Below are 105087 nucleotides of genomic sequence, written 5' to 3'. Positions count from 1 at the left end.
CAATCCGAGGCCGGATACATTGATGCAAGACCGCTCATCGCCAGCTCGACCAAATCTTCTTGCAACGCGCGGCCGGACCATACATTCGGGTCACAAGCGGTCCTGCACCGGCTGCGCGCGGCAGGTCCGCTAGGGCCAAGATGCGACGTCCCCGGTTGATGAGCTTCCAGTATGAACGGCACAAAAAGCCCGGATCGTGCCGGAGCTTTGGAATGCACAATGATCAGTACTTCGCGATGGCGGAACCGCGGAACTCGTAGCTCAGACGCCCGGTTGCGGGTCTACACGGTTCCCCCTTTAACAAATGACCAGAGCGATCCTCACGCAGATCGGACACGTGTGTCTGGCGCGCTACAGCAAATCCGGTGAGGTGGGGTAGCGTTTGGCACACGTTCTTAAACCTGAGAGACTCGAAATGAAAAAGTTCCTTCTCGCTACTGTCGCTTTTGCCGCCCTAGCGGGTACAGCATCGGCAGCTGATATGGCCGCGCGTCCTTACACCAAAGCCCCACCGATGGAGGCCTCGCCGATCTACAACTGGACCGGCTTTTACATCGGCGGTCACGTCGGCGGCGCATTCGGCGGCAGCAACAACATTCTGGCCCCCGGCTTCACCGGCACCAGCAGCAACGATGGTGTGTTCATGGGCGGCGTGCAGGTCGGTTACGACCATCAGTTCTCACCGAACTGGGTGCTGGGCATCGAGGCGAACTACAGCTTCCTCGACACCAATGACAATGCCTTCGTCAACCGTGGGCTCGGTTCGGTCACCGGTCGCCTCGGCTACACCTGGGGTCCGGCGCTGCTGTACGTCAAAGGCGGCTACGCCTGGGCCGACTCCCGCCTTACGAACGGCTTCGGCGGCGGCACATTCACCAACAGCGGCGGTGGTCGCGACGGCTACACCGTGGGCGGTGGTCTCGAATACATGTTCGCCCAGAACTGGTCAGGCAAGGTCGAATACCAGTACTACGACTTTGGCACGCGGAACGCTCTCTTCACCAGCGCCGGTGGTGTTGTTACCGCCGTCGGCTTCCGCAATGACGAGCACACCATCAAGGGCGGCCTGAACTACCGGTTCAATTGGGGTGCCGCCTCGGCTTCTCGTTACTGACGGCTTACGTAATATACTCAAAGGGCCAGCCATACGGGCTGGCCCTTTCTCCTAAGCCGGAATGGCTGGCGCGAGTTGGCGCCTTGCGGTTTTGCCAAGCTCTCCAGCAACTACTCGAGGTCAGCTACGGGCAACAGCGGTCCGCGGCGGGGTGCGCGCGGCAAGCTGTGGACCAGAAGCGGACATATGAATTGAAAGAGAAGCCGGGCCCCAACGGGTACGCGGATGCACTTGCTTGCCGCTGGCGGCGGCAGTCCTGGCATTCACTTGGCTGCGAGCCAACTCCGCAGCGGAGCAGTTCGTCCGCTCCTTTGCCGCCCGAGCCAGAGAGCAGATGGCATCGCTTGCCGTCCAATGCGCCTTCGAGCACATCGAACACACTTGCATGTCTGATGCATGGTGGAGCAACCTGAAGCGCCCGATGCGAGCCGCACTTCCCGAGCGGGTCAGGCGCGCAAATTCCCTGGCTTACCGCCGCTCGCCCCGTTGCTTATCCTATCGCATACACTATGCAGACTGGCGTGTTGCGGACATCCGTGGTCACAGCATTCCCTGAGAGCGACCAAGGCCGTCCCCCTCACCTCTCCACCGGCACCCCCGCCCCGCGATGATACCGGCTGGAAAAGAACACCAGCGGCGTGGTGTCGCGATGGTCGCAGGTCGAGACTTCGGCGATGATCAGCGTGTGGTCGCCGACGTCGACGTGCTGGGTCACCTCGCAGCCGAACCAGGCGATGCATCCCCGAAGGCGTGGCAGGCCGTCCACGATGTCGTAATCCGGACTGGCGCCGGTGTGCGGCTGGCTCGCGAAATGCCGCGACAGGTCGCGGCCATGGTCGGGCAGGACGTTGACGCAATAGCGTCCGGTCGCGGAGATCGCCCGGTGCATCCGGCCGAGCATGATGGAGACCAGCACGGTCGGCGGCGACAGGCTGACAGTGACAAAGCTGTTTGCAGTCATGCCGCAGACACGGCCGTGCTCGTCCAGCGCAGTCAGTACTGCGACGCCGGTCGCAAAGCGCGACGCGGCTTCGCGGAACGACGCCGGATTGGCGCGTTGCATCTCAGTCTCCGCTCGCGAGGTGGAGGAGCGTTGCACTATCGATCGTCACGCACTGGCTCTGACGGGCTCAGGCGGCGCCGACATGCGTTCGATCCAGGCCTGGAGGCGCTGCGGTGTCGAGATGCGGTCCCATTGACGGTCCGGGAAGTTGAAATTCTCGGTGAACTCGTTTGCCAGCGCGGGATTCTGGCTCATCGCGCCGATCAGCATACCGAGCGCGTCCGTCGGCGGCTGCAGCATCACGTTGGTCCAGCGCGACGCCGCCAGCACGCGGTCCTGCCGCTTCAGATCGATCTTCTCGCAAAGACGCGCGTCGAGCGCGTCGGAATGGACGATTTCTTCGCCGAGCACGAAGGCGGCATAGGAGGCGATATTGGCGCCCTGGCCCATCATGGGATCGACAATGGCATGGACGTCGCCGAGCGCGATCGCGCATTTGCCATCGTCGAACTCGACCACCGTGTTGCGCACCGTCGGGACCACACCGCCTTGCAGCAGATCCTGCGGCTGCGCCAGATCGAAGCGCGCCGTGTCGATCCGATCGTAGGTCGTCGGATGATGCTTCTCCAGCTTGCCCAGCAGCACCTTCAGGAAGTGCTTCGGGTTGTCGTCGTAGCTGAGCGTCGCCAGCTCTTCCATGTCGCCGCCCGGCACGTTTTCCATCAGCAGCGCGTTGGCAACACCGCCGAAGGTGACGGTCGGGATCACGATCATCTCGCCGTGCCCGGGTGACACCGAGAGCGTGACGTTCATGGGATCGGGCTGCCGCACGCCGGTGTAGAGCCCGACGCACAGTCGCCGTTGCGGCTGCGAATAGGGCGTGTGCTCCGGACGGTAGGTGAAGAGCTGGCCCAGCGGCCCCTTGCCGGTCGAGACGACCAGCAGGTCGAAGCGCGCGACCAGCGGACGGATGTCGCGCTCTTCGATGCGGCGGTATTCGATCCTGCCGCCGCGGCTGACGAAGTCCTTCATCAACGCCGGAAGATAGATCCGATAGTCGACGGCGCGGCTCGGCTTCGAGAAGTCACCGCGAAAGCTCAGCGGCTGCGGAAAATTGAAGACGTGATCGTGGTAGCAATAATGATCCTTCGGATCGGTCCAGTGATTGACGCCGAGATAGTCCTCGCGCGCGATCGTCACGTGGTGATGCGCGACGGTGTTGAGCAGCCGGATATTGCGGTAATCCTCGGGCGGCCGGTCGGTGATAACAGTGGCGTCCACGCCATGCTTCTGCAGGTGGAGCGCGAGATGCAGCCCGGCGATTCCGGCGCCGATGATGCCGATGTTGCGTGCCACCGTCGTGTCCTCCCTTGTGATTGTTCGTTTCGAGGAAGCCTAGCCGCCCGCTGTGTTGCACACTACGGAATAAATGGGATATAATTTATTCCGGATCGGAATGAATGATGGACCGGATCGATTGCCTGCGCGCGTTCGTTCGCACCCTCGAGGGCGGCAGCTTCTCGGCTGCGGCCAAGGAGCTCGGCATCGGTCAGCCCGCCATCAGCAAGCGCATCGCGATGCTGGAAGGCGAATTCGGCACGCAGCTGTTTTTGCGCACGACGCGCACGCTGAAACCGACGGCTGACGCGCACCGGATCTACGATCTCGCGCGGCAGATTCTCGACAGTTTCGACATGGCGCGATCGAGTGTCGAACAGGCAGCGCCCCGTCCCGCCGGCACGCTCCGGATTGGCGTGCCGTCTTCGTTCGGGCGACGCTACATGATGCCGGTCATCGCCGAGTTTGTCCGGAATTATCCGGAGGTTCGGGTCGACATCCGCTTCAGCGAGCGCTTCGTCAATCTGGTGGAAGAAGGCATTGAGCTCGCGTTGAGGATCGGAAATCTGGAGGCGAGCACGCTGGTGGCCCGCCGGCTCGGCACCGTGCAGCGCTATCTGGTCGCGACACCCACCTATCTGCATGGCCGTCCGATGCCGCGGACGCCGGATGATCTCGGCTCACACCAGTGCATCGTCTATTCGCGCATGACGCCGGCGCAGCAATGGGTCTTCGAATCCGAGCATGGCCGTCACGTCGCATCCATCAACGGCCCCATCCACGTCGACGATGCCGACGCGATGCAGGAGGCAACGATGCATCATCTCGGCATCGCCATCCTGCCCGAGTGGAACGCGGCGGACGGCCTCCGCAGCGGCGAGCTCGAGCATCTGCTTCCGGACTACGCCATCGCCGCACTGCCCCTGCATGCGGTCTATTCGGAGACGCAGTGGATGTCGCTGCGCGCGCGAAGCTTCCTGAACCTCCTGGTCGAACGCGCCGAGCACTTCGCGCCGGCCTCGTCGCATACCCGTACCGCCAGCGCCGGCGGTTGACGCCATCCCGGCCATCATTAAATGACGCCCATGAAAAAGATCGGATTCCTCTCCTTCGGGCACTGGACGCCCTCGCCGCGATCGCAGACCCGCTCGGCCGCGGACACGCTGCTGCAATCGATCGAGCTTGCGGTTGCGGCGGAAGAACTCGGCGCCGACGGCGCCTATTTCCGTGTGCACCATTTCGCGCGGCAGCTCGCCTCGCCCTTTCCGCTGCTTGCCGCCGTCGGCGCCAGGACCAGCAAGATCGAGATCGGCACGGCCGTGATCGACATGCGCTACGAGAATCCGCTCTACATGGCGGAGGATGCAGGCTCTGCCGATCTCATCGCCGGCGGGCGCCTCCAGCTCGGCATCAGCCGCGGCTCGCCCGAGCAGGTGATCGATGGCTGGCGCTATTTCGGCTACCAGCCTGCCGACGGCGAGAGCGACGCCGACATGGGCCGGCGTCATGCCGAGGTCTTTCTCGACATCTTGCGCGGCGAAGGTTTTGCAAAACCCAACCCGCAGCCGATGTTCCCAAATCCGCCGGGACTGTTGCGGCTCGAGCCCCATGCGGAAGGACTGCGCGAACGGATCTGGTGGGGTGCCGGCTCGAACGCGACGGCGGTCTGGGCCGCCAAGCACGGCATGAATTTGCAGAGCTCGACCCTGAAGAACGACGAGACCGGCGAGGCCTTCCATGTGCAGCAGGCCGCCCAGATCCGTACCTATCGCGCTGCCTGGAAAGAGGCCGGCCACCCCCGCGAGCCCCGCGTCTCCGTCAGCCGCAGCATCTTCGCGCTGATCGACGATCGCGACCGCGCCTATTTCGGCGGCGAGCGCGGGAGCGAGGACCAGGTCGGCTTCATCGACCCGCGGACGCGGGCGATCTTCGGCCGGAGCTACGCGGCTGAACCGGATGCGCTGATTGAGCAGCTCCGGCAGGACGAGGCGATCGCGGAGGCGGATACGTTGCTCCTCACGATCCCGAACCAGCTGGGCGTGGACTATTGCGCGCATGCGATCGAGGCGATCTTGACGCATGTGGCGCCGGCGCTCGGGTGGAGGTGACGGGAAGGGCAAAGCCAGGCCCGTGTGACCCCGACGGGAGCCTCAGTCGCACGACCTGAAGTCGCGGTTGACTTCAGTCACTACCCTGACAATGATGCCGCCGGGGATTTGGAATTCATCAGGGGCGAAAATGCGGGGTGGTTATCTGGGGGCTCTGGTCGTGGCCGCGTGTCTTGCGGGCTGCGCATCGGGGCCGATGGGCAGTGCGGCTCTCACTGACAACGTCAAGTCAAATACTGCACGGCTTGTGGTCTATCGGACGTCGGCGCTGGGATTTGCGGTTCAGCCCAACTATGTGGTCGACGGGCGCGTGATTGGCGGCAGCCAGGCCGCAGGATTCGTGGCGTGCGAGCTGCCTCCGGGCCGCCACGAGGTCGCCGTCAACAATCTGCCGCTGAGTACCAATCTGTTCGGACAGGGCAGCGAGAAGGTGAGCCTCGATCTGCGCGCCGGCAGCACGACCTATCTCTCCGCCCAGCCGCAGATGGGGATCGTGACACCAGGCGCGATCACGCTGATCCAGGTCACGGAGGACCAGGGTCGCGCGGACGTCGCCAGCCTGCATCAGAGCAACGGGTCGTGCGGCAAGGCGTGATTCGAATCGTTCCGCTCTCGAAGCGCTGATGAGACGCCTTGCCCTGACGATCATCCTGCGTCTTGGCCGCTACGCCGTTCTTCCGGTCGTGGCACTGGCCTGCGTGATGCTGGCTGTCTGGCTGATGGCAATGGATCGTTACACGGTCGCGACGCTGGCGACCGCACCAATCGTGTTCTCCATATTCACGGCCGCGGTGGCGGTCGCCATTGGCCTGCTGCTCCTGCCCACGCCAAAGCATCGGAGTTTCGAGGCGAGCGAGGAGACCGCCCCAGGCCTCTGGGCGGCGTGGAAGGAGCTCGACCATGGCTTCGTCCGATCCAACCGCAGCTTGCGGATCGACACCAATTTCAACGCATCGATCAGCGAGGTCAGCCGATACGCCGGGCTGTTCGGGCGGCAGATCACGATGATCGTCGGCCTGCCACTGCTGATCATCCTGGATGAGCGTGCAGTTCGCGCGGTCATCGCCCATGAAGTGGCCCATGCCCGGCTTCGCCATACCTCGGGAAGCATCAACCTTTCGGATTTCATCGCGGCCTCCGAGAACGTGCTGTTCTACGCCGATCCAGACCACACCATCACGGGACGCATTGCCCGAGCCCTGCTCCGCTCCGTGCTCGAATGGCTCGACAGGGAATATCGCACCCTGTCGCGAGAGAACGAGCTTTACGCCGATCTCGGGGCCGCCGAACAAGTTGGCCGCGCCGAGATGGCGCGGGCGCTGGTCCTGATGGAGGCGTGCGGAACGCGTCTCACCGATCTCATCTACGCCCCTTTGGAGAAAGAGGTGCTGGGCGCCATCCATGCACCCCGCCCGCCCTTCGAGCGGGTCTTGAACCAGCTCGGGGACATCAGGGCGCCTGAGCCGATGACCGCGGCTGCCGTCGCGGGCCTGACGCGCGAGCACGATCCGGACGCGACGCACCCGCCCTTTGCCAAGCGGCTTGTCAATCTCGGATACACCGGCGTTCCCGATATTGGCGACATCGAAACATCCGCTATCGAGCAGCTTCTCTCGCAGGACGCGGCAAAGGACATCGCGGCCCGCTTCGACGACGAATGGCGGAAAAAGGCGCAGGCTTGGGTGACCGTCGGCTGGTGAGCTACGGGCTACGTCGCGGGCTGGTAGTGTGCCAGCCGCTCCGGGTCGGCATCCGGAGCCGAGACCGTCTGCGCCCTGATGTGGCTGCCGATGACCAGCCCGGCGAGCGAGAGCATGAGCCCAAGCGCCAGCGGCGCGAACAAGGCCTCTTCCTGAAACAATCCATTCAGCAGCACGACCATGACGCCGAAGCCTGCGAGCCCCTGCGTCAAATATCCGGAGAACGCATAAAGACGCCAGGCCTTCAGCGCCACCGCGAAATGAAACGCCAGCGGAACGAGGGCCGCGATGCCCATCTGGTACAGCAGGACGCCGATCGCACTCTCGACGGCGCCGTTGGTCGTTCCGGCGGCCTGCGCGGCGCTCCAGTCGATCGAGAAATAGTCGTCCGAGAGATTTCCGCCAACTCCCAGGCCGCGGCCAAACGGCTTTTCGAGAAATCCGTTCAAGCCGCCCATGAGGCCAAGAACGTGATAGTCGCCGATCTGCAAGCCAACGCGGATCGCGGCAATTGCAAACACGATCAACGCCACGAAGCCGAGCCATAGCGTCACCACGGCGCCGAGCAGACGGGTCGATATCCAGGCCGCAGCCACGAAAACCACCACGATGAGCGCTCCCTTGACGCTGCAAACGATCAGCAGCGGCAACGCCACAAGGGCCAGAACCGGACGCCCTACCGAAAACAGGAAAAGCCCGAAAAAAGCGATCCCGTACGCGAAGCTGATCGGGTGCATATTCGGTCCGTGGATGCGGAGGATCTTCGACAGGCCGAACCCTTCGAGCAGGGGCGTATTGAGAAAGTCGAAGCTGAAGCGATCCTTCAGATCGACCGGTACGTTGCCGGTAGCGCGCATCTCGGCTTCCCAAACGCCGGAACGGGCCGCCTTGAGCTCGTCGAAACCCCAGAACGTGTAGCCGTTGGTTATGGCCAGCCAGAAATCCCGAAACGCAAACTCGACGTATCCGCACAGGATCAGAATGGCTCCAAGCGTCACCAGGAATGGCGTGGCGCGAACCTCATAGGTCGCGGCCGTCAGCAGCGAGAGCTGGAACAGGAACAGCGGCAGCACGATGTTGCGCAGATAGACCGTTGCCGCCTGGCCATCCTGCACGAAGCCGATCGCAAAATACAACGACACCACGGCGAGGGTCACGACACCCCAGCGCATGATTTGATTGACGTCCGTCGACCTGTTCCTTTGGCCGGCGACGTACAGCCCAAACGTCGTCAGCCACATCACGGAGCAGACGAGAAAATTGTAGCCTTTGATGAAGTCCAGGTCGGACGGCGCCGAAATCAGCGGCGACAGGATCGAGACGAAAAGGTTCTGGAAGAACAGGACGAAGATAGCGATGGCCGGCGCGTAGGTTGGAACCGCAACCACGATGGCGATGGCGACGAGAACTTCGACGGTCAGAGACAGGACCGGGCTCGCCACGTGCAGGACCGGCACAAAGCCGATGGTTGCGAGGGCGATGCAGAGCGTCGGGATCAGCTCGCGCCAAGGCGAACGTGAAGGCGAACGCGTTGGCTCGGGACAGCCCGCCTGCACGGCTTGAAGATGCGGTGAGGTCCCGCCACTCATGACTCGTCCTTTGGCGCAGCGCGGCGGCCACGATAGCGGCAGGAAGCGTAAGGATTCGTTAACGATGGCGGACCGGGTTCAGCGCCGGCCGGGCCTGGTCGCGCCGAGCAGCGCGCGCATGACGTCGGGATCGGGCTTGCCTGTGCCGTTTTCGAGCAGGCCGAATCCCTGCGCCAGCTCCCAATGCGTCCAGCCCCAGCAATGCGCCCGCGCATATGCGGTCACGGCCGCGAGCCAGCGCGCGCGGCTGTCCCGGGGTGCCGCGGCTTTCAACACGCCAAATTCGTTGATGATGATCGGGCGCGAAAATTGCTGCTGCCACGCGATCGCGGGCTTGAGCCAGCGGCTGACATCCGGCTTGTCCCTGGCGACGGCAATCGCCGTGTCGAGCATGCCGAGCGCCTTCGTCGCGCCTCTGTCCTGCAAGTCCCGGCGGAGCGCCCGAACCCCGGGATCGCCGGCGCTGATCGGATAAGGCAGATCCGTGATGTCGTGCAGCGGATCCTGCACGTCCCAATGGCCCTGGTGTGTGAACACCATGGGATCGTAGAAATGGATGGCGTAGACGACGTTTGGATCCGGCAACGGGCGAAACCGCGGCAGCGAGTCGGCGCGTTGCCAATCGACCGGGCCGACGATCAGCGTGGTCGCGGGAAGCAAGTGTCGAACGAAGGCAGCGAGCGTTTCGACCTGCTTTTGCCATCTATCTGCTTCGATGTCGGGCTCATTGAGCAGCTCGGCAAAGACGCGGTCGGCCGGAAACGATTGAATGACCCGCGCGAGCGTGCCCCATGCATCCTCCAGCTCGCGCAGCGACGCGTCGGCGTCGTCCTTGTGCAGGCGATTGAAACGATCGCCGGAATGAAGATCGACGGAGATTGAATAGCCGAGCGAGATGAGCTGCTTCAATGCCTTGTCGAGCGCCCGGAGCGTCTCATCGCGTTCCGCGTTCGAGGTGAAGCGCAGCATCACGCGCTCGGCCGGTACCGGCAAGCGGACATGACTCATCCCTGCCTTGCGAAGTTGCTGCAGCAACTCGCGAGTTGGAGGCGCGGATTTTTCGCCATTGATCCAGCCGTCGGCATTGAACCCGCGCGACAGCGCGGCGAGCCTGTCCGGCGCGACGGTCTGCGGGACAGGCACGCAAGTTTCGGCCGATGCCACTGATGCGAGCGACATTGGCATCAAGATCGTGGACAGCAAGATCGTGGAGAGGAGCAGACGACGGCACGTCGCCATCGTCAAATCGCCCTGCTAAGCGGGCCGCCGCCGGGGTGAGGCGCGGCAGAGCCCGCGGGCGCATGATTGACGACGAGGCCGGTCGGGATGGCGTCGTACTTCGATAGCGCGGCGGTCACCCGTCGCATCGCCGCCGAACCGAGCTCGCCGGCGCGCACCACCGGGATGATCAGGTCCGCGTGCGCGGCGAGCGCGATCGCATCTGGCTGCAAGGCAAGATTGTTCGCATGGACGATGATCAGGTCGAACTCCGAGCGAATGTCGTCCTCTGGCCGCGCATTGGCCTTCCTGCCGGCGCTCAGCAGCTCGTCGATCGACTGGAGCCCCGCAGTGGTGGAGCCGTCCTGCCATTCGGTCACCGGCGGCTGGGCGCCCGCGAATTCCGGCTGCAGTCTTATCAGCACGCTCATCATCCCGCGATCGACCGCCGCGCGGTTGAGGGAGCGCGCAACGGTGTTGCCGCCGGCGCTCTTGCCGACCGACAGCACGAGGGCGACCTTGCAGCCACGCGCCGGGGCACGATCGATACGCTCGAGCAGCGGACGCAAGTAAGTGCCGAGATCGAGTTCGGCTGTGGCGGCAATCGGTCGTTGCCAGACAGTGTTGGGCGCAGCTCCCGACATCAGTTCGGGAATGCGGGACCAGACCGGAAGGTTCGGCATCGCCTCGGGTTGCTGCACGGCCGGAGCCGGACGCTGGACTTGCCGCTTGAGCATCTCCCTCGCCTCCGCATGCGCCGGCGTTCGAGCCGGAGCCTCGGCAGGATCGGACTTGTCGGACATGCTCGTCATTGCCGCAACCGCAGCGGTTGACGTCAGCAGCGAGCCGATCGCGAGCGCGGCGAGCAGCAGCGCGAGCGGCGGACGCGTGGAGCGCAGCGGCGGGATCGCGGGCGAGGCGATCTTGGTCTGCGAGCTCTGAAGCTGACGCTGCTCGTTGGTCGTCTTGAACCGCGACAAGAACTGCTCGTAGATGTTCTTGTTGGCATCGGCATCGCGCTGCAGTTCCTGCAGCTTCACGAGCGCCTGACCGTCCACCAGCATCTGCGTCTCGACCGCCTTGAGCTGCTTCTCCAGCGCAGCCTGCTGCTCGAGCTGGGCCTCGTATTCGGATTTCGCGGTGTCGATGTTTTTCTTCCGCTCGACCTCGATCTGCCTGTTGATGTCAGCCAACTGGCTGTAGGAAATCGCAAGATCAGGATGGCGCTCGCCGTAGACCGCCTTCTTCTGTGCGATCTGGTCGTTCAGGGTCGAGCGCTGCGCGCGCAGCATGCTCAGGAGATCCTGCTTCACCGGACCTTCGACATTGGCCTTGAGATCGCGCTGCACCTGCTCGTAACGCGCCTTGGCTTCCTCGGTGCGCGCGCGAGCGGCGGAGACCTGCTGGTTCAGGTCAGTCACCCGCAATTGCTGGGTGGTGGAATCCTTGCCGGCATTGAGGATCTTGTGCTCGAGTCGGAAGGCTGCGACGGCGTCTTCCGAGACGCGCAGGCGCTCGTTCAGCGCCTTCAGCCGGTCCTTGAGCCAGTCGGCCGCCTCGTCCGTCGCATCGCTGCGGACGCGGCTCTGGGTCGCGACGAACGCCTCTGCGATGGCATTGGCATAATAAGCCGCCCGCTCCGCATTGTTCGAGGTGAACGAGATGGCGATGACGTAGGTCAGGCCACGACGCGAGATATCAAGACGGCTGCGGAGTTTTTCGAGCAGGCGCGTCATGTCGGTATGACCGCCTGCGATATCTTCGTCGTCGGCGATCTTGAGCTTCTCGATCAAGGGCCGGAGAAAGCCGTCCGACTTGGCGATCTCGATCTGGCTCTGAAGCGCAGCGGCGTCCTGGCCGATGCCAGGCAGCACGTCCTGATCCGTGGTGACGCGCAGCTCGCGGGGATCGACCACGACGAGCGCCGTCGCGGCATACCGGACCGGCAGCACCATCAGCACGACGAGGCCGAGCGCGAAAAGTGCCAGCGCCAGCATCAGGATGCGCCGGCCGTTCTCGCGCAGGAAAGAGAACGCACCGGTGAGGGTCAGCGATCCCTTGATCAGCGAGGGTGCTGTGTTGTCGGGCGTCGCCGCCGCAGCCCGCGGCGCTTCCCACGAAGCCGCGGGCTCCGTCGGGGCGATGCTTCGCGGAGATGCGCTTCTACCGAACGCCATGGAATTGGACTCGAAATCAACTGACAGGCACAGCCTAGAGACTTGCTACACCGTAAATATCCATGGTTAACCCGCGGTTACGGCGGCCGCGAAGCTCGGTAAACGGTTCGTTAAGAGACGACGCACGGCCCTGCGCGTAGAGCGGTCCCGCGCGTCCGGGCACCGGGCGACACCGAATGCACGCGCTTGCGAATGAGTTTTCTTGTGCGCTTCGACGACCTGGCGCCGGATTATGCCGCGCCGGATCTCAAAACAAAGCGGCGCTGGCAGCCTGTCCGTTGATCATTGCGGCAACCAGAGAGAGCAGCAAGCACGCGCCCGAGAAGGTCACGAGGACTTTCAGAGTTTCAACATCAACGTCGGTTCTCGTCGCCCGGGATATCGCCTTTGCCAATGCAGCCATCATTGCCAGCTCCGAACAGGCCGCGTGGAGGCGCGCCTGATTCCCATCGAGTGTCATTGGGCGCGTTTGCGTGTGAAGCAGATTACAGGTGATGTTGCGTGCCGAACCTCACAGGGCAGCGATGCGCGAAGCAGATCCGACCGGATTGTCTCGCCTTCGCGCCATGATGCCACGGGCAAACAAACGCTGGATCCGGCCGTCAAATCCCGCCGGGTAGCTCAACGCCCGCTTCCGTCAGGTCACGGAGGAATTTCCGCACCAGGAGCATGTTGGTTCTCTGCAGCTCGTGATTATTGCCGAACTTGAACTGGTTGGCTTCGGTGACGATCAGTCCCTGGTCGGTCTCGCGGAAAATGCCCTGCTTCTTCAACCGATCGGCGCGCCGCCGCACGGTTTCGATCGGCAGACCGAAAAAGCGGGACAGGGCGGCACGGGAAACGCCCTGCTTGATCTGATCCGGCTCAACCGCCTGGATGCTGCCAAATTGCCGGTCCAGTTCGGGGTTCTTCATGATCTTGAGAACGTTGGCGTTCAAGACCGCATGAATGATCATCAAGTCCAGCGGATCGAAATCGTAGTGGCGGAACATTTCGCTGGCTGCGCACAGCATGTAAGCCAACGAGTGGCGGGAGACGGTTCGGATCAAATCCGACGCGATTTCCTCGCCTTCAGTCGTACCAACCATGGCCAGTGCCCGTTTCTACGGATTTCCGGTTCGACGCCCACAAGCCGGTTCTATGTATCAGTGGCGCACCGCGCCTGAGGCAGGACCGGTCTGCTGTTTCCCCCAATATGGGTATGGTCGCTGTTCCATCGGGTCAATAGCTGGCTTGGCGGCAATATCATTTTCACCGATACGGGGTTGAATTGTCAGGCGCGCAATTGGCGCGTGCCAATTGTGGTCATGGGCCAAATGTCATTTATCATCGAAGCTATTAAAGACGACTGCCGCACCGTGGATTTCCGTGACAGCGCGATCGTTGCGGTGATCGTGGCCCGCAAGCACGCGGTGAATGGTTTTGTGGTTTCGATCACGGCTCCGGACGGGCAGCTTTTTTCCGCCGATCAGTTCAGCCGTTTGCTGACGAGCAAGGGGCTCGGTTCGGACCCGGCGGCGCAGGAAGTTGGGCGGCGCTAAAGCGGGCTTTGTTACGGCACGCGGAATCCTGGAAGCAGTGCAGCGAGTTGTAATCGCGAAATCGCATACGCCGCTGGGGATGAAACCGAACGGGTCGGGTGGGGAAATCGGCGCTGATCGCGTATTCCGAAATGGCGCGCCGCGCCCGATGAAGATGGGCACTATTGCTTCGCCGTGGCGCTATGATGCTGTATTCAAAATCACGTCAGAACCCGAAGACGTGTGATCGCCTGTGATTTAGCGCGCTCAAGCGATGGAATCATTAGACCAACAACTTCATGACGGCATCGCTGAGGTCGCCCCTCAGATCAGCCGGTTGTGCGATGAGGCCCGTGACGTATGCGCCGTTAATGATCAGCGCTATTTGTGACGCGGTGCGGTTGGGATCGCCGACGCCAAGTTTGCCAAGCACGGCCGCAAGCCTCGTCCGCATTTCCTCCTTGTTGCGCCGGGCGATGACCCGGCCCGGATGGTTGTCGTCAGGAAATTCCGTCGCTAGGTTGAGGAACGGACAACCGCGATAGGCGGGGTGCGTGATCCGCTTTGCGATACCGGATAGCAGCGCCTCGAGAATAGCGCGTGGATCACCCGCGTGCTGGTCTTCAATACGATCCCACCACGCCCAGAACAACCGATCCTGTTCGGCGGCGAAGGCAGCAATCAAAGCGTCCTTCGATTCAAAAAGGCGATAGAGACTCGTCTTCGAGACACCGGATCGCTCGACGACCGTGTCTACGCCGATGGCGCGGATGCCTTCGCGGTAAAACAGTTCGCTTGCCGTCGCAAGGATACGCTCGCGGGCGCTCACTTCGCCCTTTGGCGGGGCGCCCCGCCGGGGTCGGGTTACTGTCTCCATATCCGCTTGCTCTCGCCTTGACGACTTATCGTTTGACAATGTTACAGACCTGTCCGTAATACAAAAGTTACTAACAGGTCTGTAACTTTAATGGAGAGATATCCATGCGTGCGATGCAGGCGGAAACGTTCTCCGGCTATGGCGGGCTGCGGCAGATCGAATTGCTCAAACCGAAACCGGCAAAGGACAGGTTGCTGGTTCGCGTCACGGCCGCCGGCGTCACGCCGCTTGATCACACAATTCTGTCGGGTGGACTGCCCCGGGCGAAGGCGCCGTTGGTGCTCGGCAATGAAGGCGTCGGCGTGATCGAGGATGCCGGCGACTCCGGTTTGGCGGTGGGAAGTCGCGTGATGTTCGCCGGTCCCTATGGCGTTCGCGAAAACGGCGCATGGCAAGAATGGCTGCTGGTGAGCCCCAAAGATGCAGCGCTCGTGCCCGACGCGATCGACAATGTCGTCGCGGCCAGCCTCCCGGTGGCCTATCTGACGGCGCAGATCACGCTGACGCTCGCAGGGTTCAAACCGGGCAAATCGGTGCTGGCTCCGGCAATCGGTGGGTCGGTGGGCAACGCGACCTATCAGCTCGCGCGGGCACAGGGCGCCGGCAAGGTGATTTCAACGGCCGGCAGCGCTGCGAAAGCTGCCAGAGCACGCGAGCTTGGTTTCGAAGACGTGATTGACCTTTCCGCGGAAGATCTTGCCGACGGCGTGCGCCGGATAACGGACGGCAAGGGCGTCGACATCGTTATCGATGGCATCGGCGGCACCGTGACCAGTGAGGCGCTGAGCACCCTCACACTCGGCGGTGTGCTGATTACGCTGGGCTATTCCGCCGGACGCAAGACTACGATCGATGTGACAGACCTGATCTGGAAAGGCGCGCGTATGAGCGGGTTCTCTTTGTTCGCCCAGTCACCGCTCGACGTTGCCGCGGCATGGCGGGACATCATTCCGTTGATCGTGGGCGGATCAGTCAAACCTGTCGTCGAGCGGGTCTATCTCCTCGGTGAAGCGGGCGAAGCCCTGCGCCATCTGATCGAGGATCGACCGTTTGGCAAAGTCGTCCTGGCTGGATGATGGACATGCCAACGCTATCCGCACAGCTCCCGCGCGAGCGCACAATTCGCTGGGACGATCCGCAAGCCTTGGCCGCAGCAGGTCAGACGATGAGCGGGCGAGATTTCCTCGAAGCTATGCTTCGAGGCGACGTTCCGCTCCCGCCGATCTGCCGTCTGGTCGATTTCAGCATCGACCGAGTTGGGGATGGCAGCGTTGAAATGGTTCTGAAGCCGCAAGAGTCGCAATACAATCCGATCGGCTCAGTCCATGGCGGCATAATCGCCACGGTTCTCGACTCGGTAATGGGCTGCGCCGTCCACACCAAGCTTCCCTTCGGACGGGCGTACACGACGCTGGAGATCAAGGTGAATTACCTCCGGGGCGTCAATCGCGAGTCCGGACCAATGAAGGCGGTCGGGCGCGCCATCCATCTGGGCCGCCAGACAGCGATGGCGGAAGCGAGCTTGTCGGATGCGAGTGGCAGGCTTTTCGCCCAGGCGAGCACGACCTGCCTGATCTTCGAGGTGGTACCGCATAGAGAACCGTGACGTCGCATGATCGCTGCCGCCGTGAAAGGTCGGTTACTGCGAGCTAATGACTGCTACTTCATCACAGCGCCAACCAGACCAAATCAGACCTATATAGCTGGTCAAACAGCGCGCGAGCTGTGGGAAAAACGGCGGAGATCAAGATGCGCTTGCGTCGAACGGTAGCCGCAGGCTGTCCATATCGTGCTTTGGCGTAAATGGCGCGCCCGGAACGATTCGAACGTCCGACCCTCAGATTCGTAGTCTGATGCTCTATCCAGCTGAGCTACGGGCGCGTTTTTCGCTGACAGTGCGGGCGTGGCCCGCAGGCAGCCCCCGGGGACGCCGGAGGGGTGCGAAAGAGCGCTCTGACTAACCGCTCTTGCCCCGATTGGCAAGGTCCGGATTGGGGAGATTTTGCCGGGAAATGACGGTTTCCGCGCTCGGCCGCCGGCCGACCTACGCCCGCGCCCGCTCGTTGCGGACGGAGAGCAGTTCCACGGGACGGTCGGGAATGACGATCCGGAAGGTGGCGCCGATGGTGCCTTCGACCAGATGGATGTCGCCGCCATGGGCGCGGACCAGCTCGGCGGCAATGGCAAGGCCGAGGCCGCTGCCGCCGGGGCGGCCGGAGGTCTGGAACGCCTCGAACAGATGATCGCGGGTCCTCTGGGGCACGCCGGGGCCGGTATCGGAGACCTCGAGGATGGCGACCGCGCCCTCGCGTTTTCCCGTGATCCGGATCTGCTGCGCGCCGCCCTCGGCCGACGCATGGCTTTCCAGCGCCTGGGCGGCGTTGCGGACGAGGTTGAGCAGCACGCGAAACAGCTGGTCGGGATCGGCGTCGACCGCGAGCCCGCGCTCGATCGCAGCGACCCAGGAGATCGACGCGTCGGAGGCAAGGCCGGCGGTCTCGCGCACCTCCAGCACCACCGGCTCGATCATGATCATGCGCCGGTCGGGCGCGGCTTCCTGGGCGCGGCCGTAAGACAAGGTCGACTGGCAGAAGGCGATGGCGCGCTCGAGCGAGCGCACGAGTTTTGGCGCAAAGCGCTGCACCCGCGGATCCGGCACGCTGGCGAGCTGGTCCGACAGGAGTTGCGCCGAGGCCAGCAGATTGCGCAGATCGTGATTGATCTTGGAGACGGCGAGGCCGAGGGCGGCGAGCCGGCTCTTCTGATGCAGCATCGACATCAGGTCGCGCTGCATGTCCGACAATTCGCGCTCGGCGACGCCGATCTCGTCGCTGCGCTGGCTCGGCACGATGATCCCCGCCGAACTTTCGGGGTTTTCGTGGAAGCCGACCAGGCTCGCCGTCAGCCGGCGCATCGGGCGCACGAAGAGATAATGCATGGCGAGATAGACGAGGCCCGCGGTCAGCACCGCGATGATCAGAGCGACCACCACGACGTTGCGGGAGAACCGGTACATCGACTGCCGCAGCGGCAGCTCGTCGGTGACGATCTCCATAAACTGGGCATTGCCGACGCCCGGCCCGACGATCCGGATGGCCTGGTTGCCGGTCTCCAGCATCATCCGGAAGGAGCCGGTGATCGCCTCCCACGCCGTCATGTCGCGCAGGTCGATGTCGTGCTCGATGGCGGCGGGCAGATTGTCGCTGGCGAGCAGACGGCGCTGCTGGCCCATCTTGATGGCGACGGCGCGGGCATTGATGCTCTTCAGTATCTCGCGCGAGAGCGAATCGGGGACCATGCCGAGCGGCGCGGCATCGAGCACCAGCGCTGCCGTGTTCGCCGCGGCGACGCGGTCGTTGAGTCGGTTGACCCAGAAGTTGGCGATGGCCGGCACGTAGAGCAGGATGGCCGCGATCATCACCAGGGGAACGGTGAGCAGCAGCAGCTTGCCGGACAGCCCAAGCCCGCGCGTCCCACGCGGCACCGCCGCCGGCGGGTCCCGCTGATCCCCATCCTGGATCGGCTGGAGGTCTGTCGCTGCCACGAAATTCGCCCTCGCTGCCTTTGCCGGATTGAAGATGTCGCCGGGTGAAGGGATTTGGCGCGTATGAAGATGCGGCCCGCCCTCAGCGCGGTCAAATTACAGATCGTCAATCTGCCAAAGTCGGATGTAAGCGCAGATCTGGCGAGTCGCTACCTCAAGGGTTAAAAACCCCGCACAAACAGCGATATTCGCCGGAATTGAGCGCTTGTGCGGCGTTGACGAAAAGAAGGCGCTCGCTTATAAGCCGGCCAATTGTCCGCGATGACCCGGTGTGAGGCCGGGAGCGGCTCTCTTGGGGCCGAAAAAGGCCCGTTTTGGGCAGCATCTTCCGGACTTTACCATCAATTCTACAGGCAAATTGCCCGGTCAGCGGAGAAAAACCCGTGAAGCGGACTTATCAACCCAGCAAACTGGTGCGCAAGCGCCGTCACGGCTTCCGTGCCCGTCTCGCCACGGCCGGCGGCCGAAAGGTGCTCGCCGCCCGCCGCGCCCGCGGCCGCAAGCGTCTGAGCGCCTGAGCCGGACCCCCTTTTTGGGATTTCATCATGGATCGGCTGAGGCAGCGAGCGGATTTCCTCGCCGTTGCCAATGGCGCGCGGGTGAATAGTCCCGCGTTCGTCCTGCAAAGCCGTGACCGCCAAAGCCTTGACCGTGACGACAGCGGCCCGATCCGGATCGGCTTCACCGTCACCAAAAAGAACGGCAACGCCCCCGAGCGCAATCGCATCCGGCGCCGGCTTCGCGAACTGGTGAAGCGGCTCGATCCGGTGTCGATGCAGCCCCATCATGATTATGTGCTGGTCGGCCGAAGGGACGCGCTCTCGCGCGACTTCGCCACCATGCTCGACGATCTGCGCATGGCGTTCGCGAAGTCCGCGCGGCATACGCACAAGGGACGCGGCCCAAAACCTGGCCAAAAAACCGACGGCCCAAGAACCGACGGCTTAAAGCCCGGCCCCGCTCCTGCGACCAGCCGCAAACCGGATTGATGACGAGAGAATGATGACCGACAACCGCAATACCATCCTCGCCGTCATTCTGTCGGGCTTCGTGCTGATCGCCTGGCAATATTTCTACAACATGCCGGCGATGGAGAAGCAGCGCGCCCAGCAACAGGCGCAGGCCGAGTTGCAGAAGACCACGCCGCAGCCGACGGCTCCCGGGACGCCGAGCGCCACGCCGCAGCCCGGCACCGCAGGCACGCCCTCCGCTCCCCAGGCTGCCAATCAGCCGGGCCAGCCGACCGTCAGCCGCGAGGCGGCGATTGCGGCCTCTCCGCGCGTCAAGATCGATACGCCCCGCTTGACCGGCAGCATTGCCTTGAAGGGCGCGCGCATCGACGATCTTGCGCTGGTGCAGTATCGCGAAACGGTCGACCCGAAGTCGCCGCCGATCGTTCTCTATTCGCCGTCGGGCACCGCAGAACCCTATTATGCAGAATTTGGCTGGGTGGCCGGGACAGGTGGCACAAAGGTGCCAGACCGGACCACCGATTGGCAGCAGGAGGGCACCAACAGCCTGACGCCGTCCACGCCGGTCATGCTGAAATACGACAATGGCGAAGGCCTCACCTTCCGCCGCACCGTCACGATCGACGACCACTACCTCTTCAGCATCAAGGACGAGGTGACCAATGTCGGCAACGCGCCGGTCAAACTCTTTCCCTTCGCACTGATCTCGCGCCACGGCACGCCGCAGGTCTCGGGCTACTACATCCTGCATGAAGGCCTGATCGGTTACCTGGGCGAGCAGGGCTTGCAGGAGAAGGCCTATAAGGCTGTCGGCGAAGCACCCGCGATCGGCAATGGCGGACACGGGTTCGAATTCAACAACGTCACCAATGCCTGGCTCGGTATTACCGACAAATATTGGGCGTCTGCGCTGCTTCCCGACACGTCGGCAACGCTCAAGGCCCGTTTCGTCGCCGAACCGGGCACCCAGATCCGATACCAGACCGACTATCTGCAGAGCGAGCAGACGGTCCCGATCGGCGGCACGACGACGACGAACACGCGGCTGTTCGCGGGCGCCAAGGAAGCCGGCGTTGTCGGCATCAACTTCCCGCTCGCCGGCCATGGCGGCTACAACAAGGAGCTCGGCCTCAACCATTTCGACCTTTTGATCGACTGGGGCTGGTTCTACTTCATCACCAAGCCGATGTTCCTCGGCCTCGACTTCTTCTACCGCTTCTTCGGCAATTTCGGCATCTCGATCCTGCTCGTGACCGTGATCGTGAAGCTGTTGTTCTTCCCCTTGGCGAACAAGTCCTACGCCTCGATGGCGAAGATGAAGTCGGTCCAGCCGCAGCTTCAGGCGCTGAAGGAGCGCTACCCCGACGACAAGGTGAAGCAGCAGCAGGAGATGATGGAGATCTACCGCAAGGAGAAGATCAACCCGGTCGCCGGTTGTCTCCCCGTGGTGATCCAGATCCCGGTGTTCTTCTCGCTCTACAAGGTACTGTTCGTCACCATCGAGATGCGGCACGCGCCGTTCTTCGGCTGGATCAAGGACCTCTCGGCGCCGGACCCGACCAATCTGTTCAACCTGTTCGGGCTGATCCCGTTCGATCCGACCACCATTCCTGTGTTCGGCCACTACCTCGCGCTCGGCATCTGGCCGATCATCATGGGCATCACGATGTGGTTCCAGATGAAGCTGAATCCGACGCCGCCGGATCCGACGCAGCAGATGATCTTCAACTGGATGCCGCTGATCTTCACCTTCATGCTGGCGGGCTTCCCGGCGGGCCTCGTGATCTACTGGGCCTGGAACAACACGCTCTCGGTGCTCCAGCAGAGCTACATCATGCGCCGTAACGGGGTGAAGGTGGAGTTGTTCGACAACATTCGAAACTCCTTCAAAAAAAAACTGACGACTGAGGCGACGTAGCCGTCATTGCGACGAAGCAATCCAGAGTCCCTCCGCGGATGCATTTCTGGATTGCTTCGCTTCGCTCGCAATGACGCGGACAGACAGAAAGCTTTCGCATGAATGACGACAAGGATGCGAAGCTGATCGAGGTCGGGCGAAAGCTGTTCACGCGCGACTGGCAGTTCATCTGGGCCTCGCCCTCGACTGAAACGCTGCCGCCGATGGCGGGGCTGGAGATCGCCTTTGCCGGCCGCTCCAATGTCGGCAAGTCCAGCCTGATCAACGCGCTGACCGGCCGCAACGCGCTCGCGCGCACCTCGCACACGCCGGGCCGCACCCAGGAGCTGATCTTCTTCGAGGTCCCCGGCAAAACCGAGCTGCGCCTCGTCGACATGCCCGGCTATGGCTATGCCAAGGCGCCGAAGAGCCAAGTCGCGTCCTGGACCGAGCTGATCCACAAATTCCTGCTCGGACGCGCCAGCCTCGCGCGTGTCTACGTGCTGGTCGACGCGCGGCACGGCCTCAAGGACGTCGATCTCGAAGTCCTGAAGACTCTCGATCGCTCCGCGGTCAGCTACCAGCTCGTGCTGACCAAGGCCGACCAGATCAAGGCCACCGAGCTTCAATCGCGCATCGTCGAGACCGAGGCCGCGCTCGCCAAACGTCCGGCCGCGTTCCCCAACGTGCTCGCGACCTCGTCGCGGAGCGCGACCGGCATGGCCGAGCTGCGCGCCGCGATCGCAAAGCTGCTGGAAGAGCGGACCTCGTGATGGCGGCATTCCGCCTGCTGATCGCGCTTGCCGGTCTGATGGGCGCCGCCGGCGTCGCGCTGGCCGCCGCCTCCGCGCATGGCGACGATGCGAGCCGGCTCGCTGCCGCAAGCGCCATGCTGCTGTTTCATGCAACCGCCATACTCGCGGCCGTCGCCCTGCTCGGCCACGGCCTTCTGCACGGCGGAATTGGCATCATCGCCGCGTCCGGCTTCGCAGCCGGCGCCGCGCTGTTCGCGGGCGACCTGACCTTGCGGCAATATGCCGGCCATTCGCTGTTTCCATATGCGGCGCCGACCGGTGGATCGGTGATGATCTTGAGCTGGCTGGCGGTGACGCTCGCGGCGGCGGTAGTGAAGAAATAAGTCTCGTGCCCCGGACGCAGCGCAGCGCTTCAGCGGTGCGCTGCTGAGCCGGGGCCCATGCCGCTTCTGAATCCCGGCTCAGCAGCGCGGCACTGCGCGCGCACCGCGTCCGGGACACGAGAGCGGCATGCCAGCCACACTTTGCGCCCCGCCCGCCAATCGGATAGAACGCGGCCCGAGTATCCCGCCAGCGAGATCCGCCTCATGACCGAAATCTCTCCGCTCGACCAGGCCCGCATCCTGTCCGAAGCGCTGCCGCATATGCAGCAGTATGACGAGGAAACCATCGTCATCAAATATGGCGGCCATGCCATGGGCGACGAGGAGACCGCGAAGAATTTTGCCCGCGACATCGTGCTGCTCGAGCAGACCGCGATCAATCCGGTGGTGGTGCATGGCGGCGGGCCGCAGATCGCGACCATGCTCAAGCGCCTCGGCATCGTCTCGGAATTCGCCGCCGGCCTGCGCATCACCGACGCCGCCACCATCGAGATCGTCGAGATGGTGCTTGCGGGCTCCGTCAACAAGCAGATCGTCGGCTACATCAACGAGGCCGGCGGCAAGGCGGTGGGCCTGTCGGGCAAGGACGCCAACATGGTGAAGGCGTCCAAGACGACGCGCACCATCATGGATCCGGATTCGCACATCGAGAAGGCGGTCGATCTCGGCTTCGTCGGCGATCCCGAGAAGGTCGATCTCACGCTGCTCAACCAGCTGATCGGCTATGAGCTGATTCCGGTGCTCGCACCGCTCGCGACCTCGAAAGAGGGCCAGACGCTGAACGTCAACGCCGACACTTTCGCGGGCGCCGTGGCCGGCGCGCTGAAGGCAAAGCGGCTGCTGCTGCTCACCGACGTGCCGGGCGTGCTCGACAAGTCCAAGAAACTGATCCCGCAGCTCTCGGTCAAGGACGCGCGGAAGCTGATCGCCGACGGCACCATTTCCGGCGGCATGATCCCGAAGGTCGAGACCTGCATCTACGCGCTCGAGCAGGGCGTGGAGGGTGTCGTCATCATCGACGGCAAGATGCAGCATGCGGTGCTGCTCGAGCTCTTCACCAACACGGGCACGGGAACGCTGATCCACAAGTGAGAGATGAGGCGCCACGCATGAAAGCCGTCATGGCCGGGCAACAGCGCGAAGCGCGTCTTCGCGAAGATGTCCCGGCCATCCACGACCTTTCGTCCCGCGCCAAGAACGTGGATGCCCGGGACAAGCCCGGGCATGACGAGCGGAGAGCTCGGCGGCACGGTCGTTCCGCCTTCACACGCTTCCTGATGACGCTCCCCGCCGCGGCCGTCTCGTTTGTGTTCTCCTCCGCGCCGGCTGTCGCCGACCTCAAGATCTGCAATCGCATGTCCTATGTCGTCGAGGCCGCGATCGGCATCGATGACAAGGCGGCGACCGCGACCCGCGGCTGGTTCAGGATCGATCCCGCCACCTGCCGCGTGGTGGTGCAGGGCACGCTCTCCGCCGACCGCATCCTGCTCAACGCCCGCGCGCTCGGCGTCTACGGCGCATCCCCGATCCCGCAGAACGGCAGCGACACGCTGTGCGTCGCGCAGGACAATTTCGTCATCGCGGCCGCGCGGCAGTGCCGCAGCGGCCAGACCCAGGCCGCCTTCACCCAGATTACCCCGACGCAAGGCGCGGACGGCAATTTCGTCGCCTATCTCGCGGAGGATTCCGAATATGACGACGAGCAGGCCCGCCTCGCCGGCATCCAACGGCTTTTGGTGATCGCAGGCTACGACGCCGCGCCGATCGACGGCGTCGACGGGCCGAAGACGCAAGGCGCGCTGGCCGCTTTCCTGAAGAGCCGCGGATTGTCGTCCGACATCCTGTCGTCGCCGAACTTCTTCAAGACCATGGTCGATGCCGTGCAGACGCCGTCTGCGACCGGCCTCACCTGGTGCAACGACACCACGCACAAGGTGATGGCGGCGGTCGCCACCGACGACGGCAAGTCGGTGACGAGCCGCGGCTGGTATCGCATCGACCCCAAGACCTGCCTGCACCCTGACGTGAGCGGCCAGCCGAAGCAGATCTTCAGCTTCGCGGAAGCCATCGACGCCGACAATCGAATCGTCAAGCTGAAGGACAAGCCACTGAACTGGGGCGGCGACAGGCAGCTTTGCACGCGCGAGACCAAGTTCGAGACCAACGAGCAGACCGACTGCGGCGCGCGCGGTTTCGCGGCGACGGGCTTCGGCGCGGTGGACATGTCGAGCGGCGGCAAGACGCTGCGGTTTGCGATGCCGTGATGGTGGAGCTGTGATCGTTCCGGTGCCACGCACTCCGCTGTCGTCCTGGCGAAAGCCAGGACCCATTACCCCAGGATTGGGTTTGGCGAAGAACGACGACCAGAGTGCCCCAATGATCGGTCACGGAGTATGGGTCCTGGCCTTCGCCAGGACGACGATTGAGGGTGGGGCGCCGCCGCTGCGGTCAACGGATAGAGAGTGAAAATGAAATCACCCCGCGCCTTTGCTCATGTCGACACCTGGGTGTTCGACCTCGACAACACGCTCTATCCGCACCACGTCAATCTGTGGCAGCAGGTCGATGCGCGGATCACCGAGTTCGTTTGCAACTGGCTGAATCTGACGCCGGCGGAGGCGCGCAAGATCCAGAAGGATTATTACCAGCGCTTCGGCACCACCATGCGCGGCATGATGACCCTGCATAACGTACGCGCCGACGACTATCTCGCCTACGTCCACAAGATCGACCACTCCCCGCTGGAGCCGAACCCGGCACTGGGCGAGGCCATCGCAAAACTGCCGGGACGAAAGCTGATCCTGACCAACGGCTCGGTCGATCATGTCGATGCGGTGCTGGCGCGGCTCGGCTTTGCTGGGCATTTCGACGGCGTGTTCGACATCCTCGCCGCCGACTTCGAGCCGAAGCCGGCGCCGCAGACCTACCGCAAGTTTCTCGCCGACCACGCGGTCGACCCGACCCGCGCCGCGATGTTCGAAGACCTCGCCCGCAACCTCACCGTCCCGCACGAGCTCGGCATGACCACCGTGCTGGTGATACCGGATGGGACGAAAGAGGTCGTGCGTGAGGACTGGGAGCTGGCGGGCCGTGATGCGGCTCATGTCGACCACGTCACGGATGATCTGTCGGGGTTTTTGGAGAGGCTGTCCCATTGAATCGTAGCCCGGATGGAGCGCGAGCGAAATCCGGGGGTTTGTTGCGGTGAGACCGCCCCGGAATGCGCTTCGCTCCTTCCGGGCTACGGTCTTCGCGGGTGATGACCCCGAACCAAGCTTGACTCCGTCCCCCCAAATCCCGAAAAAGCGCTCCAATCCGTCAAAATTCCCGCCTGTCTCTGAGGAAATCCCGATGTCCCTGTCCGCCCTCGAATCCACCATCAACGGCGCCTTCGAGGCGCGCGACGGCGTCTCGACCTCGACCAGGGGCGAGGTCCGCGAGGCCGTGGATCATGCGCTGGAGATCCTGGACAAGGGTGAGGCCCGCGTTGCCGAGCGCGGCGCCGACGGCAAGTGGAAGGTCAATCAATGGCTGAAGAAGGCGGTGCTGCTCTCGTTCCGCCTCAACGACATGGGCGCCATTCCCGGCGGCCCCGGCAAGGCGACCTGGTGGGACAAGGTGCCCTCGAAGTTCGACGGCTGGGGCGAGAACCGCTTTCGCGACGCCGGTTTCCGCGCTGTCCCCGGCTCCATCGTGCGCCGCTCGGCCTTCATTGCCCGCAACGTCGTGCTGATGCCGTCCTTCGTCAATCTCGGCGCCTATGTCGATGAATCCACCATGATCGACACCTGGTCGACCGTCGGCTCCTGCGCGCAGATCGGCAAGCGCGTGCACATCTCCGGCGGCGTCGGCATCGGCGGCGTACTCGAGCCGCTGCAGGCCGAGCCCGTGATCATCGAGGACGATTGCTTCATCGGCGCCCGCTCCGAGGTCGCCGAGGGCGTGATCGTGCGCAAGGGCGCGGTGCTGTCGATGGGCGTGTTCCTGGGTGCGTCGACCAAGATCGTCGACCGCGAGACCGGCGAGATTTTCATCGGCGAGGTGCCGGAATATTCCGTCGTCGTTCCCGGCGCGCTGCCCGGCAAGCCCATGAAGAACGGCCAGATCGGCCCGAGCACCGCCTGCGCCGTCATCGTCAAGCGCGTCGACGAGCGCACGCGCTCCAAGACGAGCATCAACGAGCTGCTGCGGGACTGATCCGTCGGTGTCGTCCCGGCGAAGGCCGGGACCCATAACCACAGGCAGTGGTTTGGCGAAGATTTGCAGTTGGGTACGCCGACCGTCCACGACCGATAGATTCCGCGGTATGGGTCCCGGCCTTCGCCGGGACGACGCCGAGGGTCCATCGAACCCACCCTCCCCCAATCTCGACTAACATCCGCGCGACCTCTCCCGCCCGGAGCCTTTGGCATGGACTGGACCTGGTATCTGTTCCGCTTCGACGGCCGCATCAACCGCGCGCTGCTGTGGCAGGCTCTGCTCATCGTCATGTTGCTGGCCTGCATGCTCGGGATGATCGACCAGGCCATCAAGGTGCTGAACGGGGCCGCAACCTTCGCCTTCAACTTCAAGGTCGACTTCGATTTCGGTGTCGACGACATCTTCAACGTGGTCGATCCCAGGGCCTACCGTCTGCTGGCAACCACTGATCGTCCGACCCTTATCCTCAAGGTGCTCGGCAGCCCGCTATTCCTGTGGATCTACCTCGCGACCGCGACCAAGCGGCTGCACGATCGCGACCGGAGCGGCTGGTGGCTGGTTCCGTTCTTCGTCGTGCCCGCGTTGTTCGACCAGTTCTCGGACCTGCTGCCCACCGCATCAAACTGGGTTGTTGCCCTCGCCTGGGCCGTGCACATTCCGTGGTTTTGGGGCCTCGTGGAAATGTTCATTGTGCCCGGCACCTCCGGCGACAACCGGTTCGGCCCCGATCCACTGGCCGACGTTGAGGATGGCTCCGCGCCCGCCTCCCCTGCGGCAAAAAGCTGGGACCAGCAGAGCGAGATCGAATTTGTCCCGCCCAGTGCTAGCCCACCCGGCGGCATGCATGTTAAGCGGGGCGCATGACCGATGCTCTCTCGATTGCCCGCGATCTCATCCGCTGCCCCTCGGTAACCCCGGCCGATGCCGGTGCGCTGGGCGTGCTCGAACAAGCCCTCAACGCGGCAGGCTTCACATGCCACCGCGTGACCTTTAGCGAGTCCGGCACGGCCGACGTCGACAATCTCTATGCGCGGATCGGCACTGACGGGCCGCACATCACCTTTGCCGGCCACACCGACGTGGTGCCGCCGGGCGACGAAAGCGCCTGGAGCGTCGGCGCGTTCTCCGGCGAGGTGAAGGACGGCTTTCTGCACGGCCGCGGCGCGGTCGACATGAAAGGCGGCATCGCCTGCTCGGTTGCCGCGGTGCTGGAGCATCTCGCCGCGAACGACGGCAAGCCGCGCAGCGACGGCAAAGGTTCGATTTCCTTTCTGATCACCGGCGACGAGGAAGACGTTTCCATCAACGGCACCATCAAGCTGCTGCAATGGGCGGCGGACCGCGGCGAGAAGTTCGATCATTGCGTGCTCGGCGAGCCCTCCAATGTCGAGGCGCTCGGCGACACCATCAAGGTCGGCCGCCGCGGCTCGCAATCCGGCACGCTGTACGTCGACGGCGTGCAGGGCCACGTCGCCTATCCGCACCGCGCCGCCAATCCGGTGCCTGATATCTCGCGGCTGATCGTGGCCATCTCGGACGAGCCGCTCGACCGTGGCAGCGCGCAATTCCAGGCTTCCAATCTCGAATTCACCTCGGTCGACGTCGGCAACACCGCCAACAACGTCATCCCAGGACAGGCCCGCGCAAAGTTCAACATCCGCTACAACGACAACCACACCCAGGCGAGCCTGCGCGAGCTGGTCGAGACGCGGCTGACAAAAGCCTGCGGCAACCGCATCCGCGCCCGCATCGTCTGGGAGCCCTCGAACTCGAACGTGTTCGTGACCAAGCCCGGCCCGTTCACCGAACTCGCGGTGTCCGCGATCGAGGAGGCGACGGGCCGCAAGCCGGAGCTGTCGACCTCAGGCGGCACCTCGGATGCGCGCTTCATCTCGAGCTATTGCCCGGTGATCGAGTTCGGCCTGGTCGGCCAGACCATGCACCAGGTCGACGAACGCGTACCGGTGGGGGATCTGGAGCAGCTGACGAAGGTGTATCGCGGGATCTTGGCGAGGTATTTTGGGTAGGCTCTTCTGCCCGCCCAAACTCCGCTGTCATCGCCCGACTTGATCGGGCGATCCAGTATTCCAGAGACGGCAGCGACTGAGCCGAGAGGCCGCGGCGTACTGGATGCCCCGGTCAAGCCGGGGCATGACAGTGGTGGATGGAGCGAGAGCGCGCGCCCTCACCCCAATCAATAATCCACCTGCATCAGGTACAGCCCGTCCGGCGGGGCGACGATGCCGCAGGCGGCGCGGTTGCGTGCGGCGAGCGCTGCGGAGAGATCGTCGGCGGTCCAGCGTCCTTCACCGACCCACATCAGCGACCCCACCATCGAGCGCACCTGGCTGTGCAGGAACGAGCGCGCCGAGGTGAGAATCGTGATCTCGCGTCCCTCGCGCAGCACGTCGAGTTGATCGAGCGTCTTCTCCGGCGACTTGGCCTGGCACTCGGTGTCGCGGAAGGTGGTGAAATCGTGCTTGCCGAGCAGGCGCTGTGCCGCCGCATGCATCGCATCGGCGTCGAGCCGGCGCGGCACGCGCCAGGCGTGGCCGGCATCGAGCGCGAGATTGGCGCGGGTGTTGACGATGCGATAGCGATAGTGGCGTTTCACGGCCGAGAAGCGCGCCTCGAAAGTATCCGGCACGATATCAGCTTCGAGCACGGCGATGGGATGCGGGCGCAGATGCGCGTTCAAGCCGTCGCGAAAACGGCCCGGCGGAAACTGCTTGTCGACATCGACATGCGCGACCTGGCCGCGCGCATGCACGCCGGCATCGGTGCGGCCCGCACCGTGCACGCGCGCATCCGCGCCGGTCATCGCCTTCACCGCGGCCTCCAACGCGCCTTGCACCGAGGGCAGCCTCTCCTGCACCTGCCAGCCGAAGAACGGCGCGCCGTCATATTCGATGATGAGCTTGTAGCGGGGCATCAGGCCAGCCGCATCGGCGGCTTGAGCGGCACGCCGCGCAGGAAGTCCGCGGCCTGCATGCGTGCCTTGCCTTCGCGCTGAAGCTCGATAAGGCGGATTGCGCCCTCGCCGCAGGCGATGGTGAGATGGTCGTCGAGCACCTCGCCGGGTGCGCCCGCACCTTTCGCCAGCTCGCAGCGCAGGATTTTTACCCGTGCATTCTCAAGCTCGGCCCAGGCGCCGGGAAACGGCGACAGGCCGTGGATATGGCGCAGCACCTTGCGCGCGGGCCTGGTCCAGTCGATCCGCGCTTCAGCCTTGTCGATCTTGGCGGCATAGGTGACGCCGTCCTCGCTCTGCTTTTTGAGCTGGAGCCCGCCGCGGTCGAGCGCGGCCATGGCGCGCACCATCAGATCGGCACCGAGCCGGGACAGACGATCGTGCAGATCCGCCGCGGTCATGTTGTCCGTGATCGCGAGCCGTTCCGCCATGGCGACGTCGCCGGTGTCGAGGCCAACATCCATCTTCATCACCATCACGCCGCTCTCGGCATCGCCGGCCATGATCGCGCGGTTGATGGGAGCCGCACCGCGCCAGCGTGGCAGCAGCGAAGCGTGCAGATTGTAGCAGCCGAGCTTTGGCGCATCGAGGATCGCCTGCGGCAGGATCATGCCATAGGCGACGACGACGGCCGCATCGGCGTCGAAGGCGCGAAATTCTTCCAGCGCCTCCGGCGTTTTCAGCGTCTTCGGCGTCAGCACGGGCACGCCGAGCTTTCGCGCGGCCTCTTCCACTGGGGTCGGCTGCAATTGCAGGCCGCGCCGGCCGCCGGGCTTCGGCGCGCGCGTGTATACGGCCGCGATCTCGTGGCCGTGCGCGACGAGCTCGAGCAGCGTCGGCACGGAGAAATCGGGCGTGCCCATGAAGATCAGGCGGAGGGGCATGACAAGGACTCGGTACGTTCCCTCCCCCCTTGTGGGGGAGGGTTAGGGAGAGGGGTGCCACACGACGCGCTCTCGGCTTGAGCGTTCGCGGTGCGCACCCGATTCTGATGACGGAGAGACTTCCGCCTGGGCTACCCCTCTCCCCCGCCCTCCCCCACAAGGGGGGAGGGAGCGCAGGCGAGTGCGAGGCAGCACTAAACCTTACTCACTCCGCGCGCTTGGCGGCTTTCTCGAACTTCTTCAGCACGCGGTCGCGCTTGAGCTTTGACAGATAGTCGACGAACAGCACGCCGTTGAGATGGTCGATCTCGTGCTGGATGCAGGTGGCGTAGAGGCCTTCAGCATCCTCCTCGTGCACCTTGCCGTCCAGATCCATGTAGCGCACCCGCACCTTCGCGGGCCGCTCGACCTCCTCGTAATATTCGGGGATCGACAGGCAGCCTTCCTCGTAGACCGACAGGTCCTCCGAGGAGGCGATGATTTCCGGATTGATGAAGACGCGCGGCTCGGGCTTGGTCTCGCCGTCCTGATCGGGCTTGGCGAGGTCCATGGTGATCAGCCGTAACGGCTGCGCGATCTGGATCGCCGCGAGCCCGATGCCGGGCGCGTCGTACATGGTCTCGAACATGTCGTCGGCAAGCTTGCGGATCTCCGGCGTGACCTTCTCGATCGGCTTGGAGACCAGACGCAGCTGCTTGTCGGGCAGGATGATGATTTCTCTGAGGGCCATGGCCGCGATTTAAGCCGCGCGTTCGATGTGGTCAATCCGGCCGGGAACCCCGTTAACCCCTTCGCTAACTATAAAACTTCGGATTTCGTTAACCATAAAAATTAACAGGGCGTTTACCATAAATGTTCGCTATTCGTTCGAGTCCCCAAGCGAATCGGCTAGAAGCAGGGGCATGAACGAGATCATTTTCATGCTCGGCGACTGGCCGGTGCGCACCGTGGACGCGCTGATCGGCTTCGGCGCCCTGGTCCTCATCCTGATGGTGGTGATCGCCGTCGTGATCGCGCGCTCCGGGCGGCGCGGCGCGGAACTCGCGATGGCCAACGCGATCCGCGCCGACGAGCTCGAGGAGCGCATCAGCCAGATGCTGCATGCCCAGAGCGAGGCTTCGGGGCGGGTCGACGCCATGACCCAGACGCTGGCCGGCCGCCAGGCCGACATGGCACGCGCGGTCAACGAGCGGCTGGATTCGGTGACCCACCGGGTCGGCCAATCCATGGAGCACACCACCCGCAACACCATGGAGAGCCTGCGCGCGCTGCACGAGCGGCTCGGCATCATCGACAGCGCGCACAAGAACCTCACCGACCTCACCACGCAGGTGACGACCCTGCGCGACGTGCTCGCCAACAAGCAGTCGCGCGGCGCCTTCGGTCAGGCGCGGATGGAAGCGATCGTCCAGGACGGTCTGCCAAAGGGCGCCTACGAGTTCCAGTTCACCCTCTCGACCGGCAAGCGTCCGGACTGCGTCGTGTTCCTGCCCGACCAGCGCCCGCTCTGCATCGACGCGAAGTTTCCGCTGGAAGCGATGACCGCGCTGCATGACGCGCGCACCGACGAGGAGAAGCGCATCGCCACGCAGCGGCTGCGCGGCGACGTGATGAAGCATGTCAGCGACATCGCGGAAAAATATCTCGTCGCCGGCGAGACCCAGGACATGGCGCTGATGTTCGTGCCGTCGGAATCGGTCTACGCTGAGATCCATGACGGTTTCGACGACGTGATCCAGAAGGCGTATCGCGCCCGCGTCGTGCTGGTGTCGCCGTCGCTACTGATGCTGGCAATCCAGGTGATGCAGCAGATCATGAAGGACGCGCGCATGCGCGATGCCGCCGACCAGATCCGCACCGAGGTGATCAAGCTCGGCGACGACCTCGGCCGCCTGCGCGACCGCGTGCTGAAGCTGCAGAAGCATTTTGCCGACGCCAACGAGGACGTGCGGCAGGTGCTGATCTCCGCCGACAAGATCGAGAAGCGCGCGGGGCGGATCGAAGAGCTCGATTTCAGCAAGAGCGATGCACCCGAAGCCCCGCATCTCGTGGCGACCGGCGCTGCCGAACTGTTCCCGAGGAAGCTCCAGGCGGGGGAGTGAGGCCTGTGTCGTCATGGCCGGGCTTGTCCCGGCCATCCACGACCTTTTCAGCGACAGCAAGAATGTGGATGCCCGGGACAAGCCCGGGCATGACGAGTTTTGAGGCCGAGGCAGCGCCGCCAGAATCTGCTAACACCCTGGCATGACCGCACCCGACGCGACCTCCCCTGCCGGCCCCGGCACGGCCCCCACCTCCTGGCGTGACAGCCTTTCCGTTTACCTGCAACCGCGGGTGCTGATCGTGCTGTTCCTCGGCTTCTCGTCCGGGCTGCCGCTGGCACTGTCGGGCTCTACACTGCTGGTGTGGATGCGGGAATCCGGCGTCGATCTCAAGACCATCGGGCTGTTTGCGCTGGTCGGCACGCCCTACACGCTGAAATTCCTGTGGGCGCCGCTGGTGGATGCGATGCATGTGCCGCTGTTCACGCGCGTGTTCGGACGGCGCCGCGGCTGGCTGCTGTTCTCGCAATTGCTGCTGATCGTCGCCATCCTGCTGCTGGCGCTGACCGATCCCGCGCGCTCGCCGTTCTATGTCGCGCTCGGCGCCTTGCTGGTGGCGACGGCCTCGTCGACGCAGGACATCGTGGTCGACGCCTTCCGGGTCGAGAGCCTGCCGGAGAGCGAGCAGGCCGCCGGCATGGCGTCGTATGTCGCGGCCTATCGCATCGGCATGCTGGTCTCGACCGCAGGCGCGCTGTTCATCGTCTCGGGCTTCGAGAGCACCGGCATCACCCGCACGTCCGCCTGGATGTGGGGCTATGTGGTGATGGCGGCGATGGTGCTGATCGGGACGGTCACGGCGCTGGTCGCGACCGAGCCCGAGCAGTCGGTGCGGGCGGAAGCCGCGACGCAAACGCAGACCGCGTTCGCGCGCGTGCTGCACGCGGCGATCGGCGCCTTCTCGGAATTCCTGTCGCGCAAGGACGCGCTCGCCGCGCTCGCCTTCGTCGTGCTGTTCAAGTTCACCGACGCCTTCTCCGGCACGATGACCGCGCCGTTCGTGATCGACCTCGGCTTCTCCCGCAACGACTATGCGGCGATCGTGAAGGGCGTGGGCCTTGCTGCGACGCTGATCGGCGGCTTTGCCGGCGGCTTCGTCGCGCGGCGCTATTCACTTGCGACCAGCCTCTGGATCGGCGGCGTGGTGCAGGCGCTCGCGAATCTCTCCTTCTCCTGGCTGGCCTTCGTCGGCACCAGCCAATGGGCGCTCGCCTTCGCCATCACCGCTGAGAATTTCACCAGCGCCATCGGCACGGTGATCTTCGTCGCCTATCTCTCGGCGCTCTGCCAGAACCCGCTGCACACGGCGACGCAATATGCGCTGCTGACCGCGCTTGCAGCGGTGGGGCGGACCTATCTCTCGTCAGGCGCCGGCTTCGTGGCGGATACCACCGGCTGGCCGCTGTTCTTCGTGATCTGCATGCTGGTGGCGATTCCGAGCCTGGTGCTGCTGGCCTGGCTGCAGAAGCGCGGGCACTTTGAGCAGTTGGGGCCGGTGAGGGTTTAACGCAAAGCCGTCATGGCCGGGCTTGACGAAAAACAGATGCGCTTATCTGTGTAGCGAGCAAACGGGGCACCCCCCTACTGCTTCTTGATCAGGCTCCACTTCGTGATCACGGCCTCGCTCATCTGGCCGGGATCGCTGGCGCAGGCGATCTCGTCGACCTTGACCGAGATCTCCTTGCCGGCGAACGTCTTCAGCTGTGCGGCCTGCGCGTCGCCGCTGGGAACGAGCTGGAAGGTTTCGGGCCCGGTCTCGAGATTGCACAGCCCACTCGGCGGTGGTAGCCGGCGCGGCTCGGAGGTGATCTGGTAGGTCGCAACCCGCTTGCCGACGTTCTTGACGTCGCGCACCTTCATCGTGTTCAGCTCGCCCGAGAGCACCTCGCCGGCATTGATCGGCTTGCCGGGCTTCGACGGCGGCGGAGCCCCGTCGTCCTGCTGCGCGGAGATGGCCGGCGTGGCCAGCATCGTCAGCGTCGCGACCAAAGCCCATCGTGTGGCGAAAAGTTTCGTCATGTCGTCCGTTCCGTAAGTCTGGATGGCTAGAACAGGGTGCGCTGCCGCATCGCGGCCGATAGCGTACCTTCATCGAGATAATCAAGCTCGCCGCCGACCGGCACACCATGGGCGAGCCGGGTTACTTTTACGTTGGCGTCCTGAAGCAGGTCGGTGATGTAATGTGCGGTGGTCTGGCCGTCGACGGTGGCATTCAGCGCCAGAATGACCTCATGCACCTGTGCCTCATGCGCGCGCGCGACCAGCGCCTCGATGGTGAGGTCCTGCGGGCCGACGCCGTCGAGCGGCGACAATGTCGCGCCAAGCACGTGATAGCGCCCTTGAGTGGCATTGGCCCGCTCCAGCGCCCAGAGATCGGCGACGTCGGCGACGACGACGATGATCGAGGGATCGCGCCTCGGATCGGTGCAGACCGTGCAGGGACTTTGCGTGTCGATATTGCCGCACGTCTTGCAGACCTGGACCTTGTCGAGCGCGACCTGCATGGCCGAGGACAGCGGCATCATCAGCGCTTCGCGCTTCTTGATCAGATGCAGCGCGGCGCGCCGCGCCGAGCGCGGGCCGAGGCCCGGCAGCCGCGCGAGAAGCTGGACCAGCCGCTCGATTTCAGGACCCGCAACAGCGCCCATCCTACTGGCCGAACAGCCCCGACAGCCCCGGCGGCAGGCCGAGCCCGCCGGTGAGCGACTGCATCTTCTCCTGCATGGCGGCTTCCGCCTTGCGGCGGGCCTCGCCAAACGCGGTGACGAGCAGATCCTCGAGCACCTCGCGCTCTTCGGCCTTCATCAGCGAAGGATCGATCCTGACGCCCTTGACGTCCATCTTCGCGGTCATGCGCACGGCGACGAGACCGCCGCCAGAGATGCCCTCGACCTCGACGTTGGCGAGCTGATCCTGCATCTCCTGCATCTTGGATTGCAGCTGCTGCGCCTGCTTCATCATGCCGAAAATATCGACCATTGGTGCTGTCCTTGGAAAATTTGGCTCTAGAGATCGTCGCCGTCGGAACCGTCGGGCGGATCGTCGCTGCCATAGTCGGCATTAATATCGGATTCCGGCGCCTCGGGGGCAAGCCTGCGGACCTCGACGACCTTCGCACCCGGAAAACGCGACAGAACCTCCCGCACGCGCGGATCGGCCTCGGCGGTGCGCGCATGTTCCTGCTTGGCCGCCTGGCTCACCGAGCGCAGCGTCGGCTGGCCCGGCTCGTTGGAGACGATCACGGTCCAGCGGCGCCCGGTCCAAAGCTCGAATTTGCGCGCGAGATCGGAAATCATGGTCTTGGAGGCGTTGGGCTCGAGCGCGACTTCGAGCCGGCCCTCCTCGAAACGAACGAGGCGCATGTCGCCTTCGAGCGCGCCCTTGGTGAGGAGGTCGCGCTTCTGCCCGGCCAGCGCAACGAGCTGGGTGAAGCTCGTGACGCGCAACACGGGCGCGGCAGCTTGCGGATCCGGCGCGGGGGTTGCCATCTGCGGACGGGCACCACCGCCGCCGCCGAACGAGGACGGAGATGAGGTCGGCATGCGAACTGGAGCTGCTGACGCCGCCGGCCCGGCCGGCGCGTTGCGCGCGGCGCTGCCGCCGCTCACGATCGGCGAACCGCCGCCGTTCTGCTCCAGCATCTTGATCGCTTCGTCTGGCGTCGGCAGATCGGCGACATAGGCGATGCGCACCAGCACCATCTCGGCGGCCGCGGCGGGCCGCGTCGCGGCCTGCACCTCGGTGATGCCCTTGAGCAGCATCTGCCACATCCGGGACAGCACGCGCATCGAGATCTTCGAGGCGAAATCCCGCGCGCGCACGCGCTCAGTCTCGCCATAGGCGACGTTGTCGGCGGTCGCCGGCACGATCTTCACACGTGTGACGAAATTGACGAATTCGGCGAGATCCGAGAGCACGACGATCGGATCGGCGCCGACGTCGTACTGGTCGCGGAACTCCCTAAACGCGGACGCGATGTCGCCACGCGCCAGAGAATCGAAAAGATCGATGACACGGGTGCGATCGGCAAGCCCCAGCATCTGCCTGACGGCATCGGCCTTCACGGTGCCTGCCGCATGCGCGATCGCCTGATCGAGCAGCGAGAGCGAATCGCGCACCGAGCCTTCCGCGGCGCGCGCGATGATGCCGAGCGCTTCCGGCTCGATCTCGACGTTTTCCTTGGCCGCGATGTTGGCCAGATGCTTCATCAGCACGTCGGCCTCGACGCGGCGCAGGTCAAAACGCTGGCAGCGCGACAGCACCGTGACCGGAACCTTGCGGATCTCGGTGGTCGCGAACACGAATTTGGCGTGCTCCGGCGGTTCCTCCAGCGTCTTCAGGAAGGCGTTGAACGCCGCCGTCGACAGCATGTGGACTTCGTCGATGATGTAGACCTTGTAGCGGGCGCTGGCCGGCGCGTAGCGGACGCTGTCATTGATCTGACGAACGTCGTCGACGCCGGTATGCGAGGCCGCGTCCATCTCCAGCACGTCCATGTGCCGGCTTTCCATGATCGCCTGGCAATGCACGCCGAGCGTCGGCATCTGGACCGTCGGGCCCTTCACCGAGCCATCCGGCATCTCGTAGTTGAGCGCACGGGCAAGGATGCGCGCGGTGGTGGTCTTGCCGACCCCGCGGACGCCGGTGAGGATCCAGGCCTGCGGAATGCGGCCGGTCTCGAACGCATTGGAGACGGTGCGGACCACGGCCTCCTGGCCGATCAGATCGTCGAATGAGGAAGGACGGTATTTCCGCGCCAGCACCCGGTAGGGCGTGCTGGCCTGGCCGGCGCTGTCAGGGTTGGGAGGGGCGCCAGCGTCGGTCATCGGTCGATCCGCAATGAAGTGTCTTTCGGCCGGCTTTGCGGAAAGGAGCGCGCTGGCGGCCCGAGCCGCCGGCGCAATTCGCTCGGAAAAACAGGTAGGAGACTGACGAGCGACCCGATCCGGACCTCGTTAGGGCTGCTTCCTTCCGGACCTGACCCGGTTGGCGAGTGGCTCGTCCACCGCCAATCTCCCGGTCCCTATTTGGGGCCAAAAGGACCGGAAAGCAAGCGGGCATCGGCTTGAACGGCTGGGCTTCATCGTGACTTGCCCAGCATCCGGGCAATTCCCGGCCTGCCCAGCCGATAGGCTGTGCTTTCACTGCCGGAGGCACCTTGGTAAGAACGCTGCCGGAACCCCTTCCAACAGAAAAGCGATTGATCCCAATGGTTACACGTCGTGATGTTGCATCGATTGTCGGACTTGGCGCGATTGGCGCGGCGACGCTGGCGTCCCCGGCCGTGGCGCAGACCGCCGATACCAACGAATCGACCTTCGCCCGCATTCGCCGCACCAAGAAGATGCGGATCGGCGCGGTCGGCGGCGGCGCGCCCTATTACATGAAGGATCTTTCGACCGGCCAGTGGAAGGGATTCTACGTCGACATCGCCAAGGCGCTTGCCGAGGACATGGAGGCCGAGCTCGAGATCACCGAGACCACTTGGGGCAATTCGGTGCTCGACCTGCAGTCCAACAAGATCGACATCTTCTTCGGCCTCAACCCGACCCCGAAGCGCGCACTGGTGATCGACTTCTCAGTGCCGGTCTTCAACAACGCCTTCGGCATTCTCTGCAAGAAGGATTTCAAGCCGAAGAGCTGGGCCGAGCTGAACTCGCCCGACGTCAAGATCGCGGTCGACCAGGGCTCCTCGCACGACCAGGTCGTGAGCCGCCTGACGCCGAAGGCTCAGATCTCGCGGCTGAAGACCGCCGACGACGCCACCGCCGCGCTGCAGACCGGCCGCGTCGATGCGCAGTGCCTGATCACCATGCTGTCGCTGACGGTACTGAAGAAGAATCCCTCGCTCGGCCAGTTCGTGCTGCCGACGCCGATCTTCGCCACCACGTCGAACGCCGGCTTCCGTCGCGAGAGCGACAAGACCTGGCGCGACTACGTCAACACCTGGATCGACTTCAACAAGGGCCTCGGCTTCATCCGCAACGCGATCATCACCAACATGGAGCTGGTGGGCGTGACCGAGGCGGACATTCCGCCGGGCGTTTCGCTGTAGTCTTCCACTGTCATTCCGGGGCGCCCGAAGGGCGAACCCGGAATCTCGAGGTTCCGGGTTCGATGCTTCGCATCGCCCCGGAACGACAATGCCGGCGTCAAGGCGTACGACGAGTAACACACGCATGTATCAGTGGGACTTCGGCATCCTCTGGAGCTATCGCTGGCTCTTTCTCAACGGGCTCGGCGTCACCGTCGGCTTCACTGTGGTCATCGTGGTGCTCGGCCTCGTCTTCGGCCTGTTCGGCGCCTTCGGCACCCTGTCGCGCTTTCGCGCGGTGCGCCTTCTCGCGCTCACCTTCATCGAGGCGTTCCGCTGCACGCCGATCCTGGTGCAGCTGATCTAGTTCTATTACGCGCTGCCGATCCTGGCCGGTGTCGAGATGACGCCGATCACGGCCTCGGCGCTGGCGCTGTCGCTCTATGGCGGCTCGTTCTATTCGGAGATCATCCGCGGCGGCATCATCTCGATCGACCGCGGCCAGTCTGAAGCCGGCGCCGCGCTCGGCATGACGCCGGGACAGAGCATGCGCCGCATCGTGCTGCCGCAGGCGATCAAGCGGATGATCCCGGCGCTGATGAACCAGTCGATCATCCAGTTCAAGAACACCTCGCTGGTCTCGGTGCTGGCGGTGCCCGATCTGGTCTATCAGAGCCAGGTCGCCGCTCATGACAGCTACCGTCCGCTGGAAACCTACACCGCCGTCGCGGTCGCCTATGCGGCGATCCTGATTCCCCTGACCATCATGGTCCGACGCGGCGAGAAGCGACTGGCGGTCGGCGAATGAGCGAGACCTCAAAGGACGTTTCCAAGAACACCTCGAAAATCGAGATCCGGGCGCTGCGCAAAAGCTTTGGCAGCAACGAGGTCTTGAAGAGCATCAGCCTCGACGTCGCCAAAGGCGGCGTCGTCGCGCTGATCGGCCCGTCCGGCTCCGGCAAGTCGACGCTGCTCCGCTGCATCAACCTCCTGGTGACGCCCGACGGCGGCAGCGTTCGCGTCGGCGACACCCGCTTTTCGTTCGGAGAAGGCACGAAGCTGCCTGACGTAAAGACGCTGGCCAAATTCCGCACCACCACCGGCATGGTGTTCCAGCATTTCAATCTGTTTCCGCACATGACGACGCTCCAGAACGTGATGGAGGGACCGGTCACGGTGCGGCGCATGGCCAGGGCTGACGCCGAGAAGCTGGCGCGGGCCCAACTCGCGAAGGTGGGCCTTGCAGAGAAGGCCGACCAATATCCGGCAACGCTCTCCGGCGGACAGAAGCAGCGCGTCGCGATTGCGCGGGCGCTCGCCATGGAGCCTGATGTGATGCTGTTCGACGAGGCCACCTCCGCGCTCGATCCCGAGCTTGTCGGCGAGGTGCTCGCCGTGATCCAGCAGCTGGCGTCCGAGGGCATGACCATGGTGATCGTGACCCACGAGATCGCCTTTGCCCGCGAAGTCGCCGACCGTCTGATCTTCATGCGCGACGGCGTCGTGGTCGAGGAAGGCCCGGCGCGGCAGGTGATCGACAATCCGCAAGCAGCGGCGACGCGCGCCTTCCTCAGCCATTTTCACCGCACCGGCGCATTGCCGCCGGCCAACGCAGAATCCTGATGCCTGATATCGACCGTGTCTATCTCGTCACCGGTGCCGCCAGCGGCATCGGCCGTGCCATTGCAAAACTGCTCGCGGCCCCCGGCACTGCGCTGCTGGTGCACACGCGCTCCAACGCAGCCGGCCTCGACGCCACGGCGGCGGAAGCCGAAGCGCAAGGCGCGATCGTCGCAAAATGCCTCGGCGATCTCGCCGAGGAGGTCGCGGTCACCGACGCCATCGCCGCTACACAACGTGCCTTCGGCCGGCTCGATGGATTGATCCTCGTCGGCGGCCACGCCCGCCGCGGCAGCGCGATCGGCACGCCGGCGGATGAGTTCCGCAAGGCGATGGACGAATCGGCGCTGGCGTTCACGCGGTTGGTGGAGGCCGCGCTGCCGGTGCTACGCGCAGGGCGAGATTCGCGGATCGTGGCGGTGTCGTCATTCGTCGCGCACGCGATCCGCCCCGAATTCGCGCCCTTCGCAGCGACGGCCGCGAGCCGCTCCGCGCTCGAAGCGCTGGTGCGCCTCACCGCAGTCGAGCTCGCCAGGGAGGGCATCACCGTCAACGCTGTCGCGCCGGGCCTCATCGTCAAGGACAAGCCCAGCGGAAGCCGGCTTTCACCCGAACAGATCGCAGCGACCGAGGCGCTGATCCCCATGGGCCGCCGCGGACGGCCGGAGGAAGTGGCCGAGATCATCGCCTTCCTGGCGTCCCCGAAAGCATCCTACGTCACCGGCCAGGTCTGGCACGTCAATGGAGGCCTGACATGACCGAAGCAACCGTCGAACGGATCAGGCTGTTCCTGATCGAGAGCCCGATCAAAATGGCGCGCCTCCAGGGCGTCGGCAACGTCAAGGGCATGGTGAAGCGCGTGCTGATCGAGCTCACCGCGAGCGACGGCGTGATCGGCTGGGGCGAGGCCGCACCGTGGGAAGTGTTCACGGGAACGCCGGAAGCCGCGTTCGCCGCGCTCGACATCTATTTACGGCCGATCGTGCTCGGCAAGTCGGTGCGCCGCATCCGCGCGCTGATGACCGAGCTTGATCGCGCGCTGGTCGGACATGCCGAAGCCAAGGTCGCGATCGAAATGGCGCTGCTCGATATCGTCGGCAAGTCGTCGGGACTTTCGGTCGCCGACCTGCTCGGCGGCCGCGTGCGCGACACGATCCCGCTGTCGTTCTCGATCGCCGATCCGGATTTCGCCGCCGATCTCGAACGCATGCGGAAAATGGTTCCGGACGGTAATGTCATCTACAAGGTCAAGACCGGCGTGAAGCCGCATCGCGAGGATCTCGATCATCTCGCGGCGATCCGCAACGAGTTCGGCGACAAGGTCGACCTTCGCGTCGACTACAACCAGGCGCTGGCGCCGTTCGGCGCCATCAAGATCCTGCGCGACGTCGAGCAGTTTGCACCGACCTTCATCGAGCAGCCGGTACCGCGCAAATTTCTCGACGTGATGGCGCAGCTCACCGCGGCGCTTGAGACACCCGTGCTCGCGGACGAAAGCTGCTTCGACCGCCGCGACATGATGGAGGTGGTGCGCCGCGAGGCGGCAGATGCCGTCTCGATCAAGCTGATGAAGGCCGGCGGCCTGTTCGAGGCGCAGGCGATCATGGCGATCGCCGACATCGCCGGGCTGCCCGGCTATGGCGGGACGCTGTGGGAGGGCGGCATCGGGCTCGCCGCCGGCACACAGCTGATCGCGGCGACGCCGGGGATCTCGCTCGGCTGCGAATTCTACATGCCGCATCATGTGCTGACCGAGGACGTGCTGGAAGAGCGCGTCGCCAATCGCGGCGGCCACGTCGTGGTGCCCGACGGCCCCGGCCTCGGCATCCGCGTCAGCGAAGCCTCGGTCCGCGCCAATGCGCGGGTGCTTGCGGAGGCGTAAGACGTCGCCACACATTCGCTGTCGTCCCGGCGAAGGCCGGGACCCATAACCACAGGGGGATGTTTTGCGAAGATTGGTCGTTCGGGATTAGCACCAACCGCAAACGATAGACCTCGCGGTATGGGTCCCGGCCTTTGCCGGGACGACAACGGTGCATGCTGCCCCTGCGGGCCCCTATCCTTCCCCTCGCCAACTCCGTATCGTATGGTCCGGCCAAACGCGCCCGACCCCATCGGGCAATCTGGAAACACATATGTCCGAACCCGCCTGGTCGCTGCACTCCCGCCTGAAAGAGGACACCATCGACATCGGCGATTTGCCGCTGTCCAAGGTATTGGTCATCAAGGACGCGCATTATCCCTGGCTGCTGCTGGTGCCGCGGCGCGCGGATGCGGTCGAGATCATCGATCTCGACGAGGTGCAGCAGGCGCAGCTGATGACCGAGATCTCCCGCGTCTCGCGTGCGCTGAAGGAGATCACCAGATGCGACAAGCTCAACATCGCGGCACTCGGCAACCTCGTGCCGCAGCTTCACGTCCACGTCATCGCGCGCCGCACCAGTGACGCCGCCTGGCCGCGGCCGGTATGGGGCGTGATGCAGCCCTTGGCGCACGACGCCACGGAGGTGCAGACTTTCATCAGCGCGCTTCGCCGCAAGATCTGGTTGGGTTGAAAGAACAAGAAATGTCAGCATTCGACTCGTTTCCGCTGGGGCAGCCGGCCTTCGTCACCAACATTCTCGACCGCGCGGCGCATCTGCGGCGCGACGACGAAAAGCTGTTCGCGATGGAGCAGAAGCCGTCGTCGCGCGCCTATGTCGTCTACCGCGACTCGCTGCTGGTGAAGCGCGAGGGCGAAAAAGTGCGCGCGCTGCTCGGAATCGACGAGGCGCTGAAATGCGGCGCCAATCCCGGCACGATTTTTCTCGGCCTGCGCGACGGCGCCGCGATGTTCGGGATGGGCCTGTCGCAGGCCGCGTCCGAGAAGCTGATCGGGCGCGAAGACTACGCGCTGAGCGAGCTGCGCGGCATGGCGATGCAGGGCGCGGTGCCGCCGAAGGAGCTGTCGGCGATCGCGATGGCGAAGTCGATGGTGAGCTGGCACCAGCGCCACGGCTATTGCGCCAATTGCGGCACGCGTACCGGGATGAAGGAAGGCGGCTGGAAGCGGGAGTGCCCGAGTTGCAAGGCCGAGCATTTCCCCCGCACTGACCCGGTCGTGATCATGCACGTCGCCGCCGGCGACAAATGCCTGCTCGGCCGCCAGAAGCAGTTTCCGCCGGGCATGTATTCCTGCCTCGCCGGTTTCGTCGAGGCCGCCGAAACCATCGAGGACGCGGTGCGCCGCGAGATCCTCGAAGAGTCCGGGATCCGCTGCACCGACGTGCAATATTACATGACCCAGCCTTGGCCCTATCCGTCGTCGCTGATGATCGGCTGCAGCGCGCGGGCCGTGAGTGAGGACATCGTCGTCGATCATTCGGAGCTGGAGGATGCGCGCTGGTTCACGCGCGAGGAGGCCGCCTTGATGCTGACGCGGACCCATCCCGACGGGCTCGCCGGTCCGCACCCGTTCGCCATCGCCCATCATTTGCTCGGCCGCTGGGTGCACGACAAGAGCTGAGACCGGAGATGGCGCCCTCTGTGATCGCGCCGCGCGTCCTCTGCATCGGCATTCCCGTGCGCGACCTGACCTTTCGGGTCGAGGCTGTGCCCGCGCGCGGCAGCAAGGCCAATGCCACGCACCTCGCGGAGATCTGCGGCGGCAACGCGCTCAATGCCGCGATCGCCATCGCGCGGCTTGGCGGCCGCGTCTCCTTCGCGGGCCCCATGGGCGATGCCCGGGAGACGTCGAGCCGCTTCATCCTCGAACGGATGGAAGTTGAAGCGATCGAGACCACGCACATCGTCCGCATGCCGGGGCTCACGACGCCGGTGTCGGCGATCATGATCGAGCCCTCGGGCGAACGAACCCTCACCATCTATCGCGATCCCATGTTGTCGACCGTGCAGCTGCCGGACGCCGACAAGCTGCTCGCCGATTGTCAGGCGGTCCTCGTCGAGAGCCGCTGCGCATCGTTCTGCACGGACCTCTGCACTGAGGCACGCCGGCGCGGTATTGCCGTCGTCGTCGGCGTCGATCGCGCGATGTCGCTGCAGGACAGCCTGCTCACGGCCGCCTCGCATTTGCTGTTCGCCAGTGAACAGGTGCAGGAGACCGCCGGCATCACCGATGATGGCGAGGCGTTGCAGCGCCTGGCCGCGCTCACGCCCGCCTTCCTCGCCGCCACCCGCGGCCCGCGCGGCACGATCTGGCTGAACGAGAGCGGCGAATTGGAGCAGACGCCGGCGGTCTCGGTTCAGGCGGTCGATACGCTCGGCGCGGGCGACGTCTTCCAGGGCGCCTTCACGCTTCGCCTTGCTGAAGGCAGCGGCGCGCGGCAGGCGCTGCAATTCGCCGCGGGCGCCGCGGCGCTGAAATGCACCCGCCACGGCGGCGGCCTGGCCGCCCCGCAACGTCTTGAAGTCGAAGAGCTTTTGAACACGCCGCGCGCGACGACGCTCGGACGGACGCCGAGATTATAGACTTGCTATAGAAAGATTTTCTCTATATCAGGGAAATCAACCCTTGATATGGAACAAAGTTCTTCAAATGACCGATCTCGCCGTCCCGCTCCCCGAGACCAGCCGCCGCCTCGACGCCATCGACCGCAAGATTCTGATGGTGCTCCAGGACGATGCCTCCCTCTCCGTCGCCGAGATCGGCGACCGCGTCGGCCTGTCCTCGACCCCCTGCTGGAAGCGTATCCAGCGCCTGGAGGCAGACGGCGTGATCACCAAGCGGGTGGCGCTGGTCGACCAGAACAAGATCGGCCTCGGCATCTCCGTGTTCGTGTCGGTCGAGAGCTCCGACCATTCCGACGCCTGGCTGAAGAAATTCGCCGAAGCCGTCAGCGCCATGCCCGAGGTGATGGAGTTCTATCGTATGGCCGGCGACGTCGACTACATGCTGCGCGTCGTCGTCGCGGACATGCAGGCCTATGACGTGTTCTACAAGAAACTGATCAGCGCCGTGCCGCTGAAGAACGTCACCTCGCGCTTCGCGATGGAGAAGATCAAGTCGGTCACCGCGCTGCCGATCCCGGCGGTGGTGGCGGCTTAGACGTCACCACAGAGAAGCTGTCATCGCCCGGCTTGACCGGGCGATCCAGTACTCCGTGACGCCTGAAATCGATCGAGAAGCCCCGGCGTACTGGATGCCCGCCTGCGCGGGGCACGACAGCAAGTGAGGCTAGCCTCGCGCCTCAGATCTTCTGATTGTACTCGCCGACTTCGGGATGGGTGCGCAGCACGCTGTTCACCATCTCGAACATGTCGTGCATGCGCTGCTCGGAGACCGGGCTCTCGACCACGACGACGAGCTCGGGCTTGTTGGAGGAGGCACGCACCAGGCCCCAGCTGCCGTCCTCGACCGTGACGCGGACGCCGTTGACGGTGACGAGATCGCGGATCGACTGGCCGCCGATCTTGGCGCCCTTGGTCTGCAAGCCCTCGAAGTGCTTCACCACCTTGTCGATGACGCCGTACTTCACCTCGTCGGCGCAATGCGGCGACATGGTCGGCGACGACCAGGTTTTTGGCAGCGCGTTCTTCAGATCGGCCATCGACTTGCCGGGGGCGCGGTCGAGCATGTCGCAGATCGCGAGCGCCGAGACGAGACCGTCGTCATAGCCGCGTCCATACGGCTTGTTGAAGAAGAAATGGCCGGACTTCTCGAAGCCGGCGAGCGCACCCGTCTCATGGGTGCGGCGCTTCATGTAGGAATGGCCGGTCTTCCAGTAGGTGGTTTTTGCACCCTGCTTCTGCAGCACCGGATCGGTGATGAAGAGGCCGGTCGACTTCACGTCGACGATGAACTGCGCGTCCTTGTGGATTGCCGACATGTCGCGCGCCAGCATCACGCCGACCTTGTCGGCAAAGATCTCCTCTCCGGTGTTGTCGACGACGCCGCAGCGATCGCCGTCACCGTCGAAGCCGAGGCCCACATCGGCCTTGTGCTGCAGCACCGCGTCGCGGATCGCGTGCAGCATCTCCATGTCTTCGGGGTTCGGATTGTATTTCGGGAAGGTGTGGTCGAGTTCGGTGTCGAGCGGGATCACCTCGCAGCCGATCGCCTCCAGCACCTGCGGCGCGAACGCGCCGGCGGTGCCGTTGCCGCAGGCCGCGACGACCTTGAGCTTGCGCTTGAGCTTCGGGCGGCTGGTGAGATCGGCGATGTAGCGCGCCGGATAATTCTCGTGGAATTGATAGGAGCCGCCGGCCTTGTTTTTGAACTCGGCGCCCAGCACGATCTCCTTCAGCCGCGTCATCTCGTCGGGACCGAAGGTCAGCGGGCGGTTGGCGCCCATCTTCACGCCGGTCCAGCCATTGTCGTTGTGAGAGGCCGTGACCATGGCGCAGCAGGGCACGTCGAGGTCGAACTGCGCGAAATAGGCCATCGGCGTCACCGCGAGCCCGATGTCGTGCACCTTGCAGCCTGCTGCCATCAAGCCGGAGATCAGCGCATATTTGATCGAGGCCGAATAGCCGCGGAAATCATGACCGGTGACGATCTCCTGGCTGACGCCGAGCTCCGCGATCAGCGCGCCCAGCCCCATGCCGAGCGCCTGGATTCCCATCAGGTTGATTTCCTTCTGGAACAGCCAGCGCGCGTCGTATTCGCGAAAGCCCGTGGCCTTCACCATCGGCTCGGATTCGAAGGCATAGGTGTTGGGCAGCAACACGGATTTCGGCTTGGGGAACATTGAGACAGTCTCGTGAAAAAGAGCCAGGATTTGATGCAGCCTTAGCGAATGCCGGGCTGCAGCGGAAGGCGGGAATGGCAGCTTATGGATGATAATTGCGGCAGTTTGGTAACGGGGAAATCTGGCCGCGAGAGCGGTCGGAATAGAGATTTTCCTGAAATATGCGGTCGCCGGAGCCTTTGAGAGACCCTTACTGCTCCAGCACCATCTGACCGTTGGCGTATTCGAAGCGCTTGAGGCGGGAGAGGAAGGAGAGGCCGAGCAGGTTCTCGGACAGCGCCTCGTCCGGCAGCACCATGGCATCGACATCGCGTACCACGAGGCCGCCGACATCGAGCATGGCGATGCGGGTGCGCGCGGCCTTGATGGTGCCGTTGGCGGTGGAGACGGTGGCATTGTAATCGCTGCGCGAGGGACGCAGGCCGAAACGGGCAGCCGAGGTCTCGTTCAGCGCAACCACGGAGGCGCCGGTGTCTACCATGAAGCCAATGCGCTGGCCTTCCATCCGGCCATCGGTTTGGAAGTGGCCGCGGCCGTCGCGGGGGATGTTGAGGCTGCGGCCGCCGGCCGGCGCCATGGACGCGACTGCTACCGTGCGCGGCACCGACGTCGCCGAGGCGGAGCTCATCCTGTCCGCCATCTGGGCCATGAAGGTGCCAAGGCCGATCATGATCGCCGCGAAGATCATTATGTTACGCATCACACCACTTCCGAGCCGGAAGCTCGATTTCACCACGCGGCAGGCCGCTCCGCGAGCGACGCTGCGGCCAGAGCTGTGCTATTTTGACGAAAAGGATGAGCGGACGGTTAATGGGTCTTCGTAACGCTCACGTCCCGCGCGGCTTGACCCGCCGGGTCGGCAGCGCATTCGCCGGATCTTCCGGCCAGGGATGGCGCGGGTAGCGGCCGCGCAAATCGGAGCGCACGGCATTGTAGCTGCCGCGCCAGAAACCGGGGAGATCTCGGGTCACCTGCACCGGGCGTTGCGCCGGCGACAGCAGCTCGAGCACCAACGGCACCTTGCCGGCGGCGATCGACGGATGGGTGTTGAGGCCGAACAATTCCTGGAGCCGCACCGCGATGGTCGGCCCCTGCTCGGCTTCATAGTCGATCGCGAGCACGCTGCCGGTCGGCGCCTCGAAATGCGTCGGCGCCTCGCGGTCGAGCCGCGCGCGCATCTCCCACGGCAGCAACGTCATCAGTGCGTCGGAGAGATCGCCGGCGGAGATATCCTTCAGCGCGATCTTGTCGTAGAGCGCCGGCACCAGCCAATCGTCGCGCCGCGCGATCAGCCCGTCGTCCGAAAGATCCGGCCAGCTGTCGCCTTCGGCCTTGCGCAAAAACATCACGCGATCGCGCCATTGTTTGGCGGCCTTCGACCAGGGCAGCCGGTCGAGGCCGGCGGCGATCAGCCCGTCCGCCAAGATGCGCGCGGTGTCCTCCGAAGGCGATACGGCAAGTGTCGCCTCGGAGAGAGTGATCGCGTGCAGCGCGCGCTTGCGCCGCGCCCGCAACGCCATCGCGCCGCGATCGAACGATATCTCCTCGACGGATTCGATATGCTCGGCGAAATGCTGCTCGATCTCGTCCTGCGAGATTTGCGCTGCGAGCAGAATGCGTCCGCTCGCCGCCGTGCCTGTCATCTCGCCGATCGCGATATAGGGCGCGCGGGCGAGTGACGAGGTCTGATCGACGGCGGCACCACGGCCGTTGGCGAGCACGAAGCTGCCATTGCCGCGGTTGCGCGCGACGCGATCCGGGAAGGCGTAGGCGAGCATCAGGCCGGCCGAGAGGTCACCTTCTCCGGTCGCCGCCTTCTCTGACGCCGCCACCTGCGAGGCCCAGCGCCGCGCGAGGTCGCGCGCGCTTGCTGCACGCGGGGAATGGTCGCGGCGGAACTGATCGCGCCGGTGCTCGAGATCGACGCTGTCGCCGCCGAGCCCGCGCTCGGTGATGATGGCGGCGATCTCGGCGGCGGCGTCGCCCTCGCCGGCACGATGCGAATCCACGATCATGCGCGCGAGCCGCGGCGGCAGCGCCAGCGCGCGCAGGCTCTTGCCTTCCGCGGTAATGCGGCCGTCGCCATCGAGCGCATTGAGCTCGGAGAGCAGGCTTTTTGCTTCTTTCCAGGCCGGCTGCGGCGGCGGGTCGAGAAACGACAGCGCGGCAGGACCGGCGACGCCCCATTGCGCGAGATCGAGCACCAGCGAGGACAGATCGGCGCTGAGGATCTCGGGCTGGGTGTAGGGCGCGAGCGAGGCCGTCTGAGGTTCGTCCCAGAGCCGGTAGCAGACACCGGGCTCGGTGCGGCCGGCGCGGCCGCGGCGCTGGTCCGCCGCCGCGCGCGAGACGCGCACGGTCTCGAGCCGGGTCAGGCCGATGTCGGGCTCGTAGCGCGGCACGCGGGCAAGACCGGAATCGACCACGATGCGCACGCCCTCGATGGTCAACGAGGTCTCCGCGATCGAGGTCGCCAGCACCACCTTGCGCGTGCCCTTGGGCGCCGGCGAGATGGCACGGTCCTGCACGGCGGCGTCGAGCGCGCCGAACAGCGGCACGATTTCGATGCTGGAATCCTGCACGCGTTCGCCGAGGAAATTCTGGGTGCGGCGGATTTCAGCGGCGCCCGGCAGGAACGCCAGCACCGAGCCGGCATCGGCGCGCAGTGCCGAGGCGATCGCATCCGCCATCTGCCGTTCCACCGGCACGTCCGCCTTGCGGCCGAGATAGCGCGTCTCGACCGGAAAGGCGCGCCCCTCGCTTTCGACGACGGGCGCTTCGCCGAGCAATCTTGCCACGCGGGCGCCATCGAGCGTTGCCGACATCACGAGGATGCGCAAATCCTCACGCAGGCCGGTTTGCGCATCGCGCGCCAGCGCGAGGCCCATGTCGGCATCGAGCGAGCGCTCGTGGAATTCGTCGAACAGGACGGCGGCGATGCCCGACAGCTCGGGATCGTCGAGGATCTGGCGGGTGAAGATACCCTCCGTCACCACCTCGATGCGGGTCGCGCGCGAGATCTTCGAGCCGAAGCGGACGCGATAGCCGACGGTCTCGCCGGCGCGTTCGCCCAGTGATTTGGCCATGCGGTCGGCGCTGGCGCGCGCCGCGATGCGCCGCGGCTCCAGCACGATGATCTTCTTGCCCTTCGCCCATGGGGCATCGAGCAGCGCCAGTGGCACGCGCGTGGTCTTGCCGGCGCCCGGCGGCGCCACCAGCACGGCGGCGTTATGCGCCTCCAGCGTGCGCGAGAGGTCGTCGAGCACGGCATCGATCGGGAGGGGCGTGTCGAAACTGCGGGGCAAAGAACTATCCGATCGTCATGCCCGGGCAATAGCGCGAAGCGCGTCCTCGCGCAGAAGTCCAGGGCATCCACGTTCTTTCAGCCGAGAGTGAACAAGACGTGGATGGCCGGGACAAGCCCGGCCATGACGGTTTTAGCCCGACAACGACATGTAACTTTCAGCCCTGCACCGGCGGCCGTCCGACACTCTCATAAACGAAGCCGGCCGCAGCCATCTCCTCGGGGCGGTAGATGTTACGCAAGTCGACGATGACGGGCTGCGCCATGGTCGCCTTCAGCCGGTCGAGATCGAGCGCACGGAACTGCACCCATTCGGTGACGATGACGATCGCATCGGCGCCTTCCGCGCAGGAATAGGCGTCCTCGCAATAAGTGATGCTGGGCAGCTCGCTCTTCGCCTGCTCCATGCCGACGGGATCGAAGGCCTTCACCTTCGCGCCCATGTCGATCAGGCCCGTGACCAACGGGATCGACGGCGCATCGCGCATGTCGTCGGTGTCGGGCTTGAAGGTGAGGCCGAGCACGGCGATGGTCTTGCCGCGCAGCGAGCCGCCGAGCGCCTGGCTCACTTTTCGCGCCATCGCCCGCTTGCGGTTCTCGTTGACCGCCAGCACGGATTCGACGATGCGCAAGGACACGTCGTAGTCCTGCGCGATCTTGATCAGCGCCTTGGTGTCCTTTGGGAAGCACGAGCCGCCGAAGCCGGGACCGGCATGCAGGAATTTGGTGCCGATGCGGTTGTCCAGGCCAATGCCGCGCGCGACTTCCTGCACGTTGGCGCCGACCTTCTCGGAGAGGTCCGCGATCTCGTTGATGAAGGTGATCTTGGTCGCGAGGAACGCATTGGCGGCGTATTTGATCATCTCGGCGGTGCGGCGTTCCGTGAACATCAGCGGCGCCTGGTTCAGTGACAGCGGCCGATAGATGTCGCTCATCACCTTGCGGCCGCGTTCGTCGGCGGTGCCGACGACGATGCGGTCGGGGAATTTGAAGTCGCGGATCGCCGCGCCCTCGCGCAGAAACTCAGGGTTCGAGGCGACGACGACGTCGGCCTTGGGGCTGGTTTCGCGGATGATGCGCTCGACCTCGTCGCCGGTGCCGACCGGTACGGTCGACTTGGTCACGACGACGGTGAAGCCGGACAGCGACTGCGCGATCTCTTTCGCGGCCGCATAGACGTAGGACAGATCGGCGTGACCGTCGCCGCGGCGCGAGGGCGTGCCGACCGCGATGAAGACAGCATCGGCATCCGCGACCGGCTTGGACAAATCGGTGGTGAACTCCAGCCGCTTGGCCTTGACGTTGGTCGCGACCAGTTCGTCGAGCCCGGGCTCGTAGATCGGTATCTCGCCGCGATGAAGCGCCGCGATCTTCTTCTCGTCCTTGTCGACGCAGATGACGTCGTGACCGAAATCCGCAAAGCAGGCCCCGGACACCAGTCCCACATAGCCCGTGCCGATCATAGCAATGCGCATGAAAAACCCTGTTTGGCTTGGTTAACGAAACCGCAATTCTAGGGCGGTTTAGCATTTTCCCGGGGGGAGGGAACAGCCCGCGTGCAAAAAACGGCACGGCAATTGTACCGGTTAAGAAATCGTAAGTCGCAAGGCGCCAAACTGCTCCGCGTTTACACAGATCCCGTCGGAACACGCCTCGAAAAGAGACATCATGGCACTATCAGGCACAATCGCCGCGAGCGGGGGACTCAAGGCCCCTTCCGCTACGCGTGTCGATTGGGTCGACTACGCCAAGGGCATCTGCATCGTCATGGTCGTGATGATGCATTCGGTGCTGGGGGTCGAGCTTGCCGCCGGCGAGACCGGTTTCATGCATGTCTTGGTGGCCTTCGCAAAGCCGTTCCGGATGCCGGATTTCTTCCTGATTTCGGGTCTGTTCCTGCCACTGGTGATCGACCGGGACTGGCGAACCTATCTCGACCGCAAGGTGGTGCATTTCGCCTATTTCTATGTCGTCTGGGTGACAATCCAGTTCGGCTTCAAGGCCCCCGCATTTGCAGCGGAAACGAGCTGGCGCGACGCCGGCTTGCTCTATCTGGAATCCTTCGTCGAGCCGTTCGGCACGCTGTGGTTCATCTACCTCCTGCCGATCTTCTTCGTCGTCACAAAACTGACACGGCGAATCCCGCCGCCCGCGATCTGGCTCATCGCGGCCGCACTGGAGACGGCGCGTGTCGCAACCGGCTGGACCGCGATTGACGAGTTCTGCTCGCGCTTCGTCTATTTCTATTCGGGCTATCTGTTCGCGCCCTACGTGTTCGCGCTGTCGGACCGCGCGCGCAATCATCCCGCATGGGCGCTGACAGCGCTCGCGACATGGACGTTGGTCAATGCCGGCCTCGTTGCGCTCGGGGCCGGCGAATGGAAAATCGTATCGCTCGTGCTCGGCTTCGCCGGCGCCTGCGCCATCATCACGATGGGCACGCTGCTCGCGCGCGCGCAATGGCTGAACGTCTTCCGTTTCTGCGGCGAGCATTCGATCGTGATCTATCTCGCCTTCTTCCTGCCGATGGCGGCGACACGGACGCTGCTATTGCGCACGGGCATCATTCCCGACATCGGTGCGGTGTCGCTGATCGTGACCATCGCCGGCGTGATCGGAGCGCTCGCAATCTGGCAGATCGCTCTGCGCCTTGGCGGCAGTTTTCTGTTCGATCGGCCCGATGCGTTCTGGATCGCGCCGAAGAAGACAAGCGCGGTGCTGCAGGCGGCGGAATAGCACGCTGTCGTTCGCCTGGCTTGACCGGGCGACCCAGTACGCCGAGAGTCTGTGGTTCAGCCGATAAGCCGCAGTGTACTGGATTCCCCGCCTTCGCGGGGAATGACAGTGGGATGCGGGGAATGACAGTGGGGATAGCGGCATCCGCAAGCCAAAAATCCCCCTCCCAAGGCTGTCAAAGCCCGCAAAAATTCATACATTGCGGCCATGCCCAAGAGCTCCCCAAAGACCGCCGCCAAAGCTGAAACCAAACCCGCTGCAGCGACAGCTGCTGCCAAGCCCGTCGCTGCGAAGGCGGCCGGCAAGGGCGACCATGTCTTCCTGGTCGACGGTTCCGGCTACATCTTCCGCGCCTATCACGCGCTGCCGCCGATGAACCGCAAGTCCGACGGCTTGCAGGTGAATGCCGTGCTCGGCTTCTGCAACATGCTGTGGAAGCTGTTGCGCGAGATGCCCGAGGACAACCGGCCGACGCATCTGGCGATCATCTTCGACAAGTCGGAAATCACCTTCCGCAACAAGATCTATCCTGAGTACAAGGCGCACCGGGCGCCAGCCCCGGACGATCTGATCCCGCAATTTTCACTGATCCGCGAAGCGGTACGCGCCTTCGACCTGCCTTGCCTGGAGCAGGTCGGCTTCGAGGCCGACGATCTGATTGCGACCTATGTGCGGCAAGCCTGCGAGCGCGGCGCGAGCGCGACGATCGTGTCCTCCGACAAGGACCTGATGCAGCTCGTCACCGATTGCGTCACCATGTACGACACCATGAAGGACCGCCGCATCGGCATCCCCGAGGTGATCGAGAAGTTTGGCGTGCCGCCGGAGAAGGTGGTGGAAGTGCAGGCCCTGGCCGGCGATTCCACTGACAACGTGCCTGGCGTGCCCGGCATCGGCATCAAGACCGCGGCGCAGCTGATCGTCGAATATGGCGATCTCGAGCAACTGCTGTTCCGCGCCACCGAAATCAAACAGCCGAAGCGGCGCGAGGCGCTGATCGAGAACGCCGAGAAGGCGCGCATCTCGCGACAGCTCGTATTGCTCGACGACAAGGTCGACCTCGAAGTCCCGCTGGACGATCTCGCCGTCCACGAGCCCGATGCACGCAAGCTGATCGCGTTCCTGAAGGCGATGGAATTTTCCACGCTGACGCGCCGCGTCGCCGAGTTCTCGCAGATCGATCCGGCCAACGTCGATGCCGATCCGGGCTATTCCAGCGGCGCCAGCGTCTTCTCGCCGCTGCCGCCTTCGGACGTCGTGCCCGCCCCGGGAACCGGCGCGCCGGCGCAAGTTTCGGCGGGCCAGCGCAACGCATCGGCGAGCAAGGAGGACAAGGCCGCGAGTCCGAAGGGCGCGCCGATCTCTCTCGCCGCCGCGCGCGAAGAGGCTTTGCGCAAGCTTCCGGTCGACCGCAGCAAGTACCAGGCCGTCAAGACGCTCGCGGAATTGAACGCCTTCATCGCGCGCATCCATGATGCCGGCCATGTCGCGGTCGAGATCCGGGCAAACTCGATCGATCCGATGCAGGCCGATCTCTGCGGCATCGCGCTGGCGCTGGCGCCGAACGAGGCCTGTTACGTGCCGCTGGCGCACAAGCAGTCCGGCGGCGGCGCCGGCCTGTTCGACGCCGGCCTCGCGCCCGATCAGGTCAGGCATGCCGAGGCGATCGAGGCGCTGCGACCGGTGCTGGAATCACCGGGCATTCTCAAGATCGGCTTCGACGTCAAATTCACCGCGGTGATGCTGGCGCAGCACGGCATCACATTGCGCAACACCGATGATGCACAGCTGATCTCCTACGTGCTCGACGCCGGCCGCGGCTCGCATGCGTTGGAGCAGCTATCCGAGCGCTGGTTCGGCCACGCCATGCTCAAAGAGAACGAGCTGCTCGGCAGCGGCAAGGGCAAGATCACGTTCGACCAGGTGCCGATCGACAAGGCCGCGCCGCTGTCGGGGGAAGGCGCCGACATGACCTTGCGCGTCTGGCGCGTGCTGAAACCGCGCCTTGTCGCCGAGCACATGACCACAGTCTACGAGACGCTGGAACGACCCCTGGTATCGGTGCTCGCACGCATGGAGCGGCGCGGCATCTCGATCGACCGCCAGGTGTTGTCGCGTCTCTCCGGCGACTTCGCCCAGACCGCGGCGCGCGTCGAAGCCGAAATCCAGCAGATCGCGGGCGAGCCCGTCAATGTCGGCAGCCCGAAGCAGATCGGCGACATCCTGTTCGGCAAGATGGGGCTGTCCGGCGGCACCAAGACCAAGACCGGCGCGTGGTCCACCACCGCTCAGGTGCTCGACGAACTTGCCGAGCAGGGCCACGACCTCCCGAAGAAGATTCTGGAGTGGCGCCAGGTCTCGAAGCTGAAATCGACCTACACCGACGCGCTGCCGACCTACGTCAATCCGCAGACCCACCGCGTCCACACGACCTACGCGCTGGCCGCGACCACGACGGGCCGGCTGTCGTCGAACGAGCCGAATCTGCAGAACATTCCGGTGCGCACCGAGGACGGCAGAAAAATCCGCCGTGCCTTCATCGCAACGCCGGGGCACAAGCTCGTCTCCGCCGACTATTCGCAGATCGAGCTGCGGCTGCTCGCCGAGATCGCGGACATTCCCGTGCTGCAGCAGGCGTTCCGCGACGGTCTCGACATTCACGCCATGACGGCATCGGAAATGTTCGGCGTGCCTATCAAGGGCATGCCGAGCGAAATCCGGCGCCGCGCCAAGGCGATCAATTTCGGCATCATCTACGGCATTTCGGCGTTCGGTCTCGCCAACCAGCTCGGCATCGCGCGCGAAGAAGCCTCCGCCTACATCAAGAAGTACTTCGAGCGCTTCCCCGGCATCCGTGCCTACATGGACGAGACGCGCGATTTCTGCCGGAGCCACGGCTACGTCACGACGCTGTTCGGACGGAAGATGTACTATCCCGACATCAAGGCTTCGAACGCCTCGGTGCGCGCCTTCAACGAGCGCGCCGCGATCAACGCCCGGCTCCAGGGCACCGCCGCCGACATCATCCGCCGCGCCATGACGCGGATGGAGGATGCCCTGGTCCAGAAGAAGCTGTCTGCGCAGATGCTGCTGCAGGTGCATGACGAACTGATCTTCGAGGTGCCGGACGCGGAGGTCGAGGCCACGCTCCCTGTCGTGCAGCACGTGATGCAGGACGCACCGTTCCCGGCCGTGCTGCTCTCGGTGCCGCTGCATGTCGATGCACGCGCGGCGAACAATTGGGACGAGGCGCATTGAAGCTAGGTCTTCACTACGCTCCTTCCAAACTTACAGTGTCGTCCCGGCGAAGGCCGGGACCCATACGCCGAGGATCGAGTTGGGCGAAGATTGCCAACTACAATCTCGCGTCAAACTTCTTCTTGGGGGGTATGGGTCCCGGCCTTCGCCGGGACGACCTATAGAGAGAGACACGGATCGAATTGTCCTCAGTGCAATTGCGCGATGGCCCCACTGGGCCACGCATATTAGAACCATGCTGTCTCGCGCACCGGTTCAGCCATGCCCCACACGTCCGCCCTGCTCGGCTTCGCCCTCGTCTGCCTCGGCCTTGTGCTCACGCCCGGGCCGAACATGATCTACCTGATCTCGCGTTCGACCACGCAAGGGCCGGCCGCGGGCATCGTCTCGCTCGGCGGCGTGGCGCTCGGCTTCGTGTTCTACATGCTGTGCGCGGCGTTCGGCATCACGGCGCTGCTGCTCGCCGTTCCCTTCGCCTATGACGCGCTGCGCTTTGCCGGCGCGGGGTATCTGCTGTGGCTGGCTTGGCAGGCGGTGAAGCCGGGCGGGCGCTCGCCGTTCCAGGTGAAGCAGCTTGCGATCGATAGCCCCCGCAAATTGTTTGCGATGGGCTTCGTCACCAACCTGCTCAACCCGAAGATCGCGATGCTTTATCTCGCGCTGCTGCCGCAGTTCATCGATCCCACCGCCGGCAGCGTGCTAACTCAGTCAGTCGTGCTCGGCGCGATCCAGATCGCGATCAGTGTCAGCGTGAATGCCATGATCGCGCTCGCGGCAGGATCGACCGCGCTGTTTCTCGCAAGCCGGCCAAGCTGGATGTTGGTCCAGCGCTGGCTGATGGGCACGGTGCTGGCCGGGCTTGCAGTGCGAATGGCGGTCGAGGCGCGGAAGGTGTGATTTTCACCTCTCCCCGTAAGAACGGGGAGAGGGAGAAGAAAGATCAATCCAGCTTCGCCTCCATGCCCCGCTTGACCGCCGGGCGGGCCATCAGGGCCTCGTACCAGCGCTTGACGTGGGGGAAGTCGGCCAGGTCAACCTTGTGGCGAGGGTGACGCCAGGCCCAGCCCAGGATGGCAAAATCGGCAACCGAGAGCTCGCCGGCGACGAAGTCGCGCGCCTCTAGCCGGCGGTCGAGGACGCCGTAGAGCCGTCGCGTCTCCGCCATGTAGCGCTTGAGGCCATAGGCGCGGTCCTGCTCGTTCTCGAGCGCGATGAAATGGTGCACCTGGCCCGGCATCGGCCCGAAACCGCCCATCTGCCACATCAGCCATTCATAGACGGGGATGCGGCCCGAAAGCGATTTCGGCAGGAATTTGCCGGTTTTTTCGCCGAGATAAAGCAGGATCGCACCCGACTCGAAGATGCTGACGGGCTTGCCGTCCGGGCCATCGGGATCGAGGATCGCGGGAATCTTGTTGTTGGGTGAGAGCTTCAGGAACTCCGGCGCCATCTGTTCGCCCTTGCTGATATTCACCGGGATCACCTTGTAGGGCAGCCCCATTTCCTCCAGCGCGACCGAGATCTTGCGGCCGTTCGGCGTGTTCCAGGTGTGCAGCTCAATGGTCATTTGTCGCGTTTCCTTGCCCAGTCTTCTTGCCCCAGATATCCGGCATCCACCTACTCCAGAACGTTGCACCCCCACAACCGGCGGGCCGGGATGGCCGATCCCTGTTGACGGGGGAAGCCCCCTCTGGAATGTCGGGGCTGTCGCGGATAAATTCCGCCACTTCCAAAAACGCTCCCGAGGGCCCGCCGTGTCTAAATCAGCCTCCCGCGCCCGCCTGTTCGAGATCATCCGCCGGCGCTCCTTCGGCCGCGGCGAGGTGACGCTCGCGTCGGGCCGCAAGAGCGACTTCTACTTCAACCTCAAGCCGACCATGCTCGACCCGGAGGGCGCGACCCTGCTCGCCGAGCTGACCTATGAAGCGCTGAAGGACGACCAGCTCGATTTCATCGGCGGGCTCGAGATGGGCGCGGTGCCGCTGGCCGGGGCGTTGGCGCAGATCTCCTGGATCAAGGGCCATCCCATCGCGGCCTTCTTCGTGCGCAAGAAGCCGAAGGAGCATGGCGCCAAGCTCGCGATCGAGGGGCTGCCCAGGGGCGAGACGCTGGAGGGCAAGCGCGTCGTGATCGTCGAGGATGTCACCACCACCGGCGGCTCGGCGATGAAGGCGGTGGAAGCTGTGCGCGAGACCGGCGCGGAAGTGGTGCTGGTGCTGACCATGGTCGACCGCGAGGAAGGCGCCGACGACACCTTTGGCGCGGCCGGGCTGCCATTCCGCTCGCTGTACAAGGCGTCGGAGTTCTTGAAGGCTTGAGCGGCTAGACTTTCTCTGCCGTCGTGCCCGGGCTTGACCCGGGCATCCACGTCTTTGCCGCACCAGAGATCGTGGATGGCCGGGACAAACCCGGCCATGACGAGGTCTACCCGTCCGGCGACACCGCTTTCCCCTCAACCGCTCATTTACCATCCCGCCTTATGGTGAATCATGTGCTGAGACCTGATGGTCCCGGCCGGTTAGGTAGCGTCGGTGGAGTAAGCGTTTGCGTACAGTCATGTCCCATGCGCGCCGGCGGCGTCGCGCGATGCTCGTAGCCGCCACATTGGCAACGCCGCTGCTTGCAGCTCCGGCCCCGGTTTCGGCCGAAGGCCTGTTCGACTTCTTCTTCGGCGGAATGCAGCAGCAGCGGCCCCAGCGTGAGGTGCCGCAGCAGGCGAGCTCCTACGCCGACCCCTTCACCGGCCAGCAGAATGCCGCAAGCCCGCAATACGTGCCGCCGACACGTTCGGCCGCGGCCGGCGGCTCGGGACCGGCGTTCTGCGTGCGCAGCTGCGACGGCAAATATTTTCCGCTGATGCGCGGCCTCACCTCGCCCGCGCAGATGTGTCAGGCCTTCTGTCCTGCGAGCGCGACAAAAATCTATTTCGGCTCCTCGATCGACGGCGCGGCGTCGCAGAGCGGCGAGCGCTATGCCGATAGCGAGAATGCGTTCGCCTATCGCAAGGCGCTACGCGCCGACTGCACCTGCAACGGCCGCGAGCCGGTCGGCCTCGCGCCGGTCGATCTGGCGCTGGACTCCTCGCTAAAGTCCGGCGACGTGATCGCCACCAGCGATGGCCTCGTCGCCTATACCGGCATCCGCGTCGGCAACGACCAGGCCGCGGACTTCACCCCGGTCGCCTCCTATCCTGGTCTCACCGCGCAGGTCCGCGCGCGGCTCGGCGAGATGAAGGTGGCGCCGGTGCGCGCCGAGACGGTGGCGGCGGATGGCCCCGCCGCGGAGATCGTGCGCGAGACGCTGCCCGACGTGACGGTGCCGAAAACGCAGAAGCCGGCGAAGCGGGCGGGGCTGGATTAGCTCGGGCTCGTCTGTAGCCAAGCATTGCGAGCGACTTGTCCGCCGAAGCTCGAAGAGCGAAGGCGGAAGCGAAGCAATCCAGTCTGCCTCCGTGGAGGCACTCTGGATTGCTTCGTCGCAAGAGCTCCTCGCAATGACGGAGGATGGTGGATTACCTCCCGATGATCACGCCGATCACGTTCGGCGCCGCCAGATATTTCTCCTCGATCGCCGCGCGCGCGGCGGCGCGGTTGTCTGCCGTGAGTAGGCCGCGCTTCTCGGCCAGGATCATCCAGCAAAAACCCCACCAGTCGGTGAGCATGCCTTGATCGTCGACGAGGTCATAACCCTGCTCGGCTGCGAAGATGCGCGCATGCGCTTCGTCCAGCGTGTCGAGAAACAAATGGTCCTCGGCCGAAAACAGGTCGTCGCTGACGTCGTCGATGGTGTAGCCCCAGATCGACTGGCACACCGCGTTGAACTCGCGGTCGAACTGGTCGTCGTCGACCGCGTAGCGCCGCGCCGCCTGATGCAGCCGCGACAGCGAGCGCGCGAAATCGGCGATCCTAGTGAGGGCAAATTGATCGAAGGCAATGGTGGACATGTAGTCCTCGCGAAGTCTGGCGGACGCTAGATATTGTGTCGGCAACGCGCCGAATCACAATGATATATCAAAGACTTGCTAAAGTGTTCTTAATTTGTTCTGAGGCTTGTCGTCCCGGCGAAGGCCGGGACCCATAACCACCGTTGCCAGACGTTTTCAGAATCGGTGCCCAGCGATGAATGCACCAGCCGCGTACTACGTCTACATTCTCGCGAGCCGACGGTACGGCACGCTATATATCGGCATCTGCAACGGCTTGGGCATTCGATTGTCACTACATCGTTCGGGACGCGGTTCGAAGTTCGTCAGCAAGTACGGCGTGACGCGGCTCGTCTATGTCGAGACATACGCAACTCCATCCGAAGCAATCGCACGTGAGAAAGCGCTGAAGGAATGGCACCGCGACTGGAAGATTCGCCTGATTGAGCAGGAAAATCCGGATTGGCGCGACCTGTCTCATCTTCTCTGACAACGGTGGTTATGGGTCCCGGCCTTCGCCGGGACGACACCGTTTTTGTAGCGCGCGATCGTCCTCACATCGCCGACATCAACTTATCCCCACACGCGCTCGCATAAAACTTGCCGCCGCATTGGCGCTTGATGGCGGCGCAGCGGGCGGCGGGGGATGCGTTTTGCGGAAGCGTGACGGCGCAGCTCAGGCCATCGGCGCTGCGGCCCATCTTGCCGGCGGCGAAGGCGGCGCTGGACGCGGTGATGCAGACGACGAGGAAGGTGGCGGCGGCGATTTCGATCAGCCTTCTCATCACGGGTCTCATTAGAGAGTTCATGGGGCGCCTCCTCCACACTGATGGCTGAATTGGCCGCCATTCTACCACCAAATCCACGTTTCCCCGTATGCGTCCGGGTTCCCAAATCGGCCCGTTCCTTGCATAATTTTACGCCAGCGCAGTGCACGGTCGCACAGCGACGGTTCCGGTGCACAGGCAAGATGCGTAGGGTCAGTAGTGTTCTCGCGACCAGGAAGTGACGACTTTGCAAGATTCATCGTTCCAGCCCAATTTTCCCGCTCCCAACCAGCCCATCGACGAACTCGCGCTGGCTGAGATCAAGGGTGCGATCCTGGCGAAGCTGCGCCTTGCCATCGGCAAGGATGCGGGCATGGCCACCAAGCACGACTGGTACCAGGCCGCGGCGCTGGCGCTGCGCGACCGCATCGTGCATCGCTGGCTCACGGCCGAGAAGCACAGCTACGATGCGGGGCGCAAGCGCGTCTATTATCTCTCGCTCGAATTCCTGATCGGTCGCCTCTTCAGCGACGCGCTGAACAACATGGGGCTGCTGAAGATCTTCGAGGTCGCGCTCGGCGATCTCGGCGTCTCCTTGCCTGAGCTGCGCAAATGCGAGCCGGACGCGGCGCTCGGCAATGGCGGGCTCGGACGGCTTGCCGCCTGCTTCATGGAGAGCATGGCGACGCTGTCGATCCCCGCGATCGGCTACGGCATCCGTTATGATTACGGCCTGTTCCGCCAGATCATCAATCAGGGCTGGCAGCAGGAATATCCGGACGAATGGCTCGGCTTCGGCAACCCCTGGGAATTGCAGCGGCCTGAGGTGATCTATGACATTCGCTTCGGCGGAGGTGTCGAGCATGTCGACGACAAGGGCCGCGATCGCGCGATCTGGCATCCGTCCGAGACCGTGCAGGCGATGGCCTATGACACGCCGATCGTCGGCTGGCGCGGCCAGCACGTCAACGCGCTGCGGCTGTGGTCGGCGCGCTCGCCTGATCCGCTGAAGCTCGACGCCTTCAACACCGGCGACTATGTCAGCGCCAGCGCCGAGCAGTCGCGCGCGGAAGCGATCTGTAAATTTCTCTATCCGAACGACGAGAGCCCGGCGGGTCGCGAGCTGCGCCTGCGCCAGGAATATTTCTTCGTCTCGGCTTCGCTGCAGGACCTGATTAAGCGGCATCTTGCGTCCGACGGCCAGCTCCGCAGCCTGTCGAGCAAGGTCGCAGTGCAGCTCAACGACACCCATCCGAGCTTGGCCGTCACCGAGCTGATGCGGATCCTGATCGACGATCACAATTTCCGCTGGGACGAGGCCTGGAAGATCACGGTCGCCACGCTGTCCTACACCAACCACACGCTGCTGCCCGAGGCGCTGGAGACCTGGCCGGTCGAGCTGTTCGAACGGCTGTTGCCGCGGCATCTCGAGATCATCTACCGCATCAACGTGCAGCATCTCGCGCTCGCGGAAGCGCGCGCCCCCGGTGACATCGACTTCCGCGCCTCGGTCTCGCTGATCGACGAGAGGAGCGGGCGGCGCGTGCGCATGGGCCAACTCGCCTTCGTCGGCTCGCACCGCATCAACGGCGTCTCGGCGATGCATTCGGACCTGATGCGAGAGACCGTATTCCACGATCTCAACCATCTCTACCCCGGCCGCATCACCAACAAGACCAACGGCATCACCTTCCGCCGCTGGCTGATGCTGGCGAACCCGAAGCTGACCGATCTGTTGCGTGAGGCCTGCGGCGATGCCGTGCTCGACGACCCGACGCAGCTCAGCCTGATCGAAGCCCGCGCCAGCGACGTCGAATTCCAGAAGAAGTTCCGCGCAGTCAAGCTTCACAACAAGACCGCGCTGGCGCGCCTGATCGGCGAGCGGCTCGGAATCAAGGTCGATCCGAGCGCGCTGTTCGACGTGCAGATCAAGCGCATCCACGAATACAAGCGCCAGCTTCTCAACGTCATCGAGACGGTCGCGCTGTACCAGGCGATCAAGGACGATCCCAACGGCAATTGGGTGCCACGGGTGAAGATCTTTGCGGGTAAGGCTGCGGCGAGCTACCGCTACGCCAAGCTGATCATCAAGCTGATCAACGACGTTGCGGAAGTCGTCAACAACGATCCCGCGATCGGTGGCAAGCTCAAGGTCATCTTCCTGCCCGACTACAATGTCAGCCTTGCCGAAGTCATCATTCCTGCGGCCGACCTCTCCGAGCAGATCTCGACGGCCGGCATGGAAGCCTCCGGCACCGGCAACATGAAGCTGTCGCTGAACGGCGCCCTCACCATCGGCACGCTCGACGGCGCCAACATCGAGATCCGCGACCACGTCGGCGCGGAGAACATCGCGATCTTCGGCATGGAAGCCGGCGACGTGATGATCCGGCGCAAGCAGGGGCTGGACGCCTCTGACGTGATCCGCAATTCGCCGAAGCTCCAGCGCGCCATCAATGCCATCGGCGTCGGCGAGTTTTCGCCCGGCGATCCCGGCCGCTTCGAATCCATCGCGCACGCGCTGCGTTATCTCGACCATTACATGGTCAGCGCCGATTTCGATTCCTATTACGAGGCGCAGCGCAGCGTCGATGCGCGCTGGCAGGTGGCGCCGGCCTGGACGCGCGCCTCGATCCTCAACGTGGCGCGCATGGCGTGGTTCTCCTCCGACCGCACCATCCGCGAATACGCCGAGGAGATCTGGAACGTGCCGGTCAACCCGACCACGCCGTTGCTGCCGACCTTGCGCGACGTCGCGGGCTGAATTTCCGCGGCGTGAAATCGGTTACCCACGAGGTAATTGCACAAGCCGGCGGCGGACGTGATATGACGTCCGTCATTGAACGCCGGATCAAACAATGCACGCCAAGCTCCCGCACCCCTTCGACGATGCCACTCGCGTCACCGCCGGTGACTCCAGCTGGCAGGGACACACCAGCGACGACTATTGGGCCTTTGTCGGCCCGTTCGGCGGCGTCACGGCTGCGACTGTCCTGCGTGCGCTGATCGAGCATCCGCAACGCGCCGGCGATCCGCTGGCGCTCACCGTCAATTACTGCGCACCGATCGCGAAGGGGCCGTTCGATCTGGACGTGCGGCTGGTGAAGGCCAACCGCTCCAGCCAGCACTGGAGCGTCGAACTGTCGCAAGGCGGCGGCGAGGTCGCAACGCTCGCCACCGCCGTTTTTGCTGAACGCCGGCCGTCCTGGGAGCACAGGGTGGCGCAATATCCTGATGCAAGGCCGTTCGAACAGACGATGCCGTTCCCGAAGATCGCGGCGTCCTGGGCCAACCAATATGAATTCCGCTTCGTCGAGGGCGAGATGCGGATCGGCCCGCCCAAGTCCGAGCTCGCCAGCACTTACTCAAAGCTTTGGATCAGTGATCGCGAGCCGCGCAAGCTCGACATGCCGGCGCTGATATCGATGTCGGACGCCTTCTTCGGCCGCATCTTCCACGCGCGGCGCGAGCTCGTGCCGTTCGGCACGGTGTCGCTGACGACGTATTTCCACACGGACAGCGAAGAGCTCGCCGCCGAGGACATCACCCGCGTGCTGGCGACGGCCGATTCGAAGATCATGCACAAGAGCTACGCCGACCAGAACGCCGAGCTGTGGTCGCCGAACGGAAGATTGCTCGCGACCACGACGCAGATCGCCTATTTCAAGGCGTAGCTGCTTCCGCAAGTTCGTCATGGCGAGCGCAGCGAAGCAATCCAGACTGTTTCCGCGGAGGGATTCTGGATTGCTTCGCTACGCTCGCAATGACGAGTGGAGAGATATCCCACAAGCAAAAAGGGCGGCCTCACGGCCGCCCTTTGCGATAAAGACAGAACAAACTTACTCCGCCGCGAGCTTCACGTCCGGCGCGGCGGCGCGGACTTCGGCGTCGACCTGGGCTTCGAACTTGGCAAAGTTCTTCTGGAACATGCCGACCAGCGCGCGGGCGGTCTTGTCGAACTCGTCCTTGTCCTTCCAGGTGTTGACCGGATTGAGGATCTCGCTCGGCACGCCCGGCAGCGCGGTCGGGACCGCGAAGCCGAAATATTTGTCGGTGCGGAATTCGACGTTGCGCAAACTACCGTCAAGCGCGGCGGTGAGCAGCGCGCGCGTCACCTTGATCGGCATGCGCGATCCGGTGCCGTACTTGCCGCCGGTCCACCCCGTGTTGACCAGCCAGCAGTCGACATTGTGCTGGGCGATCAGGTCGCGCAGCATGTTGCCGTAAACGCTGGGGTCGAGCGGCAGGAAGGGCGAACCGAAGCAGGTCGAGAATTCCGGCTGCGGCTCGTTGCCAAGTCCGCGCTCGGTGCCCGCGACCTTCGCGGTGTAGCCCGAGAGGAAGTGATACATCGCCTGCGCCGGCGAGAGCTTGGCGATCGGCGGCAGCACGCCGAAGGCGTCGGCGGCGAGCATCACCACGTTCTTGGGCTGCGGTGCGCGGCCGGTGCGCGAGGCGTTCGGGATGAATTCGAGCGGATAGGCCGAGCGCGTGTTCTCGGTCTTGGAGTCGTCGTCGAAGTCGACCACGCGGGTGTCTTCGTCGAGCACGCAATTCTCGAGCACCGCGCCGAAGCGCGTCGAGGCTGCGTAGATCTCGGGCTCGGCTTCCTGCGACAGCTTGATGCACTTGGCATAGCAGCCGCCTTCGAAGTTGAAGACGCCGTTCGGGCCCCAGCCGTGCTCGTCATCGCCGATCAGCGTGCGGTTCGGATCGGCTGACAGCGTGGTCTTGCCGGTGCCGGACAGGCCGAAGAAGATCGCGGCATCGCCCTTGGCGCCGACATTGGCCGAGCAATGCATCGGCATCACGCCGCGCTCGGGGAGATAGTAGTTCAGTGTGGTGAAGACCGACTTCTTCATCTCGCCGGCATAATAAGACCCGCCGATCAGCACGATCTTGCGGGCGAAATCGATCGCGACGACGTTCTCCGACTTGCAGCCATGGCGCTTCGGATCGGCGCGGAAGCTCGGCATGTCGATGATGGTGAGCTCCGGCGTGAAGCTCGACAACTCGACGGCCTCGGGACGGATCAGCAGCGTGCGAATGAACAGCGAGTGCCAGGCGAGCTCGGTGAAGACGCGGGTCTTGATGCGATAAGCCGGATCGGCGCCGCCATAGAGGTCCTGTGCGAACAGCGACTTGCCTTCGGCATGCTTGAGGAAGTCCTGGTAGAGCGTCTCGAACTGCTCTGCGGTGATCGACTGGTTGCCGGCCCACCACATCTTCTTGTCGGTGGTGGCGTCACGCACCGTGAATTTGTCCTTGGGGCTGCGGCCGGTGAACTCGCCGGTGTCGGCGCAGAGCGCGCCATCGGCCGACAGCACCGCCTCGCCCGCGGAGAGCGAGTATTGATAGAGTTGCGGCGCACCGAGGTTCCAGTGAACCTGCTTGAGATTCTTTAAGCCGAATTTGTCGGCGCCGAAGGCACCGTTGCGCACGCCCGTCTCTTGCACGAAAAATCCTCCTAGAACCCACTCAGCGCGATCATGCTTGGCGCCGCCGCGGTCACCGTGATTACAGGCCGTCCGGCCTCGGTTGGAACGACCTAATACTGATGAACGCTGGCGTTGCCAAGCTGATCCCTTAGGATTTGGTTTATTCAAGGACCGCGCCAAACGTCGCGCATGTCAGCTCTGAGCAGGCGCATCAAAAAATCAACAATGATCGCGCAACCAAATGCGCGTTTCGGCGTTTCCCAAGGTTATTGCGACGCACAATGCTAAAGACAGTCTCAGTGGAAATTCCAAGCCCACCCTATCGTACCGCGCCTTCGCCGATCAGCGCGAAGGGCCCCCACATCGCAGGATAGGCGTTGCGCGGTGACGAGGTGTCGTCAACATAGGTTAACATCGCGCGGCGCAAGGCTTCGGCACGCCCGATTTTTGGTTCGTTTTTGAGCAGCTCGAAAGTCGATGTGGTCAAGCGGGTGGCAGCTTCCGAATCCACGGCCCAATGCGAGACCAGCAGCGCGCGCGCACCGGCGTAGAAGAACGAGCGCGCCAGTCCCGACAGGGCCTCGGCGCCGGGCTTGTCGCCTGCGATGGTGTTGCAGGCCGACAGCACAACCCAATCCGCATTGAGCTTGAGCTGGGCGACTTCACTCGCAGTGAGCAGACCGTCGTCGAGCTCCGTCGGCTGATCAGGAATCGAGAGCGCGAGCGAGGGCTCGCCCAGTCCCTTGATGTCGCCGGCAACGAGACCGTGGGTGGCAAAGTAGATGATGCCGTATTGAGCAAGCGCTGCACGCTTCAGCGTCGTCTCGCTGGCGTCGCGGCCGAGATGGATATCGGCTTCGGCAGCCCCGACATCCCTGGCAACCGCGTTCAACTCATCGGCGGTGTCGGGCAGCTGCGGCAGCGCCTGCGCAAGTCGCGCGCGATCGACGCCGGCACCACGCCAGAAGTCGCTATAGGCAATGGTCGCGATGCTGCGCGCGACGACCTTGCCGCTCGCGGTGCGCCGCTCGGCGGGCGCTTCCAGCGCGGGATTGAACACGGGATCGCCAAAGCCGGTCATCGGCTTCACGCTTTGGTCCCGACGGGCGAAGGCCCGCAGCGATTTCAGGCTGACCACCGACGGCAGCACCGAGACGGCCTGGCGCCGCAGCAGCCAGGCGGCGCCGCGATAGCCTTCGAGCGTGTCGGGGATCGCAGCCTGCGGCTTCTCGGTGACGAGCAGATGAAACGGCAAGGCGGTCAGCGCAGCCGACGGCACCACCAGCAGGCTGCGCTTGTCGTTTGTCAACGCCTCGACCGGACCGAGCAGCGCGACATGGAGCTCGTTGGCGAGTGCGAGATCGAACAATCCGGATTTGCCGGAGGCATCGCGCGCTTTGCCGACGTCGAGTCCCTTGCGGAATGCCGTCACCTTCTGCGTCAGCGCATCCGCGCCGAGTGGAATCGCCCTCCAGCCGACGCCCTCGCGCGTGATCGCGATGACATAGCTTTGCTTGTCGACGACGGAGTAGAGCACCATCGCCTCGTCCGCCGACAGCAGCAGCTGAATGTCCTTTGCCGTCAACGGCAGGGGATTGGAGAGCGACGCATAGTCGGGAAACTCGACCGCGAGAGTCTTCTGCAAGCCCACACGCTCGTTGGCAATCGTTGCAATCCGCACGCGGCTGCGCTGCTCGGCTGCGAGATCGCGCTGCGCAGATGGCTTCGACACCGCGGTGACGATCGCCTTGTCGAGTGCCTCGGACTCAGCCGCGAGATCCTGGTCCCGACGCACCAGCTCGGCGAGCCGGTCGCTGCCGGCGGCAAGCCGGACCGCGAGCTTGTTCACGGCGGATGCGGCGGAGGATTGCGTGCCGCGCTGGATCGCGGCGAGGGCCTGGTCCAGCGCCTTGTCGCCGGGCAGCAGATCTTGCTGGCGTGCGGCGAACAGGACCGGCAACACGACGCGCAACTGCGCGCGCTCGCCCCGAAGCGTCCTTTCCGCGAACGGCAATGCGTCCGCGGTGCGCCCGGCCACGTAGAGGAAATAAGCGAGATTGCTGGTCGAGGTCATGACCTCGGGATGATCGAACCCGAGCGCGCGTTCGCGGATGACCAGCGCGCGGCGATAGAGCGGCTCGGCGTCGCCGTAGCGCTGCTGGTGCTCATAGAGGCCGGCGAGGTTGTTGAGGGAGCGGGCAACGTCGGGATGATCCGGTCCCAGCACTTTCTCCCGGATCGCGAGCGAGCGCTTGATCGGCGCTTCCGCGTCCGCATCGCGGTCGAGATCGCGATAGACCTGGCCGAGATTGTTCAGGACCGTGGCCACCGCCGGATGCTCGGGGCCGCCGGCCTTCTGGTAGATCGCGAGCGCCCGCTGAAACAGCGGCTCGGCATTCGCATAGTGCTGCTGCTTCACATGGAGCGTGGCGAGATTGTTGAGGGACTGGCCGACATCGGGATGCTCGCGCGACAGCCCCTTCTCGCGAACGGCGAGCGCGCGCCTGAACAGAGGTTCGGCCTCGGCATAGCGGCTCTGCCGCTGGTAGAGCGCGGCGAGATTGCTCAGTTCGGCTCCAAGCAGCGGGGTTTCGAGACCGAGCGACTTTTCCATCAGCATGATGGCGCGCTTGTAGAGCGGCTCGGCCAGATCGTCGTGGCCCTGACCGGCATGAACCTGGCCGAGGTTGTTCAGCGCGGCGGAGAGTTCGCGACCGGTGTCGCTCTTCTCCAGGCTCGCGACCATGCCTTGCGCCAGAGGCAGTGCTTCCGAATATCTGCCGGCGCTCATGAGGGAGTTGATCCGCGCGCTCTCCACGGCGAGACCTTTCGGAGCAGAGCTTGTCTGGGCAACGCTAGGCGTGACAAGCGATGCGGTGATCGCGAGCGTCAAACCCGCGACCAGCGTCAGCCTCTTCCATTCTGCCATGACGCTCTCGCCGCCGCCTTCCGACCGGTTACGGTACCGATTACGGAGTTGGGTCGCGGCGATGGGCAACAGCGTTCAATGTGTTGCGCTTTGGTCCATCCTGGTGCGCGCTTCGCCGGCGAGGCGAACCAGCATCTTGCGCAGCGCCGTGCCATCAGCCACGCGTTCCGGGAAGTCCAGCCTCAAGGCGGTCTGGCGGTCCTGCATGTCGAGGCCCTCCGGATCGCAACCGGTGCAGCGCCAGTTGCCCGCGGCCGCGCCCAGCAGCTTTGTTGCATAGAGGCCCATGGCCTCGCGGTGGTCGGCATTCATGTGCTCGACTGCTCCCTGCTCCGCCGCCAGCAATTCCTCGGCCCCCGTGAGGTCCGTCAGGAATTGGTCCGGCTTGAGATCGACGATCCGCCCGAAGCCGGCGACCAGATGGGTTCCTGTAGGCCGGACTCGAAAGAAAGAGAAATCCTTAAAAGAAACAAGGGCTTCCGCTGAGGGATGGGCATTGAGATACCGTCGCTGGAGCAGATCCTTGTCCGCATCAGCCGGCTCGGCATGACCGGACAGCATGATCCGGGCGCCTTCCAGCGGATCGCCCGCCGCCCGCTCGTCCAGCATCAGGGACACCCGGCTGTCGGCCAGGATGTTCCTGGTGTGCACCGCCAATCCCGAGATCAGCAGGATCGGAGAGCCATCCGGATGGCTGGCCAGATTGACCAGGGAGCAATAGGGATCGCCGCTGCCGGCCATCAACGTCGCCAGGGCACCCTGCCGTGACCGCCGCAGCAGCGATTTGGCGAGCCTTCCGGGATCGAAATCGGGGGTCGGTTGCATCGGCTTTCTCGGGTCAGGTGGTTGCATGGAGGGCCTTTTTTCGGGTAAACCGGGGCCCGGTTATGGGTCGAGATGCGGCGAATCTGCCGTGTTTCGTGGAACTTGGTCACACTTCAGCCTAGCTTGCATTGCTCGGTGACAAGGTTCGACTGCCAACATCGGCACCCATGTATGCGGCGCATCAGTGGATTGCTCGCCGTTTCAAGCCACGACCCAAACGGAAAGCAGAAAGCAGAGGCTCATGCCCACAATCGCTTTGGTCGACGACGACCGCAACATTCTCACATCCGTCTCGATCGCGCTGGAGGCCGAAGGCTATCGCATCATGACCTATACTGACGGCGCCTCCGCGCTCGACGGTTTCCGTACCACCCAGCCCGATCTTGCCATCCTCGACATCAAGATGCCGCGCATGGACGGCATGGAGACGTTGCGCCGGCTGCGGCAGAAATCCGACCTGCCCGTGATCTTCCTGACCTCCAAGGACGAAGAGATCGACGAGCTGTTCGGCCTCAAGATGGGCGCCGACGACTTCATCCGCAAACCATTCTCGCAGCGCCTGCTGGTCGAGCGCGTCAAGGCGGTGCTGCGCCGTTCGGCGCCGAAGGACCCGACCGTCACGCCGAAGGAGAACGACGCCAAGGCGCTCGACCGCGGCCTGCTGCGCATGGATCCTGAACGGCACACCTGCACCTGGAAGAACGAGCCGGTGACGCTGACCGTCACCGAATTCCTGATCCTGCAGGCGCTCGCGACCCGGCCCGGCGTGGTGAAGAGCCGCAACGCGCTGATGGACGCCGCCTATGACGACCAGGTCTATGTCGACGACCGCACCATCGACAGTCACATCAAGCGGCTGCGCAAGAAGTTCAAGGTGGTCGACAACGAGTTCGAGATGATCGAGACGCTCTACGGCGTCGGCTACCGCTTCAAGGAAGCCTGAGGCGCACGCGCCTCCACGAAAGACTGAGAGCATCGCCGGTTCTGATTCCATCGGGACCGGGATGGCTCTAGGATGCGGGGACCTTCGCACGAGCTGTCCTAACGCGGGCGTGAGCATTGCTTGACCGAACGCAGCCTGACGAGAACCAGAACGCCGAGGACGTCACCGCCCACGGCGCTCCGGATCAATTGGCCGAGGACAAGCCGGCCGTGCGGGGCTGGCGTCCGCTGAACTGGCTGAAGCGCGCCGGGCAGTTCTTCTTCGCGCTGTCCTTTTCGAGCCTGACCCGCCGCATCGTCTCGCTCAACCTCGCCGGCCTCGTCGCGCTGGTGGCGAGTATCCTCTATCTGTCGCAATTCCGCGCCGGCCTGATCGACGCCCGCGCGCAGAGCCTGCTGGTACAGGCGGAGATCATCGCCGGCGCCATCGCGGCCTCCGCGACGGTGCAGACCAACGCCATCACCATCGATCCCGACCGGTTGCTCGACCTCAAGCCGGGCGAGACCTATGGCGGCTCGGACGAGTATTCCCCGCTGGATTTTCCGATCAATCCGGAGCGCGTGGCGCCGGTGCTGCGCACGCTGATCTCGCCGACCAAGACACGCGCCCGCATCTACGACCCGAACGGCAGCCTGCTGGTGGACAGCCGCAGCCTCGAGACCGTAGTGCGCTTCCCCCTGCCGTCAGTCTCCGCCGAGAAGCCGGGCATCGTCGAACGCGGCATGGTCGCGGTCCGCACTTGGCTCAATCGCGGCGACCTGCCGCTCTATCGCGAGCTCGGGCCCGAGAACGGCAATGGCTATGCGGAGGTCGGCGACGCGCTCCAGGGCCAGAAGCGCTCGATGGTGCGGGTCAATGCGCGCGGCGAGGTGATCGTCTCGGTCGCGGTCCCCGTGCTGCGCTCGCGCGCCATCCACGGCGCGCTGATGCTGTCGACGCAGGGCGACGACATCGACCAGATGGTCACCGCCGAGCGCCTCGCCATCCTCAAGGTGGGCGGCGTCGCCGCCGCGGTCATGATCATGCTGTCGCTGCTGCTGGCCAGCACGATCGCAGGTCCGGTCCGCCGGCTCGCCGACAGCGCCGAGCTGATCCGCCGCCGGATCAGGACCCGGGTCGAGATTCCCGACTTCACCCGCCGTCGCGACGAGATCGGCCATCTCTCCGGTGCGCTGCGCGACATGACCAGTGCACTCTACAGCCGCATCGAAGCGATCGAGATGTTCGCCGCGGACGTCGCGCACGAATTGAAGAACCCGCTGACCTCTTTGCGCTCCGCAGTCGAGACGTTGCCGCTAGCGCGCAACGAGAACAGCCGCGCGCGCCTGCTCGAGGTAATCGAGCATGACGTCAAGCGGCTCGACCGGCTGATCTCGGACATCTCCGATGCCAGCCGTCTCGATGCCGAACTGCAGCGCCAGGATGCGATCCCGGTCGACCTGCGCCGCCTGCTGACGACGCTCGTCTCCGTCGCCAATGAAACCAAGCTCGGCCATGACGTCGCGGTCGAAATGCGTTTCGAGGGCCGCGGCCCGACTGATAATTTCGCCGTGACGGGCCACGATTCTCGGCTCGGACAGATAGTCTCCAACCTGCTCTCGAATGCACAGTCCTTCTCCGAGCCCGGCAACAAGGTGCGCCTCACCTGCCGCCGCGTGCGCGGAGAGATCGAGATCGTGGTCGACGACGACGGCCCCGGAATCCGCGATGACGCGCTGGAGCGCATCTTCGAGCGCTTCTACACCGACCGCCCTCATCAGGGCTTTGGCCAGAACTCCGGCCTCGGCCTGTCGATCTCCAAGCAGATCGTCGACGCGCATGGCGGACGCATCTGGGCGGAGAACCGTCCCGGCCCGGCGGACGAGGACGGAGCGCCGAGTGTCGTCGGCGCGCGCTTCGTGGTGAGGCTGCCGGCGCTATGAGCGACGGCGGCCCCAGCATTCACGCCTCGGCGGTCAAGGTTGGAGATCTGGCGGTGCTGATCCGCGGGCCCTCGGGCTCCGGCAAGTCGCGCCTTGCCTTCGATTTGATCATGGCGGGACGCAGCGGCGTGCTCGAAAGGGCCGTTCTGGTCGGTGATGACCGTGTCCATCTGGCGACAGTCGGCCGGGAAATTGAGGTCCGCCCCGCTCCGGTCCTGGCCGGGCTGATCGAGATTCGGGGGCTGGGAATCCGCCGCTGCGACTTCGTGGAGCATGCGACCGTCGGTCTCGTGGTCGATCTGGATGCTGCGGATGCGGAGCGGCTGCCGCCGGCGGAATCCCTGAAAACAGCCATTTTAGGTGTCGAAATACCGCGAATCCCGATCGGCCGCGACTATTCGCCCCTCCCACTGGTTGTCGCGGCCTTGACCACTACCAAGAGTTCATCTTCCGTTAACCCTTCAGGCGATTGTTTGAAGGGAAATGGTAACCATATGAACCCCACACTCGCGACCGAATAGACCGGCGCAGCTCCCCTTATCCATCCGTCTAGATTCAGGGAGATACGCAACATCCCCTCTTGCGCGGGGGCTCTGGATGGTCAAAGTGGCGCGTTCGTGCGGTGCACCAAAAGCGCCCGCGAGGAGTTTTCCGATGATTGGTCTAGTACTTGTGACCCACGGGCGCCTTGCCGACGAATTCAAGGCAGCGCTTGAACATGTCATGGGCCCACAAAAGCAAATCGAAGCGATCACGATCGGCGCCGAAGATGATTCCGATCTCTGTCGAAGCGACATCATCGAGGCGGTTAACCGCGTCGATTCCGGCGACGGCGTCGCGATCCTCACCGACATGTTCGGTGGCACGCCGTCGAACCTGGCAATATCCTGCATGAGCCGGCCGAAGGTCGAAGTGCTCGCGGGCATCAACCTTCCCATGCTGGTGAAGCTCGCCAAGGTGCGCGAGGAGCGTCCGCTTCCCGACGCGATCGCGATGGCCCAGGAAGCCGGCCGCAAATACGTCACCATCGCCAGCCGCGTCCTCGCCGGCAAATGAGCGACGAGGCGCCGCAAGCCGGGACGGGCGTGCCCGCGGGCGCGATCTCCAAGGACCTTCTGATCATCAACAAGCGCGGCCTGCATGCGCGGGCCTCCGCAAAGTTCGTCCAGGCCGTCGAGCGCTTCAGCGCGCAGGTCTGGGTCACGCGCGGCGGCGAAACCGTCGGCGGCACCTCGATCATGGGCCTGATGATGCTCGCCGCCGGTCCCGGCACCACCATCACGGTCGCCGCTGTCGGCGATGATGCCGAAGCCGCGCTCGCGGCGATCACCGAACTCGTTGAAAGCAAATTCAACGAGGAAGGAATTTAGGCGGCTTCGCCTCGATCACTTCGGCGGCGCGATGTAGATGTTCCAGCTCATCGACGGACCGGCCTTGCCGTGGGTGAAACGGCGCGTCGTCATCACGATGCGCTCGGCGTTCGGCGCAACCTCGGACACCCATTTCTCGAACGCTGGCAGGCGGCCGTCGGCCGGATCGAACACGCCGATGAAGCCGTATCGCTTAACGTCATCGGGCGAAATCAACCCGGACCCCCAGGCTTCGAGCGGCGTGAACGCGGCCGGATGATCCGCGCTGTAGAACACCATCGGCTGGATCGATTCCATGGTGCCGGCGACGACCGCCCAGCGTGAGGCGAAGCGCGCGTGCCAGGCCTGCGTCAGTTCGCGCGCGAGATCCGAGCGCGCGCCATAGGTCGCCGTGTTGCCGGCATTGGCCGCCATCTCGCGCGCGGCGATCCAGGGCGAGGCAATGAGCGTGGCGACGCTGAGCACGAGCCAGATCGCGACAATGTTGAACAGCGCAGCACTCTGCACCCGCAAGGCCGGGATCGCGACCAGCGCGAGCGGCACCAGGAAGAACAGCGAGATGCCCCAATCGGTCTTCATGTAGATACTGAAAGCCAGCGCGCCGAGCGCGGGGCCGACCGCGACGATGATCTGGATAATCCAGACGTTGCGCGCCTGCGAAAGGTTCACGCTCGCATTCGCGCCGCGCGCCCAGGCCCGCGTGACGATGCGCAAGGGCGCATGCAGAAGCAGCCTGAACCAAGGCGGCACCAGCGCCATCGCCAGAGCGGCCAGCGCTACCGGCAGTGCCAGCAGCGCGATATTATGCAGGGCATAGCCGGCCACCAGCTGATGCACCTGGCCGCTGTCCTCGAGGCTGTAGGTGTCGCCCGCATAGGTCAGCGGCACGAAATGCGCGTCCGCCAGCCAGACGATGTGCGGGATCATCGCCACGACCATCGTCGCAATCGCAACCCACGGTGCCGGCGACGACAGGAACCTCATCCTCTCTGGATGGATCAGCGCGGCAAGCCCGATGGCGCCGATCATGGTCAGCACCCAGTATTTGGTCATTAGCGCCAGCGCGCCGGCAAGCCCGAGCAAGACTCCGGATTGCCAGCTCCGCTTCTCGAACGCATTGAGATAAGCGAGCACGAGGAGCGGCAAGGTGACGAGCTGGAGCAGGTCGGGATTGTACTTGAAGCCCTTGAAATTGAAGATCGGGTAGAGCGCGACCATCACCACGACCAGGAAGGCGCGCCGCGCATCCACGACGCGCAGCGCGATCAGCCAGCAGATCACCATACCGATGCCGACAGTCGCCATCGCCAGCGCATAGGTCGCCCAGTCCGTCGGCGGGAACATCGTGAACCAGAGGCCGGCGACCCAGCCCGACAACGGCGGGTGCTTGCCATAGCCCCAGAGGAATTTCTGGCCCCAGCCCCAGGCTTCCGCAACGTCCATGTGAACGTCTTGCGCTGCCTTGAGATTGATCAGGATGAAGGTCCAGAGCACCGCATGCAGGATGGCGAGCTGGATCACCAGCCAGAGGCGCGCCTCGGGGCGGGTCGCGCTGGCAACCAGCCAGGCCCGAAAGCGGGCATAGCTCACCCGGGTCTTCGCGCGCGCTCGGGCAGACGAGATCGAGGTCGTCGACATGGGCCTGGACATCAGGCGTTGCGTAGCGCGTTTCGGGGCTTCGTGGAATCAGCTTGGCGTGAACAAAGGCCCTGAAAATACAGCAATATGGTTGCCGCACGGGGATGTGAGTGGTATCCCGCGCCCATGACGACCGTCCCCATTTCCAACATCCGCAATTTCTCCATCGTCGCCCATATCGACCATGGCAAATCGACGCTGGCCGATCGCCTGATCCAAATGACCGGCGGTCTCACCGACCGGGAAATGGCGGGGAAGGAGCAAGTGCTCGATTCCATGGACATCGAGCGCGAGCGCGGCATCACCATCAAGGCGCAGACGGTGCGGCTTGCGTACAAAGCCAAGGACGGCAAGGATTACATCTTCAACCTGATGGACACGCCCGGCCATGTCGACTTCGCCTACGAAGTCTCGCGGTCGCTGGCGGCCTGCGAGGGTTCCCTGCTCGTGGTCGACGCCAGCCAGGGCGTCGAAGCGCAGACGCTCGCCAACGTCTACCAGGCACTCGACAACAACCACGAGATCGTCCCGGTCCTGAACAAGGTCGACCTTCCCGCCGCAGAGCCCGAGAAGGTCAAGCAGCAGATCGAGGACGTCATCGGCATCGATGCCTCCGACGCGGTGATGATCTCGGCCAAGACCGGCCTCGGCGTGGCCGATGTGCTGGAGGCCATCGTGACGCGCCTGCCGCCGCCGAAGGGCGATCGCGATGCGACGCTGAAAGCGCTGCTGGTCGACAGCTGGTACGACGTCTATCTCGGCGTGGTCGTGCTGATCCGCGTCGTCGACGGCGTCATGAAGAAGGGCAGCCGGGTCCGCATGATGGGCACGGGCGCTGCCTACGACATCGAGCGCGTCGGCTTCTTCACGCCGAAGATGACGCAGGTCGACGAGCTCGGCCCCGGCGAGATCGGCTTCATCACCGCCGCGATCAAGGAAGTCGCCGACACCCGCGTCGGCGACACCATCACCGACGACAGGAAGCCTGTCACCGAAATGCTGCCGGGCTTCAAGCCGGCGATCCCGGTGGTGTTCTGCGGCCTATTCCCGGTCGATGCCGACGACTTCGAAACACTGCGGGCCGCGATGGGCAAGCTGCGGCTCAACGACGCCAGCTTCTCATTCGAAATGGAAACCTCGGCCGCACTCGGCTTCGGCTTCCGCTGCGGCTTCCTCGGCCTGTTGCATCTGGAGATCATCCAGGAGCGGCTGTCGCGCGAGTTCGATCTCAATCTGATCGCGACCGCGCCGAGCGTCATCTACAAGATGAAGCTCAACGACGGCACCGAGATCGAGATCCACAATCCCATCGACATGCCTGACGTGGTCAAGATCGCGGAGATCCAGGAGCCCTGGATCGAGGCCACGATCCTCACCCCCGACGAATATCTCGGCAGCGTGCTGAAGCTGTGCCAGGACCGCCGCGGCGCGCAGAAGGAGCTGACCTACGTCGGCTCCCGCGCGATGGTGAAATACGATCTGCCGCTCAACGAGGTCGTGTTCGACTTCTACGACCGCCTGAAGTCGGTCTCCAAGGGCTACGCCTCGTTCGACTATCATCTCACCGACTACAAGCCGGCCGATCTGGTCAAGATGCAGATACTGGTCAACAACGAGCCGGTCGACGCACTCTCGATGCTGGTCCACCGCACCCGCGCCGAAGGCCGCGGCCGCGCCATGGTCGAGAAGATGAAGGATTTGATCCCGCCGCACATGTTCCAGATCCCGATCCAGGCGGCGATCGGCGGCAAGGTGATCGCGCGCGAAACGGTCCGCGCGCTGCGCAAGGACGTCACCGCAAAGTGCTACGGCGGCGACATCACGCGCAAACGGAAACTTCTGGAGAAGCAGAAGGAAGGCAAGAAGAAGATGCGGCAGTTCGGCAAGGTCGACATCCCGCAGGAAGCCTTCATCGCCGCGCTGAAGGTGGACAGCTGAGGCGAGCGCCTCGCCCGGCTCTAGCGAGATGAGACAGGGCCGGTTCGGGACCTTTAGGCGGACAATAGAAAACGCGAAAACAACCCCATGCACAGTAGCCGGCACGTTGTTGGCATTGGGTTTTTCGAGCTTCCGATTTTACGAAATCTATTTGACTCGTCGGGCAAAACAGGAGCATGATGCCATCATCGCAAGCCGTGGGATTGGCAAGCTGTTGTGTGCAGGCCTGCGATGTCGAGCTTTCAACTCTGAGGCGTGTGCACTTGATCGTTCCAGCTTCTTGAAGCGTGCGCAAAGCTCGTCACGCTGGCCGCGACGACGTAGGATCTGAACGAACATGACGACCTCGCTCGTTCACGCCTGCGACGTCTATTTTGTCCCTCCGGACGCGCTGCAGCGTGCAACGCTGCTGCGCAAAGCCGGGATCCAGCAAGCATGTCGCAAGCCATAATCAAATAATCAGACGAGACGGGCACCGCCATCGATGTGAAGCGTCTCGCCATTCATGAAGCGGTTGCTCATCAGGAAGACCACAGCGTTTCCGGCTTCCTGCGCCGTGCCAAGGCGGTGCAGCGGCAGCTTGTCGTTGAGAGCTGCCACGTAATCATCGCGGCCGTCGCCAAGTGTGCGCGCGAGCAGAGGCGTATCGATCGTACCAGGCGACAACGTGTTCACGCGGAGCGGGGCCAATTCCAGGGCGAGGCCCCGGGCGAAGGCTTCCATAGCAGCCGAGGCGGCGGCAAGCACGGCGGTGCCGTATGCGTTTGGTCGGTCGGCCAAGGCTCCGGAAATGAAAGTGACTGATCCGTCGGCGGCAATTCGGCTTCCGAGGCTGCGCAGGACATGAACAGCCGCCCAGATGCGCTCATCGAAAGCGCGGCGCAAATGATTGACGTCCGCCGCAAATATCTTGCCCGCGACGAAACTGCCGGCAAGCAGAACGAGATGATCGACGTGGGGGATATCGGCTAGTGCGGCGGCGATCGTTTCAGGTTTGGTCACATCGGCGGAGCGCCAACCGGCGAACCCATTCTCGGTGGCAACCCGCTCAGCTCCCGCGGCACCGAGCCCGATAACGATGACTTTGCCACCGGCTGCGTGGGCCTGTTGGGCCGCGGCAAGGCCAATTCCCGACGTACCACCGAAAATGACGACGGTTTGGTCCTTGAGAGAGCTGGAGGGCAAATCGGTCATGAAGGCGGTCCTTTCGAAGGGCAGCGCCCAACGCGCGGCCGATGGACTCAATCTAGACGCCTCGGTTTTGCTTGATAATCCCGCACATTGTCCGCTCTATTATGCCGCCATGGAACAAATCAGCCTCGACCGACTGACCGGACTTATCGCCTTCGCCCGCTCCGGATCGCTTGGCAGCTATACCGCCGCCGCTCGCGCTCTCGGCGTCTCGCCTTCGGCCGTCAGCAAAAGCGTTCAAAGGCTGGAGCAGCGTCTTGGCCTCCGCCTGTTCAGCCGAACCACCCGCTCGCTGACCTTGACCTCGGAAGGCCGAGATCTGCACGAGCGGACACTGCGCCTTTTGCGGGAAGCGGATGCGATCGAACAGGCGGCATCTGCCGCGCGGTCCGAGCCCGCTGGCGTTTTGAGGATTGCAGCGCCTCTGCCGATCGGCACCCATATTCTCGCCGCGGCGTTGCCGCGCTTTCGCAGTCGCTATCCAAAACTTGCGATAGACCTGCGGCTCGGCGATCAGTTCGTCGATCTTATTGAAGAGGGCATCGATGTGGCGATCCGCGTCGGCGAGCTTGCCGATTCTCGGCTGATCTCACGGCAACTCGCGCCTCACCGCATCTGCGCATTCGCGTCACCGGAATATCTGGCTCGGCGCGGAACGCCGAAGAGCCCGCACGAGCTGGTCAATCATGACTGCGTAAACTTTCGCTTCCAGAGTTCGGGGCAGATTTTTCGGTGGCCTTTGATCGTCGGGGACCGCTCGATCGAGCTCGTTCCCGATGCCGGGATCATCACCGACGTCAGCGATGCCGTCGCCGTGGCCATTGCGTCGGGTGGCGGTATCGGCATTACGCCCACCTACGTCGCAGCACCCTACGTGCGGCGAAAGGAGCTCTTGCCGGTGTTGCAGAATTTCGCCGTTCCGAGGACCAACATCACCGCACTTTGGCCGGAAAGTCGACGCGGCAATCCCAATGTGACGAGCTTCATCGCGTTCTTGTCCGAAGTCTTCACGTCGCGACCTTCATGGGACGACGTGGTCGCCAAAGCCGGTCAGGATGTCGAGAGATGAAGCTTGCAGTCTCGCCAACGCCCGCCGGGGACCGTTAACAGAGGCGACGGCTGCCTTCTAACGTCGCCTTCTGCCCGATCGCGTTGAAAACGCCAGGGGCGGCGCTTCATGGCCTCGTTGAACTCGAACGTTCAGGCCTCATCAGACCTGCCGCGCGCGACAAACGCATCGCCCTTGTCGTTCGGACAATTACAGTTTCCGGGCGCAGTTCGCCTGCTCGCGGCTGATACCGCTCAGTTGTCGGCCACCTCACACCCGTGCCTGTCTCCATATCCGATCATGTTGCGCCGAAGCGTCGCCAATCGGCAGAGACTTTGCTAGACCTGTGACGCAAGGCTAAATGCCTTTACGCCGGAGGCAACGCCACCCCCGTCAACTCGCCCAGTCTGTCGAGAAGTCTCTCCTGAAAATCGCGGTCCGTCGCTTCGTGCGCCGGCTCTTGGCGCCGGAGGTCATGCCAGTAATGACCGCTGACCAGGGCGGCGGGATCGTCGTTCACCGCCAGCCAGGTCTGCGTCCGTTGTCCGGTGGCCACGCCGACCGGCGCTCCGGCACCGCCCATTTTGGTGCGCGCCCAGCCGGGATCGACCGCGTTGCTCAGCACCTGCGGCCAACGCCGCGCCAAGGCAAAGGCCAGCGCGACCATGTGCAGCTTGCTCTCCGCGTACGCCTTGGCCGGATCCCAGGTTCGCCTTGTCCAGTCGAGATCGCTCAACGATCCCTCTCCGCCGCGATGTAGTCCGCTGCTGAGATAGACCAGGCGATCGGGGCGTTTCATCAGGGCGGTGAGCAAATAGGGCGCGAGCGTGTTGACCGCCAGGGTGGTGGCGTGGCCTTCGGGCGTCGGGCCGCGGCTGCGCTCGGTATAGACCCCGGCGTTGTGGATGACCGCGTCCATTCGCCCGATTGCGTTGACCTGATCTGCCACGTGCCTGGTCTGGGCGGCGCTCTTGAGGTCGCCGATCACGACCCGCGCGGAATGCGATTCAAGCCCGGCGATTGCCGCCGCACGTTCCGCTGATCGCGCGTGCAGGACCACCTGGTGGCCCTGTTCGAGGAGAGACTGGGCAGCTGCCCGGCCCAAACCGTCCGTACTGCCCGTGATGAAGACGATTGCCATTGCCGCTCCAGTTCGATTCCCCGCTTCGGTGCCTCCGTCGAAAGCTCAAGGAGAATGCAACATGTTCGACTGATCATGCCGTGGCGCAAAGAGCGCCGAACGAAGACATCAGAACCGAACAATCTTCCAGGACGCGCATTAACATTCGATAAGTTAGGAATGACCGCATGTCGAATTTCGTCATGCTGCTGGTCGAGGACGACTCGCTCCAGCGCGAAGTTCTATCCGACCTTCTCAAGGACGAAGGGTTCGAAGTCGTCGAATGTGCCACCGCAGAAGCGGCGGAGCTTATCGTGGCATCGACGGGCACGGAGCTACGGGCGCTCATCACCGATCACAACCTCGCGGGGAGAATGACCGGGCTCGAGCTCGCAGAGTACGCTCGCAGTGCCCATCCCGGACTCAACATCGTGCTGATGTCCGGGACGGTGATGGCGCCGCTGCCGCCCAACACGACCTTCTTGCACAAGCCGTTTGCGCCCGCCCATTTGCTGGCGGCCGTTTAGAATCAGAATATCCTCGGAGGTCATCCGCCCGAATTTTCTGCGCCGACGGCGTTCTCGCTCTCCGGCACCGTCAGCCGGACAGAGTGACCCTGCCGCATGGCGAGCGATGCCGCCGCAACAGCCGCCTCGAAAGCGGCTTCCTTGGTCTGGTAAGTATTCCGGATTTCGCCATCGTGGTCGACGTGCCAGGCGCCGTCCCTGCCAACAATATCATAGGCTGCGAGGCCCATAATCTATCCCTCCTTCATGCGTCCGGTGTTGCCTCGGACGCCTGGGTGCTGCTCACCGGGTCCGACGCCGGGAAACTGTCCTTCAAGCCCTTTTCCAACTCGTCGTCCTTGGCCTTGTCGCGTCGGATGCCACGCTTGAGATCTTCCGCGTTCTTGTCCGGCGGTGCCGGATCGAATTTCTCGGTCATGCAAGTGTCCTTTCGCTACCTCAAACGTCTGGAGCTGATGACCGTTCCTCCGAAGGAACCGACGCAGTCGCGGTTTGCTGTCGAATGGAGAAACCAGAAAGCGCGTGCAGCGCAGTGCTCTTTCATTCAGGTTGCGTCTCGCGCCATAACACATCTTGTGATAGTATCGCGCATCCCTCGGATCAGGAGAAGGCAATGAAAGCTTCGGTTTTTGCGTTAGGGAGCTTGATCATTCTGTCGATCACATCAGCGCACGCAGCTCCCAAAGCCCCGGCCGCCCCGCCCACGGCGGTCAGCTCGGTCGCATGTTCCACCTCGGGTGGCGGCTTCGGGAGCTACCCGTCAGGCTGCCGAAACGGAGCAAACTTCAAGACCTACAATGAATGCAAGGAATCAGGCGTCAAGCGCGGCTGGAGACACGAAGACATGGCGTGGTACTGCAGCGGTCTGGGACTGCAATAGCGAGCGGTCATTGTGCTTTTCACGGCCGCGAACCCGGCGCGACGACTGGAGCGACCCATGGAATGCACAATCCGGCCCGCACTCGCAGATGATGCCGATGAGATCAGCGCGGTCATCTTGTGGGCACTGCGGGAAACGAACGCGAAGGACTATGCGGACGGGATCATCGAAAGGATCGCGCATGGCTTCAGTCCCGAAGCCGTACGGCGGCTGATCGGACTACGCACCGTCTTTGTCGCCACGATCCGCAGCCGCATCGTTGCGACCGCAGGTCTCGACGGAAATGTGGTCCGCACCGTCTTCGTGGCTCCCGATGTTCAGGCCCGGGGCATCGGCAAGCTGCTGATGGCCGAGATCGAGCGCACGGCGCGCGCACGAAACGTTGCTTCGCTGACCGTCCCTTCTTCCGTCACCGCCGAGACTTTCTACGCGCGGCTCGGGTTCAAGGCGGTGCACGACAGCTATCATGGTGACGAACGCACGATCATCATGGAGCGCCTGCTACAGGACCCGACCTAGATCCGTTTTGGACTGTTCTCCGGGATTCAGCGGGCAGCGGGCTTACTCTATCGCTACCGCCGCGCGGCGAGCACGTTCGAAGGAGGGGTTTGCAACGCTGCGCGCCTCTCGCTGAGGGCATGATCGAACAGTTCGAGCACCAGGCCGAAGGCTGCCAGCTCCTCCTCCTCGATGGCGCCATCATCGTAGCAGCCAAGCGTTTCCTCGATGATGGCATCGACCTCCTGCTGCATGGCCAGCAGTTCGTGGTCGAACTCCGCAGTGCGCACCTTGGAAACCAGCGCCAGAATTCTGTTGCGATGGCCAGTGTTCTCGTCGCGTTCATCCCGATTCAGATATTGACGCAGCCAGGCGCCGGCCGAGCCGATGCCGGAGAGAAGCAGGAGCGCAAACCAGAAGTAGTCGCCGTACCTGTCGAGGAAGGTGCGCTCGGTCCCGTCGATCACGGCCGCCGCTCCCCGGTGAACCGGCAGCTCGGCTTCTTTCTCGGTGTCCGGCTTGGTGATTTGCGCAGCGCCAGGCACCTGCCTGGCGATCGCCTGGCGGAGGGCGAATTGCTGGCGGTAAAACGCCGCCACTGTCGTTTCGGACAAGGCATTCCGCGCGACGATCAAATGGCTGACACTGACGGTCTCCACCTTGTCGTCCGGCCGGGCTGGATTCGCATTGAAAATGCTTGGCGGAATTTCCTCCGATTCATAACGAGGATGCTTCAGGGCGATGGTTTCCGATGCGTCGATCGCGAGAAATTTCGGCTCGCCCCGCGTCCGGGCGGTCGCGGCAATCGCGTCGGCGGTTATCTTGCTATCGAGCGGACCGACCGCCATGAAGGCGTCGAGGCTCGGGTCACGCGCCAGCTCCTCGAGCTGGCCCGTGCCGAATTGAGCGACCGTGACCTTGTCCGGCTCCACACCGGCGGCGCTCAGGATGACTCTCAGCAACGCGGCGTTCGCCGGGGTCGCGCCGATCACCCCTACCCTGCGCCCTGCGAGATCGGCGATCTCCTTGATTTTCGGCGCCGGCTTTCGCTTGGAGCCCTTGCCCGCCGGTCCCGAAGAAGACCACAGCACGACGAAATTCTTGCGCAAGATGACGACTGTTTGCGCGTCGGCCGGCATTTCCAGATCGCCGCGACCGACCGCAAGGTCGGCCTTGCCGGCACCGAGCAGAGCGAGAGCTTCGGCCGCTCCGGCAGTCGCGATCGGAGACAACCTCACGGTCCTGCTTTCGCTAGCAAAGGCCTCGGTCATCGCCTCGATCACTTTGTGGTCGTTGCTTCCCGGCGGTCCGACGGCAATCCGAAGAGTTATCGGCCGCAGCGCGTAATACAATGTACCCGCAGCAGCTCCGAAAACGAGAAATCCGATAGCTAAAATCAGCAGCAAGGTCTTCGTCTGTCTCCGCCCTCGGCGGGCTGCATCACTGCGTTTCATCGGAGCATCAGACGAGGACATTTGCCGCTGCCGGTTGGAGGCCAAATCGCTGCCTGTTTCGGAAGAGTATCATGCTGTTCTGGAAAACGATAATGTCCGAGCAGTACCAATAGTTTCTTGGGGCCATCATCACTGATCCCGCACTTCAAGTTTGAGGATTGCCGGGATGACGCCGCACACCTTGATCCTCCTCTGCAAATAGATCACCATCGCGAGATCGACCGCTCACAGCAAGAATGGGCGAGGAAACGCGCATGAACGCAACTCCCGGATTTGGCCTCGTCGAACGCGCCCGCGCCCTCGCACCGCTCATTGCAAGCGAGGCTGACGAGATCGAGCGGTCGCGACGGCTGACGCCGCCCGTTGTCAACGCGCTGATCGAGAACGGGCTCTATCGCGCGCTGCTGCCGCAGAGTCTTGGCGGCGCCGAAGCGCCGCCGGAAGCCTTCATGCAGATGCTGGAGGAGATCGCGAAAGCGGATGCCTCCACCGCCTGGTGCCTCGGCCAATGCACGGTCTGCGCGATGATCGCGGCCTCGCTCGACCACGAGACCGCGCAGGAGATCTTCAACACGGCGCCGGGCGTCCTCGCCTGGGGCGCGATCGCGCATGAGGCGCGGGCGGTCGAGGGCGGCTATCGTGTCACGGCGCGCTGGGATTTTGCCTCGGGCTCGCGGCAGGCGAGCTGGCTCGGGGCGCATGTCCGCATCGTCGGCGCCGACGGCGCCCCGCGGAAAAATGCCGACGGCTCGGCGGAGGTGCGCACCATCCTGTTTCCGGTCGCGAGCGCCGTGCTGCACGACGTCTGGCAGGCGATCGGGCTCGCCGGCACCGGCACCGATTCCTACGAGGTCGCCGACCTGTTCGTCCCCGAGCGCTTCACCGCGTTTCGTGACGTGCCGTCCGCGCTCCGCGAGCAGGGTCCGCTCTACAGGATCGGCACCGGCTCGTCGTTCAGCCTCGGCTTTGCCGCGGTGTCGCTCGGGGTGGCGCGCGCCACGCTGGATGCCGCGATCGCACTGGCGCGCGGCAAGCATCAGTCGCTGGCGGCCAGCGCCATGCACGACAACGGGGCGGTCCAGGGCCTGATCGGCCGCACCGAGGGCGATCTTCGCGCTGCGCGCGCCTATCTCTACGCGACGGCCAATGCGATGTGGCGCGATCTCCGCGCGACCGGCGCGTTCAGCGCGGCGCATCGGAGCTCGGTTCGCCTCGCCGCGACCTGGACCATTCACCAATCGGCCAAGGTGGTCGACACCGCCTATCACATGGCCGGCGCGACCGCCGTATTCCGCAGCAATCCGTTCGAGCGCCGGTTTCGCGACATGCACGCCATCGCCCAGCAGATCCAGGCGCGCGACACGCATTACGAGGATGTCGGTAAGATGATCCTTTCAGGGGATCGCTGACGTCGACCAATTGCGAAAGTGCACGCACGCTGACCTATATTGAGTTCGCATCCAGCGTCCTCGCCGCTGAACCTTTGTGAATTTTCCCGGACCAATTTCTATAGCTACAGGAACGACGGCTTTTCCGCCGTGACCGCGCCGACCATATGGAAGCGATAATTCCGAATTGTCTTTAGCGCGCCGATTTGCGCAAGAGAGGTCCGTTATGGGCCGCACAGCTGGCAGGAAAGTCAGTTGCCATGCCATTCAGGGGCGTTCGCCGGGATGGCACCATGGTGGCATGCTCATTGTTGCCACCCTCTGCATCGCATGCACTCTCCTGTTTGCGAGCGAAGCCGTGGCTCAATGCTCGGCGCGAGACGTTCTGCGGAATAACCTGAAGCTCAAGCAAGCGCCCTCTGATCGGCCGCAGATCCCAATCAAATCCGCCGCCGATCACCCCGTGTGGAAGACGATCAAGATCGGGACGTTTGCAAACTTCTTCGCCCTCAGTAACGCGTTGGATGCCGCAGGTTGCGGCATCGGAAACTCGGCTGGCGAAATTCTCGCGCGACCAACGTTTACCGTTAGCGCCACGACAACGAGCGTCGAGCTTTTCACGGTGTCGGCAGCCGAACTAGGCTTTCGGACCGACACTGCGTTGCTGGCGGACATCTATGCGCGCGCCAAACGCTTGGGTTTCGGCCTGGCGGCTGCAGAAGTCGGACCACAACTGAGGCTTCAATATTTTGACCAGCCGATCGGTGAATTTCTCATCATCGGAATGGAGCCCATCAGGACCTGGCAGGGCGCCCCCGTCATCTTGAATGTAGCCAATGGCGGCGCGGGACTCATCCTCATCGGCCAGGATGGCAGCGCCGACGCACAGATCCCCGCGGCATCCCGCTTCGTATTCGTGCGGTCCCATGAAACCGCTCCTGCCGAGGGGCAAGAGGCCGTAACACTTGTCGGCCGGTGAACTTTCGATCGTGCGCACGTCGAAAGTACGATGGAGGTAAAAAAATGAACTGCCTGCGCATTTTCTCTACGCCTGATGGCGAATCCCATTTTGGGGAAATTGATATTCCCACGACACTAACGCGATCGTTTCCCAACGGAGCGCCTGCCGCCAACTACGAATCCTCGCGTTCCGCATTCTACGAAGCCTCGCGAGTTCGTTTTGTTCGTATCCCAGGAGGGGCCCGCGAAGCGGACTTTCATAACCCACCCGGCCGACTCCTTGCCATTTGGTTGGACGGCGAGGTCGAGTTTGAAACGAGCGACGGAGAGGTGAGGCGTGTCTCCGCTGGAAAGGCGGTTCTGGTCGAGGATACGCATGGGAAAGGGCATATCTCGCGCCATCCACCGGAAGGGCAAAATGTTATACAGGTTTTACTGCCGCACGGCCTCGATGCGCCTTCTGCGTAGTCGGTGTCGGCCAATCGCATCACTTCGTGGCGTGGCAGTTCACTCCCTGTCGGATCGAAGCGTCATCGGCGAAGCAGCTCCCATCGAGCCGGGTTCATGAGTACGCGCGCTAGGCCACCAGCGCGGCGTCTTCCTCGCCGCCGTCGATGCCCCGTTGCGCGGCGAGCAGGCTGATGATCTCGATATTCGGCCGGGCCTTGCTGAAGAGAAAGCCCTGGCCCTCGTCGCAACCTTCGGCGCGGAGGCAGCTCAGCTCGGCTTCGGTCTCGACGCCTTCGGCGGTGATGGTGACGCCGAGGCCTTTGCCGAGGCTGACGATGGAGCGGATGATCGCCTGGGCCTCGCGATTGGCGCCGAGATCGCGCACGAAGGACTGGTCGATCTTGATCTTGTCGAACGGGAAGCTGCGCAGGTAGCTCAGGCTGGAATAGCCGGTGCCGAAATCGTCCATCGAGATGCGCACGCCGAGCGCGCGCAGCGCATGCAACGTCGCCAGCACCTGGGCACTTTTCTCCAGCAGCAGCGTCTCGGTGATCTCGAGCTCCAGCCGCCGCGGCGGCAGGCCGGAATGCTTCAACGCATCCGTCACCACCGAAAGCAGATTGCCGCTGCGGAACTGGAGCGGCGACAGGTTGACGGCGACGCGGACGTCGTCCGGCCAGGTCGCGGCATCGTGACAGGCCCGGCGCAGCATCAGGCCGCCGAGCGGATTGATCAGCCCGGTTTCTTCCGCGACCGGAATGAACTCGGCCGGCGAGATCATGCCGCGCTCGGCATGAGGCCAGCGCACCAGCGCCTCGAAGCCGGTGATGCGGCCGCTCTGGAGGTCGATCAACGGCTGGTAATACGGCCGCAGCACGTCGTTCTGGATGGCGTCGCGCAGCTCGACCTCGATCTTGCGGCGGGTCTGCGCTTTCGCATCGAGCGCCGCCTCGAAGAACGCGAACGAGCCGCGCGCATCCAGCTTGGCGCGCGACAGCGCCATGTCGGCGCTCTTGAGCAGCTTTTCGGAATCGTCGCCGTCGCCCGGCGCCATCGCGATGCCGATGGAGGCACCGACCACCACGGAATGGCCGTCGAGCAGATAGGGATCGGCGATGGCTTCCAGCAGGCGCTTGGCCAGCAGCACCGCATCCTCGGGACGCGTCAGGCCGCTCTGCACGATTGCGAACTCGTCCGAGTTCAGCCGCGCCAGCGCGTCCTCCTCGCGCAAGGTCGAGCGCAGCCGCTTGGCGACGCCGCGCAGCAGCTTGTCGCCGACCGCGTGTCCCAGCGTGTCGTTGACCGCCTTGAAATTGTCGAGCCCCAGCATCAGCAGGGCGACCTTGTCTGTGCTGCGCCTTGTATGCAGCAGCATCTCGTCGACCTGCTGGCGCAGCAGATTGCGGTTTGGCAGACCGGTCAGCCCGTCATGCTGGGCCATGAAGGCGAGCCGCGCCTCGGCGCGCTTGCGCTCGGTGATGTCCATCAGCGCGAGCAGCACCGCGGGCCGCTCGGCATAGGTCAGTTCGCGCGAATAGATCGCAAGGTCGATCAGGGCGCCGTCGGCCTTGACGTGCTTCCAGGTGCGTCCGGCCTGCTCCTCGCCGGCCGAATCGGCGGTCCAGGGCGGCTCGCTGTCAAAAGCCTGAAGGGAACGGATCGTCAGCCGCTCGAACTCGGCGCGGCTGTAGCCGTAATGGGCGACCGCGGCATCGTTGACGCCGAGGATGCGCTCGTCGTCCAGTGCGCAGACGATCATGGGGACGGGATTGCCGTCGAACAGCAGGCGGAACGAGGCCTCGCGCTGCTTCAACTCGGTGATGTCGACGCGCAGGCCGACGACGCCGCCGTCCTCGGTCAGCCGCTCGTCGATCAGGATGACGCGGCCGTCCGCCAGCTTCTGCTCGTGGCGCGAGCCGGGCTGATAGAGCTTTTGCAGCCGCTCGGCGATCCATTCTTCCTCGTGGCCGGCCGCCTCGGGATAGTCGCCGCGGGCGACGCCGATGCGCAGCGTGTCCTCGAGGCGCGCGCCTTCCTCGAACAAATCGGCGGTCTTGCTGTAAATCTCCGCGTATTGCTTATTCCAAAGGACATAGCGGCCCTCGGCATCGAGAAACACGATGCCTTGCGGCAGGATCTCGATGGCCTGGCGCAGGCGCTCATGGGATTTGCGCGCTTCCGCGATCGCAGCCTCGGCCTCGGCGCGGCTGCGCAGAACTTCGTCGCGTTCGGACGGAGGATGAGGGGCGCGCGCAAAGCGCGGCTTGCGCGGGTGCAGGCCGGGCCTGCCAAGCACGCTTCCCTTTCGCTTTTTTGGTCTTCGAAACCCCAAACTCAACTTCACTCGTCCCAGTCGCACCCAGCGACCGCAACTCTTGGAGCAAGTGTCTGAAAAAAAAGTAATCTTGGGTGGCATGGCGATGCGACGCACGGTCTGGCAGCCTCGAAAAAACAGCCCGCATTGCCCGTTTGCAAGGCCCGGCGGCGCCGATGGGCGCTCCAAGCGCATCGCATCGTCGTCATCGGAGAACGAGATGGCGCAAAATTGCGCGCCGCCTTGATTCATTTCCGGGATCGCACGCGATTGTATGCAGAAGTGAGTGAGCAGACGTCCCGCGCACGAATTTTGGTCAATGCATGAGAGGGTTATCGCATCGTTAAAAATCGGCCGCCCGACGCCGCGGAACCGCGACTTTTGGACGAAATTTCAGCGGAGGGACTGTTTCTTAACCCTGACGCGGTGTTGGGGTTATAAGGATGTCAGCATGAGTCCCCGCCGCCTCGCCCCTCTCCTGCTCGTCATGACGCTCCTGGCCGCCGGCGACGCGCTGGCCCAGGACAAGGGCAGCGTCAACCCAAAGCCGCTGCCGCCGCTCGCCAATCTGAACGATCCCAATATCGGCGCCAAGGAGCTGTTCGCGCGAAAGCTGCTGCCGTCGAAGGGACCGGCGCACGTCATCGGCTCCTATGTGAAGGGCTGCATCGGCGGCGCCGAGCAGATGCCCCTCAACGGCGACAATTGGCAGGTGATGCGGTTGTCGCGCAATCGCAGCTACGGTCATCCCGCGATGATCGCGCTGATCAAGCGGCTTGCGGCCAGGGCGCACAAGGACGCGGGATGGCCGGGCATCCTGGTCGGCGACATCGCCCAGCCGCGCGGCGGGCCGGCGCTGTCCGGCCATGCCAGCCACCAGATCGGCCTCGATGCCGACATCTGGCTGACGCCGATGCCGGACCATCGGCTCTCGCGCGAGGAGCGCGAGGACATGTCGGCGGTGATGATGGTGCGTCCGGACCGGCTCGACATCGATCCAAAAGTGTTCACGCCGGGCCATGTGCTGGTGCTGCGCGACGCGGCGCAGGAGCCGGCGGTGCAGCGCATTTTCGTCAATGCCGCGATCAAGAAGGCGCTGTGCCGCGAGGCCAAGGGCGACCGTTCCTGGCTGTCGAAGATCCGGCCGTGGTGGGGCCACGACTATCACTTCCACATCCGCATGCACTGCCCGGCGGGCGCGAGCGACTGCGAGAGCCAGCCGTCGCAATCCGACGACGAAGGCTGCAAGCCCTCCGATCTCGCCTACTGGTTCAGCGACGGCGTGCTGCACCCCAAACCCCCGCCGGAGCCCCCGAAGCCGAAACCGCCGATGACGCTGGCGCAGATGCCGGGGGCGTGCAAAGCCGTGCTGCACGCGGGCAATGCGAAACCGTAAAGCCTTCGCGGTCGTCCCGGCCATTCCAGGTTGGCGCCATGCGGACCGCCGCCTTTGACCTGTTCCGCCACCCTGTTATGATGACCCAGCGATCGCTTGCCGGACCGTAAGTCCGTCGGGCTTGCCGGAACAGCGCTTCCGCCGGTCGCAAGCCTCATTCAACCAACGCCGTCTTGCGCGCGCCGCCTTGCGTGCCCTGAGCGCGCGCATGGAGCGCTTCCGATGTCTCGCCTTTCCGTGCTTTTTTCGGCTTTGCTCGTTCTGGCCGCGGGCCTTTCGCCTGTCGCCGCCGAGGACAAGACCATCACCGTGTTCGCGGCAGCCTCGATGAAGAACGCGCTCGACGAGGTCGACGCCGCCTACACCGCCAGGACGGGCGTCAAGTTCAGCGTCAGCTATGCCGCAAGCTCCGTGCTCGCCAGGCAGATCGAGCAGGGCGCGCCGGCCGATGTGTTCGTCTCCGCCGACACCGACTGGATGGATTACGCCATCTCCAGGAAGACCATCAACGAGCCGACCCGGGTCAATCTGCTCGGCAACAGCATCGTGCTGATCGCGCCGAAGGATTCCAGGCTCGACAACGTGCCCATCGTGCAGGGGTTCGACCTCGCAAAACTCGCCGGCGACGGCAGGATCGCGACCGGCGACGTCAAGTCCGTACCAGTCGGTAAGTATGCCAAGGCGGCGCTGGAAAAGCTCGGCGCCTGGCAGGCGGCGGAGCCGAAATTCGCCATGGCCGAGAGCGTGCGTGCCGCGCTGACGCTGGTCGCGCGTGGCGAGGCCAACCTCGGCATCGTCTATTCCACCGATGCCAAGGTCGAGCCCGGCGTGAAGATCGTCGGCACCTTCCCGGCGGATTCGCATCCCGCGATCATCTATCCCGTCGCTGCAACCACGACAGCAAAGGGTGAGACCAGCGACTATCTCGCCTTCCTGCGCTCGACCGCCGCCAAGACCATTCTGGAAAAATACGGTTTCAAGTTCCTGATCAGCCCCTCTACATAATTTGCGATTTGATGCTCGACATCTCTCCCGCCGAATGGACGGCAATCCTGCTCTCGCTCAGGGTTGCCGTGATCGCTACGCTGGTGGCAACGCCGTTCGGCATTGCGCTGGCATGGCTGCTCGCGCGGCGTGATTTCTGGGGCAAGTCGGTGCTCGATGCGCTGGTGCATCTGCCGCTGGTGCTGCCACCCGTCGTCACCGGCTATCTGCTGCTGCTGACCTTCGGCCGCCGCGGCCTCGTCGGCGCTTTCCTCGCGGACCATCTCGGCATCGTCTTCGCCTTCCGCTGGACCGGTGCTGCGCTTGCCTGCGGCCTGATGGCGTTTCCGCTGCTGGTGCGTCCGATGCGGTTGTCGATCGAGGCGATCGACCGCCGGCTCGAGCAGGCCGCCGAGACGCTCGGCGCCACTCCTTTCAAAGTGTTCTTCACGGTGACGCTGCCCTTAGCGCTGCCCGGCGTGCTCGCCGGCATGGTGCTTGGCTTTGCCAAAGCGATCGGCGAATTCGGCGCGACCATCACCTTCGTCTCCAACATTCCCGGCGAGACCCAAACGATTTCGTCCGCGATCTACTCGCTGATCCAGACGCCGGACGGCGACGCCGCCGCCGGACGGCTCGTGATCGTCTCGATCGTGCTGGCGCTCGGCGCGTTGATCGCGGCCGAATGGTTCGCCCGCCGCGCCACCGCGCGCCTGCACGGGAATTGACCATGCTGCGTGTCGACATCGAAAAGCAGCTCGGCGAGTTCTCGCTGTCCGCCGCCTTCGCGAGCGAGGGCCGCGTCATCGGCCTGTTCGGAGCGTCGGGCGCCGGCAAGACCTCGCTGGTCAACATGATCGCGGGGCTGCTGCGGCCCGACCGCGGCACCATCGTGATCGACGGCGAGACCGTCGACGATAGCGCGGCCGGTATTCATGTCCCGACCTGGCGCCGCCGCATCGGCTATGTTTTCCAGGATGCGCGGCTGTTTCCGCATCTCAATGTCGCGCAAAATCTCGACTATGGCAGGCGGATGAACGGCCTCGCGCCCGATCCGGCGCAGCACAAGCGAATCATCGAGCTGCTCGACATTGGCGCGCTGCAGGGTCGCCGCCCCGGAAAACTTTCCGGCGGCGAGCGCCAGCGCGTCGCGCTCGGTCGCGCGTTGCTGTCGAGGCCGCGCCTGCTGCTGCTCGACGAGCCGCTCGGCGCGCTCGACGAGAGCCGCAAGCTGGAGATCCTGCCCTATCTGGTGCGGCTGCGCGACGAGGCCAACGTCCCCATGGTCTATGTCAGCCACGACGTCGCCGAGCTGCGCCAGCTCGCGACGCAGATCGTGATGCTGAAACAGGGCCGCGTGACGTCGTTCGGCGGGGTGAAGGTGCTGACGTGAGGGCCTGTTGCACATTCCCGTCTTGTGTCGTTGGGTTTCGTTGCCAAACTCGACGCGGACTACGTGGGAGCTAAACCCCCGCCACCGACGTCCACAAATCCGCCAGCTTGCGCCGCAGGACCTGCCTGCGGGTCAGCGGCGCGGGCGCTTCCTCGTCTTCCGGCAGACGCAGGCCGACGACGTTGACGCGGCCGCCGGAGATGGAGCGCGCGACGAGCACGATCGGATCCAACGCAAGCTCGGCGCCCTCTTTCGGTGCGCGGTCGAGATGGACGTCGAAATAATCAGCGAGCGTGTGCCCGCTCTCGTCCTCGCTCACCTTCACGCCGTAGATCTCCGCGAGCTCGGCGAGCGTGTGATCGCCGGAAACCATGAAGTCGCCGAGTAGATGCGGATCCGGCGCCGAGCTCGGCTGCATGTCGACGAAGAAGCGGTCGAGCGATTCGGCCTTTTCCGGCGGCGCCAGCAGATAGATGTAATCGCCGGGCGCGATCGGCTCGGCTTCAATCGGCGTCAAAATGTTCTCGTTGCGGATCACCAGCGTCGGCTTCGACCAGGACGGGATCAGACCGCGGCGAAAATACAGGCTCTTGGGCCGCACCGGATAGCCGACGAGCTGCTGCTCAAGCTGGCCGGGCAGGTCCAATTCGACACGGCGCGGGCCGCGTTCGGCGCGCGGCAGCGCCACGTGCAGCTTGCGCGCGGCTGGCGCCAGGGTCCAGCCTTGCAGCAGCAGCGAGATGATGACGACGACGAAGGCGACGTCGAAATAGAGATAGGCCTTCGACAGCCCGACCAGCATCGGGATCGAGGCCAGGAAGATCGCGACCGCGCCGCGCAGGCCGGTCCAGGCGATGAAGATCTTTTCGCGCCAGTTGAAGCGGAACGGCGCCAGGCACACGAAGACGGCGATCGGCCGCGCCACCAGCATCAGGACGAATGCGATCCCGACCGCCGGCAGCACGCTGCCGCCAAGCCTGCTCGGCGAGACCAGCAGACCGAGCAGCACGAACATCACGATCTGCGCCAGCCAGGTCGCGGCGTCCAGGAAGGCCACGACCGAATTATGTGCGCGCGTCGGGCGGTTGCCGATGATGATGCCGGCGAGATAGACCGCGAGGAATCCCGAGGCATGCATGATCTGCGAGCCGCCGAAGATGACGAGCGCGGCGGTGGTGACGAACGGCGCATGGAGGCCCTGCGGCAGCGCGACCTTGTTGAGCGCGATGACGACCAGACGCCCACCGATCACGCCGACGACGGCGCCTAGCACGGCCTCCTGGGCGAACTCCATCAGCACATGCGCGGCCGTGCCCGTTCCCAGCGAGATGTATTCAACCAGCATCAGGGTCAGGAAGATCGCGAAGGGATCGTTGGTGCCGGATTCGACCTCCAGCGTCGCGCCGACGCGCGGGCGCAGGCGCAGGCCCTGGGTATGCACCAGCAGGAACACTGCCGCCGCGTCAGTCGAGGCCACCACGGCGCCGACCAGCAGCGACTCCGTCCAGTTAAGGTCGAGCGCATATTTCGCGAACGGTGCCGTGATCAGCGCGGTCAGCAGCACGCCGACGGTCGCGAGCACCATGGAAGGCGCGAGCACGGTGCGGATGCTGGCAAAGCGGGTGCGCAAGCCGCCGTCGAACAGGATCAGTGCAAGCGCGACCGAGCCGACCAGATAGGTGGTTCGGACGTCGTCGAACTGCAGCTGTCCGGGACCGGAATCGCCCGCGAGCATGCCGATCGCGAGGAAGACGAGCAGAAGGGGCGCGCCGAAGCGCAGCGCAAGCAGGCTTGACAGGATCCCGGCCAACACCAGGACGGCGCCGAGCAATATGGCGAGGCTGACGGAGTCGAGGGAGGCCATCCACCTTCCGGGTACGAAATCGCTGGAATTGCATCCTTATCGTCGGCGGACTCCCACGCCAACCCATTTTCTCCCGCTCGCGGCAATCTGCCTGCATTTTGCGGCCTTAACGCACTTCACTTAGCGGTGTATCGGTGGTCCGGCCGGGCCCTTTGTGGGATTCTCCGGCGCGCTCGAATCAACACTTCCCACCCGCTTCCCGACGAGACCGATGGACATGGACCTCAAAGACTTCATGGAGTTCGTGGAGACCACCGCGCGCAGCGTCGGGGCCGAAATCTCCTCGCCCTGGTTCTACCTGCAATTCGGGCTCATTCTGGCCGCGGCCGGCATCGCCTATGCCGCCGAAGCCGCCGTTCGCAGCCGGATCGACATGACCTCGCTGGCGATGCGCTGGCCGCTGCCGCTCCGGCACTTCGCCCGGGTGATGGTCTCCAGCGCCTCGACGGCGGCGTTCACCCTGCTCGTGATCGTCTCGCGCGTGGTTATGTACCATGCGACCTGGCCGAGCCGCAGCTATCTCCTGATGGTCGCCGCCAAGCTGGGGTTGGCCTGGCTCGCGATCCGGCTGCTGACCTCGGTGCTGCGCAACGCCTTCATCGTCAAGCTGGTGTCGATCACGGCCTGGTTCGTCGCGGCGCTCTCGATCGTCGGCCAGCTCGATGCGACGGTCGACCTGCTCGACTCCTTCGCCATCGTGCTCGGCGGCCTGCGGCTGACGCCGCTGCTCGTGATCAAGGCCGGCGCGCTGCTGCTCATCGCGCTCTGGCTCACCAACATCGCCAGCAATTTCGCCGAGAGCCGGATCAACTCGACCACCGATCTGACGCCGTCGGTGCAGGTGCTGCTGGTCAAGATCATCCGCATCGGCCTGCTTGCGGTCGCGATCGTGATCGCGCTCGGCGCGGTCGGCATCGATCTCTCGGCGCTCGCGGTGTTCTCCGGCGCGGTCGGCGTCGGCATCGGTATCGGCCTGCAGAAGATCGTCGCCAATTTCATCTCGGGGATCATCCTGCTCGCCGACAAATCGGTGAAGCCCGGCGACCTCGTCACCATCGGCGACAACACCGGGCGGATCAGCGCGATGAAGACGCGCTATATTTCGGTCGCGGCCGGCGATGGCCGCGAATTCCTGGTGCCGAACGAGGATCTGGTGACGCAGAAGGTCGTCAACTGGACCTACACCGACAAGAACACGCTGGTGAAGATCGCCTTCGGGACCAATTACGACGCCGACCCGCGGCTGGTCTGCAAGCTCGCCGCCGAGACCGCGGCCGCGCATCCGCGCGCGCAGAAGGGCAAGCCGCCGAATTCCATCCTGACCGAGTTCGCCGAAGCCGGGATGAAGTTCTCGCTGACCTTCTGGATCGCCGACCCCGACGGCATGGACAACGTCAAGAGCGACGTGATGCTGGCGCTGTGGGATTCCTTCAAGCGCGAGGGCATCCGGGTTCCCTACCCCGTCCGCGAAATCCGCATCCGAGGCGGCGCCCTGCCGGTGGAAACCACCGTAGAAGTCCCGAATTGAGCCGGCTTTCGGGCGCATGCCCGCCACGCTTGGCTTGCATGAAGGCTCGCGATCATTAAATTGGGGCCTTAAATCAGTCCCTTGCGCCCACCTCGATACCGGCCCCGTGCCGAGAAGACCGCATCCGCATGAGCTACGTCGAAGCTACCGATACCTCGCTCCGCAAGACCGGACAGATCAAGCTGCATGGGCCAAGCGCCTTTGCCGGCATGCGCAAGGCGGGAGCGCTGGTGGCGAAGTGCCTCGACGAGCTCACCGACATCGTCGGGCCCGGCGTTCCGACCGAGCGCATCGACCAGTTCGTCCGCGACTTCGCCTTCAGCAACAATGCCTATCCGGCGACGCTGATGTATCGCGGCTATCGCTATTCGACCTGCACCTCGCTCAACCACGTGGTCTGCCACGGCATGCCCGGCGATCGTCCGCTGAAAGAGGGCGATATCGTCAACATCGACGTCACCTTCATCGTCGACGGCTGGTACGGCGATTCCAGCCGGATGTATGCGGTCGGCCCGATCGCGCGCAAGGCCGAGCGGCTGATCGAGGTGACCTATGAGGCGATGATGCGCGGCATCGCCGCGGTGAAGCCCGGCGCCACCACCGGCGACATCGGCCACGCCATCCAGAGCTTCGTCGAGCCGCAGGCCATGAGCGTGGTGCGCGATTTCTGCGGCCATGGCCTCGGGCGCATGTTCCACGACGAGCCGAACATCATCCATGTCGGACGGCCCGGCGAGGGCGTGCAGCTCAAGCCCGGCATGTTCTTCACCATCGAGCCGATGATCAATCTCGGCAAGCCGCATGTGAAGATCCTGTCCGACGGCTGGACCGCCGTGACCCGCGACCGCTCGCTGTCGGCGCAGTTCGAGCATTCCGTCGGCGTCACCGCCACCGGCGTCGAAATCTTCACGCTGTCCGAGCGGCACGGCGAGAAGCAGATCGGGTGAGGGCGCGGCCGACCTTCGGGTCGCCGGCTGACGTGAACCGGATTTGCCGGCGCAATTGACGGTTGCAAAAACGGTTATCCGCGGCAATGCTGGCGGCCGATGCCCGCCAAGACCGACCACGACAAGAGCAAGCTCGAAGAAGCGCCGCACTATCTCGGCCATCGCGAACGGCTGCGCGAGCGCTTCTACAGCGCGGGTGCGGACGCGCTCAGCGACTACGAGCTTTTGGAGATGGCGCTGTTTCCGGCGCTGCCGCGGCGTGACACCAAGCCGCTGGCGAAGACACTGATCAAGACCTTTGGCTCGTTTGCCGAGGTCGTGCATGCGCCGGTGGCGCGCCTGCGCGAGGTTGACGGCATGGGCGAATCCGCGATCCACCAGCTCAAGCTGATCGCGGCGGCGGCGCATCGCGTCGCCAAGGGCGGGGTCAACAGCCGCAACGCGCTATCGTCCTGGAACGAGGTGATCGACTATTGCCGCACCAGCATGGCTTTCGCCGACAAGGAGCAATTCCGCCTGCTGTTCCTCGACAAGCGCAACCAGCTCATTGCCGACGAGGTGCAGCAGACCGGCACCGTCGATCACACCCCGGTCTATCCCCGCGAAGTGATCAAGCGCGCGCTGGAATTGTCCGCGACCGCGCTGATCCTGGTGCACAACCACCCCTCAGGCGATCCCTCACCCTCGCAGGCCGACATCCAGATGACCAAGGCGATCATCGACATCGCCAAGCCGCTCGGCATCGCCGTGCACGACCACATCATCGTCGGCAAGAGCGGACATGCGAGCTTGCGCGGAATGCGGCTGATCTAATAGCAATATCGCGGATCGACCGGGACATAGGAGCCGTCCCCGCGCTGCATGTAGCAGCCGCGCTGATAGGCGTAATAGCCGGAGCGGCGGCGTTCGCCCTCGGAGGCGATCGCAGCGCCCGTGCCGGCACCGACGACCGCACCGATGGCGGCTCCGCGGCCTCCGCCGATGGCGCCACCCACGATCGCTCCACCGACGCCGCCGAGGATGGCACCGCCAATTGCGTCCTGCGCCGCCGCCTCATGAGCAGGCATCGCCATCACGACTGTCAGACATGCCGCGATGGCCAAACTTCCAATGCGAAGACCTCGAAGCATGCTCGCCCTCCCCTGTGGTCAGACGAGTCATAGCGCCGCAGCTGGATTCGGACCAGAAGAATCACCACGCCGGGACCCGGCACTTCTCGCGATGGCGTTGGAGGCTCGGCTCGAAGGCGGCTCAGGCCATGTCGCGTGCGCAACGCGGGCCGTTCATCTCAAGCATCGGCCCAGCGCTGCACGGCGTCGACGGTGTCGGCCGGCGTGGTGTTGAAGCAGATCGCGGCGTCAGGCGCCAGGCGGTGGACGAGGTTGAGCACCTTCTCGAACAGCAGCAGGCGCTCCTTCGGCTCGCGCAGGCCCGCGCCAATCACGATGCAGTCGAAATTCTCCTCGCGCAACGCTGCCGTCACGGCGGCTTCCGCCGCGGCATCGAGATCGATCAGGCAACTCGTGACTTCGTAACCAAGATCGCGCAGGCGCAGCAACTGCGCATCGATATAGTCGCGCACGAGCTCCGGCGTGAGCTGCGGGAATGCGCTGTAATCCGCGTTGCCGGGTTCGATGCCGATCGCGAGGACGCGCGTGGTCATGCAGGGCTCCTTGCCGGACTGCCGCCTCGCTAACGGAGAGCGGCCCCTCCCGGTTCCCTCGCGGGGCGGCCGCCCTGATCCCGGTCCTGCCGCTCATTTCCCGGCGAGGTTGTAACCCACTTCACACGCGGTGGCCCTGCGGCCTGCCAGACTTGCGGGAGATCACGCTGGCCTTACGCCCTGATCACGGCACCTGGTTCATTTCGACTAACGCGCAGTTGCGAAAATTCATTCATTGCGGGAGCGGAAAATGATTTCATTCGAGAGTCTGAAAAGCGAATACGAGGGTAATTGGGCCAATCTCGAGATCCGGCCTGCACGCCTCTCCGACGCGAACGCGGTCGCGCGCAAGGCCATCAACGGCAAGGCGACCTATCAGCAGATCGAACGGTTGACCGGCGTCCCCTGGTATTTCGCTGCTCTCTGCCACTACCGCGAGTCCAATTTCGATTTCGACACCTATCTCGGCAACGGCGAAACGCTTCATCGCACGACGACCATCGTTCCGAAAGGACGCGGCCCGTTTGCCACGTTCGTGGACGGCGCCGTGGACGCCTTCAGAATCCAGAATTTCATCGGCGCTCACGATTGGGGGATCGGGCGGATTCTGTTCCGGCTCGAAGCCTTCAACGGCTTCGGCTATCATGCCAAGGGCTGCAATTCGCCGTATCTCTATGGCGGTTCGACGCTGTATGGCCCGCCCGAGGCAAGGGCCGGCAAATTCGTCCGCGATCATGTGTTTGATTCGAACCACGTCGATTCCCAGCTCGGCACCGCGGTGATCCTGCATGCAATGATGTCGCTGGATTCCTCGATCACCCTCGACGGCAGCCCGCAATTCGCGAGCCGCGCGGAGCCGGAGGACGACGCGGCATCGACGATCGTTCTCATGCAGCAGGCGCTCAACAAGCTCGGCGCCAATCCGCCGCTCGCCGAGGACGGCATCAGCGGACCGAAGACCAGGGGCGCGGTCTCGCAGTTTCAGCAGCAGAACGGTCTGAGAGACACCGGACTTCTCGACGGCGCCACGGTCGCCACCCTCACGCGCGCGGCGCAGTCGGGCCCCACCGGACCGACCGGCGATATGTCCCGGATCATGAAGCGGCTGGAGGACGTCGCGCAATTGCTGCGGCCACCGGTCGGCCCTGCGACGCCGGCTACGACGACATCGGGCAACACGCTGCCCGCCACCACGGATCCGATCAGCCTGTTCGAGCGACTCTTTTCCCTGGTCAACAAGACAGCCCCCATGCCAGGACCCCTCACCCCGACCAGTTCCGCCCCCGTCGATCAGTTGAAGCAGGTCGTCGATCTGCTCGGTACCTTGCTCAACAGGGACGGCAAGCCCGTCCTCGGCCAGGTCAATGGCGCGCTCGGCGACACCATCGGCAAGATGCTCGACGGCAAGAAGACTGCGCTCGGCATCGGCGGCTCGCTGATCACGGCGTTGCTGACTTCGGTGACGGCGAGCCCCACTGCAGGCGGTATTGCCGGACTGCTCGGGACGCTCGTGTCGGCCGTGCCGGGCCTCGGCCAGTTCGCGATGCCGATCTCCCTGGCGCTCACAGCCTGGGGCGTGCTCGGCAAGATGGAGAAGTGGGCCCAAGGCACCGCGCCGCCACCCAGGCCGACGACGTAGCCTGCGGCCGTCCTTCCAGACGCCCGCCTATGGCGGGCTCTCAGGATGAGGTCGCGTTTCGCGACGCCTAGCGTTTCGCGGCGCCTACTGACGCAGCATGATCAGGGGATCGGCGGTATCGGGGACGCGCCGCCATTGCGCGTTGTCGTCGGCCTCGAACTGCCAGGCCTCGCCGGCCTTCGACAGCAGGATGATCTGGCCGCGCTCGAGCCGCCATTGCGTCGGGTTGAACTGCGCGATGGCCGCATCGCATTTCGGCTTGAGGAAGACCTGGAAATTGTCCGGCCCGGCTTCCGTGTTGGTCAGCGTCAGCCCGCAGACAGGCTGGCCGTTGCCCCGCACGATCGACCAGTCGCCGATCATCTGGTCCATCGACTTCGCCATCGAACGAGCGGCGGCGAGGTCCTGCAGGATGTAGACGCCCTCGCCTTGCCGCAGGCCCTCGAAGATGCCGGCCTCGACCTCGGTGAAATCGATCACGGCTTCACCGCTCGCATCCTGCAAGCGGACGATGTCGAGACCCCTGACGCTCCAGGCGACGATGTCCTTGGTGAAGGGCAGCGCGGCCTTGCAGGCCGGCTCCAGCTCGAGCTTGAAGCCTTGAGCAGCAGTGTCGGCCTTGAGCGTGACGACGCAGGTCTTGCTGCGCTCGGTGGTCGAGAGCTCCCACTGCCCGGGCATTTCCTTCTTCAGGGTCGTCGTATCCTGCGCCAACGCGAGGCCGATCGCGGCCAAGGAGGCCGCGACGGCGAATGCAACGACCCGAAGAGCTCCCATCAGCGTCCCTTGAACGGTGTTTCCGCAACCGGCGTCAATGGCGCCTTGCCGGCGAACCAGGACTTGAGATTGTCGACCACGAGCTGGTCCATCGCGTTGCGCGTCACCACCGAGGCCGAGCCGATATGCGGCAGCAGCACGACGTTCTGCATGGTCTTGAGCTCGTCCGGCACGTTCGGCTCGGCCGCGAACACGTCGAGACCTGCGGCAAGGATGGTGCCTGATTTCAGCGCCTGGACCAGCGCCGGTTCGTCGATCACCGAGCCGCGCGCGACGTTGACCAGCACACCGCGCGGGCCGAGCGCCTTCAGCACCTCGGCATTGATCATCTTGTTCGTGCTGGCGCCACCGGGCACGATCACCATCAGCGTGTCGACCGCCTTCGCCATCTCGATCAGGTCGGGGTAGTGCTTGTAGGAGACGTCCTTGGACGGATTGCGGGTGTGATAGACCACCGGCACCAGCGAGGCATCAAGCCGGCGCGCGATCGCCTGGCCGATCCGGCCCATGCCGACGATGCCGACTTTGCGATCGCGCAGCGAGCCGACGCTGAGCGGATAGTTCTGGGTCTGCCAGAGACCGGAGCGCACATAACGGTCGGCCTTGATGAACTCACGCACCGTGGAGATCAAAAGCCCCATCGCGACGTCGGCGACCTCTTCGGTCAGCACGTCGGGCGTATTGGTGACGATGATGTTGTGCTCGGCGGCGTATTTGGCGTCGACGTGGTCATAGCCGACGCCGAAGCTCGCCACCATCTCGATCTTGGGCAATTGCGACAGCGACTGCTTGTCGGCACGCACGGTGTGATAGGTCACCGCCACGCCGCGGATCTTTTCGCGAACCGCCGGCGTCAGCCGCTCGAGATCGCCCCGCGTCTCCGCCTTGTGCACGACGAAATGATCGGAAAACCCGTTCTCGAGGATCGGCCGGACCGGCCCATAAATCAGAAGGTCGATCTTTTCGGACGAAATCGAACCGGTGGTCATCAGTTGTCCTTTCCAAGCGCGCTCTCGTGCCAGCGCCGTAAAACGAGGTGGGAAACTAGCGCCAGCACCCCATAGATGACAATCCCGGCCAGCGACAACAGCAGCAGCGCTGCGAACATGCGGGGTATGTTCAAGCGGTAGCCTGATTCTGCGATCCTGTAGGCGAGCCCGGACCCGGCGCCGGCCGTTCCCGCCGCGATCTCGGCCACAACCGCGCCGATCAGCGACAGACCGCCGGCAATGCGCAGGCCACCGAGAATGTAAGGCAGCGCCGCCGGCAGCTTGAGAAAGCGCAGGGTCTGCTGCGGCGAGGCGCCATAGAGCTGGAACAGGCCTGCGAGGTTGCGATCGACCGAATTGAGCCCGAGCGTGGTGTTCGACAGCACCGGGAAAAAGGCCACGATGAAGGCACAGACTACGACCGCGGTCTGCTGCTCCAGATAGATCAGCAGCAGCGGCGCGATCGCGATGACAGGCGTAACCTGAAGCACCACGGCATAGGGGAATAGCGATGCTTCCACCCATTTGGACTGATTGAACAGCAGTGCCAGCGCGATGCCGCCGATGCTGGCCGCGACAAAACCTTCAAGCGTGGTCAGCAGTGTCGCGGCGAGCGATTGCGACAGCACCGCCCAATCCTTGATCAGCGTCAGGAAAATGACCGAGGGCGCCGGCAGCACGTAAGGCGGGATGTCCTTGATGCGGACCACGAGCTCCCAGGCGAGAAGTCCCGCCGCGAACACGATGACCGGCAGCACGAAGCGCAACGCGCGTTGCACGCCGGACCGCTTCGCTATGACGGCAGCTTGCGCATTCATAGCGTCGACTGCCCTGAATAGGACGGCGCCAGCGCGGCCGACACGCTCCGGCAGTAATCCGAATAGGCGGCGGAGGTACGAAACTCCTCGCCGCGCGGCTCGACCGTCTCGATGCGGATGTCGGCCTGGATGCGGCCCGGCCGCGCCGTCATGACCACCACACGCTGCGACAGATAGACGGATTCGAACACCGAATGCGTGACGAAGATGACGGTCTTGCCGAGCCTGCGCCACAGCGCGAGCAAATCGTTGTTGAGGCGGAAGCGCGTGATTTCGTCGAGTGCCGCGAATGGCTCATCCATCAGGAGGATATCAGGGTCGGTGACGAGCGCGCGCGCCAGCGACACCCGCATCTTCATGCCGCCGGAGAGCTCGCGCGGGAAAGCCTCGGCGAAATCGGCAAGCCCGACGCTTGCCAGCGCCTCGTCGGCTCGCCCGCGCGATTCCGCCTTCGGAACGCCCGCCAGCTTCAGCGGCAATCGCACGTTCTCGCGCACGCTGGTCCAGGGCATCAGGGTCGGTTCCTGAAATACGAAGCCGATGCCGTGACCTGGGCGCGGTGTGCCCTCGCGACGCGCCAGCCTTACGATTCCTGACGACGGCGCGCTGAGCTCGGCGATCAGCCGCAGCGCGGTGGATTTGCCGCAACCTGACGGCCCCAGCAACGAAATGAACTCGCCTCTGCGCACCGCAAGGTCGAGCGGGCCGAGCGCCACCACGCCGTTGTCATAGGTCTTCGTCACGCCGCGCAGGCTGACAGCCAGGGCCGTCAGGCCGGTCTCGACCCCCGTCAACGTTTTGACTGATGACATCGCCCTTGCGCTACGGCTTGCTCGGGCGCAGCTCAGCGCCGACGCCCTTGTTGACGAAGCGCAGCGTATAGGATTTGCGAAAATCGAGGTCTGCCTTCACGACGCCTGCCTTCACCATCTTGTTGAAGAAGGAGGTGTAGCGCTCGTCGCTCATCGCGCCGATGCCGTTCTTCAGCGAATCGCCGGAATCGACGATGCCGTATTCCTTCATCTTAGCGACGGAATAGGCGAGCAGCTCGTCGGTCATCTCCGGATTGAGCTTCTTGATCATGGCGTTGCCCGCGGAATTGTCGCGGTAGATGTAATTATACCAGCCGACCATGGAGGCATCGACGAAGCGCTGCACCAGGTCGGGCTTCTTCTCGACCACGTCGCGGCGGCTCTCGATCAGGGTCGAATAGGTGTTGAAGCCGTAATCGGCGAGCAGCAACACGTTGGGCTTGAAGCCGGCGGCCTTCTCGACCGCGAAGGGCTCCGAGGTGACGTAACCCTGCATCGCACTCTTGGGATTGGCGATGAAGGGTTGCGGATTGAAATTATAGGGGCGAACGTTCTTCTCGCTGAAACCGTACTCGGACTTCAGCCACTGGAAATAGCTGGTCATGCCCTCCTTGGAGACAAACAGCGTCAGCGGCTTGAGGTCCTCGATCTTGGTGACCTTGGCATCGGGCTGCGTCAGCATCACCTGCGGATCCTTCTGGAAGACCGCGGCGATCGTGACGACCGGGACGCTGTTGGCGACCGCGTCGAACGACATCAGCGTGTT

Annotated in this window: 99 protein-coding genes, 1 tRNA gene, 1 other RNA gene and 2 pseudogenes (1 of these 103 cut by a window edge); 60 read left to right on the top strand and 43 right to left on the bottom strand. The window is 64.2% G+C overall.

Annotation, left to right across the window (positions count from 1 at the left end):
- Nucleotides 1-415 precede the first annotated feature (415 nt).
- Nucleotides 416-1114, top strand: coding sequence for an outer membrane protein (locus ABIC03_RS32465; protein WP_275172808.1), 699 nt, complete (start codon nucleotides 416-418; stop codon nucleotides 1112-1114).
- Nucleotides 1115-1691: 577 nt separating this feature from the next.
- Here ABIC03_RS32465 and styB read toward each other — a convergent pair.
- Both styB and styA read right to left on the bottom strand, forming a co-directional pair.
- The gene (gene styB / locus ABIC03_RS32460; RefSeq protein ID WP_275172809.1) at nucleotides 1692-2177 is read right to left on the bottom strand and encodes a styrene monooxygenase NADH-dependent flavin reductase subunit StyB; all 486 of its coding nucleotides are present in this window, start codon (nucleotides 2175-2177) and stop codon (nucleotides 1692-1694) included.
- A gap of 45 nt (nucleotides 2178-2222) precedes the next feature.
- Nucleotides 2223-3473 carry a styrene monooxygenase subunit StyA gene (styA, locus tag ABIC03_RS32455; protein ID WP_354064146.1) on the bottom strand — a complete coding sequence of 417 codons (1251 nt, stop codon included), beginning with the start codon at nucleotides 3471-3473 and terminating at the stop codon, nucleotides 2223-2225.
- Between the two features lie 107 nt (nucleotides 3474-3580).
- Here styA and ABIC03_RS32450 point away from each other — a divergent pair, with 107 nt between their 5' ends.
- The 4 genes from ABIC03_RS32450 to ABIC03_RS32435 all read left to right on the top strand — a co-directional run bounded on the left by ABIC03_RS32450 (nucleotide 3581) and on the right by ABIC03_RS32435 (nucleotide 7263).
- Entirely contained in the window at nucleotides 3581-4510 is a 930-nt protein-coding gene (locus ABIC03_RS32450; RefSeq protein WP_354064144.1) for a LysR family transcriptional regulator, read from the top strand.
- A 30-nt stretch (nucleotides 4511-4540) separates the two neighbouring features.
- On the top strand, nucleotides 4541-5563 hold the full coding sequence (locus ABIC03_RS32445) for an LLM class flavin-dependent oxidoreductase (RefSeq protein ID WP_354064142.1): 1023 nt from the start codon (nucleotides 4541-4543) through the stop codon (nucleotides 5561-5563).
- Nucleotides 5564-5693: 130 nt separating this feature from the next.
- Nucleotides 5694-6158 carry a DUF2846 domain-containing protein gene (locus ABIC03_RS32440; protein WP_354064140.1) on the top strand — a complete coding sequence of 155 codons (465 nt, stop codon included), beginning with the start codon at nucleotides 5694-5696 and terminating at the stop codon, nucleotides 6156-6158.
- 28 nt (nucleotides 6159-6186) lie between these two features.
- Entirely contained in the window at nucleotides 6187-7263 is a 1077-nt protein-coding gene (locus ABIC03_RS32435; RefSeq protein WP_354064138.1) for a M48 family metallopeptidase, read from the top strand.
- 8 nt (nucleotides 7264-7271) lie between these two features.
- Here ABIC03_RS32435 and ABIC03_RS32430 read toward each other — a convergent pair whose 3' ends face one another.
- The 5 genes from ABIC03_RS32430 to ABIC03_RS32410 all read right to left on the bottom strand — a co-directional run bounded on the left by ABIC03_RS32430 (nucleotide 7272) and on the right by ABIC03_RS32410 (nucleotide 13296).
- Nucleotides 7272-8852, bottom strand: a complete 1581-nt coding sequence (locus ABIC03_RS32430; RefSeq protein WP_354064136.1) for a hypothetical protein — start codon at nucleotides 8850-8852, stop codon at nucleotides 7272-7274.
- Between the two features lie 78 nt (nucleotides 8853-8930).
- Complete coding sequence (locus tag ABIC03_RS32425; protein ID WP_354064134.1) at nucleotides 8931-9995, bottom strand: glycoside hydrolase family 5 protein; 1065 nt, start codon at nucleotides 9993-9995, stop codon at nucleotides 8931-8933.
- A gap of 98 nt (nucleotides 9996-10093) precedes the next feature.
- Nucleotides 10094-12247, bottom strand: a complete 2154-nt coding sequence (locus ABIC03_RS32420; protein WP_354064132.1) for a GumC family protein — start codon at nucleotides 12245-12247, stop codon at nucleotides 10094-10096.
- A gap of 247 nt (nucleotides 12248-12494) precedes the next feature.
- The gene (locus ABIC03_RS32415) at nucleotides 12495-12653 is read right to left on the bottom strand and encodes a hypothetical protein (protein ID WP_275172817.1); all 159 of its coding nucleotides are present in this window, start codon (nucleotides 12651-12653) and stop codon (nucleotides 12495-12497) included.
- 196 nt (nucleotides 12654-12849) lie between these two features.
- Nucleotides 12850-13296, bottom strand: a complete 447-nt coding sequence (locus ABIC03_RS32410; RefSeq protein ID WP_275172818.1) for a hypothetical protein — start codon at nucleotides 13294-13296, stop codon at nucleotides 12850-12852.
- 267 nt (nucleotides 13297-13563) lie between these two features.
- On the opposite strand from ABIC03_RS32410, the gene ABIC03_RS32405 reads away from it, so the two are divergent.
- Nucleotides 13564-13788 (top strand): hypothetical protein, encoded by a 225-nt coding sequence (locus tag ABIC03_RS32405; RefSeq protein WP_275172819.1) that lies wholly within the window; start codon nucleotides 13564-13566, stop codon nucleotides 13786-13788.
- A gap of 262 nt (nucleotides 13789-14050) precedes the next feature.
- On the opposite strand, the gene ABIC03_RS32400 is transcribed toward ABIC03_RS32405, so the two are convergent.
- Nucleotides 14051-14596 carry a TetR/AcrR family transcriptional regulator gene (locus ABIC03_RS32400; protein ID WP_342761063.1) on the bottom strand — a complete coding sequence of 182 codons (546 nt, stop codon included), beginning with the start codon at nucleotides 14594-14596 and terminating at the stop codon, nucleotides 14051-14053.
- 152 nt (nucleotides 14597-14748) lie between these two features.
- Between ABIC03_RS32400 and ABIC03_RS32395 the strand changes: the two genes are divergently transcribed.
- A complete protein-coding gene (locus tag ABIC03_RS32395) occupies nucleotides 14749-15720 on the top strand; it encodes a quinone oxidoreductase family protein (RefSeq protein ID WP_275172821.1) in 972 nt (323 codons plus the stop codon).
- Between the two features lie 5 nt (nucleotides 15721-15725).
- Nucleotides 15726-16250 (top strand): PaaI family thioesterase, encoded by a 525-nt coding sequence (locus ABIC03_RS32390; RefSeq protein WP_354064128.1) that lies wholly within the window; start codon nucleotides 15726-15728, stop codon nucleotides 16248-16250.
- A 198-nt stretch (nucleotides 16251-16448) separates the two neighbouring features.
- On the opposite strand, the gene ABIC03_RS32385 is transcribed toward ABIC03_RS32390, so the two are convergent.
- Both ABIC03_RS32385 and ABIC03_RS32380 read right to left on the bottom strand, forming a co-directional pair.
- Nucleotides 16449-16525 (bottom strand) — tRNA-Arg (locus ABIC03_RS32385).
- Between the two features lie 163 nt (nucleotides 16526-16688).
- Complete coding sequence (locus ABIC03_RS32380) at nucleotides 16689-18188, bottom strand: ATP-binding protein (protein ID WP_275172863.1); 1500 nt, start codon at nucleotides 18186-18188, stop codon at nucleotides 16689-16691.
- 383 nt (nucleotides 18189-18571) lie between these two features.
- Between ABIC03_RS32380 and rpmH the strand changes: the two genes are divergently transcribed.
- The 11 genes from rpmH (at nucleotide 18572) to dapE (ending at nucleotide 28421) form a co-directional block, all read left to right on the top strand.
- A complete protein-coding gene (gene rpmH, locus ABIC03_RS32375; RefSeq protein ID WP_008542748.1) occupies nucleotides 18572-18706 on the top strand; it encodes a 50S ribosomal protein L34 in 135 nt (44 codons plus the stop codon).
- Between the two features lie 27 nt (nucleotides 18707-18733).
- Nucleotides 18734-19177, top strand: coding sequence for a ribonuclease P protein component (gene rnpA / locus ABIC03_RS32370; protein WP_354064126.1), 444 nt, complete (start codon nucleotides 18734-18736; stop codon nucleotides 19175-19177).
- Nucleotides 19178-19190: 13 nt separating this feature from the next.
- A complete protein-coding gene (gene yidC, locus ABIC03_RS32365; RefSeq protein ID WP_354064124.1) occupies nucleotides 19191-21077 on the top strand; it encodes a membrane protein insertase YidC in 1887 nt (628 codons plus the stop codon).
- 98 nt (nucleotides 21078-21175) lie between these two features.
- The gene (gene yihA / locus ABIC03_RS32360) at nucleotides 21176-21829 is read left to right on the top strand and encodes a ribosome biogenesis GTP-binding protein YihA/YsxC (RefSeq protein WP_275172865.1); all 654 of its coding nucleotides are present in this window, start codon (nucleotides 21176-21178) and stop codon (nucleotides 21827-21829) included.
- The gene (locus ABIC03_RS32355) at nucleotides 21829-22194 is read left to right on the top strand and encodes a DUF423 domain-containing protein (protein WP_354064122.1); all 366 of its coding nucleotides are present in this window, start codon (nucleotides 21829-21831) and stop codon (nucleotides 22192-22194) included. The genes yihA and ABIC03_RS32355 overlap by 1 nt, the downstream gene beginning before the upstream one ends.
- A 204-nt stretch (nucleotides 22195-22398) precedes the next feature.
- Complete coding sequence (gene argB, locus ABIC03_RS32350; protein WP_007597683.1) at nucleotides 22399-23286, top strand: acetylglutamate kinase; 888 nt, start codon at nucleotides 22399-22401, stop codon at nucleotides 23284-23286.
- A gap of 185 nt (nucleotides 23287-23471) precedes the next feature.
- The gene (locus ABIC03_RS32345) at nucleotides 23472-24458 is read left to right on the top strand and encodes a DUF1036 domain-containing protein (RefSeq protein ID WP_354064162.1); all 987 of its coding nucleotides are present in this window, start codon (nucleotides 23472-23474) and stop codon (nucleotides 24456-24458) included.
- Between the two features lie 204 nt (nucleotides 24459-24662).
- Entirely contained in the window at nucleotides 24663-25352 is a 690-nt protein-coding gene (locus ABIC03_RS32340; protein WP_354064120.1) for a pyrimidine 5'-nucleotidase, read from the top strand.
- A gap of 193 nt (nucleotides 25353-25545) precedes the next feature.
- Complete coding sequence (gene dapD / locus ABIC03_RS32335) at nucleotides 25546-26391, top strand: 2,3,4,5-tetrahydropyridine-2,6-dicarboxylate N-succinyltransferase (protein ID WP_354064118.1); 846 nt, start codon at nucleotides 25546-25548, stop codon at nucleotides 26389-26391.
- Nucleotides 26392-26604: 213 nt separating this feature from the next.
- Entirely contained in the window at nucleotides 26605-27258 is a 654-nt protein-coding gene (locus ABIC03_RS32330; RefSeq protein ID WP_354064116.1) for a DUF805 domain-containing protein, read from the top strand.
- Nucleotides 27255-28421, top strand: a complete 1167-nt coding sequence (gene dapE / locus ABIC03_RS32325) for a succinyl-diaminopimelate desuccinylase (protein WP_354064114.1) — start codon at nucleotides 27255-27257, stop codon at nucleotides 28419-28421. Before ABIC03_RS32330 ends, dapE begins: the two co-directional genes overlap by 4 nt.
- Nucleotides 28422-28588: 167 nt before the next feature.
- On the opposite strand, the gene truA is transcribed toward dapE, so the two are convergent.
- The 3 genes from truA to def form a co-directional block, all read right to left on the bottom strand.
- Nucleotides 28589-29326, bottom strand: coding sequence for a tRNA pseudouridine(38-40) synthase TruA (gene truA, locus ABIC03_RS32320; protein WP_354064112.1), 738 nt, complete (start codon nucleotides 29324-29326; stop codon nucleotides 28589-28591).
- On the bottom strand, nucleotides 29326-30249 hold the full coding sequence (fmt, locus tag ABIC03_RS32315; protein WP_354064110.1) for a methionyl-tRNA formyltransferase: 924 nt from the start codon (nucleotides 30247-30249) through the stop codon (nucleotides 29326-29328). Before fmt ends, truA begins: the two co-directional genes overlap by 1 nt.
- Nucleotides 30250-30454: 205 nt before the next feature.
- Nucleotides 30455-30979, bottom strand: a complete 525-nt coding sequence (gene def, locus ABIC03_RS32310; RefSeq protein WP_007604684.1) for a peptide deformylase — start codon at nucleotides 30977-30979, stop codon at nucleotides 30455-30457.
- 172 nt (nucleotides 30980-31151) lie between these two features.
- Between def and ABIC03_RS32305 the strand changes: the two genes are divergently transcribed.
- Both ABIC03_RS32305 and ABIC03_RS32300 read left to right on the top strand, forming a co-directional pair.
- Entirely contained in the window at nucleotides 31152-32351 is a 1200-nt protein-coding gene (locus tag ABIC03_RS32305) for a DNA recombination protein RmuC (RefSeq protein WP_247357676.1), read from the top strand.
- A 142-nt stretch (nucleotides 32352-32493) separates the two neighbouring features.
- The gene (locus ABIC03_RS32300) at nucleotides 32494-33858 is read left to right on the top strand and encodes an AmpG family muropeptide MFS transporter (RefSeq protein WP_354064107.1); all 1365 of its coding nucleotides are present in this window, start codon (nucleotides 32494-32496) and stop codon (nucleotides 33856-33858) included.
- 74 nt (nucleotides 33859-33932) lie between these two features.
- Here ABIC03_RS32300 and ABIC03_RS32295 read toward each other — a convergent pair whose 3' ends face one another.
- The 5 genes from ABIC03_RS32295 to ffs form a co-directional block, all read right to left on the bottom strand.
- Nucleotides 33933-34370 carry a hypothetical protein gene (locus ABIC03_RS32295; protein WP_007597700.1) on the bottom strand — a complete coding sequence of 146 codons (438 nt, stop codon included), beginning with the start codon at nucleotides 34368-34370 and terminating at the stop codon, nucleotides 33933-33935.
- Nucleotides 34371-34396: 26 nt separating this feature from the next.
- Complete coding sequence (gene recR, locus ABIC03_RS32290; protein ID WP_275172876.1) at nucleotides 34397-34999, bottom strand: recombination mediator RecR; 603 nt, start codon at nucleotides 34997-34999, stop codon at nucleotides 34397-34399.
- A gap of 1 nt (nucleotide 35000) precedes the next feature.
- Nucleotides 35001-35330, bottom strand: coding sequence for a YbaB/EbfC family nucleoid-associated protein (locus tag ABIC03_RS32285; RefSeq protein ID WP_007604677.1), 330 nt, complete (start codon nucleotides 35328-35330; stop codon nucleotides 35001-35003).
- Between the two features lie 26 nt (nucleotides 35331-35356).
- Nucleotides 35357-37177: a DNA polymerase III subunit gamma/tau gene (locus tag ABIC03_RS32280; protein ID WP_354064103.1), complete on the bottom strand. Its 1821-nt coding sequence runs from the start codon at nucleotides 37175-37177 to the stop codon at nucleotides 35357-35359.
- Between the two features lie 94 nt (nucleotides 37178-37271).
- Nucleotides 37272-37368, bottom strand: an RNA gene (gene ffs / locus ABIC03_RS32275) — signal recognition particle sRNA small type.
- 192 nt (nucleotides 37369-37560) lie between these two features.
- On the opposite strand from ffs, the gene ABIC03_RS32270 reads away from it, so the two are divergent.
- The 9 genes and pseudogenes from ABIC03_RS32270 (at nucleotide 37561) to ABIC03_RS32230 (ending at nucleotide 45049) form a co-directional block, all read left to right on the top strand.
- Nucleotides 37561-38406 (top strand): transporter substrate-binding domain-containing protein, encoded by an 846-nt coding sequence (locus ABIC03_RS32270; protein WP_354064101.1) that lies wholly within the window; start codon nucleotides 37561-37563, stop codon nucleotides 38404-38406.
- Between the two features lie 124 nt (nucleotides 38407-38530).
- Nucleotides 38531-39193 (top strand): annotated as a pseudogene (locus ABIC03_RS32265) (amino acid ABC transporter permease).
- Nucleotides 39190-40008, top strand: coding sequence for an amino acid ABC transporter ATP-binding protein (locus ABIC03_RS32260; protein ID WP_354064099.1), 819 nt, complete (start codon nucleotides 39190-39192; stop codon nucleotides 40006-40008). Before ABIC03_RS32265 ends, ABIC03_RS32260 begins: the two are co-directional and overlap by 4 nt.
- Nucleotides 40008-40763: an SDR family NAD(P)-dependent oxidoreductase gene (locus ABIC03_RS32255; RefSeq protein WP_354064097.1), complete on the top strand. Its 756-nt coding sequence runs from the start codon at nucleotides 40008-40010 to the stop codon at nucleotides 40761-40763. Before ABIC03_RS32260 ends, ABIC03_RS32255 begins: the two co-directional genes overlap by 1 nt.
- Complete coding sequence (locus ABIC03_RS32250; protein WP_354064095.1) at nucleotides 40760-41887, top strand: muconate cycloisomerase family protein; 1128 nt, start codon at nucleotides 40760-40762, stop codon at nucleotides 41885-41887. Before ABIC03_RS32255 ends, ABIC03_RS32250 begins: the two co-directional genes overlap by 4 nt.
- Nucleotides 41888-42140: 253 nt before the next feature.
- A complete protein-coding gene (locus ABIC03_RS32245; RefSeq protein WP_354064093.1) occupies nucleotides 42141-42560 on the top strand; it encodes an HIT domain-containing protein in 420 nt (139 codons plus the stop codon).
- A gap of 11 nt (nucleotides 42561-42571) precedes the next feature.
- The gene (gene nudC, locus ABIC03_RS32240; RefSeq protein WP_354064091.1) at nucleotides 42572-43510 is read left to right on the top strand and encodes an NAD(+) diphosphatase; all 939 of its coding nucleotides are present in this window, start codon (nucleotides 42572-42574) and stop codon (nucleotides 43508-43510) included.
- 8 nt (nucleotides 43511-43518) lie between these two features.
- Nucleotides 43519-44472 carry a PfkB family carbohydrate kinase gene (locus ABIC03_RS32235; protein WP_354064089.1) on the top strand — a complete coding sequence of 318 codons (954 nt, stop codon included), beginning with the start codon at nucleotides 43519-43521 and terminating at the stop codon, nucleotides 44470-44472.
- 67 nt (nucleotides 44473-44539) lie between these two features.
- On the top strand, nucleotides 44540-45049 hold the full coding sequence (locus tag ABIC03_RS32230; RefSeq protein WP_007604670.1) for an Lrp/AsnC family transcriptional regulator: 510 nt from the start codon (nucleotides 44540-44542) through the stop codon (nucleotides 45047-45049).
- Nucleotides 45050-45191: 142 nt separating this feature from the next.
- On the opposite strand, the gene ABIC03_RS32225 is transcribed toward ABIC03_RS32230, so the two are convergent.
- From ABIC03_RS32225 to ABIC03_RS32210, 4 genes are all read right to left on the bottom strand, one after another.
- Nucleotides 45192-46691, bottom strand: a complete 1500-nt coding sequence (locus tag ABIC03_RS32225) for a phosphomannomutase/phosphoglucomutase (RefSeq protein ID WP_275172885.1) — start codon at nucleotides 46689-46691, stop codon at nucleotides 45192-45194.
- A 190-nt stretch (nucleotides 46692-46881) separates the two neighbouring features.
- Nucleotides 46882-47391, bottom strand: a complete 510-nt coding sequence (locus tag ABIC03_RS32220) for a TIGR02281 family clan AA aspartic protease (protein WP_354064086.1) — start codon at nucleotides 47389-47391, stop codon at nucleotides 46882-46884.
- Between the two features lie 127 nt (nucleotides 47392-47518).
- On the bottom strand, nucleotides 47519-49996 hold the full coding sequence (hrpB, locus tag ABIC03_RS32215; protein WP_354064084.1) for an ATP-dependent helicase HrpB: 2478 nt from the start codon (nucleotides 49994-49996) through the stop codon (nucleotides 47519-47521).
- A gap of 157 nt (nucleotides 49997-50153) precedes the next feature.
- Nucleotides 50154-51470 carry a UDP-glucose dehydrogenase family protein gene (locus ABIC03_RS32210; protein ID WP_354064082.1) on the bottom strand — a complete coding sequence of 439 codons (1317 nt, stop codon included), beginning with the start codon at nucleotides 51468-51470 and terminating at the stop codon, nucleotides 50154-50156.
- Between the two features lie 193 nt (nucleotides 51471-51663).
- Here ABIC03_RS32210 and ABIC03_RS32205 point away from each other — a divergent pair, with 193 nt between their 5' ends.
- The 3 genes from ABIC03_RS32205 to ABIC03_RS32195 all read left to right on the top strand — a co-directional run bounded on the left by ABIC03_RS32205 (nucleotide 51664) and on the right by ABIC03_RS32195 (nucleotide 56886).
- Nucleotides 51664-52731 (top strand): acyltransferase family protein, encoded by a 1068-nt coding sequence (locus ABIC03_RS32205; RefSeq protein ID WP_354064080.1) that lies wholly within the window; start codon nucleotides 51664-51666, stop codon nucleotides 52729-52731.
- Between the two features lie 207 nt (nucleotides 52732-52938).
- On the top strand, nucleotides 52939-55989 hold the full coding sequence (gene polA, locus ABIC03_RS32200; RefSeq protein ID WP_354064078.1) for a DNA polymerase I: 3051 nt from the start codon (nucleotides 52939-52941) through the stop codon (nucleotides 55987-55989).
- A gap of 261 nt (nucleotides 55990-56250) precedes the next feature.
- Nucleotides 56251-56886 carry a LysE family translocator gene (locus ABIC03_RS32195; protein WP_354064076.1) on the top strand — a complete coding sequence of 212 codons (636 nt, stop codon included), beginning with the start codon at nucleotides 56251-56253 and terminating at the stop codon, nucleotides 56884-56886.
- Between the two features lie 43 nt (nucleotides 56887-56929).
- On the opposite strand, the gene ABIC03_RS32190 is transcribed toward ABIC03_RS32195, so the two are convergent.
- Nucleotides 56930-57556, bottom strand: coding sequence for a glutathione S-transferase family protein (locus tag ABIC03_RS32190; protein ID WP_354064074.1), 627 nt, complete (start codon nucleotides 57554-57556; stop codon nucleotides 56930-56932).
- 187 nt (nucleotides 57557-57743) lie between these two features.
- Here ABIC03_RS32190 and pyrE point away from each other — a divergent pair, with 187 nt between their 5' ends.
- Entirely contained in the window at nucleotides 57744-58307 is a 564-nt protein-coding gene (gene pyrE, locus ABIC03_RS32185) for an orotate phosphoribosyltransferase (protein ID WP_018460046.1), read from the top strand.
- A 268-nt stretch (nucleotides 58308-58575) separates the two neighbouring features.
- Nucleotides 58576-59349 carry a DUF2865 domain-containing protein gene (locus ABIC03_RS32180; protein ID WP_354064071.1) on the top strand — a complete coding sequence of 258 codons (774 nt, stop codon included), beginning with the start codon at nucleotides 58576-58578 and terminating at the stop codon, nucleotides 59347-59349.
- Between the two features lie 151 nt (nucleotides 59350-59500).
- Here the strand turns inward: ABIC03_RS32180 and ABIC03_RS32175 are convergent, their stop codons facing one another.
- Nucleotides 59501-59932 (bottom strand): hypothetical protein, encoded by a 432-nt coding sequence (locus ABIC03_RS32175; RefSeq protein WP_027514353.1) that lies wholly within the window; start codon nucleotides 59930-59932, stop codon nucleotides 59501-59503.
- Nucleotides 59933-60107: 175 nt separating this feature from the next.
- Here ABIC03_RS32175 and ABIC03_RS32170 point away from each other — a divergent pair, with 175 nt between their 5' ends.
- Nucleotides 60108-60401: a GIY-YIG nuclease family protein gene (locus ABIC03_RS32170; RefSeq protein ID WP_354064069.1), complete on the top strand. Its 294-nt coding sequence runs from the start codon at nucleotides 60108-60110 to the stop codon at nucleotides 60399-60401.
- 64 nt (nucleotides 60402-60465) lie between these two features.
- On the opposite strand, the gene ABIC03_RS32165 is transcribed toward ABIC03_RS32170, so the two are convergent.
- Nucleotides 60466-60696: a hypothetical protein gene (locus tag ABIC03_RS32165; RefSeq protein WP_354064067.1), complete on the bottom strand. Its 231-nt coding sequence runs from the start codon at nucleotides 60694-60696 to the stop codon at nucleotides 60466-60468.
- 229 nt (nucleotides 60697-60925) lie between these two features.
- Here ABIC03_RS32165 and ABIC03_RS32160 point away from each other — a divergent pair, with 229 nt between their 5' ends.
- Together ABIC03_RS32160 and ABIC03_RS32155 are read left to right on the top strand one after the other, a co-directional pair.
- Complete coding sequence (locus ABIC03_RS32160; RefSeq protein ID WP_275172941.1) at nucleotides 60926-63442, top strand: glycogen/starch/alpha-glucan phosphorylase; 2517 nt, start codon at nucleotides 60926-60928, stop codon at nucleotides 63440-63442.
- Nucleotides 63443-63536: 94 nt separating this feature from the next.
- A complete protein-coding gene (locus tag ABIC03_RS32155) occupies nucleotides 63537-64352 on the top strand; it encodes an acyl-CoA thioesterase (RefSeq protein ID WP_354064065.1) in 816 nt (271 codons plus the stop codon).
- Between the two features lie 165 nt (nucleotides 64353-64517).
- Here ABIC03_RS32155 and ABIC03_RS32150 read toward each other — a convergent pair whose 3' ends face one another.
- The 3 genes from ABIC03_RS32150 to ABIC03_RS32140 all read right to left on the bottom strand — a co-directional run bounded on the left by ABIC03_RS32150 (nucleotide 64518) and on the right by ABIC03_RS32140 (nucleotide 69870).
- Nucleotides 64518-66134 (bottom strand): phosphoenolpyruvate carboxykinase, encoded by a 1617-nt coding sequence (locus ABIC03_RS32150; RefSeq protein WP_354064063.1) that lies wholly within the window; start codon nucleotides 66132-66134, stop codon nucleotides 64518-64520.
- Nucleotides 66135-66435: 301 nt separating this feature from the next.
- A complete protein-coding gene (locus ABIC03_RS32145; RefSeq protein WP_354064061.1) occupies nucleotides 66436-69045 on the bottom strand; it encodes a CHAT domain-containing protein in 2610 nt (869 codons plus the stop codon).
- 75 nt (nucleotides 69046-69120) lie between these two features.
- Nucleotides 69121-69870, bottom strand: a complete 750-nt coding sequence (locus tag ABIC03_RS32140; protein ID WP_354064059.1) for a HugZ family pyridoxamine 5'-phosphate oxidase — start codon at nucleotides 69868-69870, stop codon at nucleotides 69121-69123.
- Nucleotides 69871-70111: 241 nt separating this feature from the next.
- Here ABIC03_RS32140 and ABIC03_RS32135 point away from each other — a divergent pair, with 241 nt between their 5' ends.
- The 5 genes from ABIC03_RS32135 (at nucleotide 70112) to ABIC03_RS32115 (ending at nucleotide 74105) form a co-directional block, all read left to right on the top strand.
- Nucleotides 70112-70813 carry a response regulator transcription factor gene (locus ABIC03_RS32135; RefSeq protein ID WP_007597749.1) on the top strand — a complete coding sequence of 234 codons (702 nt, stop codon included), beginning with the start codon at nucleotides 70112-70114 and terminating at the stop codon, nucleotides 70811-70813.
- A 116-nt stretch (nucleotides 70814-70929) separates the two neighbouring features.
- Complete coding sequence (locus ABIC03_RS32130; protein ID WP_354064057.1) at nucleotides 70930-72735, top strand: sensor histidine kinase; 1806 nt, start codon at nucleotides 70930-70932, stop codon at nucleotides 72733-72735.
- Nucleotides 72732-73256 (top strand): HPr kinase/phosphorylase, encoded by a 525-nt coding sequence (locus tag ABIC03_RS32125; protein WP_354064055.1) that lies wholly within the window; start codon nucleotides 72732-72734, stop codon nucleotides 73254-73256. The genes ABIC03_RS32130 and ABIC03_RS32125 overlap by 4 nt, the downstream gene beginning before the upstream one ends.
- Nucleotides 73257-73389: 133 nt before the next feature.
- Entirely contained in the window at nucleotides 73390-73791 is a 402-nt protein-coding gene (locus ABIC03_RS32120) for a PTS sugar transporter subunit IIA (protein ID WP_007597752.1), read from the top strand.
- Nucleotides 73788-74105 (top strand): HPr family phosphocarrier protein, encoded by a 318-nt coding sequence (locus ABIC03_RS32115; RefSeq protein WP_354064053.1) that lies wholly within the window; start codon nucleotides 73788-73790, stop codon nucleotides 74103-74105. The genes ABIC03_RS32120 and ABIC03_RS32115 overlap by 4 nt, the downstream gene beginning before the upstream one ends.
- A gap of 15 nt (nucleotides 74106-74120) precedes the next feature.
- Here the strand turns inward: ABIC03_RS32115 and ABIC03_RS32110 are convergent, their stop codons facing one another.
- Nucleotides 74121-75743 (bottom strand): glycosyltransferase family 39 protein, encoded by a 1623-nt coding sequence (locus ABIC03_RS32110; protein WP_354064160.1) that lies wholly within the window; start codon nucleotides 75741-75743, stop codon nucleotides 74121-74123.
- Between the two features lie 126 nt (nucleotides 75744-75869).
- On the opposite strand from ABIC03_RS32110, the gene lepA reads away from it, so the two are divergent.
- Nucleotides 75870-77681: a translation elongation factor 4 gene (gene lepA / locus ABIC03_RS32105; protein WP_354064051.1), complete on the top strand. Its 1812-nt coding sequence runs from the start codon at nucleotides 75870-75872 to the stop codon at nucleotides 77679-77681.
- A gap of 459 nt (nucleotides 77682-78140) precedes the next feature.
- Here lepA and ABIC03_RS32100 read toward each other — a convergent pair whose 3' ends face one another.
- A complete protein-coding gene (locus ABIC03_RS32100; protein ID WP_354064049.1) occupies nucleotides 78141-78875 on the bottom strand; it encodes an SDR family oxidoreductase in 735 nt (244 codons plus the stop codon).
- Nucleotides 78876-78984: 109 nt separating this feature from the next.
- Between ABIC03_RS32100 and ABIC03_RS32095 the strand changes: the two genes are divergently transcribed.
- Nucleotides 78985-79941, top strand: coding sequence for a LysR substrate-binding domain-containing protein (locus ABIC03_RS32095; RefSeq protein WP_354064158.1), 957 nt, complete (start codon nucleotides 78985-78987; stop codon nucleotides 79939-79941).
- Between the two features lie 77 nt (nucleotides 79942-80018).
- A pseudogene (locus ABIC03_RS32090) lies at nucleotides 80019-80168 on the top strand (TetR family transcriptional regulator); the annotation flags it as partial.
- A 119-nt stretch (nucleotides 80169-80287) separates the two neighbouring features.
- Here ABIC03_RS32090 and ABIC03_RS32085 read toward each other — a convergent pair.
- Nucleotides 80288-81061: an SDR family NAD(P)-dependent oxidoreductase gene (locus ABIC03_RS32085; protein WP_354064047.1), complete on the bottom strand. Its 774-nt coding sequence runs from the start codon at nucleotides 81059-81061 to the stop codon at nucleotides 80288-80290.
- Between the two features lie 167 nt (nucleotides 81062-81228).
- Between ABIC03_RS32085 and ABIC03_RS32080 the strand changes: the two genes are divergently transcribed.
- Entirely contained in the window at nucleotides 81229-81567 is a 339-nt protein-coding gene (locus ABIC03_RS32080) for a response regulator (RefSeq protein ID WP_275172904.1), read from the top strand.
- Between the two features lie 20 nt (nucleotides 81568-81587).
- Here ABIC03_RS32080 and ABIC03_RS32075 read toward each other — a convergent pair whose 3' ends face one another.
- Nucleotides 81588-81797, bottom strand: coding sequence for a hypothetical protein (locus ABIC03_RS32075; RefSeq protein ID WP_027514367.1), 210 nt, complete (start codon nucleotides 81795-81797; stop codon nucleotides 81588-81590).
- A 14-nt stretch (nucleotides 81798-81811) separates the two neighbouring features.
- Complete coding sequence (locus ABIC03_RS32070; protein ID WP_275172905.1) at nucleotides 81812-81985, bottom strand: hypothetical protein; 174 nt, start codon at nucleotides 81983-81985, stop codon at nucleotides 81812-81814.
- Between the two features lie 474 nt (nucleotides 81986-82459).
- Here ABIC03_RS32070 and ABIC03_RS32065 point away from each other — a divergent pair, with 474 nt between their 5' ends.
- Nucleotides 82460-82966 (top strand): GNAT family N-acetyltransferase, encoded by a 507-nt coding sequence (locus tag ABIC03_RS32065; protein WP_354064044.1) that lies wholly within the window; start codon nucleotides 82460-82462, stop codon nucleotides 82964-82966.
- 53 nt (nucleotides 82967-83019) lie between these two features.
- On the opposite strand, the gene ABIC03_RS32060 is transcribed toward ABIC03_RS32065, so the two are convergent.
- Nucleotides 83020-84420 (bottom strand): TAXI family TRAP transporter solute-binding subunit, encoded by a 1401-nt coding sequence (locus tag ABIC03_RS32060; protein ID WP_354206215.1) that lies wholly within the window; start codon nucleotides 84418-84420, stop codon nucleotides 83020-83022.
- A gap of 233 nt (nucleotides 84421-84653) precedes the next feature.
- Here ABIC03_RS32060 and ABIC03_RS32055 point away from each other — a divergent pair, with 233 nt between their 5' ends.
- The 3 genes from ABIC03_RS32055 to ABIC03_RS32045 all read left to right on the top strand — a co-directional run bounded on the left by ABIC03_RS32055 (nucleotide 84654) and on the right by ABIC03_RS32045 (nucleotide 87215).
- A complete protein-coding gene (locus tag ABIC03_RS32055; protein ID WP_354064042.1) occupies nucleotides 84654-85808 on the top strand; it encodes an acyl-CoA dehydrogenase family protein in 1155 nt (384 codons plus the stop codon).
- Nucleotides 85809-86013: 205 nt separating this feature from the next.
- Entirely contained in the window at nucleotides 86014-86766 is a 753-nt protein-coding gene (locus tag ABIC03_RS32050; protein WP_354064040.1) for a hypothetical protein, read from the top strand.
- 44 nt (nucleotides 86767-86810) lie between these two features.
- A complete protein-coding gene (locus ABIC03_RS32045; protein WP_354064038.1) occupies nucleotides 86811-87215 on the top strand; it encodes a cupin domain-containing protein in 405 nt (134 codons plus the stop codon).
- Nucleotides 87216-87324: 109 nt separating this feature from the next.
- On the opposite strand, the gene ABIC03_RS32040 is transcribed toward ABIC03_RS32045, so the two are convergent.
- The gene (locus ABIC03_RS32040) at nucleotides 87325-89493 is read right to left on the bottom strand and encodes a putative bifunctional diguanylate cyclase/phosphodiesterase (RefSeq protein WP_354064036.1); all 2169 of its coding nucleotides are present in this window, start codon (nucleotides 89491-89493) and stop codon (nucleotides 87325-87327) included.
- Nucleotides 89494-89606: 113 nt separating this feature from the next.
- On the opposite strand from ABIC03_RS32040, the gene ABIC03_RS32035 reads away from it, so the two are divergent.
- The 5 genes from ABIC03_RS32035 to modC all read left to right on the top strand — a co-directional run bounded on the left by ABIC03_RS32035 (nucleotide 89607) and on the right by modC (nucleotide 93284).
- Nucleotides 89607-89801 (top strand): hypothetical protein, encoded by a 195-nt coding sequence (locus ABIC03_RS32035; RefSeq protein WP_354064034.1) that lies wholly within the window; start codon nucleotides 89607-89609, stop codon nucleotides 89799-89801.
- Nucleotides 89802-89962: 161 nt separating this feature from the next.
- A complete protein-coding gene (gene mepA, locus ABIC03_RS32030; RefSeq protein ID WP_275172910.1) occupies nucleotides 89963-90907 on the top strand; it encodes a penicillin-insensitive murein endopeptidase in 945 nt (314 codons plus the stop codon).
- Between the two features lie 222 nt (nucleotides 90908-91129).
- The gene (gene modA, locus ABIC03_RS32025; RefSeq protein WP_354064032.1) at nucleotides 91130-91912 is read left to right on the top strand and encodes a molybdate ABC transporter substrate-binding protein; all 783 of its coding nucleotides are present in this window, start codon (nucleotides 91130-91132) and stop codon (nucleotides 91910-91912) included.
- 11 nt (nucleotides 91913-91923) lie between these two features.
- Entirely contained in the window at nucleotides 91924-92619 is a 696-nt protein-coding gene (gene modB, locus ABIC03_RS32020) for a molybdate ABC transporter permease subunit (protein WP_354064030.1), read from the top strand.
- Nucleotides 92620-92621: 2 nt separating this feature from the next.
- Complete coding sequence (modC, locus tag ABIC03_RS32015; protein WP_354064028.1) at nucleotides 92622-93284, top strand: molybdenum ABC transporter ATP-binding protein; 663 nt, start codon at nucleotides 92622-92624, stop codon at nucleotides 93282-93284.
- Nucleotides 93285-93354: 70 nt separating this feature from the next.
- Here modC and ABIC03_RS32010 read toward each other — a convergent pair whose 3' ends face one another.
- Complete coding sequence (locus ABIC03_RS32010) at nucleotides 93355-95148, bottom strand: potassium/proton antiporter (protein WP_275172913.1); 1794 nt, start codon at nucleotides 95146-95148, stop codon at nucleotides 93355-93357.
- Nucleotides 95149-95359: 211 nt separating this feature from the next.
- Between ABIC03_RS32010 and ABIC03_RS32005 the strand changes: the two genes are divergently transcribed.
- From ABIC03_RS32005 to radC, 3 genes are all read left to right on the top strand, one after another.
- Nucleotides 95360-96676, top strand: coding sequence for a mechanosensitive ion channel family protein (locus tag ABIC03_RS32005; RefSeq protein WP_275172915.1), 1317 nt, complete (start codon nucleotides 95360-95362; stop codon nucleotides 96674-96676).
- 128 nt (nucleotides 96677-96804) lie between these two features.
- Nucleotides 96805-97623 carry a type I methionyl aminopeptidase gene (map, locus tag ABIC03_RS32000; protein ID WP_354064025.1) on the top strand — a complete coding sequence of 273 codons (819 nt, stop codon included), beginning with the start codon at nucleotides 96805-96807 and terminating at the stop codon, nucleotides 97621-97623.
- A gap of 99 nt (nucleotides 97624-97722) precedes the next feature.
- A complete protein-coding gene (gene radC, locus ABIC03_RS31995) occupies nucleotides 97723-98436 on the top strand; it encodes a RadC family protein (RefSeq protein WP_354064023.1) in 714 nt (237 codons plus the stop codon).
- Here radC and ABIC03_RS31990 read toward each other — a convergent pair.
- Together ABIC03_RS31990 and ABIC03_RS31985 are read right to left on the bottom strand one after the other, a co-directional pair.
- Complete coding sequence (locus ABIC03_RS31990) at nucleotides 98433-98753, bottom strand: YMGG-like glycine zipper-containing protein (RefSeq protein ID WP_354064021.1); 321 nt, start codon at nucleotides 98751-98753, stop codon at nucleotides 98433-98435. The genes radC and ABIC03_RS31990 overlap by 4 nt on opposite strands.
- Nucleotides 98754-98911: 158 nt before the next feature.
- On the bottom strand, nucleotides 98912-99286 hold the full coding sequence (locus tag ABIC03_RS31985) for a hypothetical protein (RefSeq protein WP_354064019.1): 375 nt from the start codon (nucleotides 99284-99286) through the stop codon (nucleotides 98912-98914).
- 250 nt (nucleotides 99287-99536) lie between these two features.
- Between ABIC03_RS31985 and ABIC03_RS31980 the strand changes: the two genes are divergently transcribed.
- Nucleotides 99537-100925: a peptidoglycan-binding protein gene (locus ABIC03_RS31980; RefSeq protein WP_354064017.1), complete on the top strand. Its 1389-nt coding sequence runs from the start codon at nucleotides 99537-99539 to the stop codon at nucleotides 100923-100925.
- A gap of 84 nt (nucleotides 100926-101009) precedes the next feature.
- Here the strand turns inward: ABIC03_RS31980 and ABIC03_RS31975 are convergent, their stop codons facing one another.
- The 5 genes in view from ABIC03_RS31975 to ABIC03_RS31955 are tightly spaced (at most 10 nt apart) and all read right to left on the bottom strand, a layout consistent with a single transcriptional unit that may run on beyond the window.
- Complete coding sequence (locus ABIC03_RS31975) at nucleotides 101010-101702, bottom strand: AprI/Inh family metalloprotease inhibitor (protein WP_354064015.1); 693 nt, start codon at nucleotides 101700-101702, stop codon at nucleotides 101010-101012.
- Nucleotides 101702-102691, bottom strand: a complete 990-nt coding sequence (locus ABIC03_RS31970) for a 2-hydroxyacid dehydrogenase (RefSeq protein WP_275172926.1) — start codon at nucleotides 102689-102691, stop codon at nucleotides 101702-101704. The genes ABIC03_RS31975 and ABIC03_RS31970 overlap by 1 nt, the downstream gene beginning before the upstream one ends.
- The gene (locus tag ABIC03_RS31965; RefSeq protein WP_275172927.1) at nucleotides 102691-103509 is read right to left on the bottom strand and encodes an ABC transporter permease; all 819 of its coding nucleotides are present in this window, start codon (nucleotides 103507-103509) and stop codon (nucleotides 102691-102693) included. Before ABIC03_RS31965 ends, ABIC03_RS31970 begins: the two co-directional genes overlap by 1 nt.
- Nucleotides 103506-104321 (bottom strand): ABC transporter ATP-binding protein, encoded by an 816-nt coding sequence (locus ABIC03_RS31960; protein ID WP_275172929.1) that lies wholly within the window; start codon nucleotides 104319-104321, stop codon nucleotides 103506-103508. The genes ABIC03_RS31965 and ABIC03_RS31960 overlap by 4 nt, the downstream gene beginning before the upstream one ends.
- A gap of 10 nt (nucleotides 104322-104331) precedes the next feature.
- On the bottom strand, nucleotides 104332-105087 hold the 3' portion of the coding sequence (locus tag ABIC03_RS31955; protein WP_354064012.1) for an ABC transporter substrate-binding protein. Its footprint extends 267 nt past the window's final position; the window shows 756 of its 1023 coding nt (coding positions 268-1023); its start codon lies off the right edge, out of view — the gene reads right to left on this strand; it ends in the stop codon at nucleotides 104332-104334.

The sequence above is a fragment of the Bradyrhizobium sp. RT6a genome (assembly GCF_040547675.1).
In the GTDB taxonomy this organism is placed as follows: Bacteria; Pseudomonadota; Alphaproteobacteria; order Rhizobiales; family Xanthobacteraceae; genus Bradyrhizobium.
Note: the sequence above shows the minus strand (reverse complement) of the source record. Positions and strands in the feature narration are given on the sequence as shown.

Coding starts and splice junctions, on each gene's coding strand:
- ABIC03_RS32120 (WP_007597752.1), top strand. CDS start 73,390: ATGATTGGTCTAGTACTTGTGACCCACGGGCGCCTTGCCGACGAATTC.
- ABIC03_RS32170 (WP_354064069.1), top strand. CDS start 60,108: ATGAATGCACCAGCCGCGTACTACGTCTACATTCTCGCGAGCCGACGG.
- ABIC03_RS32230 (WP_007604670.1), top strand. CDS start 44,540: ATGACCGATCTCGCCGTCCCGCTCCCCGAGACCAGCCGCCGCCTCGAC.
- ABIC03_RS32450 (WP_354064144.1), top strand. CDS start 3,581: ATGGACCGGATCGATTGCCTGCGCGCGTTCGTTCGCACCCTCGAGGGC.
- ABIC03_RS31965 (WP_275172927.1), bottom strand. CDS start 103,509: ATGAATGCGCAAGCTGCCGTCATAGCGAAGCGGTCCGGCGTGCAACGC.
- ABIC03_RS32440 (WP_354064140.1), top strand. CDS start 5,694: ATGCGGGGTGGTTATCTGGGGGCTCTGGTCGTGGCCGCGTGTCTTGCG.
- ABIC03_RS32245 (WP_354064093.1), top strand. CDS start 42,141: ATGTCCGAACCCGCCTGGTCGCTGCACTCCCGCCTGAAAGAGGACACC.
- ABIC03_RS32395 (WP_275172821.1), top strand. CDS start 14,749: ATGCGTGCGATGCAGGCGGAAACGTTCTCCGGCTATGGCGGGCTGCGG.
- ABIC03_RS32060 (WP_354206215.1), bottom strand. CDS start 84,420: ATGTCCTCGTCTGATGCTCCGATGAAACGCAGTGATGCAGCCCGCCGA.
- ABIC03_RS31960 (WP_275172929.1), bottom strand. CDS start 104,321: ATGTCATCAGTCAAAACGTTGACGGGGGTCGAGACCGGCCTGACGGCC.
- ABIC03_RS32075 (WP_027514367.1), bottom strand. CDS start 81,797: ATGGGCCTCGCAGCCTATGATATTGTTGGCAGGGACGGCGCCTGGCAC.
- ABIC03_RS32115 (WP_354064053.1), top strand. CDS start 73,788: ATGAGCGACGAGGCGCCGCAAGCCGGGACGGGCGTGCCCGCGGGCGCG.
- ABIC03_RS32340 (WP_354064120.1), top strand. CDS start 24,663: ATGAAATCACCCCGCGCCTTTGCTCATGTCGACACCTGGGTGTTCGAC.
- ABIC03_RS32445 (WP_354064142.1), top strand. CDS start 4,541: ATGAAAAAGATCGGATTCCTCTCCTTCGGGCACTGGACGCCCTCGCCG.
- ABIC03_RS32300 (WP_354064107.1), top strand. CDS start 32,494: ATGACCGCACCCGACGCGACCTCCCCTGCCGGCCCCGGCACGGCCCCC.
- ABIC03_RS32070 (WP_275172905.1), bottom strand. CDS start 81,985: ATGACCGAGAAATTCGATCCGGCACCGCCGGACAAGAACGCGGAAGAT.
- ABIC03_RS32420 (WP_354064132.1), bottom strand. CDS start 12,247: ATGGCGTTCGGTAGAAGCGCATCTCCGCGAAGCATCGCCCCGACGGAG.
- rnpA (WP_354064126.1), top strand. CDS start 18,734: ATGGATCGGCTGAGGCAGCGAGCGGATTTCCTCGCCGTTGCCAATGGC.
- ABIC03_RS32010 (WP_275172913.1), bottom strand. CDS start 95,148: ATGGCCTCCCTCGACTCCGTCAGCCTCGCCATATTGCTCGGCGCCGTC.
- yidC (WP_354064124.1), top strand. CDS start 19,191: ATGACCGACAACCGCAATACCATCCTCGCCGTCATTCTGTCGGGCTTC.
- modC (WP_354064028.1), top strand. CDS start 92,622: ATGCTGCGTGTCGACATCGAAAAGCAGCTCGGCGAGTTCTCGCTGTCC.
- dapD (WP_354064118.1), top strand. CDS start 25,546: ATGTCCCTGTCCGCCCTCGAATCCACCATCAACGGCGCCTTCGAGGCG.
- ABIC03_RS32135 (WP_007597749.1), top strand. CDS start 70,112: ATGCCCACAATCGCTTTGGTCGACGACGACCGCAACATTCTCACATCC.
- ABIC03_RS32270 (WP_354064101.1), top strand. CDS start 37,561: ATGGTTACACGTCGTGATGTTGCATCGATTGTCGGACTTGGCGCGATT.
- ABIC03_RS32055 (WP_354064042.1), top strand. CDS start 84,654: ATGAACGCAACTCCCGGATTTGGCCTCGTCGAACGCGCCCGCGCCCTC.
- ABIC03_RS32180 (WP_354064071.1), top strand. CDS start 58,576: ATGCTCGTAGCCGCCACATTGGCAACGCCGCTGCTTGCAGCTCCGGCC.
- ABIC03_RS32345 (WP_354064162.1), top strand. CDS start 23,472: ATGACGCTCCCCGCCGCGGCCGTCTCGTTTGTGTTCTCCTCCGCGCCG.
- map (WP_354064025.1), top strand. CDS start 96,805: ATGAGCTACGTCGAAGCTACCGATACCTCGCTCCGCAAGACCGGACAG.
- ABIC03_RS32255 (WP_354064097.1), top strand. CDS start 40,008: ATGCCTGATATCGACCGTGTCTATCTCGTCACCGGTGCCGCCAGCGGC.
- recR (WP_275172876.1), bottom strand. CDS start 34,999: ATGGGCGCTGTTGCGGGTCCTGAAATCGAGCGGCTGGTCCAGCTTCTC.
- ABIC03_RS31970 (WP_275172926.1), bottom strand. CDS start 102,691: ATGACCACCGGTTCGATTTCGTCCGAAAAGATCGACCTTCTGATTTAT.
- nudC (WP_354064091.1), top strand. CDS start 42,572: ATGTCAGCATTCGACTCGTTTCCGCTGGGGCAGCCGGCCTTCGTCACC.
- ABIC03_RS32210 (WP_354064082.1), bottom strand. CDS start 51,470: ATGCGCATTGCTATGATCGGCACGGGCTATGTGGGACTGGTGTCCGGG.
- ABIC03_RS32110 (WP_354064160.1), bottom strand. CDS start 75,743: ATGTCGACGACCTCGATCTCGTCTGCCCGAGCGCGCGCGAAGACCCGG.
- styB (WP_275172809.1), bottom strand. CDS start 2,177: ATGCAACGCGCCAATCCGGCGTCGTTCCGCGAAGCCGCGTCGCGCTTT.
- ABIC03_RS31975 (WP_354064015.1), bottom strand. CDS start 101,702: ATGGGAGCTCTTCGGGTCGTTGCATTCGCCGTCGCGGCCTCCTTGGCC.
- truA (WP_354064112.1), bottom strand. CDS start 29,326: ATGCCCCGCTACAAGCTCATCATCGAATATGACGGCGCGCCGTTCTTC.
- ABIC03_RS31980 (WP_354064017.1), top strand. CDS start 99,537: ATGATTTCATTCGAGAGTCTGAAAAGCGAATACGAGGGTAATTGGGCC.
- ABIC03_RS32435 (WP_354064138.1), top strand. CDS start 6,187: ATGAGACGCCTTGCCCTGACGATCATCCTGCGTCTTGGCCGCTACGCC.
- ABIC03_RS32175 (WP_027514353.1), bottom strand. CDS start 59,932: ATGTCCACCATTGCCTTCGATCAATTTGCCCTCACTAGGATCGCCGAT.
- ABIC03_RS32050 (WP_354064040.1), top strand. CDS start 86,014: ATGGGCCGCACAGCTGGCAGGAAAGTCAGTTGCCATGCCATTCAGGGG.
- ABIC03_RS32080 (WP_275172904.1), top strand. CDS start 81,229: ATGTCGAATTTCGTCATGCTGCTGGTCGAGGACGACTCGCTCCAGCGC.
- ABIC03_RS32165 (WP_354064067.1), bottom strand. CDS start 60,696: ATGAGAAGGCTGATCGAAATCGCCGCCGCCACCTTCCTCGTCGTCTGC.
- ABIC03_RS32085 (WP_354064047.1), bottom strand. CDS start 81,061: ATGGCAATCGTCTTCATCACGGGCAGTACGGACGGTTTGGGCCGGGCA.
- ABIC03_RS32235 (WP_354064089.1), top strand. CDS start 43,519: ATGGCGCCCTCTGTGATCGCGCCGCGCGTCCTCTGCATCGGCATTCCC.
- ABIC03_RS32195 (WP_354064076.1), top strand. CDS start 56,251: ATGCCCCACACGTCCGCCCTGCTCGGCTTCGCCCTCGTCTGCCTCGGC.
- ABIC03_RS32465 (WP_275172808.1), top strand. CDS start 416: ATGAAAAAGTTCCTTCTCGCTACTGTCGCTTTTGCCGCCCTAGCGGGT.
- ABIC03_RS32045 (WP_354064038.1), top strand. CDS start 86,811: ATGAACTGCCTGCGCATTTTCTCTACGCCTGATGGCGAATCCCATTTT.
- ABIC03_RS31990 (WP_354064021.1), bottom strand. CDS start 98,753: ATGCTTCGAGGTCTTCGCATTGGAAGTTTGGCCATCGCGGCATGTCTG.
- modB (WP_354064030.1), top strand. CDS start 91,924: ATGCTCGACATCTCTCCCGCCGAATGGACGGCAATCCTGCTCTCGCTC.
- ABIC03_RS32250 (WP_354064095.1), top strand. CDS start 40,760: ATGACCGAAGCAACCGTCGAACGGATCAGGCTGTTCCTGATCGAGAGC.
- argB (WP_007597683.1), top strand. CDS start 22,399: ATGACCGAAATCTCTCCGCTCGACCAGGCCCGCATCCTGTCCGAAGCG.
- def (WP_007604684.1), bottom strand. CDS start 30,979: ATGGCCCTCAGAGAAATCATCATCCTGCCCGACAAGCAGCTGCGTCTG.
- ABIC03_RS32280 (WP_354064103.1), bottom strand. CDS start 37,177: ATGACCGACGCTGGCGCCCCTCCCAACCCTGACAGCGCCGGCCAGGCC.
- modA (WP_354064032.1), top strand. CDS start 91,130: ATGTCTCGCCTTTCCGTGCTTTTTTCGGCTTTGCTCGTTCTGGCCGCG.
- ABIC03_RS32145 (WP_354064061.1), bottom strand. CDS start 69,045: ATGGCAGAATGGAAGAGGCTGACGCTGGTCGCGGGTTTGACGCTCGCG.
- ABIC03_RS32005 (WP_275172915.1), top strand. CDS start 95,360: ATGGACATGGACCTCAAAGACTTCATGGAGTTCGTGGAGACCACCGCG.
- yihA (WP_275172865.1), top strand. CDS start 21,176: ATGAATGACGACAAGGATGCGAAGCTGATCGAGGTCGGGCGAAAGCTG.
- fmt (WP_354064110.1), bottom strand. CDS start 30,249: ATGCCCCTCCGCCTGATCTTCATGGGCACGCCCGATTTCTCCGTGCCG.
- lepA (WP_354064051.1), top strand. CDS start 75,870: ATGACGACCGTCCCCATTTCCAACATCCGCAATTTCTCCATCGTCGCC.
- ABIC03_RS32305 (WP_247357676.1), top strand. CDS start 31,152: ATGAACGAGATCATTTTCATGCTCGGCGACTGGCCGGTGCGCACCGTG.
- ABIC03_RS32140 (WP_354064059.1), bottom strand. CDS start 69,870: ATGCAACCGACCCCCGATTTCGATCCCGGAAGGCTCGCCAAATCGCTG.
- ABIC03_RS32285 (WP_007604677.1), bottom strand. CDS start 35,330: ATGGTCGATATTTTCGGCATGATGAAGCAGGCGCAGCAGCTGCAATCC.
- mepA (WP_275172910.1), top strand. CDS start 89,963: ATGAGTCCCCGCCGCCTCGCCCCTCTCCTGCTCGTCATGACGCTCCTG.
- ABIC03_RS32190 (WP_354064074.1), bottom strand. CDS start 57,556: ATGACCATTGAGCTGCACACCTGGAACACGCCGAACGGCCGCAAGATC.
- polA (WP_354064078.1), top strand. CDS start 52,939: ATGCCCAAGAGCTCCCCAAAGACCGCCGCCAAAGCTGAAACCAAACCC.
- ABIC03_RS32095 (WP_354064158.1), top strand. CDS start 78,985: ATGGAACAAATCAGCCTCGACCGACTGACCGGACTTATCGCCTTCGCC.
- ABIC03_RS32330 (WP_354064116.1), top strand. CDS start 26,605: ATGGACTGGACCTGGTATCTGTTCCGCTTCGACGGCCGCATCAACCGC.
- ABIC03_RS32415 (WP_275172817.1), bottom strand. CDS start 12,653: ATGATGGCTGCATTGGCAAAGGCGATATCCCGGGCGACGAGAACCGAC.
- ABIC03_RS32155 (WP_354064065.1), top strand. CDS start 63,537: ATGCACGCCAAGCTCCCGCACCCCTTCGACGATGCCACTCGCGTCACC.
- ABIC03_RS32220 (WP_354064086.1), bottom strand. CDS start 47,391: ATGCGTAACATAATGATCTTCGCGGCGATCATGATCGGCCTTGGCACC.
- ABIC03_RS32260 (WP_354064099.1), top strand. CDS start 39,190: ATGAGCGAGACCTCAAAGGACGTTTCCAAGAACACCTCGAAAATCGAG.
- radC (WP_354064023.1), top strand. CDS start 97,723: ATGCCCGCCAAGACCGACCACGACAAGAGCAAGCTCGAAGAAGCGCCG.
- ABIC03_RS32355 (WP_354064122.1), top strand. CDS start 21,829: ATGGCGGCATTCCGCCTGCTGATCGCGCTTGCCGGTCTGATGGGCGCC.
- ABIC03_RS32430 (WP_354064136.1), bottom strand. CDS start 8,852: ATGAGTGGCGGGACCTCACCGCATCTTCAAGCCGTGCAGGCGGGCTGT.
- ABIC03_RS32225 (WP_275172885.1), bottom strand. CDS start 46,691: ATGTTCCCCAAGCCGAAATCCGTGTTGCTGCCCAACACCTATGCCTTC.
- ABIC03_RS32390 (WP_354064128.1), top strand. CDS start 15,726: ATGCCAACGCTATCCGCACAGCTCCCGCGCGAGCGCACAATTCGCTGG.
- ABIC03_RS32100 (WP_354064049.1), bottom strand. CDS start 78,875: ATGACCGATTTGCCCTCCAGCTCTCTCAAGGACCAAACCGTCGTCATT.
- ABIC03_RS31985 (WP_354064019.1), bottom strand. CDS start 99,286: ATGACCACGCGCGTCCTCGCGATCGGCATCGAACCCGGCAACGCGGAT.
- ABIC03_RS32405 (WP_275172819.1), top strand. CDS start 13,564: ATGTCATTTATCATCGAAGCTATTAAAGACGACTGCCGCACCGTGGAT.
- ABIC03_RS32295 (WP_007597700.1), bottom strand. CDS start 34,370: ATGACGAAACTTTTCGCCACACGATGGGCTTTGGTCGCGACGCTGACG.
- ABIC03_RS32125 (WP_354064055.1), top strand. CDS start 72,732: ATGAGCGACGGCGGCCCCAGCATTCACGCCTCGGCGGTCAAGGTTGGA.
- dapE (WP_354064114.1), top strand. CDS start 27,255: ATGACCGATGCTCTCTCGATTGCCCGCGATCTCATCCGCTGCCCCTCG.
- ABIC03_RS32205 (WP_354064080.1), top strand. CDS start 51,664: ATGGCACTATCAGGCACAATCGCCGCGAGCGGGGGACTCAAGGCCCCT.